The organism is Rhizobium sp. NZLR8 (assembly GCF_019685025.1).
GTDB lineage: Bacteria > Pseudomonadota > Alphaproteobacteria > Rhizobiales > Rhizobiaceae > Rhizobium.
The window spans coordinates 340,642-453,448 of the sequence record NZ_JABDVY010000004.1; the positions used below are offsets into that span (position 1 = coordinate 340,642).

Annotated in this window: 100 protein-coding genes, 1 tRNA gene, 8 pseudogenes and 1 riboswitch (2 of these 110 running past the window's edge); of the genes and pseudogenes, 54 read left to right on the top strand and 55 right to left on the bottom strand. The window is 61.3% G+C overall.

Features of this window, described 5'->3' with window-relative positions:
• On the top strand, positions 1-839 hold the end of the coding sequence (locus HJB89_RS12100; protein WP_207581046.1) for a translation factor GTPase family protein. 1,129 nt of this gene lie to the left of the window's left edge; the window shows 839 of its 1,968 coding nt (coding positions 1,130-1,968); the start codon falls outside the window, past its left edge; its stop codon occupies positions 837-839.
• A 221-nt stretch (positions 840-1,060) separates the two neighbouring features.
• On the opposite strand, the gene HJB89_RS12105 is transcribed toward HJB89_RS12100, so the two are convergent.
• Entirely contained in the window at positions 1,061-2,107 is a 1,047-nt protein-coding gene (locus tag HJB89_RS12105) for an NAD(P)-dependent alcohol dehydrogenase (RefSeq protein ID WP_207581045.1), read from the bottom strand.
• Positions 2,108-2,307: 200 nt separating this feature from the next.
• On the opposite strand from HJB89_RS12105, the gene HJB89_RS12110 reads away from it, so the two are divergent.
• From HJB89_RS12110 to HJB89_RS12120, 3 genes are all read left to right on the top strand, one after another.
• Positions 2,308-3,216, top strand: a complete 909-nt coding sequence (locus tag HJB89_RS12110) for an AraC family transcriptional regulator (RefSeq protein ID WP_207581044.1) — start codon at positions 2,308-2,310, stop codon at positions 3,214-3,216.
• A 99-nt stretch (positions 3,217-3,315) separates the two neighbouring features.
• Complete coding sequence (locus HJB89_RS12115) at positions 3,316-4,371, top strand: glycosyltransferase family 2 protein (protein ID WP_221149925.1); 1,056 nt, start codon at positions 3,316-3,318, stop codon at positions 4,369-4,371.
• On the top strand, positions 4,371-6,053 hold the full coding sequence (locus HJB89_RS12120) for a hypothetical protein (protein WP_221149926.1): 1,683 nt from the start codon (positions 4,371-4,373) through the stop codon (positions 6,051-6,053). The genes HJB89_RS12115 and HJB89_RS12120 overlap by 1 nt, the downstream gene beginning before the upstream one ends.
• An 18-nt stretch (positions 6,054-6,071) precedes the next feature.
• Here HJB89_RS12120 and HJB89_RS12125 read toward each other — a convergent pair whose 3' ends face one another.
• Both HJB89_RS12125 and HJB89_RS12130 read right to left on the bottom strand, forming a co-directional pair.
• On the bottom strand, positions 6,072-6,437 hold the full coding sequence (locus tag HJB89_RS12125; RefSeq protein WP_221149927.1) for a DUF4087 domain-containing protein: 366 nt from the start codon (positions 6,435-6,437) through the stop codon (positions 6,072-6,074).
• Positions 6,438-6,458: 21 nt separating this feature from the next.
• Positions 6,459-6,938 carry a hypothetical protein gene (locus tag HJB89_RS12130; protein ID WP_221149929.1) on the bottom strand — a complete coding sequence of 160 codons (480 nt, stop codon included), beginning with the start codon at positions 6,936-6,938 and terminating at the stop codon, positions 6,459-6,461.
• A 141-nt stretch (positions 6,939-7,079) separates the two neighbouring features.
• Here HJB89_RS12130 and HJB89_RS12135 point away from each other — a divergent pair, with 141 nt between their 5' ends.
• Positions 7,080-7,745 carry a TetR/AcrR family transcriptional regulator gene (locus tag HJB89_RS12135; RefSeq protein ID WP_207581040.1) on the top strand — a complete coding sequence of 222 codons (666 nt, stop codon included), beginning with the start codon at positions 7,080-7,082 and terminating at the stop codon, positions 7,743-7,745.
• Between the two features lie 49 nt (positions 7,746-7,794).
• On the top strand, positions 7,795-8,814 hold the full coding sequence (ilvC, locus tag HJB89_RS12140) for a ketol-acid reductoisomerase (RefSeq protein WP_207581039.1): 1,020 nt from the start codon (positions 7,795-7,797) through the stop codon (positions 8,812-8,814).
• A gap of 367 nt (positions 8,815-9,181) precedes the next feature.
• Here the strand turns inward: ilvC and HJB89_RS12145 are convergent, their stop codons facing one another.
• The gene (locus HJB89_RS12145) at positions 9,182-10,141 is read right to left on the bottom strand and encodes a LysR family transcriptional regulator (RefSeq protein ID WP_221149931.1); all 960 of its coding nucleotides are present in this window, start codon (positions 10,139-10,141) and stop codon (positions 9,182-9,184) included.
• Between the two features lie 84 nt (positions 10,142-10,225).
• Between HJB89_RS12145 and HJB89_RS12150 the strand changes: the two genes are divergently transcribed.
• Positions 10,226-10,750 carry a hypothetical protein gene (locus HJB89_RS12150; RefSeq protein WP_221149932.1) on the top strand — a complete coding sequence of 175 codons (525 nt, stop codon included), beginning with the start codon at positions 10,226-10,228 and terminating at the stop codon, positions 10,748-10,750.
• Positions 10,751-10,851: 101 nt separating this feature from the next.
• Here the strand turns inward: HJB89_RS12150 and HJB89_RS12155 are convergent, their stop codons facing one another.
• From HJB89_RS12155 to HJB89_RS12175, 5 genes and pseudogenes are all read right to left on the bottom strand, one after another.
• Positions 10,852-11,439 (bottom strand): class I SAM-dependent methyltransferase, encoded by a 588-nt coding sequence (locus HJB89_RS12155; protein ID WP_221149934.1) that lies wholly within the window; start codon positions 11,437-11,439, stop codon positions 10,852-10,854.
• Positions 11,429-11,761, bottom strand: coding sequence for a type II toxin-antitoxin system RelE/ParE family toxin (locus tag HJB89_RS12160; RefSeq protein ID WP_207581037.1), 333 nt, complete (start codon positions 11,759-11,761; stop codon positions 11,429-11,431). The genes HJB89_RS12155 and HJB89_RS12160 overlap by 11 nt, the downstream gene beginning before the upstream one ends.
• Positions 11,748-11,996, bottom strand: coding sequence for a type II toxin-antitoxin system ParD family antitoxin (locus HJB89_RS12165; protein WP_221115737.1), 249 nt, complete (start codon positions 11,994-11,996; stop codon positions 11,748-11,750). The genes HJB89_RS12160 and HJB89_RS12165 overlap by 14 nt, the downstream gene beginning before the upstream one ends.
• A 116-nt stretch (positions 11,997-12,112) precedes the next feature.
• A pseudogene (locus tag HJB89_RS12170) lies at positions 12,113-12,331 on the bottom strand (PIN domain-containing protein); the annotation flags it as partial.
• 66 nt (positions 12,332-12,397) lie between these two features.
• A complete protein-coding gene (locus HJB89_RS12175) occupies positions 12,398-13,498 on the bottom strand; it encodes a branched-chain amino acid aminotransferase (RefSeq protein WP_221115735.1) in 1,101 nt (366 codons plus the stop codon).
• Between the two features lie 312 nt (positions 13,499-13,810).
• Between HJB89_RS12175 and HJB89_RS12180 the strand changes: the two genes are divergently transcribed.
• Positions 13,811-15,031 (top strand): PLP-dependent aminotransferase family protein, encoded by a 1,221-nt coding sequence (locus tag HJB89_RS12180; protein WP_221115734.1) that lies wholly within the window; start codon positions 13,811-13,813, stop codon positions 15,029-15,031.
• Positions 15,032-15,323: 292 nt separating this feature from the next.
• Here the strand turns inward: HJB89_RS12180 and HJB89_RS12185 are convergent, their stop codons facing one another.
• The gene (locus HJB89_RS12185; protein ID WP_221149936.1) at positions 15,324-16,382 is read right to left on the bottom strand and encodes an aldo/keto reductase; all 1,059 of its coding nucleotides are present in this window, start codon (positions 16,380-16,382) and stop codon (positions 15,324-15,326) included.
• Between the two features lie 144 nt (positions 16,383-16,526).
• Here HJB89_RS12185 and HJB89_RS12190 point away from each other — a divergent pair.
• From HJB89_RS12190 to HJB89_RS12220, 7 genes and pseudogenes are all read left to right on the top strand, one after another.
• Positions 16,527-17,045: pseudogene (locus tag HJB89_RS12190) on the top strand (TOBE domain-containing protein); the annotation flags it as partial.
• A gap of 561 nt (positions 17,046-17,606) precedes the next feature.
• Positions 17,607-18,716: an endonuclease/exonuclease/phosphatase family protein gene (locus HJB89_RS12195; RefSeq protein ID WP_207581031.1), complete on the top strand. Its 1,110-nt coding sequence runs from the start codon at positions 17,607-17,609 to the stop codon at positions 18,714-18,716.
• Between the two features lie 8 nt (positions 18,717-18,724).
• The gene (locus HJB89_RS12200) at positions 18,725-19,495 is read left to right on the top strand and encodes an NUDIX hydrolase (RefSeq protein WP_221149937.1); all 771 of its coding nucleotides are present in this window, start codon (positions 18,725-18,727) and stop codon (positions 19,493-19,495) included.
• A 235-nt stretch (positions 19,496-19,730) separates the two neighbouring features.
• Positions 19,731-20,642 (top strand): PhzF family phenazine biosynthesis protein, encoded by a 912-nt coding sequence (locus HJB89_RS12205; protein WP_207581029.1) that lies wholly within the window; start codon positions 19,731-19,733, stop codon positions 20,640-20,642.
• A 221-nt stretch (positions 20,643-20,863) separates the two neighbouring features.
• A tRNA-Lys gene (locus HJB89_RS12210) sits at positions 20,864-20,939 on the top strand.
• 154 nt (positions 20,940-21,093) lie between these two features.
• Entirely contained in the window at positions 21,094-21,390 is a 297-nt protein-coding gene (locus HJB89_RS12215; RefSeq protein ID WP_207581028.1) for a hypothetical protein, read from the top strand.
• A gap of 60 nt (positions 21,391-21,450) precedes the next feature.
• Positions 21,451-21,753: a hypothetical protein gene (locus tag HJB89_RS12220; protein WP_207581027.1), complete on the top strand. Its 303-nt coding sequence runs from the start codon at positions 21,451-21,453 to the stop codon at positions 21,751-21,753.
• 252 nt (positions 21,754-22,005) lie between these two features.
• On the opposite strand, the gene HJB89_RS12225 is transcribed toward HJB89_RS12220, so the two are convergent.
• Positions 22,006-22,317: a hypothetical protein gene (locus HJB89_RS12225; protein WP_207581026.1), complete on the bottom strand. Its 312-nt coding sequence runs from the start codon at positions 22,315-22,317 to the stop codon at positions 22,006-22,008.
• 314 nt (positions 22,318-22,631) lie between these two features.
• Between HJB89_RS12225 and HJB89_RS12230 the strand changes: the two genes are divergently transcribed.
• The gene (locus HJB89_RS12230) at positions 22,632-23,447 is read left to right on the top strand and encodes a chromate resistance protein ChrB domain-containing protein (protein ID WP_207581025.1); all 816 of its coding nucleotides are present in this window, start codon (positions 22,632-22,634) and stop codon (positions 23,445-23,447) included.
• Position 23,448: 1 nt separating this feature from the next.
• Positions 23,449-24,870, top strand: coding sequence for a chromate efflux transporter (gene chrA, locus HJB89_RS12235; protein ID WP_207581024.1), 1,422 nt, complete (start codon positions 23,449-23,451; stop codon positions 24,868-24,870).
• A 91-nt stretch (positions 24,871-24,961) separates the two neighbouring features.
• Here chrA and HJB89_RS12240 read toward each other — a convergent pair whose 3' ends face one another.
• The 5 genes from HJB89_RS12240 to HJB89_RS12260 form a co-directional block, all read right to left on the bottom strand.
• Entirely contained in the window at positions 24,962-26,293 is a 1,332-nt protein-coding gene (locus HJB89_RS12240; RefSeq protein WP_221149938.1) for a hemolysin family protein, read from the bottom strand.
• 183 nt (positions 26,294-26,476) lie between these two features.
• Positions 26,477-26,860, bottom strand: a complete 384-nt coding sequence (locus HJB89_RS12245) for a VOC family protein (protein WP_207581022.1) — start codon at positions 26,858-26,860, stop codon at positions 26,477-26,479.
• Positions 26,861-27,349: 489 nt separating this feature from the next.
• Positions 27,350-27,517: a hypothetical protein gene (locus HJB89_RS12250; protein WP_207581020.1), complete on the bottom strand. Its 168-nt coding sequence runs from the start codon at positions 27,515-27,517 to the stop codon at positions 27,350-27,352.
• The gene (locus tag HJB89_RS12255; RefSeq protein WP_221149939.1) at positions 27,514-28,719 is read right to left on the bottom strand and encodes a GTP-binding protein; all 1,206 of its coding nucleotides are present in this window, start codon (positions 28,717-28,719) and stop codon (positions 27,514-27,516) included. Before HJB89_RS12255 ends, HJB89_RS12250 begins: the two co-directional genes overlap by 4 nt.
• Positions 28,720-28,838: 119 nt before the next feature.
• Positions 28,839-29,864, bottom strand: coding sequence for a zinc ABC transporter substrate-binding protein (locus HJB89_RS12260; RefSeq protein ID WP_311044138.1), 1,026 nt, complete (start codon positions 29,862-29,864; stop codon positions 28,839-28,841).
• 102 nt (positions 29,865-29,966) lie between these two features.
• On the opposite strand from HJB89_RS12260, the gene znuC reads away from it, so the two are divergent.
• The 3 genes from znuC to HJB89_RS12275 are packed head-to-tail and all read left to right on the top strand — an operon-like array spanning position 29,967 to position 32,093.
• The gene (znuC, locus tag HJB89_RS12265) at positions 29,967-30,890 is read left to right on the top strand and encodes a metal ABC transporter ATP-binding protein (protein WP_207581018.1); all 924 of its coding nucleotides are present in this window, start codon (positions 29,967-29,969) and stop codon (positions 30,888-30,890) included.
• Positions 30,883-31,698, top strand: coding sequence for a zinc ABC transporter permease subunit ZnuB (gene znuB / locus HJB89_RS12270; protein WP_207581017.1), 816 nt, complete (start codon positions 30,883-30,885; stop codon positions 31,696-31,698). The genes znuC and znuB overlap by 8 nt, the downstream gene beginning before the upstream one ends.
• On the top strand, positions 31,695-32,093 hold the full coding sequence (locus tag HJB89_RS12275) for a Fur family transcriptional regulator (RefSeq protein ID WP_207581016.1): 399 nt from the start codon (positions 31,695-31,697) through the stop codon (positions 32,091-32,093). Before znuB ends, HJB89_RS12275 begins: the two co-directional genes overlap by 4 nt.
• 267 nt (positions 32,094-32,360) lie before the next feature.
• On the opposite strand, the gene HJB89_RS12280 is transcribed toward HJB89_RS12275, so the two are convergent.
• Positions 32,361-33,404, bottom strand: a complete 1,044-nt coding sequence (locus tag HJB89_RS12280) for a hypothetical protein (protein WP_221149940.1) — start codon at positions 33,402-33,404, stop codon at positions 32,361-32,363.
• A gap of 191 nt (positions 33,405-33,595) precedes the next feature.
• On the opposite strand from HJB89_RS12280, the gene HJB89_RS12285 reads away from it, so the two are divergent.
• Entirely contained in the window at positions 33,596-34,171 is a 576-nt protein-coding gene (locus tag HJB89_RS12285) for a transglutaminase-like cysteine peptidase (RefSeq protein WP_207581014.1), read from the top strand.
• A 330-nt stretch (positions 34,172-34,501) separates the two neighbouring features.
• Positions 34,502-34,900, top strand: a complete 399-nt coding sequence (locus tag HJB89_RS12290) for an ester cyclase (protein WP_221149941.1) — start codon at positions 34,502-34,504, stop codon at positions 34,898-34,900.
• An 11-nt stretch (positions 34,901-34,911) separates the two neighbouring features.
• Here the strand turns inward: HJB89_RS12290 and HJB89_RS33600 are convergent.
• Positions 34,912-35,276, bottom strand: a pseudogene (locus tag HJB89_RS33600) (hypothetical protein).
• A 332-nt stretch (positions 35,277-35,608) separates the two neighbouring features.
• On the opposite strand from HJB89_RS33600, the gene HJB89_RS12295 reads away from it, so the two are divergent.
• Positions 35,609-36,010 carry a hypothetical protein gene (locus HJB89_RS12295; RefSeq protein WP_207581012.1) on the top strand — a complete coding sequence of 134 codons (402 nt, stop codon included), beginning with the start codon at positions 35,609-35,611 and terminating at the stop codon, positions 36,008-36,010.
• A gap of 148 nt (positions 36,011-36,158) precedes the next feature.
• Here HJB89_RS12295 and HJB89_RS12300 read toward each other — a convergent pair whose 3' ends face one another.
• Entirely contained in the window at positions 36,159-36,689 is a 531-nt protein-coding gene (locus HJB89_RS12300) for a gamma carbonic anhydrase family protein (RefSeq protein ID WP_207581011.1), read from the bottom strand.
• A gap of 10 nt (positions 36,690-36,699) precedes the next feature.
• A complete protein-coding gene (locus tag HJB89_RS12305) occupies positions 36,700-37,395 on the bottom strand; it encodes a fumarylacetoacetate hydrolase family protein (RefSeq protein ID WP_221149942.1) in 696 nt (231 codons plus the stop codon).
• Between the two features lie 284 nt (positions 37,396-37,679).
• Here HJB89_RS12305 and HJB89_RS12310 point away from each other — a divergent pair.
• Positions 37,680-38,431, top strand: a pseudogene (locus tag HJB89_RS12310) (nucleotidyltransferase domain-containing protein).
• Between the two features lie 177 nt (positions 38,432-38,608).
• Positions 38,609-39,421, top strand: coding sequence for a class I SAM-dependent methyltransferase (locus HJB89_RS12315; RefSeq protein WP_221150011.1), 813 nt, complete (start codon positions 38,609-38,611; stop codon positions 39,419-39,421).
• A gap of 130 nt (positions 39,422-39,551) precedes the next feature.
• Here HJB89_RS12315 and HJB89_RS12320 read toward each other — a convergent pair whose 3' ends face one another.
• Positions 39,552-40,532, bottom strand: coding sequence for an SDR family oxidoreductase (locus HJB89_RS12320; RefSeq protein WP_221133161.1), 981 nt, complete (start codon positions 40,530-40,532; stop codon positions 39,552-39,554).
• Between the two features lie 310 nt (positions 40,533-40,842).
• Between HJB89_RS12320 and HJB89_RS12325 the strand changes: the two genes are divergently transcribed.
• Complete coding sequence (locus HJB89_RS12325) at positions 40,843-41,379, top strand: GNAT family N-acetyltransferase (protein WP_207581007.1); 537 nt, start codon at positions 40,843-40,845, stop codon at positions 41,377-41,379.
• A 68-nt stretch (positions 41,380-41,447) separates the two neighbouring features.
• Here the strand turns inward: HJB89_RS12325 and HJB89_RS12330 are convergent, their stop codons facing one another.
• Positions 41,448-42,419, bottom strand: a complete 972-nt coding sequence (locus HJB89_RS12330; protein WP_221116727.1) for a quinone oxidoreductase — start codon at positions 42,417-42,419, stop codon at positions 41,448-41,450.
• 68 nt (positions 42,420-42,487) lie between these two features.
• Between HJB89_RS12330 and HJB89_RS12335 the strand changes: the two genes are divergently transcribed.
• Positions 42,488-43,354 carry a LysR family transcriptional regulator gene (locus HJB89_RS12335; protein ID WP_207581005.1) on the top strand — a complete coding sequence of 289 codons (867 nt, stop codon included), beginning with the start codon at positions 42,488-42,490 and terminating at the stop codon, positions 43,352-43,354.
• A 108-nt stretch (positions 43,355-43,462) separates the two neighbouring features.
• Here the strand turns inward: HJB89_RS12335 and HJB89_RS12340 are convergent, their stop codons facing one another.
• Both HJB89_RS12340 and HJB89_RS12345 read right to left on the bottom strand, forming a co-directional pair.
• Positions 43,463-45,445, bottom strand: a complete 1,983-nt coding sequence (locus tag HJB89_RS12340; RefSeq protein WP_207581004.1) for a CHASE2 domain-containing protein — start codon at positions 45,443-45,445, stop codon at positions 43,463-43,465.
• A complete protein-coding gene (locus HJB89_RS12345; protein ID WP_311044371.1) occupies positions 45,445-49,203 on the bottom strand; it encodes a FecR domain-containing protein in 3,759 nt (1,252 codons plus the stop codon). Before HJB89_RS12345 ends, HJB89_RS12340 begins: the two co-directional genes overlap by 1 nt.
• Positions 49,204-49,331: 128 nt before the next feature.
• On the opposite strand from HJB89_RS12345, the gene HJB89_RS12350 reads away from it, so the two are divergent.
• The gene (locus tag HJB89_RS12350) at positions 49,332-49,871 is read left to right on the top strand and encodes a Pycsar system effector family protein (protein ID WP_207581003.1); all 540 of its coding nucleotides are present in this window, start codon (positions 49,332-49,334) and stop codon (positions 49,869-49,871) included.
• A gap of 97 nt (positions 49,872-49,968) precedes the next feature.
• On the opposite strand, the gene HJB89_RS12355 is transcribed toward HJB89_RS12350, so the two are convergent.
• Positions 49,969-50,457 (bottom strand): RidA family protein, encoded by a 489-nt coding sequence (locus HJB89_RS12355; protein WP_207581002.1) that lies wholly within the window; start codon positions 50,455-50,457, stop codon positions 49,969-49,971.
• Entirely contained in the window at positions 50,451-51,176 is a 726-nt protein-coding gene (locus tag HJB89_RS12360) for an SDR family NAD(P)-dependent oxidoreductase (RefSeq protein ID WP_207581001.1), read from the bottom strand. Before HJB89_RS12360 ends, HJB89_RS12355 begins: the two co-directional genes overlap by 7 nt.
• Positions 51,177-51,362: 186 nt before the next feature.
• Here HJB89_RS12360 and HJB89_RS12365 point away from each other — a divergent pair, with 186 nt between their 5' ends.
• Together HJB89_RS12365 and HJB89_RS12370 are read left to right on the top strand one after the other, a co-directional pair.
• Positions 51,363-52,265: a LysR family transcriptional regulator gene (locus tag HJB89_RS12365; RefSeq protein ID WP_207581000.1), complete on the top strand. Its 903-nt coding sequence runs from the start codon at positions 51,363-51,365 to the stop codon at positions 52,263-52,265.
• 101 nt (positions 52,266-52,366) lie between these two features.
• Positions 52,367-53,143, top strand: coding sequence for a DUF1194 domain-containing protein (locus tag HJB89_RS12370; protein ID WP_207580999.1), 777 nt, complete (start codon positions 52,367-52,369; stop codon positions 53,141-53,143).
• A 157-nt stretch (positions 53,144-53,300) separates the two neighbouring features.
• Here the strand turns inward: HJB89_RS12370 and HJB89_RS12375 are convergent, their stop codons facing one another.
• Positions 53,301-53,990 carry a VOC family protein gene (locus HJB89_RS12375; RefSeq protein ID WP_207580998.1) on the bottom strand — a complete coding sequence of 230 codons (690 nt, stop codon included), beginning with the start codon at positions 53,988-53,990 and terminating at the stop codon, positions 53,301-53,303.
• Between the two features lie 160 nt (positions 53,991-54,150).
• A complete protein-coding gene (locus HJB89_RS12380; RefSeq protein ID WP_007630468.1) occupies positions 54,151-54,585 on the bottom strand; it encodes a 6,7-dimethyl-8-ribityllumazine synthase in 435 nt (144 codons plus the stop codon).
• 76 nt (positions 54,586-54,661) lie between these two features.
• Positions 54,662-54,804: riboswitch (FMN riboswitch) on the bottom strand.
• A 415-nt stretch (positions 54,805-55,219) separates the two neighbouring features.
• On the opposite strand from HJB89_RS12380, the gene HJB89_RS12385 reads away from it, so the two are divergent.
• Both HJB89_RS12385 and HJB89_RS12390 read left to right on the top strand, forming a co-directional pair.
• The gene (locus HJB89_RS12385) at positions 55,220-55,666 is read left to right on the top strand and encodes an SRPBCC domain-containing protein (protein WP_207580997.1); all 447 of its coding nucleotides are present in this window, start codon (positions 55,220-55,222) and stop codon (positions 55,664-55,666) included.
• Positions 55,667-55,850: 184 nt separating this feature from the next.
• A complete protein-coding gene (locus HJB89_RS12390; protein ID WP_221149943.1) occupies positions 55,851-56,171 on the top strand; it encodes a GCG_CRPN prefix-to-repeats domain-containing protein in 321 nt (106 codons plus the stop codon).
• An 82-nt stretch (positions 56,172-56,253) separates the two neighbouring features.
• Here HJB89_RS12390 and HJB89_RS12395 read toward each other — a convergent pair whose 3' ends face one another.
• On the bottom strand, positions 56,254-56,478 hold the full coding sequence (locus HJB89_RS12395) for a hypothetical protein (RefSeq protein ID WP_207580995.1): 225 nt from the start codon (positions 56,476-56,478) through the stop codon (positions 56,254-56,256).
• Positions 56,479-56,672: 194 nt separating this feature from the next.
• Between HJB89_RS12395 and HJB89_RS12400 the strand changes: the two genes are divergently transcribed.
• The 3 genes from HJB89_RS12400 to HJB89_RS12410 all read left to right on the top strand — a co-directional run bounded on the left by HJB89_RS12400 (position 56,673) and on the right by HJB89_RS12410 (position 59,771).
• Complete coding sequence (locus tag HJB89_RS12400) at positions 56,673-57,791, top strand: adenylate/guanylate cyclase domain-containing protein (RefSeq protein ID WP_207580994.1); 1,119 nt, start codon at positions 56,673-56,675, stop codon at positions 57,789-57,791.
• 73 nt (positions 57,792-57,864) lie between these two features.
• Positions 57,865-58,509, top strand: a complete 645-nt coding sequence (locus tag HJB89_RS12405) for a helix-turn-helix transcriptional regulator (protein ID WP_207580993.1) — start codon at positions 57,865-57,867, stop codon at positions 58,507-58,509.
• A complete protein-coding gene (locus HJB89_RS12410) occupies positions 58,506-59,771 on the top strand; it encodes an MFS transporter (protein ID WP_207580992.1) in 1,266 nt (421 codons plus the stop codon). The genes HJB89_RS12405 and HJB89_RS12410 overlap by 4 nt, the downstream gene beginning before the upstream one ends.
• Here the strand turns inward: HJB89_RS12410 and HJB89_RS12415 are convergent.
• Together HJB89_RS12415 and HJB89_RS12420 are read right to left on the bottom strand one after the other, a co-directional pair.
• Positions 59,760-60,677, bottom strand: coding sequence for a LysR family transcriptional regulator (locus tag HJB89_RS12415; RefSeq protein ID WP_207580991.1), 918 nt, complete (start codon positions 60,675-60,677; stop codon positions 59,760-59,762). The two genes, HJB89_RS12410 and HJB89_RS12415, sit on opposite strands and share 12 nt — an antisense overlap.
• Positions 60,678-60,883: 206 nt before the next feature.
• The gene (locus HJB89_RS12420; protein WP_221149944.1) at positions 60,884-61,807 is read right to left on the bottom strand and encodes a phytanoyl-CoA dioxygenase family protein; all 924 of its coding nucleotides are present in this window, start codon (positions 61,805-61,807) and stop codon (positions 60,884-60,886) included.
• A 97-nt stretch (positions 61,808-61,904) separates the two neighbouring features.
• Between HJB89_RS12420 and HJB89_RS12425 the strand changes: the two genes are divergently transcribed.
• A complete protein-coding gene (locus HJB89_RS12425) occupies positions 61,905-62,729 on the top strand; it encodes an AraC family transcriptional regulator (RefSeq protein WP_221116736.1) in 825 nt (274 codons plus the stop codon).
• A gap of 25 nt (positions 62,730-62,754) precedes the next feature.
• On the opposite strand, the gene HJB89_RS12430 is transcribed toward HJB89_RS12425, so the two are convergent.
• The gene (locus tag HJB89_RS12430) at positions 62,755-63,777 is read right to left on the bottom strand and encodes an LLM class flavin-dependent oxidoreductase (RefSeq protein WP_207584339.1); all 1,023 of its coding nucleotides are present in this window, start codon (positions 63,775-63,777) and stop codon (positions 62,755-62,757) included.
• A 575-nt stretch (positions 63,778-64,352) separates the two neighbouring features.
• Here HJB89_RS12430 and HJB89_RS12435 point away from each other — a divergent pair.
• Entirely contained in the window at positions 64,353-64,994 is a 642-nt protein-coding gene (locus HJB89_RS12435) for a metallophosphoesterase family protein (RefSeq protein WP_221149945.1), read from the top strand.
• A gap of 147 nt (positions 64,995-65,141) precedes the next feature.
• On the opposite strand, the gene HJB89_RS12440 is transcribed toward HJB89_RS12435, so the two are convergent.
• Together HJB89_RS12440 and HJB89_RS12445 are read right to left on the bottom strand one after the other, a co-directional pair.
• A complete protein-coding gene (locus tag HJB89_RS12440; RefSeq protein WP_409201824.1) occupies positions 65,142-65,528 on the bottom strand; it encodes a hypothetical protein in 387 nt (128 codons plus the stop codon).
• A gap of 5 nt (positions 65,529-65,533) precedes the next feature.
• Complete coding sequence (locus HJB89_RS12445; protein WP_207580986.1) at positions 65,534-66,343, bottom strand: thioredoxin family protein; 810 nt, start codon at positions 66,341-66,343, stop codon at positions 65,534-65,536.
• Positions 66,344-66,462: 119 nt separating this feature from the next.
• On the opposite strand from HJB89_RS12445, the gene HJB89_RS12450 reads away from it, so the two are divergent.
• From HJB89_RS12450 to HJB89_RS12460, 3 genes are all read left to right on the top strand, one after another.
• A complete protein-coding gene (locus tag HJB89_RS12450; protein WP_207580985.1) occupies positions 66,463-67,683 on the top strand; it encodes a helix-turn-helix domain-containing protein in 1,221 nt (406 codons plus the stop codon).
• A gap of 93 nt (positions 67,684-67,776) precedes the next feature.
• Positions 67,777-68,409: a PQQ-binding-like beta-propeller repeat protein gene (locus HJB89_RS12455; protein ID WP_207580984.1), complete on the top strand. Its 633-nt coding sequence runs from the start codon at positions 67,777-67,779 to the stop codon at positions 68,407-68,409.
• Between the two features lie 310 nt (positions 68,410-68,719).
• Complete coding sequence (locus HJB89_RS12460; protein ID WP_207584338.1) at positions 68,720-69,634, top strand: phosphotriesterase; 915 nt, start codon at positions 68,720-68,722, stop codon at positions 69,632-69,634.
• A 200-nt stretch (positions 69,635-69,834) separates the two neighbouring features.
• Here the strand turns inward: HJB89_RS12460 and HJB89_RS12465 are convergent, their stop codons facing one another.
• Positions 69,835-70,368, bottom strand: coding sequence for a GNAT family N-acetyltransferase (locus HJB89_RS12465; protein ID WP_207580983.1), 534 nt, complete (start codon positions 70,366-70,368; stop codon positions 69,835-69,837).
• Positions 70,369-70,452: 84 nt separating this feature from the next.
• Here HJB89_RS12465 and HJB89_RS12470 point away from each other — a divergent pair, with 84 nt between their 5' ends.
• Together HJB89_RS12470 and HJB89_RS12475 are read left to right on the top strand one after the other, a co-directional pair.
• A complete protein-coding gene (locus HJB89_RS12470; protein ID WP_207580982.1) occupies positions 70,453-72,195 on the top strand; it encodes an ATP-binding protein in 1,743 nt (580 codons plus the stop codon).
• Positions 72,196-72,205: 10 nt separating this feature from the next.
• On the top strand, positions 72,206-72,607 hold the full coding sequence (locus HJB89_RS12475) for a PleD family two-component system response regulator (protein ID WP_164011395.1): 402 nt from the start codon (positions 72,206-72,208) through the stop codon (positions 72,605-72,607).
• A gap of 294 nt (positions 72,608-72,901) precedes the next feature.
• Here HJB89_RS12475 and HJB89_RS12480 read toward each other — a convergent pair whose 3' ends face one another.
• Entirely contained in the window at positions 72,902-74,284 is a 1,383-nt protein-coding gene (locus HJB89_RS12480) for a PLP-dependent aminotransferase family protein (protein ID WP_221149946.1), read from the bottom strand.
• A 122-nt stretch (positions 74,285-74,406) separates the two neighbouring features.
• Between HJB89_RS12480 and HJB89_RS12485 the strand changes: the two genes are divergently transcribed.
• On the top strand, positions 74,407-75,270 hold the full coding sequence (locus HJB89_RS12485) for a DMT family transporter (protein ID WP_207584337.1): 864 nt from the start codon (positions 74,407-74,409) through the stop codon (positions 75,268-75,270).
• Positions 75,271-75,294: 24 nt separating this feature from the next.
• Here HJB89_RS12485 and HJB89_RS12490 read toward each other — a convergent pair whose 3' ends face one another.
• Complete coding sequence (locus HJB89_RS12490) at positions 75,295-75,909, bottom strand: 3'-5' exonuclease (RefSeq protein ID WP_221149947.1); 615 nt, start codon at positions 75,907-75,909, stop codon at positions 75,295-75,297.
• A 227-nt stretch (positions 75,910-76,136) separates the two neighbouring features.
• On the opposite strand from HJB89_RS12490, the gene HJB89_RS12495 reads away from it, so the two are divergent.
• Complete coding sequence (locus HJB89_RS12495) at positions 76,137-76,604, top strand: DUF4168 domain-containing protein (RefSeq protein WP_207580979.1); 468 nt, start codon at positions 76,137-76,139, stop codon at positions 76,602-76,604.
• Between the two features lie 82 nt (positions 76,605-76,686).
• Here HJB89_RS12495 and HJB89_RS12500 read toward each other — a convergent pair whose 3' ends face one another.
• Positions 76,687-77,073 carry a cupin domain-containing protein gene (locus HJB89_RS12500; protein WP_221149948.1) on the bottom strand — a complete coding sequence of 129 codons (387 nt, stop codon included), beginning with the start codon at positions 77,071-77,073 and terminating at the stop codon, positions 76,687-76,689.
• A gap of 381 nt (positions 77,074-77,454) precedes the next feature.
• Positions 77,455-78,666, bottom strand: a complete 1,212-nt coding sequence (locus HJB89_RS12505; protein ID WP_207580977.1) for an ROK family protein — start codon at positions 78,664-78,666, stop codon at positions 77,455-77,457.
• A 195-nt stretch (positions 78,667-78,861) separates the two neighbouring features.
• On the opposite strand from HJB89_RS12505, the gene HJB89_RS12510 reads away from it, so the two are divergent.
• The 5 genes from HJB89_RS12510 (at position 78,862) to HJB89_RS12530 (ending at position 85,350) form a co-directional block, all read left to right on the top strand.
• A complete protein-coding gene (locus tag HJB89_RS12510) occupies positions 78,862-80,136 on the top strand; it encodes an ABC transporter substrate-binding protein (protein WP_207580976.1) in 1,275 nt (424 codons plus the stop codon).
• Between the two features lie 148 nt (positions 80,137-80,284).
• Positions 80,285-81,169, top strand: a complete 885-nt coding sequence (locus HJB89_RS12515) for a carbohydrate ABC transporter permease (RefSeq protein ID WP_207580975.1) — start codon at positions 80,285-80,287, stop codon at positions 81,167-81,169.
• A complete protein-coding gene (locus HJB89_RS12520) occupies positions 81,169-82,020 on the top strand; it encodes a carbohydrate ABC transporter permease (protein ID WP_207580974.1) in 852 nt (283 codons plus the stop codon). Before HJB89_RS12515 ends, HJB89_RS12520 begins: the two co-directional genes overlap by 1 nt.
• Positions 82,021-82,058: 38 nt before the next feature.
• Positions 82,059-83,204: an ABC transporter ATP-binding protein gene (locus HJB89_RS12525; RefSeq protein ID WP_221116742.1), complete on the top strand. Its 1,146-nt coding sequence runs from the start codon at positions 82,059-82,061 to the stop codon at positions 83,202-83,204.
• Between the two features lie 13 nt (positions 83,205-83,217).
• Positions 83,218-85,350, top strand: a complete 2,133-nt coding sequence (locus tag HJB89_RS12530; protein WP_221116743.1) for a beta-galactosidase — start codon at positions 83,218-83,220, stop codon at positions 85,348-85,350.
• A gap of 406 nt (positions 85,351-85,756) precedes the next feature.
• On the opposite strand, the gene HJB89_RS12535 is transcribed toward HJB89_RS12530, so the two are convergent.
• Positions 85,757-86,242: a hypothetical protein gene (locus HJB89_RS12535; RefSeq protein WP_221116794.1), complete on the bottom strand. Its 486-nt coding sequence runs from the start codon at positions 86,240-86,242 to the stop codon at positions 85,757-85,759.
• Positions 86,243-86,386: 144 nt separating this feature from the next.
• Between HJB89_RS12535 and HJB89_RS12540 the strand changes: the two are divergent.
• Positions 86,387-86,637 (top strand): annotated as a pseudogene (locus HJB89_RS12540) (ATP-binding protein); the annotation flags it as partial.
• A 105-nt stretch (positions 86,638-86,742) separates the two neighbouring features.
• Here HJB89_RS12540 and ilvD read toward each other — a convergent pair.
• The 3 genes from ilvD to HJB89_RS12555 form a co-directional block, all read right to left on the bottom strand.
• The gene (ilvD, locus tag HJB89_RS12545) at positions 86,743-88,416 is read right to left on the bottom strand and encodes a dihydroxy-acid dehydratase (RefSeq protein ID WP_221116744.1); all 1,674 of its coding nucleotides are present in this window, start codon (positions 88,414-88,416) and stop codon (positions 86,743-86,745) included.
• Between the two features lie 487 nt (positions 88,417-88,903).
• Entirely contained in the window at positions 88,904-90,610 is a 1,707-nt protein-coding gene (locus HJB89_RS12550) for an adenylate/guanylate cyclase domain-containing protein (RefSeq protein WP_221149950.1), read from the bottom strand.
• A gap of 315 nt (positions 90,611-90,925) precedes the next feature.
• Positions 90,926-91,528 carry a hypothetical protein gene (locus HJB89_RS12555; protein WP_207580969.1) on the bottom strand — a complete coding sequence of 201 codons (603 nt, stop codon included), beginning with the start codon at positions 91,526-91,528 and terminating at the stop codon, positions 90,926-90,928.
• Positions 91,529-91,656: 128 nt separating this feature from the next.
• On the opposite strand from HJB89_RS12555, the pseudogene HJB89_RS12560 reads away from it, so the two are divergent.
• Together HJB89_RS12560 and HJB89_RS12565 are read left to right on the top strand one after the other, a co-directional pair.
• Positions 91,657-91,863: pseudogene (locus HJB89_RS12560) on the top strand (GFA family protein); the annotation flags it as partial.
• Positions 91,864-93,125: 1,262 nt separating this feature from the next.
• Positions 93,126-95,907 (top strand): annotated as a pseudogene (locus HJB89_RS12565) (EAL domain-containing protein).
• 381 nt (positions 95,908-96,288) lie between these two features.
• Here the strand turns inward: HJB89_RS12565 and HJB89_RS12570 are convergent.
• Entirely contained in the window at positions 96,289-96,948 is a 660-nt protein-coding gene (locus HJB89_RS12570; protein ID WP_221149952.1) for a hypothetical protein, read from the bottom strand.
• Between the two features lie 205 nt (positions 96,949-97,153).
• Between HJB89_RS12570 and HJB89_RS33750 the strand changes: the two are divergent.
• Positions 97,154-97,279, top strand: a pseudogene (locus HJB89_RS33750) (hypothetical protein); the annotation flags it as partial.
• A 363-nt stretch (positions 97,280-97,642) separates the two neighbouring features.
• Here the strand turns inward: HJB89_RS33750 and HJB89_RS12580 are convergent.
• Positions 97,643-100,156, bottom strand: coding sequence for a CoA transferase (locus tag HJB89_RS12580; RefSeq protein WP_221149954.1), 2,514 nt, complete (start codon positions 100,154-100,156; stop codon positions 97,643-97,645).
• A 28-nt stretch (positions 100,157-100,184) separates the two neighbouring features.
• Positions 100,185-101,876 (bottom strand): GMC family oxidoreductase, encoded by a 1,692-nt coding sequence (locus HJB89_RS12585; protein ID WP_221149956.1) that lies wholly within the window; start codon positions 101,874-101,876, stop codon positions 100,185-100,187.
• Between the two features lie 155 nt (positions 101,877-102,031).
• On the opposite strand from HJB89_RS12585, the gene HJB89_RS12590 reads away from it, so the two are divergent.
• Positions 102,032-102,967 (top strand): LysR family transcriptional regulator, encoded by a 936-nt coding sequence (locus tag HJB89_RS12590; protein WP_207580964.1) that lies wholly within the window; start codon positions 102,032-102,034, stop codon positions 102,965-102,967.
• Between the two features lie 334 nt (positions 102,968-103,301).
• Here HJB89_RS12590 and HJB89_RS12595 read toward each other — a convergent pair whose 3' ends face one another.
• From HJB89_RS12595 to HJB89_RS12635, 9 genes are all read right to left on the bottom strand, one after another.
• On the bottom strand, positions 103,302-103,727 hold the full coding sequence (locus HJB89_RS12595; protein WP_221149958.1) for a pyridoxamine 5'-phosphate oxidase family protein: 426 nt from the start codon (positions 103,725-103,727) through the stop codon (positions 103,302-103,304).
• Between the two features lie 172 nt (positions 103,728-103,899).
• A complete protein-coding gene (locus HJB89_RS12600; RefSeq protein ID WP_207580962.1) occupies positions 103,900-104,238 on the bottom strand; it encodes a slr1659 superfamily regulator in 339 nt (112 codons plus the stop codon).
• 7 nt (positions 104,239-104,245) lie between these two features.
• On the bottom strand, positions 104,246-104,806 hold the full coding sequence (locus tag HJB89_RS12605) for a slr1658 superfamily regulator (protein ID WP_207580961.1): 561 nt from the start codon (positions 104,804-104,806) through the stop codon (positions 104,246-104,248).
• Between the two features lie 3 nt (positions 104,807-104,809).
• Positions 104,810-107,173 (bottom strand): SpoIIE family protein phosphatase, encoded by a 2,364-nt coding sequence (locus HJB89_RS12610; protein WP_207580960.1) that lies wholly within the window; start codon positions 107,171-107,173, stop codon positions 104,810-104,812.
• The gene (locus HJB89_RS12615) at positions 107,170-108,342 is read right to left on the bottom strand and encodes a methyltransferase domain-containing protein (RefSeq protein WP_207580959.1); all 1,173 of its coding nucleotides are present in this window, start codon (positions 108,340-108,342) and stop codon (positions 107,170-107,172) included. Before HJB89_RS12615 ends, HJB89_RS12610 begins: the two co-directional genes overlap by 4 nt.
• Positions 108,339-108,845: a hypothetical protein gene (locus HJB89_RS12620; RefSeq protein WP_221150014.1), complete on the bottom strand. Its 507-nt coding sequence runs from the start codon at positions 108,843-108,845 to the stop codon at positions 108,339-108,341. The genes HJB89_RS12615 and HJB89_RS12620 overlap by 4 nt, the downstream gene beginning before the upstream one ends.
• A gap of 77 nt (positions 108,846-108,922) precedes the next feature.
• Positions 108,923-110,575, bottom strand: coding sequence for a bifunctional diguanylate cyclase/phosphodiesterase (locus HJB89_RS12625; protein ID WP_207580958.1), 1,653 nt, complete (start codon positions 110,573-110,575; stop codon positions 108,923-108,925).
• A gap of 145 nt (positions 110,576-110,720) precedes the next feature.
• On the bottom strand, positions 110,721-111,605 hold the full coding sequence (locus HJB89_RS12630) for a sugar phosphate isomerase/epimerase (RefSeq protein WP_259669714.1): 885 nt from the start codon (positions 111,603-111,605) through the stop codon (positions 110,721-110,723).
• Positions 111,605-112,807, bottom strand: partial view of an NAD(P)/FAD-dependent oxidoreductase gene (locus tag HJB89_RS12635; RefSeq protein WP_221149960.1) — the 3' portion only. Its footprint extends 3 nt past the window's final position; 1,203 of the gene's 1,206 nt are visible here — the last part of the coding sequence; its start codon lies beyond the right edge, outside the window; it ends in the stop codon at positions 111,605-111,607. The genes HJB89_RS12630 and HJB89_RS12635 overlap by 1 nt, the downstream gene beginning before the upstream one ends.

The window sequence follows — 112,807 nt, forward strand, 5'->3', positions numbered from 1 at the left end:
AGCAGGATCCGCTGATCAATCTGCGCAGGACCGAGGAGACGAATGAAGTCTTCGTGTCGCTCTATGGCGAGGTGCAGAAGGAGGTTATCCAATCGACGCTGCTGACGGATTTCGGCCTCGATGCGGGTTTCGAGGAAAGTACGCCCATCTTGGTCGAGAGACCCGCCGGCACCGGGGCCGGCCTGCAGATCCTCTTCAAGGAGCCGAATCCGTTTCTCGCCACCATCGGCCTGCGCGTCGAGCCGCGTCCTGCCGGCGCAGGCAACAGCTTCGCGCTGGAGGTGGAGGTCGGGCAGATGCCCGTTGCCTTTTACCGGGCGGTCGAGGAAACCGTGTTCGAGACGCTGAAACAGGGCATTTTCGGCTGGCAGGTCATCGATTGTCATGTGGCGATGACGGCGGCGCGGCACAGTTCGCCCGCAAGCACCGCCGCCGATTTCCGGCAATTGACGCCCTGGGTGCTGGCAACGGCGCTCTCGGCTGCGCAAACGGTCGTCTGCGAGCCTTTCAACCGCTTTCACTTGGAAGCGCCTGTCGAGAGCCTGAGCAGCGTGCTCACTTTGCTGGCGAAATCCGCTGCGGCGACGTCGGATTCGGTGATCGCCGATGGCGTGGCGCGGCTCGAAGGCACTCTGGCGTCTCAGATGGTTCAAAGCGTCCAGCAGCAATTGCCGGGCCTGACGAGCGGGGCAGGGACGATGGAAACCGCTTTCGAACACTATAACCCTATGGCCGGGCCGCCACGCCTGCGCCGGCGCTCGGGGCCTGATCCATTCAACCCCGTCGAATATCTGCTGCGTTTGCTGGGCCGTGCCGAGAGCGTGTCGCGAGACGGTTGAGCTTGCCTGAGAGCCCAAAAGTCCAAGAGAGCCTCATGCTGAGGTGCGCAGGCCGAAGGCCGGAGCCTCGAAGCACGGGGCGGGCGCTCTGGCGAGCCACGGAGCGGCGTTTGCGGGGGTGCTTCGAGGGGATCCTGCGGATCGCACCTCGGCATGAGGGCGGCTGAGGATGCCGCTCGCTATCGACGAGGCGGCTCCCAAAGGAGCCGCCTCTCGTTTCCTCAAGCCGCCAGCGAGGCGATGTCGATGACGAAGCGGTAGCGGACGTCGCTCTTCAGGACGCGTTCATAGGCTTCGTTGACCTGCTCTATGTTGATCTTCTCGATCTCCGAGACGATGTTGTGCTTGCCGCAGAAGTCGAGCATTTCTTGGGTTTCCTTGATCGAGCCGATCATGGAACCGGCGAGGCTCTTGCGCCCGCCGATGACCGAGAAGGCATGGACCGGAACCGGATGCTCGGGAACGCCGACCAGTACCATCGTGCCATCGGGCTTCAGGAGGCTGAGATAGGCGTTCCAGTCGATCACCGTGCCGACCGTGTTGATGATCAGGTCGAAGGTGCCGGCCAGCTTGGTGAAGGTTTCTGCATCGCTCGTTGCGTAATAGTCCTTGGCGCCGAGCTTCAGGCCGTCTTCCTTTTTCGACAGCGACTGCGAGAGTACGGTGATGTCGGCGCCCATGGCCGCGCCGATCTTCACGCCCATATGGCCAAGGCCGCCCATGCCGACGATCGCGACCTTCATGCCGGGGCCGGCCTTCCAGTGGGCGAGCGGTGAGTAGAGCGTGATGCCGGCGCAAAGCAGGGGAGCGCCTGCATCGAGCGGGATATTGTCGGGAAAGCGCAGCACATAGCCTTCCTTGACGACGATAGAATCGGAATAACCGCCAAAGGTCGGGGTCGCGCCGTCGGCTTCGACGTCGTTATAGGTCTGGACCAGACCCGGCATGAAGTGCTCGTAATCCAGGTCGCGCGTGGCGCAGCCGACGCAGGAATTGACGAAGCAGCCCACACCGACGCGGTCGCCGACCTTGAACTGGGTGACCTTGGAGCCGACGGCGGAAACGACGCCGGCAACCTCGTGGCCGGGCACCATCGGGTATCTGGAGTTGCCCCATTCGTTGCGGGCCTGATGAATGTCGGAATGGCAGACGCCGCAATATTGCACCGAGATGACGACGTCGTCATCGTTCGGCTCACGGCGCTCGAAGGTGAAGGGAGTTAGCGGCTTGGAGGCGTCGGTCGCGGCGTAGCCTTTTGCAATAGGCATGGGAACCTTCCTTTTCGATTTTGGAGGTAGGGGTTGATCGGGATGGCGGACTATTGCCCGGAACTGCGCGACGGAGGTAGAGTGATCCTCTCAGCTTTTTGCACGATCCTGCAAAAATGCCGGGAGCGGCCTATTTGGGAAGTGCCGGAGCTACTTACATAAAAGCTGCCCAATTGGCGTCAGACAGAAAGAGTTGCCGCATGACATTGCCTTTCAGCCCCTATCAGGAAATCGTCGACATCGCGCTGCGCTTCACGCCGGGTGACGGCGCATTCTCGACTGATATCGGCAATCTTCACCTCAGCCGTTGCTCCAAGCCCAGCGATCCGCTGCACAGCAGCTACGGGCCCTGTTTTGGCTTTGTCCTGCAGGGGGCCAAGAGGCTGCGCCTCGGCACGGAACTGATCAGCTACGGGACTGGGGACTATCTGCTGACCTCGCTCGACCTGCCGGTCGCCTGGCGTGTCACGGAGGCGAGCCTTGAGGTTCCGCATCTCTGCCTGGCGCTGGCAATCGATTCCGAAAAGCTGCTGGAGTTGCTCAGCCGCATCGATATTCCCCGCCCTGCCGCCCATACCGATGGGCAGCGCGGCATGGTGGTGAACGTCGCGCCGCCGGAGCTTTTGGATGCTGCCGTCCGCCTGCTGCGCTTGCTCGATCGTCCGGGCGACATTCCTGCCATGGCGCCGCTGATCGAGCAGGAAATTCTCTACCGGGTGCTGACCGGGCCGGATGGCGCGCGGCTGATCAACATCGCCACGGCTGACAGCCACAGCAACAGGATCTCGCGCGCCGTCGCCTGGCTGAAGGAGAATTTTGCACGGCCGCTGCGCATCGAGGATCTTGCCGACCGCGTCAGCATGAGCGTGTCGTCCTTCCATCACCATTTCAAGTCGGTCACGGCGATGACGCCGGTGCAGTATCAGAAGCAGCTCCGCTTGCATGAAGCACGCCGTCTGATGTTCGTCGAGCGTCTCGATGCCGGCACGGCCGGCCACCGCGTCGGCTATCAGAGCCCGTCGCAGTTCAGCCGCGAATACAGCCGCCTTTACGGCGCCTCGCCGGCCCGCGACGTCGACGGCGGGCGCGAGATCATGGCGGCGGAATAGCGCGCCGGCGCGCGCGACGCGCCAAGGCACGGCATTAAAGGATGTTTGACGTTTCGTGGCTAGTCTGGCGCCGAACATCGAGCAGGCACCGCTGTCCGCATGACGCAAGCACCACTCCTTTCCATCGTCGCGCCTTGTCATAACGAGGAAGAGGGACTGCGCGAGTTCTGCCGCCGCGCCGCCGCTGCTGCTCAGAGCGTCGCCGGCGATGCCTTCGAACTGATTCTCGTCGATGACGGCTCGTCCGACGACACCTGGAAGATTATTTCACATCTGGCGGCTGATGTGCCGCAGGTGCTCGGCGTTCGTCTGCTGCGCAATCACGGCCATCAGCTGGCGGCGACGGCAGGGCTTTCGGCGTCGCGGGGCGAGCGCGTTCTTTTGATCGACGCCGATCTGCAGGACCCGCCCGAGCTGCTTTTGATGATGATGCCAATCATGGAGCGCGGCGCCGATGTCGTTTACGGCCAGCGCACGCGCCGCGAAGGCGAAAGTTGGTTCAAACTCGTGTCCGCTTCGCTTTTCTATCGCGCGCTTTCCAAGCTCGCTTCCGTGACCATCCCGCGCGATACCGGCGATTTCCGGCTGATGCGCCGACGCGTCGTCGATATTTTGCTGGCGATGCCGGAGCGCGATCGTTTCATTCGTGGCATGGTCAGCTGGATCGGCGGCAGGCAGGTGGCGCTTCCCTATGAGCGCGACGCCCGTTTTGCCGGCACGACGAAATATCCGCTGCGCAAGATGATCAATTTTGCACTCGATGCGATCACCAGCTTTTCAACGACGCCGCTGCGTATAGCGACATGGCTCGGCATGATCAGCGCCGGCGTCGCGATGGCGCTGCTCGTCTTCACCTTCGTTCGCTGGCTGCAGGGCGAGACGGTCACTGGCTGGTCGTCGATCATGGCTGCGGTCAGCGCCTTCAGCGCCATCCAACTGATCTGTATCGGCATCATCGGCGAGTATCTCGGGCGTCTCGTACAGGAGAGCAAGAAGCGGCCGATGTTCATGATCGAAACAATCCTGCGCGGCGGCGAACCGGCCGAACTGCCCACCACTTTTTCGGAGATGAACGCCGGCGATAAGCGCGCCGCGCTGGATGCAGCCCTCGCATCCGGTGAGCTGCGGTCGCAGAAGAACAGTCGGATCGGTTGATGGACCGGATTGCGAGGTCTCCCATGGCGGCAGCCGAGCCTGGGGAATGCACCGCCCCGCAGGAGTCGACTACTGCGATCGTCGCTTTCGTCGCACTTGCCGCGATCCTGGTCGTGCTTTTTCCCTTTCCGCCAGTGCTCGACTACGCCAATCACTACGCCCGCATCTGGCTCCTTTCCGGCGGGATCAGCGAGCAGCCGTTTCCTGAAATCTACGCGGTCGATTGGAACCGCACCTTTACCAATGTCGGCATCGATCTTCTTGCCACCTGGCTGGGGCCGGTTGTTGGCGCCGACAGGCTGGCGCGGGCCTTGCTTTTCCTGGCGATCGTGCTGCCGCCGCTTGGCGCGATCGCCTTGCATCGCGCCCTTTTCGGCGGCCGGCACTATTGGCAGATCGCAATAATGTCGCTTGGCTGGTGCTCGACGATGATCGGCGGCTTCATCAACTTCCAGATCGGCCTTGGTATGGCCTTGTTCTTCGCCTGCGTCGATTTACGGCTGCAGGGCCGAAATCCCGGCCTGCTGTTTGCCTGGCGGCTTGCCGCGGCATTGCTGCTGACGGCAATGCATATCTTCTCGCTCGGCTTCTACATGGCGATCGTCTGCGGCCTCGAATTTTCCTGGCGCTTCGACATACTGCGATTGAAGGCGGGCGTCGTCAGGCTTGCCGGCCGGTTGGCGCTGGCGCTCGGGACCTGCATCCTGCCGCCGCTCGCGCTCTATCTCCATACGGCAGCTTTGCCCAATGCCGGTGGTGATGGACTTGGTATTGTCTGGAACGACGGCGTCGCCCTTATCGCCATCAATCTGCTGTCGGCCATCGTCACCTACGTCCCGCTGGTGGATGTCGTGCTGATTTTGCCGCTGATCCTCATTTGCACGCGTGCCGCACGGGCGGGCGACATCCGCGTGCATGCAGGTCTTGCCGTCGCCGCCTTCGGCCTACTGCTTTTCTCCTGTGTTTCGCCACGCCACATGCTCGGCACCGGATGGATCAGCTGGCGCTTTCCGATTATGACGGCGCTCGTCGCCATGGCGATGGTGTGCCCCTTTGCCAATCTCACGCGCCGGCAGGCCCTGTTGCTGGCGCTCGTGGTCAATCTTGCGGTCTTCGGCCGTACAGCCTGGGTCGGGTGGAACTGGTGGTTGGCACAGAAGGATGTCGGTGCTGTCGAGCGTGTGCTGAAAAATGTGCCGGCCGGTGCGGCTGTGCTGCCTCTGGGGCATGAACCCACGACAGTGGTCGGTCTTGCCCACTCCAATCGGTATTTTGCCTGGGGGCTGGATACTTTCCGGCACCTGCCGACGCTCGCCGTTCCCTTCTCCCATGCTTTCGTGCCGACGGTCTTCACGGCAAAAGGCAAGCAGCCGTTATCCGTTCTACCGCCGTGGTCTGAGATCGCGGTCCCTGAAGGCAATCTGCTGTCGATCGGCGTGCTTTCATGTCCCGCAATGATGCGGGAGTATGGAGACTTTACGCCCTATCTTTCGGACTGGCGCAGACGTTTCGATTTTATTCTTGTCGCTAATGGCGATGTTCCCGACCGCTATGTCGGCACCTTCATGCCGGCGGGCCTGACGTTGATCGCGGATGCCGGTTTCGCAAAGCTTTACGCGATCGATAAGACGATGACGGCAGAGCCTCTGTTGATCCCGGCTGGCTGCGCTACGAGGTCATAGGCTGCGCCTCTTCGCGGATCAGCCAGGAAATTTCAGCGCCTTGTCGGCACGGCATTTGGCGAGCGCAAGCTGGCGGAAGGAGAGGATTTTCGTGATGCGTTCCTTGCCATCCGTCTCGACGCTCAAGCAGGCGCAGGCATAGCCGTAATTGCCATTGGTTCTGACATAATCGTGCTCAGAGATGTCGCGGATCAGCTCCATGCCTTCCAGTTCGCCGGCATCGTCACCCTGTGTCATGATCGTCCAGGTGTTGTCGGCATCCTCGAGCCACCAGTTGGCGGGGGTCGGGTTCTCGATCCAGCCGCAACGGGTCTCGGCGGCCTGCGTATTGGTTGCGACCACAAGAGCTACGGTCATGACCGCGGCGGCTATCCGGTATTTCATGGCTTTCCTTGTTGCCTGATTTCAGTTGTTGATCGCGATAATCGCCCAATGACTTGCCTCGCAGCCATTGTCCTCGCAAATTGCGCCCATCCAGATCGCGCCGTCCGAGAGCATGACGCCGTCGCTGTTGACGAAGAGATCCTGATATTGCTGGCGTCCGACGGCGCTGCGCGTTTCCGGTGTGACCAGATCGTCGAAATTGTCGATGAAATCCTCGGCATTCTCCACATCATAGCTCTCGCCATTCGCCTTGACCGTCAGCGGGTATTCGGCAAGGCCGGCGATGGTTTCGGCGTCGCCCGAGCGCATGGCCAGAACGAGTTGGCGCAGCGGCCGGTCAAATCCTGCGGCATCGCCGTGCAGTTCCTCGATGCGGTTATAGACGTCGCTGTCGGACTGGGCGAGAGTGTCTGAGCCGCCAAGGAAAATTCCTACGAGCAGGAAAACAGCTGCAGACAGACGTGACATCGAAGCCTCCGGGAAAATCGCGTAGTGCGGCATTATGCGATCGCTGAGCGGCGGTGCCTATCCAATTCTGGTGTTTCAGCGCGGTTTCCCGTACTAAAAAAATCTATCCGGGCTTCTTGACGGCCTGATCGGTTTGTCGCATAAACCTCAAGAACCGTACCGTACGGTACGTATATGGGAGCCATGACCGTGTCAGTCGATACCGCAGAGCCGAGCGAATTTTCGCCGCGCCAGAACGCCGTTCTGGAACAGGCGCTGCGGTTGCTCGTCGATGGCGGCGAGAAGGCGCTGACGACGTCTGGTGTCGCACGTGCTGCCAATTGCTCGAAGGAAAGCCTCTACAAGTGGTTCGGCGATCGCGATGGGCTGCTGTCGGCGATGATTGCCTATCAGGCGAGCAAGGTGCGCACCTTCGAGCGCAATGGTGAGCGGCTAACGGCGGCGAGCCTGCACGATCATGTGGTGATTTTCGCGCGCGATCTGCTGGAGGTGCTTGCGGGCGACGTCTCGCTGGCGCTGAACCGGCTGGCGATCGGCCAGTCGAACCGCGACGGCTCGAAGCTCGGCAGGCTGCTGCTCGAGCGCGGCCGCCGCCAGATCGACCGCCGAGCCATGGCGCTGATCGATGCCGGAAAGAGGGCAGGGCTCCTGCGGTTTTCCGATGCCGATGAGGCCTATCACACGCTTTACGGCCTTGTCGTTTCCGACTTGCATGTGCGCATGCTGCTCGGTGAACCGGGCCTCAAGGATACCGCACGCCAGGCGGAGAGGGCGGTCACCGCCTTCCTCAGGCTCCATGGCACGGACAAGGTTCTGGCGGAGATGCCGGTTCTCGGCTGATTTCGCTTTAATGACAGTCAACAAGACAAGCAAAGGGAAGGAAATTCAAATGCGCGTCTATTACGATCGTGATGCCGATCTCAACCTCATCAAGGCCAAGAAGGTCGCCGTTATCGGATACGGTTCGCAGGGCCGTGCCCATGCGCTGAACCTCAAGGACAGCGGCGCCCAGAACCTCGTCATCGCGCTCAAGGCCGGCTCGCCGACCATCAAGAAGGCCGAAGCCGACGGCTTCAAGGTCATGACGGTTTCCGAAGCCGCCGGCTGGGCCGATCTGATGATGATGGCAACCCCCGACGAGCTGCAGGCCGACATCTACAAGGCGGAGATCGCGCCGAATATCCGCGACGGCGCTGCGATCGCCTTTGCTCATGGCCTCAACGTGCATTTCGGCCTGATCGAGCCGAAGGCTTCGGTCGACGTCGTCATGATCGCGCCGAAGGGCCCGGGCCATACGGTTCGCGGTGAATACCAGAAGGGCGGCGGCGTTCCCTGCCTCGTTGCCGTTCATCAGAATGCTTCCGGCAATGCGCTTGAACTGGCGCTCTCCTACGCCTGCGGCGTTGGCGGCGGCCGTTCGGGCATCATCGAAACCAACTTCCGCGAAGAGTGTGAAACCGACCTCTTCGGCGAGCAGGTCGTTCTGTGCGGCGGTCTCGTCGAGCTCATCCGCGCTGGTTTCGAAACGCTCACCGAAGCCGGTTACGCGCCTGAGATGGCCTACTTCGAGTGCCTGCACGAAGTGAAGCTGATCGTCGACCTGATCTATGAAGGTGGCATCGCCAACATGAACTACTCGATCTCGAACACGGCCGAGTGGGGCGAATACGTCTCCGGTCCGCGTATCATCACCGCCGAGACCAAGGCCGAGATGAAGCGCGTCCTCAACGACATCCAGACCGGCAAGTTCACTTCCGATTGGATGCAGGAATACCGCGCCGGCGGCTCGCGCTTCAAGGGCATCCGCCGCCTGAACGACAGCCACCAGATCGAGGAAGTCGGCGCCAAGCTGCGCGGCATGATGCCCTGGATCGGCAAGAACAAGCTGGTCGATAAGTCGGTCAACTAAGCGGTTTCAAGGGTGCGTCGCACGGGCCTTGGTTCGTGCGGCGCGCTTGTTTTTTTGTTTTGGGCATGTCGTCTCCCAAAAACCGCTACATTGTGCGCAGGTATCCGTCGGCGCGTCCACGACCTGATGGCCGTTCACATGTTGGCAAAGCCCTCGGCCTATCGATCGACGGCTCGTTGATTTTCGATCGATGCATCGACGTCGGTGGCGCCAGCCGCATTGGCCGCATCGCCGTGGGAGAGCGGGCTGGGATCACAAGGACCGGGCAACGATATTGGATTGTTGAGATCGAGGGCAAAGGCGGCTCGCCACCTGAGATCGTGGAACTTGCGATGCTCGTGCTCGATGATTTCAAGCCGACCGGGAATCATTTTACTGGCTTGTCACCGTTGCCCCGAATGCGAGTCTTGCCGGCCGCATCCGGACGGTTCTTCATGTGATCGATGAAGGCGCGCAGTTTCGGCGTCATTTGCCGATGGCTGGGATAATAGAGAAATACGCCCGGCGCCGTCGGCGCGAATGATGCCAGCACCTCGATGAGCTTTCCCGCCCTGATCTGTTCGACGGCGATCGGCTCCGGCACCTGGGCAAGGCCCATCCCCTCGATGGCTGCGCCGAGCATGGTCGGGAAGTCGTGAGTGATAAGCGGCCCGGCGACGGCGATCTCGATGGCGCGGCCCTTGTCGTCGAGCGACCACGGCGCGAGCGCGCCATTGGAGCGGCGTATTCTGAGGCATGCATGGTGACGCAGGTCGTCCAGGCACGCTGGTAGATCCCGGTTGGAGAAATAGATCGGGCTCCCGACGATGATGAACCGAAACGGCGGCGTCAGCCGAACCGCGATCATGTCGGCATCGATGAACTGGCCCATTCGTATCCCTGCATCAAAGCCTTCGACGGCGAGATCGACCAGTTTCTCGCTGGCGGCGATCTCCACTTCAATCTCGGGATAGGCTTGGGAAAAGGACGCAATCAGCGGCTCGAGCAGGACCGGGACAACGGCGCGCGGCACCGAGAGGCGCAGCCGTCCGGCCGGTCGTCGTCCAAGCTCATGCGCGACGGCGCTTGCGGCGACGAGTTCTTCGAAGGCCGGTTTTGCACGCGAAAGGAAACGCTCGCCGGCTTCCGTCAGCCCGACGCTGCGCGTCGTTCGGATGAACAGGGCTGCGCCGATCCGCGCCTCCAGCGTGCGCACGGCCTGGCTGATCGCCGAGGGAGTGACGCCGAGTTCCGCCGCCGCCCGGCGAAAGCTGCGGTGCTGGGCAACGCTGAGGAACGCCTCCACCCCGTCGAGCGCGCCCTGCCTGACTGTGAAGTTCTGCTTCATGCCCCGTCCATATTATCCCGAATAGTCGCCCGGTGTAAGCGGCCGTATATTGCGCTGGAAACCAGCAGCCAGACAGGAGGCAAAATGTCCCCGGCCGCCATCTTCCAGCTTCACCTGCTGCTCGGCTACGTCGCCTGGCTGCTTTGCATCGGCGTCTATGTCCTGCCCCGGCTCAAGTCGATGGACCGCGCCGGGGCGCAACGGGCGGTCGCAACGCTCCATAGCTTCCGCTTCTTCGGCCTCGTCTTCATCCTTCCCGGCTTCGTCGGTCCCGATCTGCCGTCCGGCTTTGCCGTCACGGCCGCCTATGGCGACCTTGCTGCCGGGCTGCTGGCCATGCTGGCGCTGATCTCGTTCCGCATCCGCCCACTGTTCTGGCTGCTCGTCATTGCCTTCAATCTCGCGGGCGCCGGTGATCTCGTCATCGACTATTACCACGGCGCCCAGTCCGGTCTGCCTGTCTTGGCGGGGCAGCTAGGCGCAGCCTATGTGGTCGTGATCGTCTATGTACCGCTGCTGATGATCACCCATATGGTTGCGCTCTATTTGCTTGTGCGCCGGCAGCCCATGACCGCTCAAACCCTTCGCGGCGATCCTGTTGCCAACTGACCGGCCAGGACGGGGTGACATGCTTTCGAGAGGTAATTCCGCGCTTTGGGCGATATGAATCAAGCTGCTGCAGTTTAAGGCCGGGGTGAAAGCTTCGGCCTTTATCGTTCTGCGCTCACCGTCAGCCAGCGGGTCGGCTTGCCGTCATAGCCGCGGCCGTCGCTTTCCTCGATGGCGATGTTGTACCAGCCGGCTTTTTTCAGCAATTCCGACAGCCATTCGGCGGACGGATAGTTGTAATAACGCCCGAAGCCGTCATGGCCTTCCGCTTCTCCCGCCTTGAAGCTTGCGTGGAGGAAGCCGCCGATTTTCAGGGCGCGGCGGATGCGGGCGAAGACATCGGGCAGTTCAGCCCTCGGGACGTGGAGAAGGCTCGCATGTGCCCAGACGCCGTCGAAGGCGCTGTCGGCGTCGAGCTCCTGGAACAGCATGACCTTGACCGGCCTGCCGATCCGCACTTCCGCCTGTCTGGCAAGCTCGGCGGAGCCATCCGTCGGTGTCACCTCGAAACCCTGCGACAGCATGTAGGCGCTGTCCTGCCCGCCGCCGCAGCCGAGTTCGAGGATTGCGCCACCCGGTGCAATACCGGCGAGGAAGGCATCGAGCTGCTGCCTCGGCAGGCTGCGTGCCCGGTCGGCGTATGTCTCGGCGTTTTTCTCGTAAAAGGCGGAGGTCGTGTCACGAGGCATGCGGGTCGGCCGTTCGGGGGCGTCGGTTGGATTGAAGGTGTCTCTCGGGAAGCCGGTCGGCGCCGATAATGTCGATGACCAGGATGCCTTCCGGTATCTCGCGGTAGAAGGCGACATGGCGCATGTGGAGGAGGCGCCGAAGGCCGGCGCCGAGTTCGTCGCACTCGTCTCCCATGGAGGGCACGCGCGAAAGAAGCACGAAAATTCTGTCCCAATCGAGAAGATAGGCATCCGCCTGCGCCTCGCCGAAATGCAGGCTGGCATATTCGTCGATGCCCGACAACACGGCGTCTGCGGTTCGGGTCAGCCTATAGGTGGTCACGCAGCTTCGCCTTCGTTTCCAGCAGAATATCGGCAATGCGCCGGTCGCTGATGCCGCTTTCCTCAGCCAGCCTCAGAATCTCGCGCAGTTCTTCGTCATCGAGCTTGCGGTGGTTTTGATCCTTCAGGACGAGTTCCGCCAGAAATGCGCCGGCACTGCTGTATCTGCCGCTTGCAACACGGCGTGCGACGTATTCGGCCAGATCATCCGGAAGGGAGATCGTCATTTTCGCCATTGAATTCAGTGCCGCCCGTCCATGCCGGTGTCGGCGTCCCCGATGCCAGATTACCATTTCCCACTTTATCATAGAAGCGTTGAGCGCCGCCGTCGAACACTTGGGTCACATCAAGGTCAGTCTTTTTTATCGATGGAGACGACCCGCTCGAAATCCTTGAAATGGACGTCGCAGGTCAGAATATCTGCATCATGGTGCTCGGCCGTCGCGTAAATGATCGCATCAGCGGTGGCAAGTTTGAGGGCTGCCGATATCTCCGCGGCACGGTGGGCAAGCGTCGTGTCGAGGGGCACCACCATGCATCTCGCGGTATAGGCGATGAAGCTGTCGATGGCGGGCGACGGACAGCGGCGCCTACCCTGTCGGTGTTGACGCCGCCGTTCGCGTGGAACGTCCGAAGTTCAGGTCGGGATCAAGCGCGTCCAGCCGTGCGCATCGTTCGTTACGCCCTTTTGCAGACTGACGAGTTGTTGGCGCAGTTCGCTGGTCAACTTGCCGGTCTGTCCGTCTCCGACCAGAAACTCGCCGCCGGCATGTCGAACCAGGCCGATGCCCGCCAGGACGGCGGCAGTGCCGCAAGCGAACGCTTCGACGAGCCTGCCACTGGCAGCGTCGTCTTGCCATTCCGCGAACGAGTAGGGGCGCTGCTCGACGCGCAAGCCCTTTTCTTCGGCGAGCACGATCACGGAAGCCCGGGTGATGCCCGGCAGGATCGTGCCGCCAAGGGGCGGGGTCACCACTGATCCATCGTTCATCACGAAGAAGACGTTCATGCCGCCGAGTTCTTCGACCCAGCGATGCTCTGCGGCGTCCAGGAAGACCACCTGATCGCAACCCTTTTTGGTCGCCTCGGCTTGCGCCACGAGGCTGGCTGCGTAGTTTCCGCCGCATTTTGCAGCGCCGGTGCCGCCGGCGGCTGCACGTGTGTATTCGGTCTCGACCCATAGGGAAACCGCCTTTGCGCCGCCCTTGAAGTAGGCGCCGACCGGAGAGGCGATGATGCAGAAGACATATTCCTGAGCCGGACGAACGCCGAGAAACGCCTCGTTGGCGAACATGAAGGGGCGAAGGTACAGGCTGGCGTCGCCGGACGGAATCCAGGCCTTGTCAACGCGGACCAGTTCTTCGACCGCCTTCAGGAAGAGTTCTTCGGGCACAGGAGGCATCGCCATGCGGGTCGCCGACTGCGCGAAGCGGCGTGCGTTCTCTTCAGGCCGAAAGAGCAGAATCCGGCCATCATCCGCCTTGTAGGCTTTCATGCCCTCGAAGATTTCCTGAGCATAGTGCAGCACGGCGCTCGCAGGATCGAGCTCCAGGGGCCGCCTCGGCGTAACCTTTGCATCGTGCCAGCCATCTTCGGCAGTCCATCGTGCCAGGACCATATGATCCGTGAAGAGCTTGCCGAAACCGGGAGTCTCGAGTGCCTGGATGCGATCGGCGTCCGAGACGGGAGACTTGTGGAGTTCGATTTTGATTTCAGGGGAGGCTGACGTCACGGTCATTTCTGGCACCTTGAGAGTAAATTGAATAGTGGCGACACTACCGCCGCCGAGTAGGTCTTGAAAGGGTCTGAATCAGCCGGTTTCGACTTTGATCAGAGGAATAACCGTTTGATGTGGCTGACGTCGAGCAGCAAATTCGCAACCGATGCCTTCGACATCGGATGGCGGCTACATCAAGTGAATTCCCGAACATCAAAGGCTTTTGAATATAAGATTCCAACATGTCACCATGACAAGAAAATAGGTCAGCATTGTTGACATAAATTCCCCGGCATGGTCTGTTGCAGGGAATAGAAAATACGAGGAAACCCCATGCTGAACTGGGACACCATGTTTGCGTCGCGCTCGTCGCGCATGCGCGCATCCGAGATCCGCGAGCTTTTGAAGCTTCTCGACCGACCTGACATCATTTCCTTTGCTGGCGGCATTCCGGATCCGGCGTTGTTTCCCGATCAGGAGTTCAAGCAGGCCTATGCCGATATTTTCGCTGGCGCTGCCGTCAATTCGGCGCTGCAATATTCGGTCAGCGAAGGCTACAAGCCGCTGCGCGAATGGCTGGTCCGGCAGATGGCCGATCTCGGCATTCCCTGCGAACTCGACAATGTCTTCATCGTCTCCGGCTCGCAGCAGGGCCTCGATTATCTCGGCAAGTTGTTCCTGTCGCCGAACGATACCGCGCTGGTGACATGGCCGACCTATCTTGGCGCGCTGCAGGCCTTCAACGCCTATGAGCCGGCCTACGACCAGCTAACGCCGAACGGCAACCGAACGCCGGACTCCTACCGCGCGGCCGCAGCGGCAGCCGGCGGGAAGGTGAAGTTCGCCTATCTCTCCGCCGACTTCTCCAACCCGACCGGCGAAACGGTCGATCTCGATGGCCGCCGGAAGGTTTTGGCGCTGGCCGAAGAACTTGAGATCGCCGTCATCGAAGACGCCGCCTATCAGTCGTTGCGTTACGACGGCGACCCGATCCCGCCGATCCTGGCGCTGGAGATCGCCGAGAAGGGGCATATCAACGATACGCGCACGATCTATTGCGGCAGCTTCTCGAAGACGCTGGCGCCCGGCCTTCGCGTCGGCTTCGTCGTCGCAAATGCCCCCGTCATCCGCAAGCTGGTGCTGATGAAGCAGGCGGCCGACCTGCATTCTTCGACGATCAACCAGATGGCAATTGCCGATGTCGCCGAGCGCGGCTTCGATGCCCAGGTCGCCAAGATCAAGGCCACCTACAGCCGTCGCCGCGACTGCATGCTGGCGGCGCTCGAGAAATATATGCCCAAGGGCACCAGCTGGACAAAGCCGGAAGGCGGCATGTTCATCTGGATCACACTGCAGGAAGGCATGGACGGCGCCAAGCTGTTGGCGAAATCGCTCGAAACCGCCAAGGTCGCCTTCGTGCCCGGCAAGGCCTTCTTCGCCGATGGTTCGGGCGCCAACACCTTCCGCGTCAGCTTCTCGTGCGCCAACGAGCAGATGATCGAGGACGGCATCGGTCGCCTGGGCGCGCTGATTGCGGCCGAGATCGGCGGCTGATCGCTGCAGGTTGCGGCGAGGGTGGGCGTGGCGTGCGCGCGAGCTGGGGAGAAGATGCCGGCAGGCAGATGAGGGGGTGAGCGGCGAACGCCGCGAATGCGCCGAGCGCAAGCGAAGGCAAGCAAAGGCCCGCCGTGTGGCCCCCTCATCCGACCCTTCGGGCCCCCTTCTCCCGGTGGGGAGAAGGGGGAGCAGCCAGCCAGCGCCAATCAGAAGATCGTCGTCCAGCCTTCGTTCGCCGTTTCGCTCTTGCCGTAGCCGACGCGGTCGACCACGGCGCCGTCATGATCGCCTATCGCTGAAGATGCGGGCCGAAAAGCTCGAGATCGGCTTCACCGAGCCTGTCGCTGACCGTGTTCAGCTGATGCCAATAGGGATAGATCACCGGCGGCAGGCTGACGGCGTCGAGGCGCTTGCGCTCCTCGCCCGTGAGCGTCAGTTCGGCGGCGGCGATGTTGTCGCGGAACTGGGCGTCGGTGCGGCCGCCGATGATGACCGAGGTCACTGCCTTGCGGCCGATCAGCCATGCGAGCGCCACCTGGGCGGCTGAGACGCCACGTTCCTCGCCGATCGCGACCAGCGTCTCGACGATATTCCAGAGGCGGTTTTCGTCGCGGATCGGCGGTTCGGTCCAGCCGGCGAACTGGCGCGTGCCTTCGGGAGCAGCCTGGTTGCGGCGATGCTTGCCGGAAAGCAGGCCGCCGGCAAGCGGGCTCCAGACCAGCACGCCGAGGCCCTGGTCGATTGCGATCGGCAGCAACTCGTATTCGGCGTCGCGGGCTTCCAGCGTATAATGGATCTGCTGGCTGACGAAGCGCTGGTAGCGGTGCTCGTTGGCAATGCCAAGCGCCTTCATGATGTGCCAGCCGGAATAGTTCGAGCAGCCGACGTAACGCACCTTGCCCTGCTTGATCAGGGTGTCGAGGGCTTCCATCGTCTCTTCGAGCGGCGTCTGGCCGTCCCATTCATGCACCTGGTAGAGGTCGATGACATCGGTCTTCAGGCGTTTGAGGCTCGCTTCGCATTCCCTGATCAGGTGGTAGCGCGACAGGCCCTGATCGTTCGGGCCGTCACCCATGCCGAAACGGGCCTTGGTGGCCAGCAGCACGCCTTGCGGCCGTTTGCCGGAGAGCACATCGCCGATGATGTTTTCGCATTCACCATTGGAATAAGCATTGGCGGTGTCGATCAGGTTGATGCCGGCATCGATGCACATATCGATCATCTTGCGCGCCTCCGAGACGCCGAGGTCACCGACGGTCTTCGCCCATCCGACGCCGCCGAAGGTCATTGTGCCGATGGTCAATGTGGAGATCTTCAGGCCGGAACGGCCGAGCGAACGATATTCCATTGAAACTCCTCCTTCATCGAAAAATGATTGACGTACCGCAAAGCGGCTCGATGGCAATGGCCGGGCGTTCACGCCTGCGTGAAGCGCTCGCGTTAGCTTACGCTTTCAATTAATTCCAAGCGAGGATCATCAAACGGTCTCTTCGCCAATCTCGACCAGCATCTGAAACAGGAGATGGAGGAGACTTTTCGCGAGTTTCACCAGCGCTCCGGCGCGACAATGATCTACGTCACCCACGACCAGAGCGAGGCGATGGCGCTGGCAACCGACGTCGCCGTGATGTCCGAAGGCCGCCTGCTGCAGGTGGCGCCGCCGGCCGAGATCTACGCACGGCCGGAGGGGCATGTTGTCGGAGGGCTGATCGGGCGAGGGGCCGTCCTTACGCTGCCGGTCATGGGAAGCGAACGCCATCTGGAGTGGGACGAGCTGCAGGATGCACTGCAGGCGGCCAATACCGATGGCGCCGATATCCTGGTGCGGCCGGAGGATGTGATCATCGGCGGCGAGGGGGCTCCGGCAGTTGTCGAAACCGTGCTGTTCGAAGGCGAGCGCTATGCCGTCAAACTCACGCTCGGCAACGGCCAGACGCTGCGCGCTTTCAGCCGCGTGGCTGTCTTGCCCGGTGAAGCGGTGCGCGTCGTCATCCGCGCCGGGTGGCGGCTTGATGGAGGAAGTCTCGACTTTTACGGTGAGCCAGTTGAAGATCGGCAATATAAGATTGAAAATCGCGGTTATCTTCTTACGAATCGCCAAAAAATTGAATATCTCTTCCGAATTCGATCTAGCCATCCATGATGTAAAGCAAACGGCTAAGTTATTACGAACGCAATGGACTAAGCAAAACCCCCGCGATAATCAGTTTATTGAGGGACCATACTCGCATTCCAGTTCAAGTAAGGCGTATTCGATCCGTTTTCGTGCTTTCGGCGGTTCTTTTGAGTGCCGCGAGCGTGCTTCAGGGATGCCCATCTTTACAGTCGCAGAAACGGGATGGCGAATGGAAAACCCGAACGTTTAAGCCAAGTGAATTACATGGCAGTTCGAGCAACGGGAGCTCATCGAGCAGTTCCAATAGCGCGCCGAGCCAACCTCACGACTCCGCCACCTCAAGCCCGCCCAGCCATATCTAGGCGCAGAGGGCATTTGTCCGCAACTTTCTTGGCCGCGCCACCTTTTCCTGCGGCGATTGCCGGTTAAGGTACTGCTCGCAACCGGACTCCTGCCATGTCGCTTCGCCTCGCCACCTTCAATGTCGAAAATCTCCTGACCCGTTTCGATTTCACCGGCTTTCGCAACCAGCTACGCCAGGACCGCGTCATCAAGCTTTTCGAGGTGTCGAGCGAGGGTGTCTATCAGCAGCTTGAGCAGGCGCGGGTGATCGCCGCCACCGACGACACCAGGCAGATGACGGCGCTGGCGATCGCCGATGCGGATGCCGATATCCTCTGCCTGCAGGAAATCGATAATATGGCCGCCCTTCAAGCCTTCGAATATGGTTATCTCTTCCGCATGGTCGGAAACGGCTACCGGCAGAAATATCTGGTGGAGGGTAATGACAGCCGCGGCATCGATGTCGCCGTGCTGATGCGCGAGGAAACGCGCGACGGCCAGAAGATCGAGCTCAGGGGTATAAGAAGCCATGCGATGACGACCTATCGCGATCTCGATCTCTTCGACGAGGAGCTGGCGCTTACCAACCGCGTCGACGACAAGATCTTCAAACGCGACTGCCTGGAACTCGATCTTCTGATCGGTGGTCGGCCGTTCTCGCTCTATGTCGTGCATTTCAAGTCGATGGGCAATCCGCGCGACGGGCTGGACGGGCGGCAATCGACGATGCCGATCCGCCGCGCCGAGGCGCGCGCTGTGCGGCGCATCATCGAGGATCGCTTCGGTGCGGATCAAGCCGGCGCGAGGAGCTTCGCCATCTGCGGCGACATGAACGATTATCAGGAGCGCGTCGATGTCATCGGCCGCCGCGGGGCCGGCTATCGTTTCGAGCACCACGATGAGGCCGAGAGCGCACTCGACGTTTTCAGCCATGACGGCTTTGCCGAAAACGTCGTGCGCCGCCGCGAGCCCCTCGACCGTTGGACGCTCTATCACGCGCGCGGGCCGCAGGAGCAGTGGCTCTGCCAGCTCGATTATCTCTGGCTTTCACCTGATCTCGCCGCCCACAATGCCGGCCGCCTGCCGGAAATTGTCCGCAGCGGCCAACCCTACCGCACCATCTTCCCGCCGGGGCAGGAGGTGGAACGTTACCCGCGCACCGGCTGGGACAGGCCGAAAGCGTCCGATCATTGCCCCGTTGTCATGACACTGGATCTCCCCTGAAAGCGAACATGAAAACGAATTTGAACATGAAATTTCCGACGAGCGACCTTTCCGATGATTTCGCCGGCTGGCCGCCGGAGGCGACGGTTTTCCCGATCGCCGGCGTTAATCTGCGCGTCCTGCCCGGCAGCCATCCCTTCGTCCTCGCCGAGGAGGCAGCGATCCGCGAAAACTGGGCCAAGGAAACGGCCGCCAACCCGGCGCTGTTCGATGGGCGCTTGGTGTTCCAGCAGCGGCTGTCGTTCAGTGAAGACGGGATTGCGGGCGAGGGCCACGTTACTCCCTTTTCCGCTTTCATGTGGTGGCGCCGGCAGCCGCAGCGTCAGGGCGGCCTGCATATCTTTGCCTATCCGGTGCTCGAAAGCGCCGACGGCGCGCTGGTGGCGATCCGCATGGGCGCCCACACCGCCAATCCCGGCCAGGTCTATTTCGCCGCCGGCTCGCTGGAACAGGAGGACATCGTCGACGGGCGTTGCGACATCGAGGCCAATATGCGCCGCGAAGTCCACGAAGAGACAGGCCTGGACCTCGCCGACGCGGCGGCCGGGCCGGGGCTCTACGCCAGCTATTCCAGACGCACGGTAACGCTCATGCGGCTCTTCCGCTTCGACATGACGGCGGACGAGATGGTGAAGCGGATCGAAGCCCACATGCTGGTCGCCGAGGACAAGGAGATCGCCGGTGCGGTGGCCATCCGCTCGGCGGACCCCTCGGCGCATCCTTATAACATCTCGATGCTACCGGTGATTAGCTGGTATTTCGGCAAGGCGGGCGCATAAGAGGCGGGAGGCCGACCTCGTCCTTCGAGGCCACTGCGGGGCACCTCAGATGAGGTCGGAGAGAGGTCGCGGCATCCTCCAACGCCCCGCATCCTGAGGCACCCAGGCCAAAGACCGGAGCCTCGAAGGACAGGCCGCAGCTTTTGCTCCTTGCACCCATGCGGACTTAGCGCCTTGCACTCGGCCGTTTGGTCGGGCAGGTTGGCGGCGCGATGACCGATTCAAGGAGGCCGATGTGGCGCGAAGCTACAGCGTCTATGACGTGTTCACCGATCGAAAGCTTGCGGGCAACCCGCTGGCGGTGATCTTCGACGGCGACGATCTCAGCGACGAGGCGATGCAGGCGATCACCCGGGAGATCAATCTCTCCGAAACGGTGTTCGTGCAGCCTTCGAGCAATCCCGCCTATGCGGCGAAGCTCAGGATATTCACGCCCGGGCGCGAACTGCCGTTTGCGGGCCATCCGACGGTCGGTACGGCGGTGGCGCTGGCCGAGCGGGCGCATGGCGCTGCGACGCTCGATCTCGTTACGGTGCTTGAGGAAAATGTCGGGCCGGTGCGCTGCGCCGTGCGGCTTAGGGAGGGCGAGGCGAGTTTTGCGGAATTCGACCTGCCGCGTAAATCGCAGCCGGCCATCATGCCGCTCGACAAACTCGGCATGGCCGATGCGCTGTCGCTGAAGGTGACCGAGATCGGCTTCGAAAATCACGTGCCCTCGGTCTGGAGCGCCGGCGTTCCCTTCCTGCTCATCCCGGTGCACGATGTCGGAGCCGCGCAGCGGGTGGAATTCGATCCGCAGCTCTGGGAAAAGATCGTGCCCTTCGTCGACGGTGCGCTTGCCTCGGCCTATGTGTATTGCCGCGGCGGCGTCAACCACGTGGCGAAGTTCCATGCGCGCATGTTCGCAAGCGGCATGGGGATCGTCGAAGACCCGGCCACCGGCTCGGCGGCGGCAGCACTCTCCGGTGCCATCCACCATTTCGACCGGCTGACGGACGGGCATCACCCGATCATGATCGAGCAGGGCGTCGAGATGGGTCGGCCATCCTTCATCCACCTGCATATCGATGTCGACGGCGGGGCGATTTCCAATGCGCGGATCGGCGGCCAGGCGGTGCGACTGGCCAGCGGCACGCTCGACCTTTGATTTCACCAGAGCGCCGCGCGTCCGATAGCTAAGAACGCCTTATCGCTTTGAATCTGCGCATAATCCTTGCCGAAAATCGGTTCCGATGGTCGGGGTTGCGCGCTGCATTGCAGCCATGCCGAAAAATCTTCGCGATTAACCAAAGAAAATTCGCCGATGTGCTGGACAAGCCTGCCGATCCTGTTTATACGCCCCGTCACACCGCGCAACCAAGCGCGAACGGGTGATTAGCTCAGTTGGTAGAGCAGCTGACTCTTAATCAGCGGGTCGTAGGTTCGAGCCCTACATCACCCACCAAAATCTCTTGATAATATTGAATTATTTGAATTCAGGCCGGGTTTTCCGGCCTGCCGGAGACTGTTCCGGACTGGGCGGCATGGTCGGGCTGTCCGCAGGTCTGGCAGCGTCGATCCCAGCGCCCTATTTGCTCTCTCATAAGTGGGAGGGGTTCATGAGAAGCGTCATTCTAGCCATTGCGTTGTTGCTGCCGTTGCCGGCCTTTGCCGCTGGGGCGAAGGAGGTCAAGGCAAGCGAGCATAGCTGCAGCGAGCTTGCGCAGATTATCCGTCAGAATAAAAAGGTCTTTGTCCGCGTCGGCTTCGGTGGCCGCAGCTTCCGCTATCCGCCAGCGCAATGCAGCATGGGCGACAAGCGCGCGACGACGAGTTTTCGCGATGCGGGTGGGAAGCAGTGCATTCTCGACTATGTCTGTGTCTTCGATCCCGCGTCGCCCTATAACTTCCCTTAGCTTTTGAGGCATGAATCGGTGCGATGCCTCAACTTCATATCTGCATATTCAGGAGTTTTCATGAAAAGCGTTGTGCTGGCCGTTGCGCTGTTGTTTCCGTCCGCAGCCCTCGCCGTCGAGGCGGTGGAAGTCAATGCCAAGGATCATAGTTGCGATGAGCTTTCCCAGATCATCCGCAAAGACAAAGCCGTTTTCGTGCGCATGGGCTTGGGTGGCCGCAGCTTTCGTTATCCACCGGCCAGGTGCAATCTGGGCGACAAGTACGAAACGGCGAGGTTAAGGGATGGCAACGGCAAAATTTGCCTTCTCGACTACCAGTGCGTGTACGATCCCCAGTCCTTCTATAACAGAATCCCGAAATAATTTCCGATTTCAATCGCTGATTTCAGCGTCATCACCGGCATGCATTCTTCGGTAACCCGCTCAAGAAAAAAGGCCGGGCGAAACTCGCACCGACCCTTCCTCGATCTGTCTCGATAACGGCTGCCAGTACATCCGTGGTCAGCCGTCAGAGACAAATTTATTATCCCTCAAATAGGGTTTGTTTCACAATGTTCAAGAGCCCACGGCAGAAAGAAGCCGGCGCTTTGCCGACTTCTTTCGAGTGAGCAACTGTTACTGCTGGGCAGGCGCCGCCGGCGTGGCCGGTGCCGGTGCTGGTGCCGGTGCAGGCGTTGCAGGGTTGTCAGTCGGAGCGATCGGCTTGGCCGGCGCCGGCTCGGATTGCGTCGTGGAGGCTGTTGTATCAGGGGATGTGCCGGGGGTGCTCCACTGCGAATAGGCGAATGCAGCGACAGCGATAACGGCCAATGCAGCGACCCAGACAACCCACGTATTATTGGTGCGCGGGCTAGGCGTGGTGCGCAGATCCAGATTTGGGTTCAGCGGGCGGTTCGGGTCGTTGGCATTATTGGGGTCGTACGTCATGGTACTTTCTCCTCTTTCGGTGAAAGAAGAATGCCGAAGTGGGCATTTTGTTCCGTGCAGGTGCCGGGAACCGGTTGCTATCAGGGGTTTCCGCGCCGCAGCCCGCCAGAATCGGCAGCCAGGGCCGTCTGCTTGTGGGCTTGCTTGCCCACAGCCGCTCCGACGTGAACGTTGCGCGTCTCTGTTCTATGCAAGCGTCCGCTTGACACGACGGGGTCTGTTGCCCATGGTTTTGCCATGGGGTCGCGATCACCCCACGAGGCGTCATGCTGAAGAATCGCGTCCAATAGTACCGATCAACGGAGGGACGCGTCATGCCGTCATTTCTCGAAATTTCCGCCGAAAAACTCAGCCGCCTCATCGGAACCCCCGGGGCGCCTTGCATTATCGATGTTCGCACCGAGGCGGACTTCGCACTCGATCCGCGCCTGGTTCCGGGCTCGATCCGGCGCGACCATGCCGAGGTCGCGTCCTGGGCGGGCAGCATCGATGCCGATGCCGTCGTTGTGGTCTGTCAAAAGGGCAGCAAGCTCAGCCATGGTGTGGCCGCCTATCTGCGCCATAGCGGGATCGACGCCGAAAGCCTCGAAGGCGGCTTCGAAGCCTGGATCGCTGGCGGAGCGGCGGTGCCTGATGAAAAGCTGCCGCCCCGCGACGCTGAAGGACGCACCGTCTGGGTGACGCGCGCGCGGCCGAAAATCGACCGCATTGCCTGTCCCTGGCTGATCCGGCGCTTCGTTGATCCGGACGCCGTCTTCCTGTTCGTCCCGGCGCCCGAAGTGTGTGCCGTCGGCGAGCGCTTCGGCGCCGTACCCTTCGATATCGAAGGCGTGTTCTGGAGCCATCGCGGCGAGCTCTGCACCTTCGACGTGATGGTCGAGGAATTCGGCCTGGCGTCCGAGCCGCTTCTGCGCCTGGCGCAGATCGTCAGGGCGGCGGATACCGCAAAGTTCGATCTTGCGCCCGAGGCGTCTGGCCTGCTTGCCGCTTCGCTCGGCCTCTCCAGGATGTATTCCGACGATCTGGAGCAGCTCGAGGCCGGAATGCTTCTCTACGATGCCTTCTTCCGCTGGTGCCGGGACGCGACCGAGGAAACCCACAACTGGCCGGCGCCGAAGAAGAGGGCATGAGATGGCCGAGATGACAGACAATGGCCCTACGGGCCAAACGGTGGAGAGAAATGCGGGAGAAGGGCATCACCACGGCGTCTCGTTCGGTGAAGCCTTCAAGGTGTGGCTGCGCGTCGCCGCCTTGAGCTTCGGTGGCCCGGCCGGCCAGATCGCCGTCATGCACCGGATCATTGTCGACGAGAAGCGATGGATCGGCGAGCATCGTTTTCTGCATGCGCTGAATTATTGCATGCTGCTTCCCGGCCCCGAGGCGCAGCAACTCGCCGTCTATATCGGCTGGCTGATGCACCGCACGCTGGGCGGTCTCGTCGCCGGCCTGCTGTTCGTGCTGCCGGGATTCCTGTCGATCCTCTGCCTCAGCTATATTTACGCGGCTTATGGCAGCGTCGGCATCGTCGCCGGTGTGTTTTTCGGGCTGAAGGCAGCGGTGCTTGCCGTCGTCGTGCAGGCCGTCATCCGCATCGGCGGCCGCGCCCTCAGAAACAACGTCATGCTCCTGATTGCGGCCGTGGCCTTCGTCGCTATCTTCTTCTTGCACGTGCCGTTCCCGCTGATCGTGCTTGCCGCCGGCATGAGCGGCTTCATCGGCGGCAGGTTCGGGCTTGCCGCCTTCAGGCCGGGTGGCGGCCACAAGGCTGGGAGCGGTTCGATGCTTTCGGATGCCGAGTCTGCGCTCGGGGACGGCATACCTGATCATGCGCGTCCCAATCTCGCCTGGTCGCTGCGTATGTCGGCAGCTCTGCTTGCTCTCTGGCTTTTACCCATCGCCGCCCTCTATGCAGCGTTCGGGGCACACGACGTCTTCACCGAGATCGGTCTGTTCTTCAGCAAGATGGCGGTCGTCACCTTCGGCGGCGCCTATGCCGCGCTCGCCTATGTCGCGCAGGAAGCCGTGCAGCGTTTCGGCTGGCTGAAACCCGGCGAGATGCTGGATGGCCTGGGGATGGCCGAGACGACGCCGGGGCCGCTGATCATGGTGCTTCAGTTCGTTGGCTTCATGGGCGCCTACCGCAATCCCGGATCGCTCGATCCGATGTTCGCCGCCACGCTTGCGGCAATCTTGACGACCTGGGTCACGTTCGTGCCCTGTTTCCTGTGGATTTTCCTCGGCGCGCCGTTCATCGAAAAACTGCGCGGCAATGTGGCGCTCGCCGGCGCGATGTCGGCGATCACGGCGGCTGTGGTCGGGGTCATTCTCAACCTCGCCATCTGGTTTGGCCTGCACACGCTGTTTGCCGAGGTCGCGACCGTCCGCCTTGGCGGCCTGCGGCTCGATATCCCCGTGCTGCAATCGGCCGTGCCGGCGGCAATGGCGCTGTCGGCCGCCGCCGCCATCGCGATCTTCCGGTTCAAGACATCGGTCATCACGACGTTGCTTGCCTGTGCGATATCGGGAATGCTTTGGACGCTGGCGGTAAGCTAGAGCGCTTTCAAAGGTCCGCAGCGGTAGCGTCCAGAATAGCGCAAAAATCAGTAAACTAAGCATTTCTGAGTGGGAGAAAAACCGAAATTCTTTAGGCTCCCACCCCGTCTGCGAGGATGCGCGTCGCCAGCATCTTGTCGATGCGCATGCCGTCCATGTCGAGCACTTCGAAACGCCAGCTGTCGAACACGAAGGTTTCGCCGGCTTCGGGGATATGCTGGAGCTGGTGCAGCGCGAAGCCCGCAAGCGTATGGAAATCCGCATCCGGGCGATCGCGCAGGCCCAGCCGTTCGAAGGCGTCGAAGGCCGGCATCATTGCATCGATCAACAGCGATCCGTCTTCCCGCACGACGATGTCGGGCTCCTCATTGGATCCCGGCAGATCGCCGGCGATGGCTTCGAGCAGATCTGTCTGGGTGACGATGCCTTCGAGGCTGCCATATTCGTCGATAACGATGGCGAGCCGGACAGGTGAGGCCTTGAAACTGTCGAGCACACGCACGACCGAGGTGCCCTCGTGCAGCACCAGCGGTTGCTTGATCACCGCCATCGGCCGGACCTTGCCGCCGTCGAGAACCTGGTCGAGAAGATCCTTCTTCAACACCATGCCGATCGGTTCGTCGATCGAGCCGCGGGCGACCAGCAATTGTTCGTGGCTGCATTCGCGGATGGTTTTCAGGATCTCCGCCTCGCTGTCATCGGCGTCGAACCATTCGATATCGAGACGCGGGGTCATGATGTCGGAGATCGGCCTGTCGCCGATGTTGAAGACTCGCTCGACAAGCTGCTGCTGCACCTGGTTGAGAAGGCCGGCCTCCTGGCTTTCGGCGACCAGCAGCTTGAGCTCCTGCGGCGAATGGAACGACGATTCCCCGGTTCCGGCACGAAGACCCACACCCCGCAAAACCAGGTTCCCCATGCCGTTCAGAGCAAAGATCGCCGGCTTGAACAGCACCAGGAAAAGCCCGAGCGGACGCACCACGGCAAGCGAAGTGGCTTCGCTGCGCTGAAGCGCCAGGCTTTTCGGTGCAAGCTCGCCGAGCACGATGTGAAGTGCTGTGATGATGACGAAGGCAATGACGATGGCGACGGTATGTGCACCTGTGGTCGCCCATTGTCCGGGCAGCCAGGACAGCAGAGGTTCGACCAGGTGGGCAAGCGCCGGTTCGCCGACCCAGCCCAGCGCCAGCGACGAGATGGTGATGCCGAGCTGGGTGGCTGCGAGGTTGGCGTCGAGATTGTCGACGGCGCGCTGAAGGGCTGAGGCATTCATGCGGCCGGCCGCGGCAAGTTCGGTGACACGACTGCGCCTCACCGAGACCAGCGCGAATTCGGCGGCGACGAAGAAGCCATTGGCTGCGACGAGAAGTAGCACGGCTAGTATCCCGACATAGTCGAAGAGCCCGCCCGCGGATTCGGACATGTTTTCCCTACCTCTGAAATGATGCTAGCCCGAAACTACACGCTCGCACACATGTAGCAAGGCGCAGCCGCCGTTCTTCCAGTGATGATGCCGATGCCGGCCCACCGCGTCAGATGATGTGCGCGGTTGCCCGATGCGGTGCACAAGAGGGCGCAGCCGACCGCATGATCGATGCCGTGGCGTTCATCTCTTCGGCGCCTCGAAGAGTTCGATCGGGTTTCCGGCCGGATCATCGAGCACGATCTGCTTGCCACCCATGCCTTGCACGATCTCGTTGCGAAAACGCGCGCCCGCCTGGCGCAGCGTCGCGACCTCCGCCTCCAGGTCGCCGACCTCGATCTGGATGCGATTCCATCCGCCGGGTTCAGGTTTTCGCCCGTCGGGCATTGGCTGGGAAGCTCCGCCCGGTCCCGTCGTGCCGCTGACGAGCAGACGAAACCCGTCCTTGGTCAGGATGGCGAAGGAGGGCGCGGGGTGAAGCGCAATCGAGAAGCCAAGATGTTTCGTATAGAATTCCAACGCGGCGTCGACGTCGTCGACGATGTAACGCATGCTGATGCCGGGCATAGGTTTCCTCCATTGTTATCGAGCGATCCCGCACGACGGTCCGGCGGCGCAAAGCTCCTGATCGGGTCCGCGGAGAAACGCTCCATGATTTTGAATCTGCGCCCAATCCTTCCGAAAATCGAATCCGATCTTCGGACTCCGCCGATCACGACGTCTCGAATAAAACGGCTGCTCGGCATGGCGTATAAGGCTAATCTAAAATATAAGCGCCGAGCTACAGGCTACAGATTCCGTTACGAAAGTTTAATTTAAATTTCAGTTTCGGTTCATCTTTTCGGGCCTAGTTCTCTCCCGTGCCCAACACGAGGAACCCCACATGAAAAAGATTTTTGCAGCTCTCCTTTCCGCTTCCTTCCTTCTCTCCCCCACCGCGCGTCCGCGCGGTAAGGACTTGGGCGCTCTGGATCCCTGTAGCGAGCACAGAGATGAGGGTGGGCTGGATCCCTGTGACGAGCACAGGGATGAGGGTGGGGTGAGGTGACGCCTGCGCTAATTCTTCCGGCGCACGGCGGCGATGATGCCAAGCAACCCCTTCGGACTTCCGGCATCGACCTTTACATCCTCATCATGCGCCGACGGATGCAGCCCCTTGATCGGTGGCAACGGATCACACTCCGTGCAGACGCAGCGGTAGGGTTTGATTGCCGTTGCCTTCATGCCGCCTGGCGGTTCCAGCTGGCGAAAGGGTCGGGCAGGTTTCGCCAGCGCTCGGGCGCGAAGACTTCGGTTTCGACGAGACAGGCGTCGAGCTCTCTTCTGATCCAGGTCTCGTCCATGGGGTCGGCGCCGATGAAGACGATCTCCTGGCGACGGTCGCCCCAGACGGGGTCGAGATAGGGGCTGATGGCGCGCAGGAAGCCCGGCTCGTCCGGCCATTGTTCGCGCGGCACCGATGCCCACCACAGACCCATCTTGCCGGTGCGGACGATCGCGCCCGCCTGGCTGATTTCGCCGACGTGATGCGGGCGCGTCGCCAACCAGAAGAAGCCTTTGGCGCGCACCACGCCCGGCCATGTCCTGTCGAGAAGGGCTTGCAATTTTGCCGGATGGAAGGGACGCTTCTCGCGATAGACGAAGGAGCGGATACCGTATTCTTCGGTCTCCGGCACATAGTCGCGGAAACCGTGCAGTTCCTTGTACCAGAGCGGATGGGTCTCCGCCTTTGATATGTCGAAGCGGCCGGTGCCGAGCACCTCCTTGAGCTCCACCTTGCCGAAATCCGCCTCGATCAGCTTCACATCGGGGTTGAGGCCGATGATGATTTTCCGCGCGGCGTCGCGTTCCGTCTCACTTGCCGTGCCGATCTTGTTCAGCACCACGATATCGGCGAATTCGATCTGCTCGACCAGCAGGTCGACGATGGTCCTGTCGTCGCCGTCGCCCGCCGTTTCACCGCGGTCGGCGAGGAAATCGGCCGATGCGTAGTCGGCGAGCAGATTGGCGGCATCGACGACCGTCGCCATCGTATCGAGCCTTGCGACGTCCGAAAGGCTTTGGCCGTTCTCGTCGCGAAATTCGAAGGTGGTGGCGACGGGCAGGGGCTCGGCGACGCCCGTGGATTCGATCAGCAGGTAGTCGAAGCGGCCCTGATCGGCGAGCTGGCGTACCTCCTCCAGCAGGTCGTCGCGCAGCGTGCAGCAAATACAGCCATTGGTCATCTCGACCAGTTGCTCCTCCGTGCGCGAGAGATTGGCGCCGCCATCGCGCACCAGACTAGCGTCGATGTTCACTTCGCCCATGTCGTTGACGATGACGGCGACGCGCAGACCCTCGCGATTGGCGAGCACATGGTTGAGTAGCGTCGTCTTGCCGGCGCCGAGAAAACCTGAAAGCACCGTGACGGGAAGTCTGTTGTTCATGGGACCTCATCAGATTATTATTAATGTTATATCATTACCTATGAATTGCCGAAAAAAAGCGGAACGGGGTTGTCCGCCTCTTTCCGCCTCAGCTCTCTCCGCGCGTCGCCGCATGGTGGTCATGCGTTGGAGAGACAGTCCTTCATGCTGTTGGCGATGCCGCGCATGAGGGTGAAGTAGAGATCAGGACCGGCCTTCAGCGTAGCGGCTTCGGGGTCGAGCACGGCTGACTTGGCGCGTGTGCCCTCGATGACGACATCGACGAGCCGCGGCTCGAACTGCGGCTCGGCAAAGACGCAAGTTGCGCCAAGCTCGCCAACCTTGCTGTGGATTTCCGAGACGCGCTCGGCGCCGGGGATGGTTTCCGGGCTGACGGTGATCGAGCCGGCGACGCGGATGCCGTAGCGGTGCTCGAAATATTGGTAGGCGTCGTGGAAGACGATGAAAGGTTTGTCCTTGACGGGAGCGACGGCGGCGGCGATCTCCTTGTCCAGCGCCGTCAGCCGGTCGTCCAGCGCCTTGGCATTGGCCTGATAGGTCAGCGCATTGGCGGGATCGGCGGCGACCAGCGTCGTGGTGATCATGGTGGCCATCGCCTTGGCGTTCATCGGATCGAGCCAGAGATGTGTGTCGAAGGCGCCGTGGTCGTGATCATGGTCGGCTTCGGCGCCATGTGCGGCTTCGGCCTCGCTATGTTCATCGCCGTCGTCATGCGGCTCGAATGCGCCGCCCTCGCGAAACGGCAGCTTCACGAGGCCGGGCGCGTCGTCGAGTGCTGCGATGCTGGCATCCGAACCCAGAGCCTGCAGCGGTTTTTCGAGGAAGGCCTCGAGGCCGGGGCCAACCCAGAAGATCACCTTGGCTTCCTGCAAGGCCCGCGCGTTCGAGGGCTTCAGATTGTAGGTGTGCGGCGAGGCGGCGCCGTCGACGATCAGTTCCGGCTCGCCCACACCTTGCATGATCGCCGAGACCAGCGAATGGATCGGCTTGATCGAGGTGACGACGACAGGCGCATCCGCCGCACGCATCGTGCCGGCAAAGAACAGAGCGGGGATTACCAAAGCCGGGATTGCCAAAGCCGGGATTGCAAGAACCGGCATTCTGAGGGCCAGCATTTTGAGGGCAGACCCCAAGGCGCGTTTCATTGGCATGCTCCGCTTGAATTCAAATTGTTATGTTATTACATCAATTGCGTTATGCTATAACGTGTGCGATAGCAGGACGCAACAGCACTTTCGGAAAATTTGATGCTCTCTCCCGCAAAGCCCCCCGCTGGTATCAGGGCCGAACCGCTGGTTTCGCTTGAGAATGTCGGCGTCCTTCGCAACGGCCGCTGGCTGGTGCGCGGCGTCGAATTTTCCGTGTCGCGCGGCGAGATCGTCACGCTGATCGGGCCGAACGGCTCCGGCAAGTCGACCAGCGCCAAGGCGGCGATCGGCGTGTTGAAGCCCAATGAGGGCAGGGTGGAGCGCAAGGCCGGCCTCAAAGTGGGCTACGTCCCGCAGAAGCTCTCAATCGACTGGACGCTGCCGCTTTCGGTGCGCCGGTTGATGACGCTGACCGGCCCGCTGCCGGAGCGTGACATGCTTTCGGCGCTCGAATCCGCCGGCGTCGCTCATATGCTTGATGCCGAGGTGCAGCATCTCTCCGGCGGCGAATTCCAGCGGGCGCTGATGGCCCGCGCGATTGCCCGCAAACCCGATCTGCTGGTGCTCGACGAGCCGGTGCAGGGGGTTGATTTCTCAGGCGAGATCGCGCTCTACGACCTTATTAAGTCGATCCGCAATGCGACTGGCTGCGGCATCCTGCTGATCTCGCACGATCTCCACGTCGTCATGGCCGAGACCGATACGGTCATCTGCCTCAACGGCCATGTCTGCTGCCGCGGCACGCCGGAGGCTGTCAGCCGCAGCCCGGAATATGTGCGCCTGTTCGGCAGCCGGGCGGCGCAGACGCTTGCCGTCTACAGCCATCACCACGACCATACGCACCTGCCGGATGGGCGCGTGCAGCATGCCGACGGCACGGTCACCGATCACTGCCACCCCGACGACGGACATCACGCGCATGACCACGATCATGCGCACGACCACGCTCATGATCATGACGATCACCATGGACATGAGCACTCGCATGCCCATTCTCACAGTGGGGAGGGCCGCCATGCTTGACGATTTCTTCGTGCGCGCCATCCTTGCCGGCGTCGGCCTGGCGCTGACGACGGGGCCGCTCGGCTGCTTCATCATCTGGCGGCGCATGGCCTATTTCGGTGATACGATCGCTCATTCGGCGCTGCTCGGCGTCGCGCTGTCGCTGCTCTTCGAACTCAATCTGACGCTGGCGGTCTTTGCCGTCGCCGCGCTCGTGTCGGTGCTGCTGCTCTTCCTGCAGAAGCGCCAGGCGCTGTCGGCCGATGCGCTGCTCGGCATCCTCTCGCATGCCACACTGGCAATCGGCCTGGTCATGGTCGCCTTCATGAGCTGGGTGCGGATCGATCTCATCGCCTTCCTGTTCGGTGATATTCTCGCCGTTTCCCCGACCGACATCGCGCTGATCTGGGGTGGCGGGCTCTTCGTGCTCGTGGCAATGGCCTGGCTCTGGCGGCCGCTGCTCGCGGCAACCGTCAATGCCGAGCTTGCCGAGGCCGAGGGGCTGAAGCCGGAGCGCGCGCGGCTGTTCTTTATGCTGCTGATGGCCGTCGTCATTGCCATCGCCATGAAGATCGTCGGCATCATGCTCATCACCTCGCTGCTGATCATTCCGGCGGCTGCGGCTCGGCGCTTTTCGGCGACGCCGGAGATCATGGCGGTGCTCTCCTCGCTGATCGGAGCTGTGGCCGTTGTCGGCGGGCTGTTCGGCTCGCTCACCTACGACACGCCGTCGGGCCCCTCGATCGTGGTCGCGGCGCTGATCCTCTTCATGTTCAGCCTGCTTCCCGTCAGGCGGCACCGCGCGGTCATGCAAGGACAAGGCTCATGACGACACCGCAACTCACCAAGAACCAGTCGCTGGTCTTTGATGTGCTCGAAAAGGCCGAAGGGCCGCTCAGCGCCTATACCATCCTTGACAAGCTACGCGACCACGGTTTTCGCGCGCCGCTGCAAGTCTACCGGGCGCTGGAAAAACTGCTCGAATACGGCGTCGTGCACCGGCTCGAAAGCATCAATTCCTTCGTCGCCTGTGCCCATCCCGGCGACGACTGCCACAGCCACGGCATCGTCGCCTTCGCCATCTGCGAAAGCTGCGGCCAGGTGACGGAATTCCACGACCACGAGGTCGACCACCGGCTGATGAGCTGGGTGCGCGGGCAGAAGTTCAAGCCGGAGAAGACGACGATCGAGATCCGCGGATTGTGCGAGACCTGCGCGGCGTGAAGCGAGGGATGCCCGCAAGCCTCAAATGCGCTGAGCGTAGGTGAGGGGGCTACACGGCGCATCCTTCATTACCCTTCGCTTGTGCAGAGTGCATTCGCGGTTTGCCCCCATATATGCAAGGCTGCAGGCTCGCGCTCGCCGAGCGGCGGTAACGATCCGCGCGTTGGTTCCCTCACGGTACTTGCTACCGATCGATATACAAAGCGATGACTCAAAAAGGCGAGGCCGGAGACCGGCCTCACCTTTTTCGTTTCTGCGCGGATAAGCTTAGTCCGGCTTGGATTCAGAGCCGCCCTTGCCGGAGCCGCCGTTGTCGCCCTTGCCGGAGCCGCCATTGTCGCTCTTGCCGGAGCCGCCATTGTCGCTCTTGCCGGAGCCGCCATTGTCGCTCTTGCCGGAGCCGCCATTGTCGCTCTTGCCGGAGCCGCCATTGTCGCTCTTGCCGGAGCCGCCATTGTCGCCCTTGTCGGAGCCGCCATTGTCGCTCTTGCCGGAGCCGCCATTGTCGCTCTTGCCGGAGCCGCCATTGTCGCCCTTGTCGGAGCCGCCATTGTCGCTCTTGCCGGAGCCGCCATTGTCGCCCTTGCCGGAGCCGCCGTTGTCACTCTTGCCGGAGCCGCCGTTGTCGCCCTTGCCGGAGCCGCCATTGTCGCTCTTGCCGGAGCCGCCGTTGTCACTCTTGCCGGCGCCGCCATTGTCGCTCTTGCCGGAGCCGCCATCGTCGCTCTTGCCGGAGCCGCCGTTGTCACTCTTGCCGGAGCCGCCGTTGTCGCTCTTGCCCGAACCATCTTTGTCGCCCTTGCCGTGACCGTGATCCTTGCCCTTGTCGCCGTCGTGATGATCGCGGTCCTTGTCGCCGTGATGATCGCGGTCCTTGTCGCCGTGATGATCGCGGTCCTTGTCGCCGTGGTGATCGCGGTCCTTGTCGCCGTGGTGATCGCGGTCCTTGTCGCCGTGATGATCGTGGTCTTTGCCGCCGTGGTGATCGTGGTCCTTGCCATCGCCGGTGTCATCTCCGCCGCCGGTATCGTTTCCGCCACCGTCAGCAACCTGGTTGCCGCTGTTTTCGGCAGTCGACCCGGTGCTCGATGTTTTCTTGCCGCTGCCGGTGCCCTGGCTGCTGGGGTCGCTATCTCTCGGGCTGAACTTGCTGCCGGCCGGAATTGATTTGGTCGGCATGCACAGCCTGTATTCGAGTGTGCCGCGAACTGCGCTGTTGCAGTTAACCACTGCCGGGGCTGCGGTTGCCAAGCTGCTGCTTGCCAGAAGCGAAGCTAAGGCAATGCCCAATTTCGATGCTCTGCTGATCATTTCAACCGTCTCCCAAGGTTAACCGAATGTTAATGGAGAGAGTTCGTATACTAACGATCAACTAACGTGAAGAATAAACAATAGTTAATCTGTGTCAGTTATATAATAAGGTTAAATTCGTAAGTATAAAATTTTAATAAATTTTTATACCGACTCTGTTATCGTGACGATACAAATAAGGGGAATCCGCTATGGCGCGTCTCTTTTCTCTTGCTGCTATCTCATTCATTCTCCTGGCTTTTCAGGCTGTTGCCGGGTCATCGCTACCTGTGACGAGAAGCATCGGCGCACCTGTGGGATTCGGCGCAGCCTGCGCCAAGTACAAATGGCTGTGCGGCAGGATGGCGGCGCAACAGCTGAACGACGCGGCAGGCATGGCGCTTCTTCAAAAGGTCAATCGTGCTGTAAATGGACGCATCATTCCCGCAGAAGATCGCCCCTCATCCGGATCCAAGGATGTTTGGTCTCTACCGGTCGCCGGCCGTGGCGACTGTGAGGACTACGCCCTCCAGAAGATGAAGGACCTGATCGAGGCTGGGTTTCCCTCGAACCGGTTGGCGCTTTCCGTGGTCATCGGACCGCATGATCAAAACCATGTCGTTCTCATTGCCCGGACGGACGGCGGCGATTTTGTGCTGGATAATCTGACCAGCGCCGTGAAGCCCTGGCGCATAACCGGCTATACGTTTCTGGCCACGCAGGATTTCCAATCGCGAACGGGCTGGCGCGTGACGCTTGCTGGTCCTCGCGCCGGTGAGTTCTCCTGAACCAGACGCGTCGTCGTTCAATCGCATCGCCAAGGTGCCTGACACCGGCAGCCCCGGCTCGGCCGCGAATGGTCCCGTCTCGCAGACTGGGAAGTCTCCTGCAAGAGACCAGGCCTGCCGTTCCTCGGGCGAAGAGGGCGCGGCAATATTGGCTCCTTCAAACTCGTGAGTGAGCCGAAGCGGCAAAACACAAGGGAGCTCAGGTAACTCGATGAGAGCCGTTCAGCGCTGGCGTCAGAGGGCGCCGCGCTTCGAAAGGGCTCGCCGCTGACAAGCACCGGTTCCGGCACTATCTTCACCGCCGAGCTGTTGCCAAGCCTGGAACGAACCATGACGAAAACCAAACTTGTGGATCTCTATCGCGACTACATCGCCTGCCTCAACAGGCAGGACTGGCCGAACCTCGGGCAGTTCGTCGCCCGCGACGCGATTCACAACGAGCGACAGATCGGGTTGTCGGGTTACATCGCCATGCTGGAGCGCGATTTCGATGATATTCCGGACCTTTGTTTCAATGTGCTAATGCTAGTCGTTGACCCGCCTTACCTAGCGTGCCGGCTGAGCTTCGACTGCACGCCCAAGGGAGAATTCCTCGGCATCGATGTGAACGGCAGGCGAGTGACCTTCGCCGAGAACGTCATCTACGAATTTCGCGACGGAAAGATCGTCGAGGTCTGGTCGGTGGTCGACAAGGTGGCCATCGAAGCTCAGCTTCAGCGCGAGCGGTAATTGCGCGGACATCAGACGATGACGACGCGCTCTCCGAACGGGGTGTCGTCGTCGAAATTGCGGGTGCCGATCCGCTCGCTTTCGCCTCGCCTGACAAGAACGGTTGCTCCGCTTGATGCCCAGCTTCTTCCCCTTCTTCCGATGCCGCGTGCGCAAACCGCTTCTGTGAGTTCTCCTCGTCGTGGACGATCAGATTCGCGTGCGGGATGAAATCGCTTTCGGTTTCCTTCTTGAGTGCCATCTGATCGGCGGTGATCTGCGACTGGCGGGCGGCGACCCAGGCATTGTCGGGTTCGGAGCCGATCGATGTGCTGGTGCCGACCTTAGTGGGTTCGGACGGGGCGGTGGCGGAGATGGGGTTGATCGCGTCGACCATGAAATTCTCCTGCTGGTGGCAATTTGGCGAAACAGCGGTCGTTTTCTGGGAGGAAAAAACGGAACGGTCTTCGGACCAGTCAGGGAGACATATCGAGCCCAGGCAGAAAAACACAAGGGGACAGTGACGTCGCCGCCACCTCGAACAATGCCGAAATCGAGTGCAGGTACGGCAAATTCGACGAGGAATTGTGTACCCGACACACGGCCCAACGAATGATTTATGTAAGAATCGGAAACACTTTGTGACTAAGTGTCTCCAAAAGCAGCGTTTTTTGACTTGTCGCGTAAGCAGAGATGAAGGATATTCTGAAAACGTTGAGGGAAGCCTTCATGATCAGAATGATTGAAAACCCTGCCGAACTGGCTGGCGAGGATATCACCGGCAAATATATTCTCCGGAAGCTGAACTATCATTGGTTCGCTTACGGCAAGGCGGCCATTGTGACCGCCTGCAAGGGAACAATCCTGCATCTCGAGCGAGAAGAGACGGTTTATTCCGAGCGTTGGGGCCGTCGCGCCTATACCGGAACCGGCAAGCGTTACCCAGGCGGCATCTGTCCCATTTCGGCAATCGCCTGCGTTTGCGATACGCCCGATGACGTCAATGCCGTCATTCAACTGGATGTCGAAGCGCAGGACGAATTCTATCAGCTGATCGCCAAGGCGGAAGCCAGGGTTCAGGCGCTTGCCTCTTCCTCACGAAACAGCCAGTTTCTCGAAGCTGCCGAATAAGGCGGTTTTTCAACGAAATCAGCCTCGGGCCGTCCTTGCGGCAATGGCGGAACTTCTCTGACATCCAGAATGCGGGATGCAGAGGCGTCGCGCAATCAGCCGCTTTCGCCGAAACTCAAGCACGTGTTCCCCGATTCTGCCGGCCCGATCACCCGATCTGCTTGAGATCGCGGGCGAAGCGTTGCCAGTTGGCGATGTAGTTTTCCGCCGAGCGGCGGATGGCTTCGATTGCCGCCTCGTCGAGCACACGCACGACGCGGGCGGGTGCTCCGACGATGAGGGAATTATCGGGGAATTGCTTGCCTTCGGTCACCAGCGCATTGGCGCCAACAAGGCAGTTGTCGCCAATCTTCGCGCCATTCAGAATGGTGGCGCCCATGCCGATCAGCACGTTGTCTCCGAGCGTGCAGCCGTGGAGGATGGCGTGGTGGCCGATGGTGCAGCCTTTGCCTGTTGTCATCGGGAAGCCCATGTCGGTATGGGCCATCACACCTTCCTGGATGTTGGTGCCTTCGCCGATGGTGATCTTCTCGTTGTCGCCGCGCAGCACGGCGCCGAACCAGACGCCGACATTCTCGCCGAGCTCGATCTCGCCGATAATATTGGCATCCGGTGCGATCCAATAGAGGCCGGCAGCGGCAAGTTTCGGCGTTGATCCGCCGAGCGCATAGACGGGCATGGCTCGCTCCTCAGACGATCTCGACCGATAGGATGGCGACGCCGTCGATGCCGCAACTGATGCGATCGCCCCTGGCGACCGCACCGACGCCGGCAGGCGTGCCGGTCATGATGATATCGCCCGGCGCCAGCGTGAAGAGCTTCGACAGTTCGGCGATGATCTCCGGCACCTTCCAGATCATCTGGTTGAGATCGCCGTCCTGGACACGCTTGCCGTTCTGTTCCAGCCAGATATTTGCCTGCGAGGGGTGGCCGAGGCGGCTTGCCGGAACGATCGACGAGACGGGGGCGGAATGTTCGAAGGCCTTTCCGACCTCCCAGGGACGGCCGAGCTTCTTGGCCTCGCCCTGCAGATCGCGGCGGGTGAAATCGACGCCGACGGCATAGCCGTAAATGCAGTCGAGCGCGTCTGCGGCCTTAATGTTGGCGCCGCCGGATTTCAGCGCAAGCACACATTCGACCTCGTAATGCACGTCCTTCGAGAGTGGCGGATAGGGGAAGGCATTGCCCGCCGGCAGCAGGTTATCGGCATTCTTCTGGAAGAAGAAGGGCGGCTCGCGGGTGGGATCATGACCCATCTCGATCGCATGGTCGGCATAGTTGCGCCCGACGCAATAGACGCGGCGCACCGGAAAACGCTCGGCGCTGCCCTCGACCGGCAGCAAAACCGGTTGCGGAAGCGGGATGACGGTTGCGGGATCGGACATGAGCGGGCTCTTTCTGTTTTCGAGTCTTGCCGCATCTTAGACGGAAAACATCGCGCCGGGGAAGCGTCCCGGGCATCCCGCTTCGGTGCATTGACGCTGTCAAGGTCGCAGGTTAACGTTGGCCATGAGCAGGATTTTTGCAGTTTCAACACAGTCTACGACCATCGCGCCGCGGTGGGTGTTAGACGCGTGAACTGAATTCCGTTCATTGCCGCTAAGACCAACCCGCCGGAGACGAGCGGGTTTTTTGTTGCCGCCCGTGTCCCGCATTCGAGGATGAAATCATGGACGATATCCAGAAGCATATTCTTGCGGAGCGGGCGCTGGCCGTTGCCCGTCGTTGCGTCACCAGCCGCTTTGCCGGGGCGGCTTTCGCCTACGTGGCTGGTTCGCTCATGCGTGGCGATGGGACTGCGTTTTCGGATATTGATCTCGTGGTCGTGTTCCCATCGCTGGAAAGAGCCTCGCGGGAGTCGTTCACTGAGGACGGTTTCCCGGTCGAGGCCTTCGTCCACGACGAACAGACGCTGGCGCATTATCTTCATGCCGATGCGGAGAGCGGCTGCCCCGTCATGGTCACCATGGTGGCGACCGGTAGCATCGTGGGCCTGGATTTCGACAGCGCACGCATCGTTCAGGCCAGGGCCGCAAGCATGCTCGCAGCAGGGCCAAAACCTCTTGCCGGCGCAAGCTACGACATGCTGCGCTATCACGTCACCGATCTTGCCGACGATCTGCGCGGGCGCGCCCGCCCGAAGAGATCGCGGCCATCGCTGCGCAGCTCTATCAGAAACTCGCCGACCTCATCCTCCTCGAGCGTGGCGCGTGGGCCGGCCGCGGAAAGTGGGCGCCGCGTCTCATAAGAGCGCTCGATGCACAATTGGCAATCGAATTCGACGCGGCGTTCAGGCTGGCGGCAGAGGGCGACGCTACGCGATTTCTGGCTTTGGCCGACCGCGAGCTTGCCTTGCATGGCGGCCGCTATTTCGAGGGGTTCAGGCAGGACGCGCCGATGGAAGCGCGCCGCCTGGAATAATAAGGCTGCAGGGTTTCCAGCACCGAATTGAAGAATCCGCGGCGTTGTCATCTCCGACCGGAGAATTGGTCAACCGACATTGCCGCAGACGCTGCTGAACGTCGCTCGGGCGAAAACAGGCCCTCAACACGTCATTCCATGCTAATCTTTGAGCCATCGGAAGGGATAGTGATGGCAATGCTGGAAACGGATAAGGTGTTCGCAGGCTCGGTTCCGGAAAACTACGACCGCTATATGGTTCCGTTGATTTTCGAACCTTACGCTGCGGATCTTGCGGGGCGGGCGGCATCCTTCTCGCCGAGCGCCGTGTTGGAAACCGCCGCGGGCACCGGGGTCGTTACCCGCGTATTGGCGCCAAGATTGTCGTCAGGCGCAAGCTATGTTGTCAGCGACCTCAACCAGCCGATGCTCGACTATGCCGCTTCCCGGCAAACGCCCGACAGCCGCATCCAATGGCGCCAGGCGGATGCTCTGGCGCTACCGTTTGAGGATGCGGCCTTCGATCTCGTCTGTTGTCAGTTCGGGGCGATGTTCTTTCCCGACCGGCCGGCTGCCTACCGCGAAGCAAGGCGGGTCCTGAAATCAGGAGGACGTTTTTTGCTGAGCGTATGGGATCGCATCGAAGAGAATGTGTTTGCGAATGATGTGACGAATGCTCTCGCCAGGATTTTTCCGAACGCTCCGCCGCGCTTCCTGGCACGCACGCCGCATGGCTACCAAGACAAGGACCTGATCCGGTCGGAGTTGGAGGGCGCAGGTTTCTCCCATGTGGTGATCGAAACGAGGGCCGAACAAAGCCGCGCATCCTCGCCCCGCATTCCGGCCGTTGCCTATTGTCAGGGCACGCTTCTTCGCAATGAGATCGAAGCCAGAGAGGCAGGAAAACTGGAGGCTGCGACCGACTACGCTGCATCCGCGATTGCAGACAGGCATGGCGGCGGCGAGGTTGCTGCCAAAATTCAGGCGCATGTCATCGTGGCCGTGGCCTAGAACAGGATGATTTTAGGCCCGCTCGGCCTAATCTGAATCCTGTTCTTAAGAGTTAGAGCATGATGTCATGAGAAAACCGCACACACTTTTCAACATCATGCCAGAGCTGGCGAACACCCGAAGTACATGCCTAGCCGAGAGCGCCTTGGGCAGCGCAGATCCTGTCGATCAGAGCATCAAGTTCACCCCTTGGCGGACGGCTTTTGGCCAGGCGCTGCTTGAGGTACATGATCGGCTCGGCCAGAATTTCTTCCAGGCTCTCGGCGCAGGTGAAATCGCCGGCCACGCGCTTGACCTTCGAATTGTCGAAGATTGCCGTCCAGGCCTTGTCGCCGAGCAGTGGGCCTACCCACTCCGGATTGTATTTGATCAGGGTGTCCGTCGGAATGTGGACGATCTTCGCCTCGACGCCCAGCAATCTTGCGATGGTCTTTTGGATGTCGTCCCAGATATGTGCGCGATCGGAGGTGATATGGAAAATCTCATTTAGCGCTGCCTCCTTGGCGAAAAGTCCGACGAAAGGCATTGCGAAATCGACCGCGCGGGTCAGTGTCCACGGCGTGTGGCCGTCGCCCGCCACGATGGTGGGCTCGCCATCCAGCATGCGTCTCGCCATGACGTCGCTGTCGCCCATCATGATCGGCAGGCCGGTGCGAACGGTGTGGCTGGGACGGACGATCGTCCAGGCGAGTTTGATGGACTTCTTGAGCAACTCCTCGCCGGCAATCTTGGCCTGGCTGTAGGGCCAGTAAGGATTGATCGCCGGGGTCTCCTCGGTAATCACATAGTGACGCGGCGGCTTTTCATAGACCGAGGCCGAAGAGATGAAAATGTACTGACCGCAATTGTCCGCAAACAGTTCGATGTCGCGCGCGACCTGATCGGGCGTGAAGGCGATGAACTGGCACACGACATCATAGTTGGCCTTGGCGAGATCGGCATAGTCGCGCGATCCCAGTTCGCCGACGATCGAGGTCACCCCCGCAGGCAACGGGTTGCTTCTCAAGCCACGATTGAAGACGCTGACATGATGGCCTTGGGCAACGGCCCGCTCAACGCATGGATAGGAGATTTGGCCGGTGCCGCCAATGAAAAGAACTTTCAAAGCCATGAGAGTGACCTCGGGGTCTGCGCGGGATCGATGATGGCTCTTCATAGCGCGAAAGAACTTGATCGTCTCCCAGAAATCTCGCCATCTGAGAATGGCAACGCCCAAGAGAGCCTCGTCCCGACATGCTCCGAAGGACTCGAACGGCGAGCGGCATGTGTTTGGGCTGTTGATGGGTGCAAGGAGCGGCGTTGCGGCGTGTCCTTCGAGGCTCCGGCCTTTGGCCTGCGCGCCTCAGGATGAGGGCGTTGGCGGATGCCGCGCCTAGATGAGGGGCGCCGAGGATATCCCGTCCTCGATGAAGAGGTAGACAATGTCCGATAAAGAACTCAATGGCGCCGCGTCGCCGGCAATGAGGCGTACAGCGCGATTGAGGCTCAGGGCTCCTGCATCAACGGATATTCTTTTCCTGACCGAGCTTTTCTCCCGACCGGAGCTGGTCGCACACCGACCCGTGCCGCGGCCCGACTCGCCCGATGAAAGTGCTGCGCGGCTTGCCCGTGATATCGGGCATTGGAAAGATCATGGGTTCGGGCGTTGGGCGGTCGAAGCGAACGGCGCGCTGATCGGTTTCGGCGGCGTGACCGTTTCGAAGGAATTCGGCGGCCTCAATCTTTCGTATCATCTGCACCCCGAAAGCTGGGGGCAGGGATATGCCACGGAGCTGGTCCGGGAAACACTGACCTTTACCTTCGACGATCTGCATGCGGAGCGGGTGATCGGGTTGGTCCGCCCCATCAATGTCGCTTCAAAGCGCATTCTCGAGAAATACGGCTTCCATTTCGACCGCGAAGTGATGCTGCATGGCGCACCGACCAACATGTACACCCTCGGCGAACTCCGGACTTGAGGCCGCCGTAGAGGTTCGGGATGGCCGGTTTGCGCAGGCCCAAAACAGTCGCGCATTTTTTGCTCGCTCTAAGGTACCAGCAAGATACTGCCGGCGGAGCGCCCCGACTCCATTTCTTCATGAGCCGTCGCAACATTTCTCAAGCTGTATTCGGCGCCGATCTGAGAGACGATCCCTGTTTCCATCGCCCGGACCGCCGCTTGAGCGGCCTCACGATATCTATCGATGTCAGTGCACCAAGCCATGATGCTCGGGTGAGAGAGCGCCTTGCCTGGCCGGAGTTCCTCGAGGGGAACGGGTGGAACCGGGCCGGCGGCCTGGCCGATGCTGACAGCCATGCCGAACGGTCGGACCGAGCGGATGCTTTTAACAAGCATGTCACCGCCAATTCCGTCAAAGGCGACGTCGACACCGTTTCCGCCCGTCAGCCGCTTGACCTCTGTGACAATATCCGCTCCCCGTCCGACCACGAGATGATCGGCTCCGTAGGATTCGGCGAGCGCCGCCTTTTCAGCGCTACTGACCGTGCCGATCACCGTGGCATTGAGCGACTTTGCCCAACGAACAAGCATGCTGCCCAGTCCACCGGCGGCCGCATGAATGAGAACACAACTCCCGTCATGCACATTGTAGGTCTTCGTCAACAGCATGTAAGCGGTCATGCCTTTGAGCAGCGAACTTGCCGCCGTTTTAGCCGAAATCGCCTTGGGAAGCTTAATCGCACGGTCGGCAGCGATGTTCCTCGTCGAGCAGTAGGCTCCGACCGGCGGTCCCGCATATGCGATATGATCGCCCTCTTTGAAGTTCTCGACGCCGGGGCCGACAGCTTCGACGACGCCTGCGGCCTCCGCGCCGATCACTGCGGGATATGAGGGCAGCGAGTAGATGCCCTTGCGGTGATAGACGTCGAGAAAATTGGTCCCGATAGCGTGATGGCGGATTTGGATCTCGCGGTTGCCGGGAGGATGGACACGTTGATCCTGGACCTGGAACTGAGCGACGTCGCCCGGCGAGTTCAGCAGTACAATCTGATCTGTCATCGTTTGTCTCCTTGATGCAGTCAAACTACCCGGTGGCGAGATGCGTGAAAATTCCCTATTGTCTCCCAATGATTGGGAAAGAATTCACACAAATCGATTGGGACGACCTGCGGCATTTCTTGGCGCTCGCACGGTCCGGAACGTTTCTCGGCGCGGCGAAGCAGCTCGGCGTTGAACATGCGACAATAAGCCGGCGTGTTGCATCGCTGGAAGCCAGACTGGGACGCAAGCTCATCGACCGTCGCGGACGGCGCGTCGTTCTAACCGCCGATGGGGAACAGGTTGCCAAGCATGCAATGCTTATCGCCACGCAAACTGCCGCAATCGAGCAGCTTGGTCGCAGCAGCTCGACTGAACTGCGTGGCCACGTAAGGATCAGCGCTCCTCCAGCGCTTTCGAGCGTCCTTCTGGCGCAGCCAATCGTGGCCATCCGGCGAGACCATCCAGCCGTCCAGATCACGCTTGTCGGAGAGAAACGGCTCGCTTCGTTGAACCGACGGGAGGCAGATATCGCTGTGCGGTTGTCGCGGCCAGAAGATGGCGACTATTCCATCATCAAGCTTGGCGAGATCACCTTCGACCTCTACGGCTCAAAGTCATACCTCGAAACCGTTGCGCCATCCGAATGGACCTTCATCGGCTATGACGAAACAATGAACGCCTCGCCGCAGCAGGCTCGTCTCATTGAGCTGGCCGCTGGCCGGCCGATAGCGGTGAGGTCATCGGTACTGGAATTTCAGGCCGCAGCGGCGAGGCTTGGTGGCGGTGTCGTCATGCTCCCGGATTTCGCCGTCGCGGAATCCGGCGATCTCCAGCGCATCACGGGGGAACATGCTCTTGGAAGGGACGTGTGGTTGGTCGTGCATTCGGAGATCAAGGACGTCCCCTCCGTGCGTGTGGTCGTGGATGCGCTCAAGCGCGCCTTCGGGAAGTGATCGGCTGCCAAATGGAGCGTCACATGCGCGAGCTACGAAGCTATTGAGGGCGCGCTTCATTTCACGGGTTCCATGCGCAGAACCTGGTTTTAGCGCTGCCCCGGATGATCACTCACCGCCGTCGCCAACCAGCGCATCCCGGACGATCGCGTAATAGGGGGCTAGCTCGGGCATGTCAGCAGCCAGCCTCTCGAAGACGTGGTCGGATGGCGCGAGCGTGCCGGCATATTTTGCATCGATGAACGCCCGATGGGCGGCGAGGGACAGCGGATCGGCCTTGTGCAGGACGGTGAAGACCGGCGACGTCACGGTGCGGCCCTTGACGATGATCCGGTCGAGCTCGACGACGGTGTAGGTGTCGGCGACCAGTCTTGCGGTATCCTCGCCGAGCAGCAGCGCTACGCCATAATTCTTCGAGGCGCCTTCGAGGCGGGAGGCGAGGTTGACGCTGTCGCCGAGGCAGGAATAGTCGAAGCGGCGGGTCGAGCCCATATTGCCGACGATGCATTCGCCGGTATTGATGCCGACGCCCATCTTCAGGACGTGCGGTTTACCGCCATGCGCTGCCGCTTCCCGCTCCAGCTGGTTGTTCAGCCTCGAAATCGCTGTCTGCATGGCAAGCGAGGCGCGCACGGCATGGAGGGCATGGTCGGGATCGTCGAGCGGCGCGTTCCAGAAGGCCATGATGCAATCGCCCATATATTTGTCGATCGTCCCGCCATGATCCATCACCACGTCGGAGAGCGGCGTCAACAGCCGGTTGATCAGACCGGTCAGCTGCTCCGGATCGTCCTTCAGCGTCTCGGCGATGGTGGTGAAGCCACGTACATCCGAGAACAGCACCGAGAGCGTGCGCCGCTCGCCGCCGAGCTTCAGTTGCGAGGGATCGTTCGACAGGCGCTTGACGAGATCGGGGGAGATGTATTGGGCGAAGGCGCGGATGATCTGCCGCTTGTTGCGGCGCTCCTCGGCATAATCGAAGGCGGCCTGGCCGAAGACGACCGAGATATAGGCGACCGTCGGGCCGAGCGGCGAGACGAAGACATGGGCAAGCCGGATGCCGGCAAAGCTTACGGCGGCGAAGGCGAGGAGGCCCACCGCACTGGTGACGATCGTCAGCCATCCCGTCGAGCGCCAGACGGTCGTGGCGGCAAGCAGCACCGATATCAGGATGCAGGCGGCAACCGCGGGCAGGCGGGCTTCGGCGATCGACAGGCCAGCACGGATATTGTCGTAGATGGTCGCCTGAATCTCGACACCGGAGACGAGTTTGCCGGTGTGAACCGTATAGGGCGTCGCAAAGGCATCGACACCGCCCTTGTCGATCGCGGGCGCATTCTGCAGGCTGAGGCCGACGAGAACGACTCGGCCCTTGAAATAATTCCGCGGCAGCAAATTCTCAGGGTCGAGCGCCTGGTAGTAGGAGACCGTGGGATAGCTGCGGGCCGGGCCGAAGGACTGGATGAGCCGGCCGGCCGACAGAATCTCCGCCGGCGTTCCCGACGTCTTCGCCAGCATGGCGGCAAAGCCGTCCTCATAGCCCGGAATGCGGCGGAAGATGCCGTCGCCGCTGAGATCGATCGAGGCGATGCCGGTCACAGCACCCGCTTGCGTCAGCTGCGGCAGCGGCGTGGCGCGGATCAGTTGCGAGGCCTGCGGCGTCTCGATCAGCGTTTCGTCGCCGGCAAGCACGGTGTCGGGACCGACGGCCTCGGTGATTGCCGCGTCATTGCCGGGGTTCGAGGGTTCGGCCATGATGATGTCGAGGCCGATGACACGGGCGCCGGCGGCGCGCAGCTGTCTCACGAGTTCGGCATGCAGGCTGCGCGGCCAGGGCCATTGGGCGTTGATATCGGCAAGCGACGGTTCGTCGATCGCAACGATGACAGGTCCACCTTGAGGCGGGCGTGGATCGTCGACGGTCGAGAGGTAATCGTAGCTTCTGAGCTCCAGCAGCGACCAGGCGGGCAGGCGTGACAACAGCGAGATGGCGATCAGCACCGACAGCGACAGTATCAGCAGCCTGAGACGGCGGCTCCCGGTCTGACTGCCGGTGGGCCTGGCCTGCCGAGGCTTATCCTGCTCCCGCATCAGAAGCGGACTTTGAGGGTGCCCTTGAAGGCGCGGCCCCAGCCGGGCACGCCGGGCGTGATCTCGAACTCCTCGTCGAGCAGGTTATAAGCGGCAGCTTCGAGTGCGATGCGCTTGTCCAGCGGTTCCCAGATCAGGTGGGCGTCGAGGCTCCAGTAATCGTCGAGCGTGGTGCCGAGATCATCGCCGTCGCGTTCGCCGACATAATTGGCGGCCACCGTCGCCTTGACCTTGGCCTCGTTGACCCAGGTCAGCGCGATCTGGCCGGAATTCTTCGGGATAAACGGCAGAGAGCCGCCGTAGTTCGGCTCCAGCGGGTCCTTGTTCTCCGATTCCATGTAGGCATAGGTGGCCGAGAGGCCGAAACCGGCGCCGAGCGCGACGTTGGCCGTGACGGCGGCGCGGTCGATGCTGCCGCGCGACAGCGGCAGGCTGTCTGCCGCAGGCAGCGCGATCAGCGGCAGGTCGATCGAGAAATCATGCAATTCCTGGTGCTGATATTCGACCGAGGTGAAGAGCCGGTCGGTCCACTCGGCATCCCATTGCAGCGCCACCGTATCGGTATAACCCTCGACGCCGATCGAATATTGGTTGGCCTGCAAACCGAGGATGCCGATCGGGGCAAGAGTGGGAACGCCGGTGTCGAGGCTCTGGCGCATGAAGGCAGCGCGCAGCCAATGGTTCTCGGCCGGTGCCCAGGCGAGGCCGAAGCGTGGCTCCAGCCGGCTGACATCGACGCTGCCGCCGCTCATCTGCGTGCCGAAGAGAGCATACTCGCCTTTGAGTTCGGGGGTGATCTCGTGCAGCACGTCGATGTAGGCGCGGGCGATGTTGACGCGGTTATTGAATGTGTCCGGGCCGTCGGTGGTCCCGGGGATGATCGGGAAGAGCGGAAAGAGTTCATGAAGGCGAGAGGAGGTGGTCGCGCTGGCATCGATCCAGCCGCCTTCGATGCCGTACCGCCAAGTCAGCGGTCCGCTGCCGATGGAATGGCTGAGCGCGGCGACATAGGCTTTTGAGGACAGCTCCTCCGTCCCGTCCAAGAATGGAATGATGTCGGGGTCAGGCAGACCGAGAACCGGTGCATCGTCTACCTGAAGAGAGGTGGACGTCTGCGATTTGCTTTCCGAATAGAGAAAGGCGCCGTTCAATATGTTTTCGTAGCCGAAGGTATGGCTCCAGCCGAGGCCGGCATTGGTCGTTTCGGTGATATTGCGCCGATAATTGTATTCCGAAGAGACTTCGGTGCGAACCCCGAAGCCCAGGAGGTTGAGGAAGTCCGTCAGTGACGAGCCTTCCGTCAGTGCGTTCAGCGTTCCATCATTCTTGGCATGGTTGACATAGGCCACCACGCGATCGTCCGGCGTCACCGTTGCCGTCAGATAACCATTGCCGCCGACGAGCTTGTTGTTGGTCTGGAAGCCGCCGAAGTTGCGATAGTCGCCGTCCAGCGCCAGTTCTTCCCAGGTCAGGTTGCCGAAGAAGCTGAGCGGGATCGTCTCGTTCGAGAAGCCCTGGATTTCGGCCTCGCCGATGCGCCTTGTATGGCCGTCGACGCTGTTGATGCCGCCGCCGAGCGAGCCTTCGATGAAAGGCGTGCGCAGCAGCGTTGCCGAACGAGAGCGGCCGGAGAGCATGTGCGGATCAAGCAGCAAGCCCTGGATAAAGGATGAATAGCTAGACGCGTTGCCACGGTTCTGGATGACATTGTCATCGCTGAAGCTCGTTGCATTGACGTAAGGGAAGATGCTGCCCTTGATCGACTGGTCGATATAGCCGCTGCCTTCGAAGGGGCTGAAGACCGCATCCCCGTAATAGCGGCCCCAGGCATCCAGGCCCTGGAGGCGAAAAGCGTTGTTCAGCGTCGAGCCGGCATCCTCATTGGCGCCGAGCGCGCTGTAATCACCGCCACGGGCGCGCGAGCGGCGGAGAAATTCCTGCGCGTTGCGGATCGCGCCGTCGGCGTCGTAATCGTCGATATCGATGGCGGTGCGGAAGGAGGAGATGACCGGATCGTTCTTGTCGAGCCTGTCGGCATTGTCGACTGCCTGCTCGGAAGGGATGCGGTCGCCCTTTTCGTAATGGGCGGCGGCGAGCATCAGCTGCGATTGCGAATGGGCTGGATTGGCGGTGCTGGCGGCCAGCAGGTCCTCCAGCGCCTTGTCGCGCTCGCCGGTTTGCAGGTAATAGCGGCCGCGGGCGAGGAGAGCGATGTCGAAGGAGGGATCGGCGGCGAGCGCCGCATCGATTTCGCGCTTGGCATCCTTCATCCTGGATTGGTCGAGATAGAGGATGGCAAGATTGCCGTGCGGGACCGGATCCTGCGGATCGAGGGCGATCGCCTTTAGGAACGCAGCCTCGGCCTCGTCATTGGCGTTGCGGGCGCTTTGCAGCAGGCCCATCGAGTTCAACGATCCCGAGGCCCCCGGCGCAAGCTCGATGGCGCGGTTCAGATCGGCCAGGGCGCCATCGATATCGCTTTCGTAACTCGCCTTGTAGGCGGCGCGTGCGGCAAGGGCGATCGGATGATTGGGATCGAGCGAGAGGGCGCGGTTGACCGCCTCCAGCATCTGGGCGCGGTCGTCGATCAGCTGCGCCAGCTGGGCGCGGATCGCAGGCAGGGTTGGGTCATCAGGAAAACGCTTTTCCGCATCCTTGATCAGGTCGACGGAGGCGCGGGGATTTTTGAGGAAGCCTGCCGTGTAGGCCTGCATGATCGCGCCATAGGGGCCGACCGCTGATGACGGCGGCTTTTCGACATGGGCTGGATCGGAAAGCGAACGGGCAAAATAGCCGCCATACTGCGCCATGTTCCGGCGGGCCGGATCAAGATGCGGCAGTGCCGCCGCAAACAGCCTTGCGGCTTCGTCATAGCGTTTTTCGGAGCCGGCGATCGTGGCATTGATCAGGTCGACGCGCGCCTTCTGGAGGATGGTCAGCTTGCGCCGGCGAACCTCCTGAAGCGTCTTTGCGGCGACCTGCCGGCCGTCGAAGGCGCTCTGCACTTCGGCAAGCTCCAGCCAGTTCTCGGTGGTGCGACGTTCCGGCGACAAAGTCAGCAGCCGGCGGCGCTCATCGGCCATGCGGCCTGCCGGCAACGGAGAGGTCGGCATCAGGCCGAAGCCATCGCGCAGGTTCAGGTAGAACAGCATCTGCTCGCGATCATCGGGTGTGACGATCACCAGCTTTCGCGGCGCCTGGCCGATCGTGGCAACCGCCCCTTCGCCTTCGTTCACCTCGACGCTGCCCTGCGGGTTGCTCAGCGCCACACGGCCTTCGAGCACGATCATCGAGGTCTTGTTGCCCTCGACGGTCATCGTCCAGTCGGTGCCGCGGATGGCGGCTGCGGCCGCTGGTGTCTCGACCGTCAGACCTTGGCCGCCACGCTCGGCGCGCGCCCAGATCGTTCCCGATTGCAGCTCCAGTGTCGTGTCGCCGCTGGCGGCCATTTTCTTGACCTGCAGCGATGAATTGCGGCCGAGGCGAACCTGGGTGTGGTCGGAAAAGACGATGGCGAGCTGGCCGTTGGCATTGGTGCGCAGCACGTCGCCGGTCAGGAGATCCTGATTGATATCGACGACACGCCAATTCGATACGTCGATGAAACGGACCTCTTCGCCGGTCTTGCGGGCGATGACGGAACCGGCGACCGGTGTTGCACGCTGGACCGGATCGGCCATTGCCGGCGGTGCGAGACCGGGACCAGCAAGCGCCAGCGCCATGCCCGCACGACAGATGTTCTTGGAATAACCCCGCATAACCCCAGACCCCATACCCGCTTCCCCTTTGTCCGTGTAGAGGGGAAAAGTCAAGCGCGTTGCACACGTGTTCTTGCTTTCGCCGTCAAGTGTAATATCAGGGAAACACTTGGGGATGGAGTATTCACGTGAGCGAATTCGAAACTGCAACTGAGGTTATGCTAAGCCAGCCGTCGAGCGCGGATATCGGCGTGGAGTATTTCGACCATATCAAGAAAATCAATGATATATTTTACGATCAGGTCAAGATATCCGATCAAAAGGCTGCCTATATCTTTACGTTCATGCTGGCCTTCCTAGTGAGCTCCAGCGAGGTGAGGGCGGTTTTCAGCCTGGGGCGTTATGTCAGCGGCACACCAGGGAGCATGCTGTTCTCCGGCTTGCTTGCCGCAGCTTCGGTCTTTTCCATCCTGTCGGCGATCCTCGTTGTGCTGCCGCGCCGTTTGGATAGCTCGACCTCGCTGTTCTGGGGCGCCTGGCAGAACCATCGAGATCTGTTCTTTGACGCGGCACTGCGGCGCGACGAGCGTTATCTCTTCGACCAATATCTCGAAAACGCCAACATCCTCTCCGCCATCGCTCGCAGCAAATACCGCTGCGTCACTTTTGCGTTTCGCGGTTTGATGGTGAGCGTCATCGCTTACGTCCTGCTATTGGTGGCGATGTGAGGATGGGGTTGTTAACAAAACTCATTTGCGCCGAGCGCACGCCAAGCCAAGAATGCAGGGGCGGTGAGACGGGCGCGCCGAAGCGCGCCCGTCCTCTTCAATCCTCGACCTCAAGAACGAGCTCCAGCTCGATCGGTACGCCGAGCGGCAGGCTGGCGACGCCGAGGACGATGCGCCCTGAGAGTTTTTCCTCGCCGAAGACCTGGAGCAGCATTTCCGACGATCCGTCCGCGACCTTCGGGTGATCGCGGAAATCGCCTTCGGTGGCGATATAGACGCCGAGCTTGACGATCCTGACGACCCTGTCCAGCGAGCCGAGATAGTCCTTGGCGGCCGCCAGCGCACTCAGTGTCGCCGTCTCGGCCGCCTTCCTGCCGTCCTCTGATGTCAGCGCGCCGCCGACACGGCCGATATAGCGCGGCTGGCGGTTGACAACCGGCAGCATGCCGCTGAAGAAGACCAGGTTGCCGCTCCTGACCGCCTCCACATAGGCCCCCAGGGGTGTTGGTGGCGAGGGAAGCGTGATGCCGAGTTCCTGCAGCCGGCGTTCTGCGCCGGCTGCGTGCGCTTGCGGGTGGTTTACCATTTGCCCAGATGTGCGCCGCCGTCGACGTGCAGCACCTCCCCGGTCACGCGTGGAGCTTCGGTCAGGAAGACAACCGCATCGACGACTTCCGCGACGTTGGAAATGCCAGCCATCGGCGACAGCGTGCTCAGGAAGTCCTTCGGATTGTCCTTGTGCAATGGCGTATCGACGACCCCGGGAGCCACGGTGTTGACGCGGATTCCCTCGCTTGCATATTCCATCGCCAGGTTCTTGGAGATCGCGTCGATGCCGCCTTTGGTCATCATGGCGACCGAGGCCGAGAAGCCGGCGATCGGATGGTCGATCAGCGGTGTGGTGATGCTGACGATGCTGCCGCCCGATTTCTGGGCCAGCATCTGCCGGACAACCAACTGGGTCAGGTGGATGAAGCCTTCGAGATTGGTCGAGGACAGCTTCCGGAAGTCGGTCATGGTGTAATCGACGAAGGGCTTGCTGAAGAAAATGCCGGCATTGTTGACGAGGGCGTCGATCGAGCCGAACCGGTCGATCGCGGTCCTTGTCACTCGCGCCGCGGTTTCGGCATCGCCGATGTCACCGTCGACGAGCGCCAGTCTGTCCGACGCCTGCAAGGCATCCGAGGCGCTGACCTGACGTGAGGTGGCGACGACATTATAGCCGCGCTCGATGAAGGCGTTGACGAGCCCGGCTCCGATACCCTGGGAGGCGCCCGTGACGATGACAGTCTTTGCGGTAGTCATGTTGAACTCCATAGTCTGGTCGGGCAACGCAGGCCTTACGAAGGCGGGTCGCTCGAGACGGGGCTGCTGCGAATGCGCCTCCATCGGGTTATGATCGTTTTCGCAAGGTGAATATGATGAAAACTCCATTCCCCGATTAGATGGAAATATCTGGATTCTCTTTTGCATCCATGCAAAAATCCTGGCATGGCAGACCTGAACGACATCGCGGTTTTCGTGAAGGTGGCGCAGTATGGCAGCTTCAGCCGCGCGGCCCATTCCCTCGGCATGCCGGTCTCGACCGTCAGCCGGAAGGTGACGTCGCTGGAGGAGCAGCTTGGTGTGACGCTGCTGCAGCGCACGACCCGCAAGCTTAGCCTGACGGCGCAGGGCCGGGCCTATTTCGATCAGTGCAGTGAGCCGCTCGCCCATCTTATCGACGCCGAGCAGGCACTCACGGAAACGCAGAAAAAGCCGGAAGGCCTGCTGAAGATCTCCGTGCCCGTCATTTTCGGGCAGGAGGTCTTCTACGAATTCGTATCGTCCTTCCTGAAGACCTATCCCGATATCCAGGTCGATCTCTTCGTCACCAACCTGTTCCTCGATCTGATCGCCGAGAATATCGATCTCGGCATCCGCTTCGGCGAACTCAAGGATTCCTCAATCATCGCGCAGCGGCTCGGAAAGAGCGTGCGTTATCTGGTCGCCGCGCCGGACTATCTGAAGGGCAAGGCGCCTCCCTCAGAGCCCCAGGACCTGAATGAGCATCAGTGCGTGTTGCTGAACGGCCGCAACGGCGAAGCGGAGTGGCATCTGGTCAGCGGCGGCAAGTCGGTCCGCCAGCAGGTGTCGGGGCCGGTCTCGAGCCGGGATTTCGACGCGGTGAGCGCCTTTACCAATCGCGGCCACGGCATCGGCCTTCTGCCTTCGACCTATTGCGACGATGAGATCAGGAGAGGTGCGCTCATCCGCCTGCTGCCGGACTGGTCGTCCGAGGAGATATTCGTGCATGCCGTCTATCCCACCCGCCGCTTCTTGCCCGCCAGATTGCAGGTCTTCCTCGACGCGCTGAAAGCATGGAAAAGCCCTTTGTGGCTGCCGCTGCATTGAGCCGGCCATCACCGAAAATTGAAACTACCGGCGTGGCCGGGCGTCCTGCATCGGCCAAGCTGTGCTAAGGTTGCGCGCTTGGATGGCGCGGGGATCTGCCGATGCTGACGACAGTTGCGGTGCTTATGGGTCTTTCCGGCCTCGTCCCGGCAGCGCAGGCGGGGGGGAACGAGGTTGACGTGACCCTGGTCCTTGCCGTCGACACCTCGCGCTCGATGGATTTCGAGGAGATCGGCATCCAGCGCGAGGGTTATGTCGAAGCGCTCAAGCACAAGGAATTCATCGATGCGGTGAAGGGCGGTCTGACCGGCCGCATCGCCATCAGCTATTTCGAATGGGCGGGCTATGTCGTCCAGGATTCGGTGATCGACTGGCAGGTCATCGAGACGGAAGCGGACGCGATCGCTTTTGCCGAAAAGCTCGAAGCCCGGCCGATTGCCACGCAGCGGCGTACATCGATCTCCACCGCGATCGCCCAAGGCGCCAGCATGATCGTTTCCAGTCCGTTTCCGTCCAGACGACAGGTGATCGATGTGTCGGGCGATGGCCCGAACAATTCCGGAAATCCAGTCATATCCGCCCGCGACAAGGCGGTGGAAGCAGGCATGATCATCAATGGCCTTGCCATTATGCTGCGGCCCTCCGATGCGCCGAACGGGCTCGACACATATTATGCGGATTGCGTGATCGGCGGCCCCGGCGCCTTCGTGCTGCCGGTCCGCAACATCGAGGATTTCGCCGTTGCCGTGCGCCGCAAGCTGGTGCTGGAGATCAGCGGGTTTTCCCCGCCGGCAACGGTGCAGAGAATCACCGGCGCCGAGACCGGGGTCGACTGCCTGGTTGGCGAGAAACAGTGGCGGGATTTTTTCGAGCGGTGACGGCGGGCGCGTGCGCCGACGCCGAATGAATGCACGGAGCAGCGTTGGAGGTGTCCTTCGAGGCTACTGGCCTTCCTCCTGCGCACCTCAGGGAGGTGCGCAGGAGGAAGGCATGCCTCAACAAGGGCTGTTTGAGTTCGCCGGAAAAGACCGCTGCCTATAGCGGCAGCTCTCGGCCAGACTGTTCACTGACCATGTAGTCGGCGTACCAGTCCGGCCAGCCCTCGTCGTGCTTGCCGCCGTTTCGCTTTTCGTGTTCGCCGTGGGCGGTCGCCGCGCGGCGCAGCGCTGATGCAAGGTCGCTCGAGGTCGCAAAGGCTGTCTCGTCGGCGTCGATGCGTCCCGCCAATCGCGTGGTGACCTCCTGGAATAGCCAGCCATTGCCATCGGGATCCTTGAACGAGGCGAAGGAGCGATAGCTGCGGTTTTCGGGATCTCGGCCGGCGATGCGCAGCCGTCCGAAGAGATAGGGCTCGTCCTTGCCGGCATAGACGCCGGCAGCGTCGTGGAACACGTCGCTGACCTCGACGCCGCGAGCGATAAGATCGCGGCGGGCGGCCTCGATGTCGGAGACGATAAGGTAGAGCCCCTGGGCGGAGCCAGGTGGCGCGGCGGTGACGTTCTTGCCGAAGATGATCGCGCAGCCGGAGCCGGGCGGGGTAAACTGGAGCACCCGGAAATCGGCATCATTGGCGAAGTCGGCGTCGAGCCGCCAGCCCAGGCTGTCGTAGAAACGTTTGGCGCGATCGACGTCGGAAACGGGGATGACGACCACCTCGAGCTTGGTGTCGACGGGCCGTGTTCGCGAATTTTCGATAGGGGTTTCACTGCGCATTGCATTGCTCATCTTCAGCTCCTTAAGGTTTGGGACGCATTAAGAATGGCGATACATGTCGGGGGTGAGTGGATCACAGCGCGGCGAGGGCGTCGAATCAATTATTCTGTCGGAATTGACCTGATGAAGACGGCGGGATCGGTCCCGCCGCCCCGGTTCGGGGGGAGCCGCCTTACGCGGCAAGAGCGGCGCGTGTCTTCCCGATTGTGAGCGCGGCCTTTGCGGCCTCCCGCCCTTTCTCGACGAAATGCGCGCGGTAGATCTGCTTATGGTGCTCGGTTTCCTGATACTGATGCGGCGTCAGCGAAACCGAAAGCACCGGCACGCCGGTATCCATGCCGGCGCGCATCAGCCCGTCGACCACCGCCTGAGCGACGAATTCGTGGCGGTAAATTCCGCCGTCGACGACGAAAGCCGCGGCAATGACGGCGCCATAACGTCCGCTTGCGGCCAGATCGCGGGAAAGCAGCGGCATCTCGAATGCGCCGGGAACATCGAACACATCGACCTGTTCGGGCGGCACGAGCTGATAGAAGCCGTCAAGGGCGCGGTCGACGATGTCGGCGTGCCAGCTGGCTTTGATAAAGGCGTAGCGGGTGGGTGTCATGGTAATCTCCTTTGGCGAACAGACACATCACCCAAGGCGATCACGAACGTCCCCGACAGCCGCAAGGGCTGGGAACGTGCGTTCTCTTTCATCCGGACTATGACCGTCGGCTCAGGCATCTCACCTGATCTGCTGACCCTTCCGAGGAAGGCGCTCGCGGGCTCGCAATCGAAACTGCATACCGCCGGTAGGGACTTTCACCCCGCCCTGAGAACGGCCGGGACAATAGGGGGAAGACGAAGGGCTGGCAATAGGGCGAAATGCTTGCATCGCGGAGGTGGGGATGGGGTGAGGCGATCGCCACCTAGCTGGCTGCACCCCCCAGAGAGCCTTGTCCTGAGGTGCGCCGCAGAGGCCCCGAAGGACGCGGCGGGTGCGCGGATGCTAGATGAAGGCAGGGAGCAGCGTTGCGGCGAGTGCTTCGAGGCTCCGCCCCACGGGCTACGCGCCTCAGCATGAGGGACGTTGGAGGATGCCGCGCCGGTGCCGGGCGACGGGGGCGGCGTGGCCCGACCACCCTTGCTGATCGGGTACTTCCGCCTACATGCTCACGCGAGGACACCCACGTCAAAACAGCATGACCCGCTGATCCCGCCCGCGGCGAGGCAGGCCATGACAACTATCGGAGAGCGTGATGCCAGAATCTTTCGTCGTTCACCGCGAGGCGCATATTGCGGCGCCGCCGGCCGCAGTGTTTGCGCTGATGACCGACCCGCAGAAGATCCTGCGCTGGATGGGGACGGAGGCAGAGGTCGAGCCGCAGCCGGGCGGGCTCTATCTTGTCAACGTCACCGGTGCCCGCTTTGCGCGCGGCTCGTTTCGCGAGGTGGTGCCGGTTCATCGCCTTGCCTACAGCTTCGGCTGGGACGGCAGCGAGGTGGTGCCGCCGGGGTCGAGCCTCGTCGAGATCGACCTGATCGAGCAGGGGGGCGGAACACTGCTGCGACTGACGCATAGCGGCCTACCGAGCGCCGATCAATGCGCCGGGCATGCGGAAGGCTGGGCGCATTACCTTGGGCGGCTGACCGAGGTCGCCGCCGGGCGTGACCCGGGTCCCGACGCATTTTACGGCAGGACATGAACGGTTTTTGCGGGCCGGTGGATGGCCCTGAAGCGCCTGCCCTTGCGGGAAAACCAGCTGGCCGGCGCTGCGATGAGCGGTCCGAAATCGCTTCTTTTTCTCCCGCAAACATGAACGTGAAGTTCATCTCCAGTTCAATTTGGCGGCCCTAGGGTGGGAACGGCTGGATGAATTGGAGTTTTCGATGAAGGCATTTTCTATCGCGGCTGCCTTGCTCGCTGGCAGCCTCTCGGTCGGCACAGCTGAGGCGATGCCGATGGGGACAATCAATGTCCAGAGCAATGTCACAAGCGATGTCACGAAGGTCGACTATGCGTGCGGCCGCGGCTGGCATCTGACCCGCTGGGGCGAATGCCGGCCAAACTGGCGACGCCCGCCGCCGGTGGCCTTTTACGGCGGTCCGCCCCGCTGGGGCTGGGAGCGGCGTCACCGGGATTGGGATGGTCCGCGCTGGCGCGATGATTGGCGCGGCGATCACCACCGCCGTTGGCGGGATGACGACTGAAGCCTTCCCAGGGGCAAATTGACGAAGGCCGGTGCGATATTTCGCCCGGCCTTTTCTCTTGAATGTTACGACTGTGATCAGGTCAGATTTTGCTGACCAGCCAGTACTTGCCCTCGATCAGTTCTTCGAGTTCGATCGGATCCTTGACGCCGAATTCATACCATTCGACAAGTTCCTTCGCCTTGCGGCTGCTCTCCTGTGCTGTCAGCTCGACCTGATGCCTGTCGCACCACCGCCGAAGGATCGACGTCAGCAGCGTCATGTCATTCCCATCCAGCGGATCTTTCGGCCAGAAAATCGTGCCCATCGTACCCCTCAATCACACGATGACGAACCGCCGCATAATGGAAGCAAAACGGCGCAAGTTTAAAGCGTTATTTTTTGCTTTTCGCCGTGATGGAAGAATCTCGACAGGAATTGTCTGCGTGGAATGGCTGAAGGAGTCGATGGGGCTTCAGAAGGCATCCTTGCGGACGTCCCGGGGCGATGTCATGTTGAAGCATGGATCTACCATCTCCCCTTGCCTGGTTGGTTGATGAGGCCGGTGCCTCGCCTGGTCCCGAACGGTTTCTGGCCGAGCTCGGGCGCCGGCTTTTGGCTGACGGCCTGCCGCTTTCGGGCGGCGCGCTGACGCTTTCCGTGCCGCACCCAATCATCGCTCGGCGCACCTGGCTGTGGCGGGCCGAGACCGGGGCCGTCATTGAGGCGCTGGCCTTTGCTGCAGCTCCGCAGAGTGAGGCCGGGCGCGACTGGCTGGGTGGGCTCGGGCCGGTGTGGGAGAGCCGGATCGGGCCTGCACAGGATAATCAGGCATCGGACGGGCCGCTGCTTGGCTGGGCGGGAGTTGCCAACGGGGCAGGGGGCGGCGCATTCGGTGCGGCCGAGGCCAGTCTGCTGCGCGAAGTCGCGCGTTTTGCCGCAGCGCCGCTCGCCGCTTTGGCGGCGCGGGAGGCGCGGGCCGCGCTGCTCGAAGCCTATCTCGGCCGGCGCAGTGCTGCCCGGGTGCAGGCCGGCGCGCTTGCCCGCGGCACCGGTGAGACCATCCGCGCTGCCCTTCTCTGTGCCGATCTGCGTGATTTCACCGCGCTTTCGGAAGTGACGGAGCCGCAGGCGATGATTGCCGCGCTCGACGCTTATTTTGATCGCGTCGCCGGCGCAGTGCACGCCTTCGGCGGCGAGGTGCTGAAATTCATAGGCGACGGCGTGCTGGCGATCTTTCCGGTCACCGCGACGTCGGGCGAAGCAGACATCGCCCGGGGGGATCGCGAGGCCTGCGAGGCCGCCCTGCGGGCGGTCGCCGCCAGCCGTGCCGGCATGAGCCATCTCGACCAGGTGCGCCAGGCCCAGGGGCTGGCGCCGTTGCCGTTCGGCGCGGCGCTGCATTTCGGCGAGATTCTATGGGGCAATATCGGTGCGGCCGACCGGCTGGACTTTACTGCCATCGGCCCCGCGGTCAATCTGGTCAGCCGCCTGGAAGGGCTCTGCAAGCCGCTCGGCAGAAACGTGCTGATTTCGGGAGCGGTGGCGGCGAATACGACGACGGCCTTGATGCCGCTCGGAGAGCATAGCTTGCGCGGCATTACCGACCCTTGCGCAGTCTTCACCCTGGCAGAAGCTTAAGTCACGGACAGGGCGCTTGCAGTTATGCAAAGAAAATTTTGCAAAGATATCTTTGCAATGGTAAGCTTCTGGCATGAAGGATCCCCATCGCCAGACCGTCGCCCATTCAAAGCCGCCGCGCACCGTCAGCCGGGTCGTACCTGATCCCGTCGCGTTGAAGGCGCTGGCGCATCCCGTCCGGTTGCGCATGCTCGGCATGCTCAGGGTCGATGGACCCGCCACGGCGACGCAGCTGGCGGTGCAACTGGGATTGAACAGCGGTGCGACCAGTTATCATCTGCGCCAGCTTGCCCAATACGGCTTCATCGAGGAAGCGCCGCATGTTTCACGGCGCGACCGCTGGTGGCGGGCCAGTCACGAGCTCACCTCGGTGCCGGCAAGCGAGGCCGAGGGTGAAGCGCTGGATCTCGATCACGCCTTCAACCAGGCGGTCCTCTCCTTGCAGGTCGGCCAGATGCAGCAGGCGCTGGAGGAATATGCCGAACTGCCGGGGGAATGGCGCAAGGCGAGTGCTGCCAACGACATGATCATCCCGATGACGGCAAAACAGGCCGAGGCGCTGACCAAGCAGCTGACCGACATCATCCTCGAAGCGATGCGGGTAGCTCCGCCCTTGGGTGAGCCGGCACCCGGGGATATGGTTCCCTTCTCCATCATGCTGCATGCCTTTCCCTATCCGGGCCGGCTTCCGCATCGCGAAAAGGATGGCGAACCGTGAGAAGGGGCGGGCCTTTCCTAGCGCTTGCCGCAGCCGAGGCGCTTTCGCTTTCCGGCACGCGGCTATCGACCATTGCTATTCCCTGGCTGGTGCTGAGCACGACGGGTAGCCCTGTCCTGACCGGGCTGACGGCGATGATGGAGATGCTGCCCTATGTCGTCGCCAAGGCGCTCGGCGGGCCGCTGATCGACCGCGTCGGCGCCAAGCGCATCGCCATCGTCTGCGATACCGCTTCGGTGGCCGCGGTGGGACTGGTGCCGCTGCTCGATTTTTTCGGCCTGCTCGGCATGCCGGTGCTTCTGCCCGTGGTCTTTGCCATGGGCGTGCTGCGTGGGCCTTCCGACGCCGCCAAGCAGGCAATGGTTCCCGACATCGCCGCGCTCGCGAATGTGCCGCTCGAACGGGTGACCGGCGTCGCCAATGCGATCGAGCGGCTGGCCTCGACGGCGGGGGCGGCCGGCGCGGGCGCGTTGATCGGGCTGATCGGCCCGGGCCAGGCGCTCCTCGTCAATGCCGCCACCTTTGCCGCCGCCGCTCTGATCGTCGCAGTCGGCATCCCCGGGATGCGGCGCGCGCCCGAGCTATCCGGCGCACCCGACGTCCGACCGGCCGAAAGGGCTTCCTATCTCGACGATCTCCGCGAAGGCTGGCGCTTTTTGCGTGGCGATGCGGTGCTCGTCAGCATTGTCGCCATGGTGGCGATCACCAATCTGCTGGACCAAGCCTATCATGCGGTGCTGCTGCCTGTCTGGACACGCGATTCCGGCCATGGTCCGGAACTGCTGGGGGCGATGTTTGCGGCCTTCACCGGCGCTTCGATCGCCGGCGCGGCGATTGCGGCGGCGATCGGCGAACGGATGCCGCGCCTGATGGTCTATACCGTGGCGTTCCTCTTGACCGGATTTCCGCGCTTTTTCATCCTTGCGCTGGATGCGCCGCTCATCCTCATCTTCGTCACCTTGGCAATCGCCGGATTTGCCTCGGGATTCCTCAACCCGATCCTGTCGGCGGTGGTTTTCGAGCGCATCCCCAAGCCGCTGATCGGCCGCGTGACCGCGATGAATGCCGCCCTCTGTTTTGCGCTCATTCCCTTCGGCGGCCTCGTCGGCGGCGCGCTGATCAGCACGATTGGCCTTGCCGCGGCACTATTGCTCACCGGGCTTGCCTATCTCGCCGCAACTCTCTTTCCCCTTGCGCTGAAAAGTTTCCGTGGCTTCGACAAGGCTATTACCGATGCCGGTGCTTCCGTATCAAGGCGATGAGCGCGGTCTCTCGTGCCCCAACGCCTCGACCATCAGATCGACAAAACGATGGATGCGCGGTTCCAGCAGGTGCTTGTCGGGATAGAGCATGACGATCTTGGCGTCATCGGTTTCGAGGTCGGGGAGGACGTGCCGGAGACGGCCAGCGGCGAGATCGTCGGCGACGAGGAAATCGGGCAGGAGAGCGATACCCAGCCCCGCCAAGGCGGCGTCGCGGACCGCCTCTGCGCTGTCGAGCCTCAGGCGGCTGCGCCCCCGCGCCTTGATCCACGAGCCGCCTTTGCCGCGAAAACGCCAGCCTTGTCTTTGATTGCGGCTGGCGAAAATCAGGCAGTCATGGGCTGCGAGATCGTCGATATCGCGCGGCTCGCCGCGTTCGGCAAGATAGGACGACGAGGCGCAGAGCCGCGTCCTGTAGGTGGCGATCACGCGCGAGACCAGCCGGGAGTCCGATGCCGTCGCGCCGATCCGGATCGCCAGATCGAAGCCTTCCTCGACGATGTCGGCAAGACGATCGGTTTGGCTCATCTCCACCTGGATGTCGGGCCAGGCCCGAAGATATTCTTCCAACAGGGGCAGCACGACGCGCCGTCCGAAGGCATCAGGCACGGTGAGCCTGAGAACGCCGCGCGGCGTACCGCTCTTGCCTGCCACGCTCGCTTCTGCCTCGTCTACCGATGCGAGGATTTGCAAGCCACGGTCGTAAAACACTCGCCCTTCGTCGGTCAGGTTCAATGTTCTCGTCGTGCGGTTAAGCAGACGTGCGCCGAGCCGGTCCTCCAGGCGGATGACGGCCTTTCCCGCCGCCGAACGGGACAGGCCCAAGGCCTCGCCGCCGGCGATAAAGCTTCCGGCATCGACGACGGCCATGAAGATCAGGATATCGTTCAGGTTCGTACGCGGCATCAGGCAACTCGAGCGGTTCGCTACAGCCATAAGTCGGTCAGTCAGCGACCGATTCAAGGCTCGGACCATCAACGTCCATCGCGGCTGTAAGGTCCCGACGCTCCGCTTCTATGTCGGTGTGCGTTCGGTCCGATATTTCGAGATGGAGCTGACGCTGGGGTTAAGCCCGCGGCGGAGTTCGGCCGATTGGGACGCGGGAAGCCTGGCTACAGCATATCGCCGAGACTCCAATGGTTGTTCCATCGGGCGTCGATCTCGTCGTCGACATTTTGATATCTGATGTCGGTGGAGAGGCGCAGCCGTCGGCTGCTGTCCTGGTTGGTGGTCGAGGCGTGGATCATATAGGGCGAGTGGAGCACAACGTCACCAGCCTCATAATCGGCAGCGAGCCAGCGGGTGTCGAAGCGCTCCGCCATATCAGGGAGATCCTTCGACACCCAGCCGCCTTCCGTCATGTGGCTGTTATAGGCACTGATCCGCTCTTGCGGAGAAAGATCGCCGCTTGCGGCCTGGAACTCGGCCTCCATCTTGACGCCAAGCGCATGCGAGCCTTCGAGGTAGACCAGGCCGCCCATCTCGGTGGGAATGTCGCCGATCGGGATCCAGGCCGTCACCAGGCGGCGGGTGCCGCCGCGGAGGTAGACGAGATCGTAGTGAGCGGGTGTGGCCGTCGCCGATCCCGGCTGGGTGAAACGCATGATCTTGCGCTTGTGCAGATAGGAAATGCCCTGCAGGAAATCATCCATGAAGCGGATGAGCGGCGGTTGCGTGCAGAAGCCTTCATAGGCGGCGGAGCGGACGAGCGACATCAGGCGCCGGTCCGCCAGGCTCCAGTCGCAGCCGGTGGCCGATGCGAGCCCCAGCGTAAAATCGCTGCCGGGCTCGACCAGTCCTGTCGCAGCGAGGCGTTCGAGGACCCAGCCACGGAAGTCGATGATATCGGCCCGCGGCAGAAGACCTTTCAGCCAGACATAGCCATCGTCCTGGTAGCGGCGGCGGATGGCGTCGACGCCGATGGCCGGATCGGTCGGCGTGAGCCAGCCCATCCGCTCCGCAGCCAAGGTCTTGCCGTGGGCGGTAAGGGGAAAATCCGGCGTTCGGGTCTGCGCGGCTCTGGCGGCAATCGACATTTCAGCCTTCCTCAGCTTAAGTTGATTTGCCACCAATTAGCTGATCTACAGGGATAATCGACATAGAGAAAATTGGCAGCTGGACTTTTCGCTCATCATGAGAGACGCCGAGGCCATCTATAGAACGCCGCTCGGCGCGGCCGGCGGCCTGGCGGTCATCGGAAGCGGCAGGCAGCACGCCCGCCATGCGGTGAGCGACCGCAAACTTCCGAGTTTCGCCGTCGTGCTGGTGGAGCGCGGGCCAGGCTGGCTGGAAACCGCAGCCAGCGGCCGGCTGAGGCTGACCGGGCCTGCTCTGTTCTGGCTGTTTCCCAACCGCACGCATTCTTACGCTCCCGACGAAGGCGGCTGGGACGAGCGTTGGGCGCTTTTCGAGGGATCCTTCACGCGAGACTTCGTCAGGCTGAGGATGATTGCCGAGCGGCACCCCGTCGTCGCCTTGCATCATCTCGATGAGCTGACGCGGCTCTTCGGCAAGCTTCATGCCGATCTGCTTGACGATACCAACCTTGGGCAGGCGTCGGCGGCATTGATGCTGCATCACATCGTCATCGCAGCCGCCAGACAGGCGAGCGGAGGGGCCAATCGACACCAGGGAAGGCCTGATATGGCCGATATCGTCGAAACGCTACGGCAGCGGGCGATGCAACCGCTCGATCTCGCTGCCTTCGCCGCCGAGCACGGCATGTCGCTGGCGACGCTGCGCAGGCGGTTCACGCTTGAAACCGGACTGCCTCCCAAAGCATTCCAGCTTCGGGTGCGCATGGACCATGCCAAACAGTTGTTGGCAACCACCGACCAAAAGATCGAAACGGTGGCCGCCATGGTCGGCCTGGACGACCCATTTTATTTTTCACGGGTCTTCCACAAGCGCGAGGGCTGCAGTCCTCGCGAATTCCGCGCTAGATATAGGCGGGTGTGAGCGCCCGGCAGCATTGGTCGGAGCGTCAGCGCCAGCCAAGCGCCGGGGCGACGTGAGTCAGGATCGCCTCGATGACATGGGCGTTGTAGGCAACGCCGAGCTGGTTGGGGACGGTGAGCAGCAGTGTGTCGGCCTCGGCGATCGCCTGATCCTCGGCGAGCTGCTTAACCAGGGCATCGGGTTCGGCGGCATAGCTTCGGCCGAAGATCGCCCGGGTCTTCTCGTCGAGGAAACCGATCTTGTCGTCCTCGTCATTGCCGTAGCCGAAATAGGCGCGATCGCGGTCGTCGACGAGTGCGAAGATGCTGCGGCTGACCGAGACGCGCGGCTGGCGCGTGTGGCCGGCTGCCTTCCAGGCCTCGCGGTAGGCGCGGATCTGGTCGGCCTGCTGGACGTGGAACGGCTCTCCCGTTTCGTCGTCCTTCAGCGTCGAGCTCTGCAGGTTCATGCCGAGCTTGGCCGCCCAGACGGCGGTAGCGTTGGAGCTTGCGCCCCACCAGATCCGCTCGCGCAGCCCCTCCGAATGCGGCTCGAGGCGCAGGAGGCCTGGCGGATTCGGAAACATCGGCCGCGGGTTGGGCTTGGCAAAACCTTCGCCGCGCAACACTTCGAGGAATACTTCGGCGTGATGGCGGGCCATGTCAGCCTCGCTCTGGCCTTCGGGCGGGGCATAGCCGAAATGGCGCCAGCCATCGATCACCTGCTCGGGTGAGCCGCGGCTGATGCCAAGCTGCAGCCGGCCGCCGGCGATGAGGTCGGCGGCACTGGCATCCTCGGCCATATAAAGCGGGTTCTCGTAGCGCATGTCGATGACCGCGGTGCCGATCTCGATCCGGCTGGTTTTTGCGCCGACGGCTGATAGTAGCGGGAAGGGTGCGGCCAGCTGGCGGGCGAAATGATGCACCCGAAAATACGCCCCGTCGGCACCGAGCTCCTCGGCCGCGACGGCAAGGTCGATCGACTGGAGCAGCGCATCGCCGGCCGAGCGCGTCTGCGATTGCGGCGAGGGCGTCCAGTGCCCGAACGAGAGGAAACCGATCTTCTTCATGCCGATGCGGCACCTTGAACCGTTGTGTAGGGGTCGATCGGTCATCGCACAGTTCCGGCCCGGAAGACAATCGGAACTGGTCGGGTGGGGCGCATGGGTGTTGTCGGAACCGGTCTTTCGGCGGGAGGGCCGCCAAACGCCGGTTGCCGCAAACTCTCTGCCGTCCTGAGGCACACCGATCAGTTCTCGTCCTTCGAGGCCCTCACGGGGCACCTCAAGATGAGATCGGAGAGAGCAAACAGCTTAGCTCGTCGAAGGAGGTAGTGGCCCGCTTCATCCTTGAGATCATATCAACGCATTCCGGTCGCGGGCCGCGCGTGAGGCCCGCGACCGGATTTTACTCTGAGCCCTATCCGTTGCGCCACCACCTTGCCGCGCCGGCCGATCTCCTCAAGCGGAAGGAGAACCAATCGCGGTAAATGCCGGAGACGGAGTCGGTTTTCACGATGGCAGCGGGTCTTGCGTTTGTTATGATGCGGCGGACGGCGAAGTGGCGTGAGCCTCGGTGCCACGCCCTTGCGCGCCTTCTGGTCCTTGGCCGCGGGCCGTCATATTGCCGCCGAGAGGCTTGAAACATGCGCTATACGTTTGCCATAGGCGATATTCACGGCTGCATCGATCCGCTCGACAGCATGATCGATCGCATCGAGGCATACGCTTCCAAGGGGACTGTGGTTTTCCTTGGCGACTATATCGATCGCGGGCCTGACAGCAGACGTGTCCTCGAGCGGCTCATTGCCGGTCCGTCCGACCCGTGGCGCTGGATCTGCCTGAAGGGCAATCATGAGGACATGATGGTCGCTGCCTATGCCGATAGAGATAACAGAGCCGTATGGCTTGGCAATGGCGGATTTGAAACCGAGATTTCGTTTGGCGGCAGAGTTTTTCCCCAGCATCTGCGATGGGCGGCCGGTCGTCCGCTCATGCATTTCGATCGGCACCGCATCTTCGTCCACGCCGGTGTCGATCCCGCATTTCCACTGGAGCAGCAGAGCGAGCACGATCTTCTATGGATCCGGTTTCCTCCCGGCCGGTCTGAAGAGTATTGGGGCAAGCATTTGGTCCACGGCCATACACCGTCGCTATCCAATCCGGTGACGACGGGAAACCGCACCAATATCGACAGCGGCTGCGTCTTCGGCGGCAAGCTTTCCTGTGCGGTGTTTGATGATGACGTTGCCGGCGGGCCGATTGACTTCATCGAGGTGAAGGCATGAACTTAGCCGCGTCGATAAAGGTGTAAAGCCGCAGACGGCTGAGCGGGAGCAGTGCGTAGCGAGGAATCTATCGCCTCGCTATGACCCGTCAGCAAAAAAATTGGCGAGAACGCCACCCCGGAGGAAAGATTGATGGCGTTGGCACCATCACTGGCGGCCTATACCTCGCCTGCCGGCAGCAAGCCGCAGCCAGGGCGCCAAATGGAAGCCGCTCATCAGCAGGTACATCGGCACCATTCCGCCGATCGGCAGGAAATCCGGCGTGGTCGTGCAGATCATGTCGGCGCTGCTAGCCGTGGCCGTCAGCAGCGCCATGAGCGCAAATGTCGGGGCGGCGGCGAGCGACAGCCAATCAGCGGCGGCGAGGGTGCTCCAGGTGGATTTGCCCGGTTTACCGACGGACCCGTCTGCAGCGGCGGCCAGCGAGAGCCATTCGGCGGCGTTGAGGGCGGCGTTGCCGCCCGGGGCAGCCATGCTGGCGCCCGAGGCGGCGTATTCGCCGCCCCTTCTCGAGGTGTGGAGGGGAAGCGGCATTGGAGTCACTCCTTGCCATATCGGTCGTGGTGGCGCCACCAGACGCCGGTTTCGTTGCGTCCCTTGGGAGCGCGGTCGAGCCATTGGTACATGCCCCAGAGCCCGTCGAGCCCGCGGGAATAGCTGGAATAGCTGTGGTAGACGGCGCCATCGGCAAGCTCGAAGGCGCTGACGCCCGGCCGGTCGCGGGTGTAGGTGGCGACATCGGTTTCGGTCATGGCGGCGATCTGCGCCACCGGTCCCTCGCTGCCGCGCAACTGCCATTCCTGCACGGTCTTGCCGGCCAATGGTTCGAAGGCGAGTGGTTCGGGGGCGGGCTGCTCGCGGCGGTAATTATATTCTATGTCGCCCTGGCGCTGCTGCTCGGGGGTGAACCAGACGCTGAAATCGCCGTTGAAGTCGCTGCCGAAGGAGGAGGCCCAGGGAAAGCTCCAGCCCATGCGCTGCTTGAATGCCTGAAGCTTTGCGATCGGCGCCCGCGAGATCGCCGTGAAGGCGACGTCGTGGTTTTCGAGATGAACGAAGAAGCCGTTGAATCCGTCGGCGATCGAGGAGCAGGACGGGCATCCGGCGGTGTAATCCGGCCCGAACATGAAGTGATAGACGAGGAGCTGCGAGCGGCCGCCGAAGAGGTCCTTCAGCGAAACGTTGCCCGCCTCGGTGTCGAAGCGGTATTCGTTGTCGATCCTGACACGCGGCAATTGCTGGCGCTTCATCGCCAGCGCGTCGCTCTGCCGCGTCAGCACCTTTTCCTCTTCGAGCAGATCGAGCCGCGCTTCCAGCCACTCCTGCCGTGTTCCGAGCTGTATCGTCATTGGGTCTTCTCCTTTGCCTGTCTATCGTCGTAGCATCCGGCGCAGGGTTGCCAGCCGGTCTCACGCAGATTACGGCCGGGCAGGGGAATAACGGGAGTGACAAGTGTGACGGGATTTGAATGGACTCGCTGATCACAGCCGCGGCGCGGGCGCTGGCATCGGGCGATGCACTCGGCGCGCTGAAGCGGGTGGCGTTGCGCGACGATGCGCCGGCACTGGCGCTGCGCGGCATCGCGATGGCACAGCTTGGCGATCTCGTTCGCGCCAAGGCGCTGTTGAAGAGTGCGGCGCGCGCCTTCGGCCCACGGGAGGCAGTGGCGCGAGCGCGCTGCGTGGTCGCCGAGGCCGAGATCGCGCTCGTCTCGCGCGATCTCACCTGGCCGCCGAAGGCGCTGGAAGCGGCGCGCAAGGTGCTGGATGCGCACGGCGACAGGGTCAATGCCGCCCATGCAGGCAATGTGGCCATTCGCAGGCTGGTGCTGATCGGCGGCCTCGACGAGGCCGAGCGCTCGCTCGCAGCACTCGATCCGACGCCGCTGCCGCCGGCTCTGCGGGCTGCCCACGAGCTGGTGGCGGCTGGCATTGCCGTCCGCCGCTTGCAGACGAGGGCGGCGCGTTCGGCGCTTGACCGGGCAAGGCTTGCAGCGCGCGCGGCCGATATCCCGGCTTTGACGGCGGAGGTCGAAGCCGCCGCCCTGGTGCTCGATACTCCGGCGGCGCGGCTGCTGTCGCGCGGGCAAGAACGTCCGCTGCTGCTTGCTGCGGTGGAAGAGCTGCTTTCCTCCGGCATGCTCGTCGTCGATGCCTGCCGCCATGTGGTGTGGAACGCTGGGACGGCGGTCTCGCTGGCGACGCGGCCCGTGCTGTTTGCGCTCGCCCGCGCACTTGCCGAAGCCTGGCCGGCGGATGTGGCACGGGGTACGCTCATCGCCCGTGCCTTCCGTGGCAAACACGCCGATGAATCGCATCGCGCCCGGCTGAGGGTCGAGATCGGCCGGCTGCGCGCCGAGCTGCGCGGACTGGCGGAGGTTTCGGCGACGAAGCGCGGCTTTGTGCTTTCGCTGCCCGGCGCCCGGGAGATTGCCGTGCTGGCCCCCCTCGTCGAAGGGTCTCATGGGGCGGTGCTCGCCTTTCTGGCCGACGGCGAGGCTTGGTCGAGCTCGGCCTTGGCGATCGCGCTCGGAGCGAGCCCCCGCACCGTGCAGCGGGCGCTGGATTCCCTGGCTGGGGAAGGCAAGGTGCAATCACTGGGGCGCGGGCGGGCACGGCGCTGGATGAGCCCGCCGCTATCGGGTTTCCCGACGATCTTGTTACTCCCCGGGCCGCTGCCGAGCGATTAGGATCGCCCGAGTTATAAGCAAGCCGAGTTTTAGGGAAGCCCGAGTTACAGGAAGGCCCGAGTTACAGGAAAGCTTGAGTTATAGGGAAAAGAGATGAAAAAATCAGCTGCGAATATCCTGCGTGAATATGGACCGTTTCCCGGCGCCGAGCGCGTCAATGGCGTCACCTTCGACGGCGCGCATGTCTGGTTTGCCTCGGGCGACCGCCTGAACGCGCTCGATCCCGCAAGCGGCGAGGTGGTGCGCTCGATCGAGGTCGCGTCCCATGCCGGAACGGCCTTCGATGGCGAGTTTCTCTATCAGATCGCCGAGGATGTCATTCACAAGATCGACCCGAAGACCGGCCGCATCCTCTCCACCATCCCGGCGCCCGGCAATGGCGGCGATTCCGGGCTTGCCTGGGCCGAAGGCACGCTCTGGGTCGGCCAGCACCGAGGCCGCAGAATCCATCAGATCGACCCGGAGACGGGCAAGATCCTGCGCACCATCGAATCCAACCGAGTCGTGACAGGCGTTACCTGGGTCGACGGCCAGCTCTGGCACGGCACCTGGGAGGGCGACGACAGCGACGTCCGGCGCATCGACCCCGAAACGGGGGAGGTGCTGGAACGTCTCGACATGCCCGAAGGCGTCGGTGTCTCCGGCCTCGAATCCGATGGCGGCGACTGCTTTTTCTGCGGCGGTGGCGGCAGCGGCAAGGTTCGCACGGTGCGCCGGCCGGGGTGAGAGCCACGCGCCACCGTGGTAGGGCCCGGTCGCGCGAAGTGGGAGCGATCGATCCAATAGATCGATTTGCGGGGACGCAAAGGCAAGGACGGGACGAGACGTCGTTGACGCGGCGCCGAAGACGCCGATGCGGCATATCCTCTCCCCGGCGGCCGTTTGCTCACCAGCAATCAGTGCGAAGCCGGAAATTGACACGAGCGCACTTGCAGAATTTCGATCGAGTGGGCGATTGATTTCGTCACTTAACGATCTACCTTCGCGGTTTCGGGCGAGGGCTTTGCCCGAAGCCGTTATGACCGCGGGAAAGACTTTGAAGCATCTGCACACAACGCTCGGGCCTAGGAGCAAATCTCAACTGGGGATGATCCTCCCGCATGAGCACGTCTTCGTTGACCTCAGGACACCCGACCAGCCCGGTTATGCCGAAGCAGAGACCGACGCCGTCGTTCGGCTGATGGCCCCGGAAATCGAGCGGATCAAGAAGCTCGGGGTGACGGCACTCGTCGAATGCTCGACGGGCGGCGTCGGACGTCGTGCGGATATCGATCTTGCCGTGTCGCTTGCTACGGATTTTCCGATTGTGGTTCCCACCGGCAATTACCGCGAGCCGTGGATCCCCGAATGGGTCCGCTATGCTTCCGAGAAGGAGCTTGAGGCGTGGATGCTTCGCGAGCTGACGGAGCAGATCGGCGAGACTGGGTTCCAGGCGGGCTGGATCAAGCTCAGCGCCGGCGATGACGGCATGACGGCGCTCGAGACGAAAATCCTGCGGGCAGCCGCGCGCGCGGCAGCGCAGACAGACGCCGTCATCGGCAGTCATACGATCAGAGGACGGGTCGTCATGGATCAGCTCGATGTCATCGAGGCGGAGGGCTACAGGGCCGACAGGTTCATCTCGATCCATACGCAGGAAGAAAAGGACTTCGCCTACAACGTCGCCGTCGCCGAGCGCGGCGCTTGGATCGAGTATGACCATGTCGGCAGGGCCGGGGACAAGGAGGTGGCGGAACTGGTGATGAAGGCGCTGGAGGCGGGCTGCGGCGACCGCCTGTTGTTGAGCCATGACCGGGGCTGGTTCGATCCGGCGCTGCCGATGGGCGGGACACCCAAGCCGTACACCCATCTTTCCACGGTCCTGCTGCCCGAGCTAAAACGGCGGGGCGTGGACGACGGGACCCTGATGCGCCTGACCCACGAGAACCCGTTCGAGGCTTTCGCCCGATAGGGGCAGGGGGCGGGCGAAAGAAACCTACCGGCGTAACCGTTTTCCGAGAAGCGCGATGATCACTTGAGCGGGGCGCCGATATCAACGGCCTGCTCAAAATCCGCAACTTGTCCGCATCGATGAGATCGGCCGGCGTCACGATGCCCTTGGCGGTGATTTCCTCTCCGAGGCTCGCAATCTCAGTACGACGATACGCCGACTTATACCGCTGGATCCTCATCGAACAAAAGCGCCATGCCGATCGCATCGATGAACCGGCCGTCGATACGCGCGGCGCGCCGAATTATGCCCTCGCGCACGAACCCTAGTTTTTCATAGAGTGCGATCGCCCGGAGATTGTCTTGGTAAACATCGAGTTCGACCCTGATAAACCCGACCTCCTGCGCGGCCCTTAATGTCGTCTCGATGAGCTTTCGTCCGAGACCCTGGCCGCGATAGGCCGGAAGAATCCCCATGCCAAGCTTTCCGCGATGGGCGTGCGACGGGAAGAAATGCCGGTTGATGTCGCACCAGCCGACGACCTCGTCTTGAGCGATAGCAACGAATTGCGGATTGGCTTTTGCAATCATGCCCATCACGAAGGCGCGCGTTTCCGGTAGCGGCGTCGCTTCCAGCATGGACAGGTATTTTTTCTCCCGCGCGACCACATCGAGCGTGCGATGAAAGCTGTCGATTTGGGCAGCAGAGATCGGTTCGATCCTGACGTCTGACGTATCCGGCGCGGCGGCGTCCATGCGCTTCTCCTTCGACGATCGCGAATGCATTCGGCGGCATGCCGCGGACTTTAGGGGAGCGTATAATTCACGGTCCGTCAACCTTTGCGTGTCAATTTCTCGGCAGCAGGCGCCATCAAAAGGTTGCAGATATTGAAGGTCAGGCTAACATCCCACATTACATTCGTCTTGGTGACACTCACCTGCGCGGCGGCTGTGTTGCTGTGCGGATTTGCCTGGCTCGCCGCCGTGAAGGTCGATGATCTCTCGCTGCGCCGGCAGGCCGACTTTGTCGACCAAGGACTGGAAGAGCAGATCGCGGCGCTTCCCCGAGAACAGGAAAGCATTGCCAAATGGGACGATGCCTTCCTTTATGCCAAGCAGCGGAACCATGAATGGCTGCTCGACAATATCGGCCGGTGGACGAGCCAGTATTTCGGGCACGACAGGACTTATATCTTCGACGATACCAATCGCCTGATGTTTGCGTTCCGCGACGGCGCGGATGCCATGCCGCCACGGCTCGGCAGCGACGACGGCCAAGAAATGACAGCACTCGCCGGGGAGATGCGCGCGGTTCTTGCCGAGCAGGCTGCAAAGCCCGGCACCAAACCGCTTGGTCAACTGGCGACGGTTCGTACGATCATGATCGGCAGCCGGCCGGCAATCGCCAGCGCGCGTCCCATTCTGCCGAGCTCGGCCAGGATGCAGGTCGAAGCGGGCCAGGAGTTCATCGCCGTCTCGGTCAAGTTCATCGATGAAAAAGCCGCCGAAAGCATCGCCCATTATGCGCGCCTCGAAGGATTGCATTTCGCGTCGAAAAGTGAGGACGGGCGCGCTGAGGTGCCGGTCTCGTCACGAGACGGCGGCACGATCGGTTATCTCGTATGGTCTCCTATCCTGCCCGGATTCATGCTGCTTCAACAGATCGCACCGGCTGGGCTTGGCTGCCTGGCGCTGCTGATCGCTGTCGTGTTCTGGCTCGGGCGCGGTCTTCATCGCACGTCGCTGACCTTGCTGGACAGCCAGGCTGAGATCACCCATCACCGCTACCATCTGGAAGAAATGGTGGCCGATCGAACGGCAGAGATCGAAAGGCAGAGAGAGGAACTGGACCGGCTGCTGGTGCACGAACGCCAGGTCAATGCGCTCCAGCGCCAGTTCGTTGCCATGGCGTCGCACGAGTTTCGCACGCCACTCGCGATCATCGATGCCGCCGCCCAGCGGCTCTGCCGCTCGACCACCAATGTCAGTGGCGGTTACGTTCACGAAAAGGCGGGCGTGATCCGCAGCGCGGTGGTGCGCATGGTCGATCTGATGGAGAGCATCCTCGCCAGCGGCCGGCTCGAAACCGGACAGATCACACTGAAGCGGAGCGAAGGCGATCTGAAAGCGCTGCTCGTCGCCTGCTGCGACAGACAGCGCCACCTCAGCCGCTCGCATGTGCTCCATCTCGATGTCGAGTCGATGCCCGATCTGTTGACGTTCGACCGCAGCGCGATGGAACAGGTCTTCACCAACTTGATTTCGAACGCCGTCAAATATTCGCCCAACGCGCCGAACATTTATGTTCGTGCCCGGGTTGAGGAAAAGACGGTAGAGATCGCTATTGCCGACAGCGGCATCGGCATGGATTCGGATGATCTGCCGAAGCTGTTCCAACCCTATTATCGCGCTCGCAGTGCTACGGGCATTGCCGGAACCGGCATCGGCCTGAACGTCGTCAAGCAGGTCGTCGAATTGCATGGCGGTACCGTTGAGGTGACGAGCGAGCTCGGCAAGGGCACAACATTTATCATTCTTCTGCCAATAGAGTTTCTATTGTCGGATCAGCACGTCGCAGCTTAGGGAAAAGCTTATGGTTACAGTCCTGTGCATAGAAGATGAAGTCGAGATCCGGAACCTCCTCGTCGAGGAACTGAGCGAAGCCGGGTACAAGACGCTCGAGGCCTCGAACGGCGCCGAAGGGCTGGAAATGATCCTGTCGAAATGGCCCGATATCGTCATCAGCGATATTTCGATGCCGGTCATGGACGGACACCAGCTTCTGGCGGAAATTCAGATCAATCACCCCGAGCTCTCCAACATCCCCTTCATCCTGCTGACGGCGCTGACCGACCGGGAAAACACGCTTGCCGGTCTGCGCGGCGGAGCGGCGGACTATCTGACAAAGCCGCTCGACTTCGACCTGCTGCTCGCCAAGCTTGAAGGTTGCGTGACGCGGCTGGAAAATGACAAGGCGGTCAATCGGTCGTTTTGAGGAGTGGTTTGGGCGATGATGAAGAGTGTGCCGTGCGGCCCCTGGCCCGGCATCAACTGGCGCCTAACCTCTCCCCGTCATTCCTGTGCTTGTCACAGGAATCCAGCCACGGCGCGTCTGCGCCGTGAATGACTCCATGCAGCCTTCAAGAAAGTCTTCCGCGCCCAAGGACTTGGGCGCACTGGATTCCTGTGACAAGCACAGGAATGACGGAGGAGAGGTGGGTGCGAGATGACCACGGATGCCGCACGCTGCTGCCCGCAGCATCTCGGCCCAGTCCCCGCCTCACACTCCTTACCTCCCCAACACATCCCCCAGCATCTCGAACACTTTCGCATCTAGGGTCTGCGACACATTGAACCGCATGAAATTCGTCGCCGATTGCGACAGGCTGAAGGCATTTCCGGGAGCCAAAACGATTCTCTTTTCCAATGCGGCCCGCGCCACATCAGCGGCATCGACGCCATCGGGCAGGCGGCACCAGAGGAACATGCCGGCCTGCGGCTCCAGCCAGGGCACTATCCCCAGGCCCTTCAGCCTGGTCGAGACTTCGCTCATTGCCCGGGAGAGCCGCTGTCTCAGCGTCTCCACGTGTTTGCGATAGCTGCCGTCGCTCAAGACGTTCAGCACCAGCTCCGCCGTCAACCGGCCGCCGCCGAAGGAGGTGGCGATCTTGAGGTCGGTCAGGCCGTCGATCCATTCCGGTTTTGCGGCGACGAAACCGCAGCGGGCCGAGGCCGACAGGGTCTTCGAAAAGCTGCCAATGTGGACGACCCGTTCGAGGCCGTCGAAAGCGGCAAGGCGGGGGGCCGGCGCATGCTCGAAATCGGCAAAGATATCGTCCTCGATGATAGTGAGGTCGAATTGATCGGCGAGTTTCAGAAGCCGATGGGCCGTCACCGGGGAAAGCGTTGCGCCGGTGGGATTGTGGATGCCGGAGTTGGTGATGTAGAGCCGCGGCTGCTTCTCGGCGACGACTTGGGCAAATCGCTCGATATCGGGACCGGACGGCGTGTAGGGCACGCCGACAATCTTTGCCCGGTGGGCGCGCAGAAGCGCGTGGAAATTGAAATAGCAGGGGTCGTCGACCAGCACCGTGTCGCCGGGCTCGAGCAGGAAACGGCAGAGCAGATCGATTGCCTGGGTGCCGGAGTCGGCCAGCATGATCTGGTCGGGGGAGGCTTCGATCCCTCGTTCGCCCATGCGGCGGCAAATCAGCTGTCGCAGCTGCGGCAAGCCGAGCGGCGAGCCGTAATCGGCGAGCGCCGGTCCATCGGCGCGGGCAAGGGTTCTGAGCCCGCGGCGCATGCCTTCCCCCGGCAGCCAGGAGGGCGGCAGCCAGCCGCAGCCGGGCTTCAAGGCGGTTTCATCGGCCTCCAGCGATTGCCGGGATATCCAGAAGGGATCGACGGCGCGGTCGAGCTTCGGCCCGGCCTCGGCAAGCGCAAAGGGGGCTGCCTGGTTGGCGACGTAAAAACCCGAGCCCGGCCTTGCCAGGATCGCGCCTTCGGCGACGAGGCGCTCATAGGCGTCGACGACGGTCGAGGTCGACAGCTTCAATGTCGCTGCCAACCCCCGGACCGAAGGCAGCCTTGCACCGGGTGTGAGGCTGCGCCCCGCGATGCGCTGCCGGATCGTCGCGACGACCATCTCCACGCGCGTGCGTGCTTCGTCCATCTGTACTGCTTCCGCACCATAACAGTTTCGCGAAACCGTATCAGATTGTCACTGTCATGACTATCCGTATTGGCCGATAAGCGTGAAAGCAAAAAGGAGTGCAGCGCATCATGGAGCGCGAGATGGACCGCATGACGTCGGGATGGATCAATGGCTTTATCGGGGTGGTGATCTTCAGCGGATCGCTGCCGGCCACCCGTGTGGCGGTGATGCAGTTCGATCCGGTCTTCTTGACCGTGGCGCGTGCGGCGATCGCTGGCGTTCTGGCGCTTGGCCTGCTGATCGCTTTCAGAGAGAAGCGGCCGAGCCGGCGCGACATCCTCTCGCTTGCCATCGTCGCGCTCGGCGTCGTGGTCGGTTTTCCCCTGCTGACGGCGCTGGCGCTGCAGCACGTCACGTCAGCGCATTCCATCGTCTTCATCGGGCTGCTGCCGCTCTCGACGGCGGTCTTCGGCGTGATCCGCGGCGGCGAACGCCCGAAGCCGGCATTCTGGCTGTTCTCCATTCTCGGTAGCGCGCTGGTGGCGGGTTTCGCATTGATGCAGGGTCTGACCGCGTCGCCGGTCGGCGATCTTTTGATGCTGGCGGCGATCATCGTCTGCGGCCTCGGTTATGCCGAAGGCGGCCGGCTTTCGCGCACGTTCGGCGGATGGCAGGTGATTTCCTGGGCGCTGGTGCTGTCGCTGCCGGTCATGGTCGCGGTTGCGCTGTTCCATCGGCCGGCGAGTTTTGCCGGCATCGAAACGCCGGCGCTCGTCGGCCTTGCCTATGTCTCGCTGTTTTCGATGCTGATCGGCTTCATCTTCTGGTACCGCGGCCTGTCGCAAGGCGGCATCGCCGCCGTCGGCCAGCTGCAGCTGCTCCAGCCTTTCTTCGGCTTGGCGCTCGCCGCCACCCTGCTGCACGAACCCGTGACCTGGGCGATGCTCGCCGTGACGGTCGCCGTCATCCTGTGCGTCGTGGGTGCACGCAGGTTTGCGCGCTAGGGGAGAGTCCCGAAGCGGTCTCAGTCAGGTTTGATCGAAGGCTTCGGGCTGCAATTGCCCGATCCTCATCAGATGTTGCAGCGTGTATGACATCGACAGAGCATCGTCGAGCCCGTCATGCGCCCGTAGCGGAGGATGGTCGACGCCGAAATAGTCGGCCAGTTTGTTGCTAGGCGTCTTTGCCAAGTCCTCGATCGGCATGCCCGCAGCGATGAGAAGCTTGACGGCGTTGTCGAACCGATGGGCGGGGATGGAAGGTGGAATGCCTGCAATATAGCAACTGATGGCCATCATGTTCAGCTCATCCTTGCCCCACGACCAAAACCGGGCGCCGTCCGAGAAGCTGTCGACACCGGAAAGCGCATCCTGCAATGCCACGCCATGAGCATCGATGTCTTCTCCGGAAATGCTCGTCAGATCGGTGAAGTAAGGATCGAGCGGATATCTTTTGCCGAGGCGGTCGATGGGCCTGACATAAGACTTGTATGTATCCAGGATCGGATACTCTCCCTCGAGGCCGAACTTGACGGCGCCGATCATTGCAACGACGGGGTCGGGATCGTGGGCCGCGCACCAAAATCTGCGTTGCGAGCCTTCGAGGCAGAGAAATTCACAGTCGAATATGATGGCGGTCTTCATTGTCGGCATTCCCTCCAGGCTGGTAGCCGGCACGGAAATTCCCGCACCGGTCTATACGTCGGCGGTCACAAAGCCGCCGCTCAATCGTCAGCAAATGGCCCCGTTACCGCCGCACCGTGCCCTCTTAGAGGTTCCATCGTCGCGACCTCGCCAGCCCTTGAGCGGCTGAGCGATCGACCGAGGCGGTCTTGCTGCCGACAAATCATGCACGTGAAAAAGGAACGAATATGATCACTCGTTACACACCCGTCGCAACGATGACCGCTGCGGTCTTCAGCCTGCTTGCTTTCAGCCCGGCCTCCGCTGCTGAGATGGCCCAGGCACAACAGCAGCCGTCGGCACAAGCGCAGCCGCCGGCACAGGGTCAGGCGCCGATGCAGGGACAACCCGGCGGCAACGGTGCGCCCGCCGCCGTCAGCGATCAGAAAATCGAGGCCTTTGCCGTTGCCTATCTGCAGGTCGACAAGGTCCGGCAGGAATATTCGGCCAAGATCGGCGCGACGAAGGACGAGGCTGGCAAGCAGAAGCTGCAGGCAGAAGCCAAGAAGCAGATGGTCGACACCGTCGAAGCCTCGAACGGCATCTCCGTCGAGGAATACTCCTCGATCCTGACGGCCGCGCAGAGCGACCCGGCTCTGGCCAAGAAAGTGCTGGAAAAGATCGGCACGCCGCCGCCGGGGCAGCAGCAGCAATAGGCTTAAACCGAAACGACGGGGCGGGCGGGCTGAAAGTCCACTTCGCAAGCACTTCCCGCGCCCGCCCCAATTCTGATGCGGCCTACTTGGCGGGCACGACCAGCGCCTCGCCCTTGCGCACGATGTAGGTCGCCAGCTCCGAAGCCTCGCCGTTGCCGACGTTCTTTGCCGAGTGCACCACGCCCGACGGAATGAACAGGGACTGGCCGGCCTTGACCGTCACCCGCTGCCTGCCTTCGAGCTGATATTCCAGCGTTCCCTCGAGAACAAAGGCGATCTCTTCGCCAGGATGCGAATGCTTTGGCGCGAGAACGCCGGGAGCGAAATCGACGCGCACCTGAACGGCCTCATGGCCGGGCACGTCGATATCGTTTTTGATCAGATCGGTGCGTTGCAGCGGCTGTTCCGCATGCGCTGCCGTGGCGGCGCCCAGAGCGAGGGCGAGCGCCATAGCCTGGATCATTTTCATCGTGTCATCCTTCCTAAATTGACCTTTCCGGCTCGTTGGCCGCAAGGGCATTTCAGTCGATAATTGAACCGGGGATGTGTCGGGAAATCGGCATTTTTGTAAGCGAGTGTATCTAGGCAGCGGCGGCTCCGGGCTGTTCGGGTGGCGGGATTTTATCTTCTGTCCTGCCGTGCAAGCCCCCCTCTGGCCTGCCGGCCATCTCCCCCACAGGTGGGGAGATTGGCAAGTGGCTAAACCTTCCCGCCCGTCTACCGTTCGGCATGCTGTGACGCTTGTTGTTTTGGGAAGCCCTTGCGCCAGGCGATCTCCCCACCTGTGGGAGATGCCCGGCAGGGCAGAGGGGGGCTTGTAAGGTAGGACAATCCGGCCGATTCCCGTACCTCAAGCCGCCGACGTTGAGCCTCTAACCCCAGCCAGCGTCGCAATATCCGTCACACCACCCGATGACTCGAAGTCGAAGATCTTCTGGGTCACCAGCGCAGCCGCACCCCGGGCCCAGGAATTGTCCTCCCAGTCGGGCAGCAGCGGCGGCGCGGTCCTGAAGGTGCGGGCGGCCAGCGCCTCGCGCAGCGGCGTCAGGAAAGGGTCGCCGAGGGAGACGGCTTCGCCGCCGGCGACGATGACTTCGGGATCGGTGATGTTGACGAGATTGGCAAGGGCAGTGCCGATGCCGCGGCCGGAATCTCCGACAAGGGCGAGGGCGGTGGCGTCGCCTGATGCGAGCGCCTTGCGGAGATCGGGAAGACCGAGTTCGTCGCGGCCGATTGCCTCCCGCCAGCGCCGGAGCATCGAGATTTCGGAGTGATAGGCCATCAGACAGCCGCGCTTGCCGCATTCGCAGAGCCGGCCGTTCTCCTCGAAAAGCGTGTGGCCGAACTTGCCGGCAGCACCATTGGCGCCGCGATAGAGCTTGCCGTCGATGACAAGTGCACAGCTGATGCCGACGCCGACGGCCAGCACCGCCATGTTGCGGTGCTGGCGGCCGAGGCCGAAGAGCTGCTGGGCAATGGCATAGGCGTTGGTGTCGTCCTCCAGCCAGACCGGCACGTGGACGCGGGCCGCGACCAGCGCGGCGAGGGGGACGTTGTTCCAACTGAAGCGGTGGCTGCGCACGCAGGCTGTCTGCTCGTGATTGATGACACCGGGCATGGAGATGCCGATGCCGGCGAGCCGGGCGTCGGGCCGGCCGGCGAGCTTCACCAGTTCGGGCACGGTGGCCGCCAAGAGGTCGGCGACCTGATCAGGGTCGTGGCCGTTAAGGCTGACCCGCATGGCGGCGACCGGGTTGGTGGCAAGGTCGGTTGCCACGCACTCGACCGAATCCACCATGAGTTTGAAGCCGACGGCAAGCGCGTGTTCGTAGTTGATATCCACCGGGATCGGCCGGCGGCCCGTGAGGCCGGGCACGGTCTTGCCCTCGATGACGATGCCTTCCTCCAGAAGGTCGGTGACGACGAAGGTGACGGCGGCCGGACTTAAGCCGATGACGGTGGCGATATCGGCGCGGCTTCTCGGCCCCTCGCGCCTGAGAAGGTTAAGAATGAGGCGTCGGTTCATGGCTCTCGCCGTGGTCTGGTCGCCTTTTAACTTCACGATGCATTCCTTAATTTTGTAAATTAATTATTGCGGGCCGAAAAGATCTATGCATAAGTTCGGCCGCGGATCAACTCAGCCAAGCGGATTATCGCTGGAATTGCGGGTCGATCGCATGTGTTGAAGGCCTGGTCGGTCGTTTCATGGAGGAGGCGGCGGTCGGGAGATATCGATCGATCAACTGGGAGGAATTCAATGACATTTTTGAAGCAATTTCCGTCGACCACCCGCAGACGCTTCCTGAAGGGCGCGGGCCTGGTTTCCGCCGCGGCTGTTACCGGCAGCTTCCCGATCCCGGCGATCGCGCAGGCGCAGGAGGTGACGATGATCTCCGCCGAAAACAACGGTGCTGCGCTCGACGCGCTGAAGGCGATCGCCGCGGGCTTCAGCAAGGAAGCCGGGGTCAACGTCGTCATCAACAACATGGACCACGAGGCCCACAAGACGGCCATCCGCAACTATCTGGTGGCCGGTGCCCCTGACGTCTGCTCCTGGTTTTCGGGAAACCGCATGCGCGCCTTCGTCAAGCGCGGCCTGTTCGACGATATTTCCGATCTCTTCGAGAAGGAAAAGTACAAGGACGTGCTCGGTGCGACCGCAGGGGCCGTCACCGAAGACGGCAAGCAATATGGCCTTCCCACAGGCGGCACGCTCTGGGGCATGTTCTACCGCAAGGATGTGTTTGCCGAGCATGGCCTGACGGTGCCGACGACGGCGGAAGAGTTCATGGCCTATGGCGAAAAGTGCAAGGCGGCCGGCATCACACCGGTGGCGATGGGCACCAAGGAATTGTGGCCGGCGGCCGGCTGGTTCGACCAGATGAACCTGCGCATCAACGGACTCGACAAACACATGGCGCTGATGAACGGCGAGATGAGCTATCTCGACCCGTCGCTGACCCCAGTTTTCGACCAGTGGGAAGCGATGATTTCCAAGGAGTTCTTCACGGCGAACCATACCTCCTTCGGCTGGCAGGAGGCGGCGGCGCTCCTGGCGCAGAAGAAGGCCGGCATGATGAATTTGGGCGCCTTCCTGCGCTCGGCCTTCACTGCCGAGGACCTGCCGCAGCTCGCCTATGCGACCTTCCCGGTGCTCGACCCCAAGGTCGGCCACTTCGAGGAATTCTCGGTCAATTCGATCCACATTCCCGCCAAGGCCAAGAACAAGCAGGGCGCGCGCGAATTCCTCGCCTATTTCTACAAGCCCGAGAACCTGGCTGCCTATCTGGAGCCGGGCGGCAACGTGCCGCCGCGTCATGACCTGCCGCCGAGCAAGGACCCGCTGGTCAATGTCGCCGTCGAGGTCATGAAAACGGTGCAGGGCACGTCGCAATATTACGACCGCGACAGCGACCCCGATATGGCCCAGGCAGGCCTCGTCGGTTTCCAGGAGTTCATGGCCAAGCCCGACCGACGCAAGGCGATCCTCACGCGGCTCGAGGGGACGCGTAAGCGGATCTATAAGATTTAGAGTTCTCCTCCCGGAGACGCTGGGAGTGGGCCTGTGCCCGCTCCCGAGGGGCGGCGGTATACGCACCGCCGCTCCAAAATGTGGAGGTGTCCTCCACACCTTCCGGAGCAGGCATAGGCCAACTCCTGTCATAATTGAGGCTCCAGAGATGTTAATGCTATGGCGCCGCCAGCGTTGGTGGCTTACCCCGACTTTGCTCATCGCGCCGGCGATCGTGCTGTTTTCTACCGTCATCCTGCTATCGGCCGTCCGCAGCGTCTGGATCAGTCTGCACGACTGGGATGGGTTCGGCCCGATGGTCTGGATCGGCTTCGGCAATTACGTCGAGCTCTATAACGATCCGCAATTCTACGTGTCGCTTAAGAACAATCTGATCTGGCTCGTCATGTTCATGGCCGCGCCGCCGATCGGGCTTGCCATCGCGCTCCTGGTCAACCAGAAAATCCGCGGCATGCGCTTTCTGAAGTCGCTGTTCTTCATTCCGCTGGTGCTGGCCTCGGTCACCGTCGGCGTCGTGTTCACCTGGGTCTATACGCCGGAATTCGGGCTGCTGGCGCTGATCTTCAAGGCGTTCGGGGCGACGGCGCCAGCGGTGCTCTCTGATGAGCACTTCGTCACCTTCGCCATCGTCATCGCCGCCCTCTGGCCGCAGGTCACCTTCTGCATGGTGCTTTATCTCGCCGGCCTCAACAATCTCAGTGAAGAGCTGATCGGTGCGGGGCGCGTCGACGGGGCGAGGGGCTGGAACATGCTGTGGCACATCGTGCTGCCGCAACTGACCCAGGTGACCTTCATCGCCATCGCCGTCACGGTGGTCGGGGCGCTCCGCTCCTTCGACATGGTGTCGGTGATGACATCAGGCGGGCCGTTCGGCTCTTCCTCGGTTCTCGCCTACCAGATGTTCGAGCAGTCGATCTTCTCCTACCGCTTCGGTTACGGCGCGGCGATCGCCTCGGTGCTGTTCGTGATCATGGCCGTGTTCATCGTCTGGTACCTCACCCGCATCATCCGTACCGAAGAGAGGGGAGGCTGATGTATCCTCGTCCCATTCCCGAGGCCGCCGTCTGGCAGCGCCGCCTCTATGTGCTTACCGTCATCATCGTGCTGCTGCTCTGGCTCTGCCCGCTGTTTGCGATCATCCTCACCTCGTTCCGCTCGACCGAGGATGTCATGGGCGGCAATCTGTGGGGATGGCCGACCGGCATCGGCGTGATCGACAATTACACTGCGGTCTTCACCCAGACGCCGATGGCCCGTTATTTCCTCAACAGCCTGATCATCACCATTCCCTCGGTGATCGGCGTGCTGGCGCTCTCGACGCTCGCCGGCTACGTGCTGTCGCGTTACCGCTTTCGCGGCAACATGCTGATCTTCGCGCTGTTTGTCGGCGGCAATTTCCTGCCGCACCAGATCATGATGATCCCGGTGCGCGACCTGATGGTGCGGCTCGACCTGATCGATACGACGGCGGCGCTGATCATCTTCCATGTCGCCTTCCAGACCGGTTTTGCGACACTGTTCATGCGCAATTTCATCGCCGCACTGCCCGATGAACTGTTCCAGGCGGCCCGCGCCGAAGGCGCCTCTCCCTTCCAGACGCTCATCCATGTGGCGATCCCGCTGGTGCGGCCGGCGCTGGCCGCACTCGCCATCCTGATCTTCACCTTCATCTGGAACGACTATTTCTGGGCCGTGGTGCTGACCGTCAGCGATAGCGTCAAGCCGGTGACGGCAGGCCTTGCCAATCTGCGCGGCGAATGGGTCTCGGCCTGGAACCTGATTTCCGCAGGCACCATCGTCGTCGCCGTGCCGCCGGTGGTGATGTTCTTCCTGATGCAACGGCATTTCATCGCCGGCCTGACCATGGGGGCGGTGAAGGGATGAGTGCCGCATTTTTCGTTTCAACAAGAGAGGGCCAGGACATGACCAGTCTCGAACTTCGGCAGATCAACAAGAATTACGGCGCCTATCATGCGCTACGCGGCATCGACCTTTCGGTCGCGCAAGGCGAGTTCATCGTCATGGTCGGTCCATCAGGCTGCGGCAAATCCACGCTTTTGAAATCGATCGCCGGCCTGGAGGAGATTTCCTCCGGCCAGATCCTGATCAACGGCCGCGATGTCAGCAAGCAGGAACCGGGCGATCGCGGCATCGCCATGGTCTTCCAGTCCTATGCGCTCTATCCGCACATGACAGTGGCGGAGAACATGGGCTTCGGCCTGCGCATGGCCAAGCGCCCGAAGGCCGAGATCGAGGCGGCCGTGGCGCGCGCAGCCAAGATCCTCCGGATCACCGATCAGCTCGACAAGCGGCCGAAGCAGCTGTCCGGCGGCCAGCGGCAGCGCGTGGCGATCGGCCGGGCGATCACCCGCTCGCCCGAGGTCTTCCTGTTCGACGAGCCGCTGTCGAACCTCGATGCGGCGCTTAGAACCCAGATGCGCGTCGAGCTCAGCAGCCTGCATGCCGAGCTTGGCGCCACCATGGTCTATGTCACCCATGACCAGGTGGAGGCGATGACCATGGCAAGCCGGATCGTCGTCCTCAACCGGGGGGTGATCGAGCAGGTCGGCTCGCCATTGGAGCTTTACCGCAATCCCGACAATCTTTTCGTCGCCGGCTTCCTCGGCGCGCCACGGATGAATTTCCTCGGCGTCACCGTCGACGACGTGTCCGGCCGCAACGTGACGGTTTCGGCGCCCGGTCTCGTGCCGGTGACAGTGGAACTGGCGCAGGCGACGGCGCTGTCGAAAGGCACCAGCCTGACCCTCGGCGTTCGTCCGGAGACGATATCGATGGTCGCCGATGCCAGTCAGGGTGGGGCGATCGAAGGCCAGGTCCGGCTGGTCGAGCATCTCGGCCGCGAGACCATCCTCTATGTCGACGCCGGCAATATGCGGACCATCGCTTCGGAAAGCGGCACCGGCAACATCACGGTGCAGCTGAGTTACGTCGCGCCCTTTGCCGCCGAGCAGAAGGTGGCGCTGAAGCTCGACGCCAGCGAGCTCTATCTCTTTTCATCCGAAGGCGGCCGCACGATCAGCGCCCGCAAGACCATTCTCGACAGATAGGAAAGACCATCCCGTGTCCGACAAGACCCTCTCCGTATGGAACACCGTCAAGACCGACCGCTTCCTCGTCGGCGCCCCGCATTATCCCGAGCATGTCGATGAAAGCTATTGGGAGCGCGACGCCGAGCGTATGGCGAAGGCCGGCTTCAACACCGTCAGAATGGCCGAATTCGCCTGGCATATTCTCGAGCCGAAGCTCGGCGCCTTCGACTTCGATCTCTTCGACCGCGCCATCGCCATGCTCGGCCGCTACGGCATCGATACGATCCTATGCACCCCGACGGCGACGCCGCCGCGCTGGCTGACCGTGGCCCATCCCGAGGTCCTCCGGGTCGACGGCAAGGGCCGCCCGATGAGCCACGGTTCGCGCCAGCACTGCGACACGGCAAGCCCTGTCTTGCGTGAACACAGCCGGCGCATCACCAAGGCGATGGCCGAGCACTATCGCGACAATCCGCATGTCGTCGGATGGCAGACCGACAATGAGCTGAACACCAGCATGCCGGAGAGCTTTTCCGAGGCGACGCTCACCGAATTCCAGGCTTACCTTGCCGACACATACGGCGAGATCGGCAAGCTCAACCGCGCCTGGGGCGGCGATTTTTGGGCGACGGCCTATGATGGTTTCGACCAGGTGGTGCTGCCGATCGAATTCGGCCCGACCTTTCCAAGCCCCGGCCATCTGCAGGATTACCACCGCTTCCTCGCCTTCTCGACGGCGCGCTTCCAGCACGACCAGGTCGAGATCCTGCGCGCGGTGAAATCCGCCTGGTTCATCTTCCACAATCTCGGCGGCCTGCGGGATATCGATTTCCGCGGCCAGTTCAGCAAGGATCTCGATTTCGTCGGCTATGATATCTATCCGATGCTCTATGACGAGTTCCAGCGGCTCGGCAACCACGCCAAGGTGCAGGCGCTGCACCTCGATATCTGCCGCGGCTTCTCCGGCAACTACATCGTGCCCGAGCAGCAATCGGGCTTCGGCAGCCAGCCGGGCTTCTGCACGCTGACGCCGGAACCGGGCGAGCTACGCCGCATGGCGCTGTCTTCGGTCGCTCACGGCGCCGACGGCTTGATGTTCTTCCGCTGGCGTCCGGCCCATTTCGGCGCCGAGATCTACTGGATGGGCATCATCGACCATGACGATGTCGCCCGCCACCGCTATGAGGAAGCCAAGCGCTTCGCCACCGAGATGATTGCGCTGCAGCCGAAGATCCTCGGCACCTATGTGCGCATGGATGTCGGCATCGCCGGTTCGGATTTCGACAACCAGGAAGCTCACAAGACCTATCCGATCGGCCTGCCGAGCCCGCAGGACGATGCGATCCTGCTGCACCAGCATTGCTATGATCGCGGTATCGCCTGCGGCTTCATCCATCCCGAGGACGATCTTTCCAGGTTGAAGCTCTTCTATGTCCCCCATTGGGTGATGTGGAAGGACGAATGGACGGCGAAGCTCGAAGCCTTCGCGGCGGCGGGCGGCACCGTCGTCATCGGCGCCCGCACCGGCACCCGCAATGAAGACAACCACGTCATCCGCGAGACCGCCCCCGGCACCACCCTTTCGAAGCTGACTGGCGTGTGCGTCGAAGATTTCGGCCGTCTGACCGCGCCGGGCGCCAACGGCCTGTTCGACGTGATGGAGCGCTCGGGCGGGCTCGTCATCCCGCCGAACAAGCCGGCCGAATCCCATCGCCGCGAACGCCGCTTCAAGATCGGCAACCGCGAAATCACCGCCGGCCACTTCTATGAAAACCTCGCCGTCGACGGCGATGTCGAAGTGATCGCCGCCTGGTCCAACCGCTATGCCGAAGGCCAGGCGATGGCAACCTCCCGCAAGGTCGGCAAGGGGCAGGTGGTCTATCTCGGCACCTATCTCACGCCTGAACTGACCGAGGCGCTCACTGAACGCCTCTTTCCCCAGGCCGGGATCGAACCGCTGGTCGGCGGTCTGCCCGAAGGCGTGGAGGTGACGATGCGGATGAATGAGGAACGGCGGCTGCTCTTCGTGCAAAACTATACCGACCAGCCGGCGTCTATCGGCGGCGTGCCGGCCGGGCGGGACCTGCTGGATGGGGAGAAGCCGGTGACGGGTAGGCTGGATCTTGGAGGCTATGGCTGTGCGATTGTTGAGCTGGAGGGGTGAGGCCGTGGCGCACCGCCCGTCCTTCGAGGCCCCTGCGGGGCGCCTCAGGATGAGGCTCTATGGGGCGCTGGCGCGAGACGGTGTCGTAACAGTAGACGTAGCAAAACCACGGCATTCCACCACCTGTAATTGGGCGCGGCACTCTCCAACCTCCCTCATCGGACAGAGGTTTCGCAGCATGCGTTGCCCCGGCGTCCGTAAGCGATAGGCTTCGGGTAGTGGCGTCCATTATCCGACTGGTGTGCTCGCCGGATGGTGTGCCGGAGCCGCATGGGCAAGTGTGTGCTGGTAGGTCGGTCGAAGTTATCTGAATGGCGGCGCGGATAGAGGCAGGTGAAGCGGGAGGAATTGTCCACGGTATTTTGTCGTCGACGGTTTTTCACCCGGCATGTTGATAGGGGTAGCCTCATTGCTGCAAAGCGCACAACCGCGACAATTGCGATTGCGCCCAGTCGCGAGCGGTTTGTTGAGTATTTTCGAGACCAGACAGAAGGCCACCGATTTCTCCGCTGATTTGGATATCGGAATCCAAAATCCGACATGCGGCGGTATCAAGGGACACGGTAGCCAAAACGTCACTATCAAGCTGTGGCAACTGAATGAGGTCCTCAGAACCGGACTCACACGTCAACACTGCCCTTGCCGAAAGAGTACTGACACCACTCGGAAAAGTACAAATCTTCACCGAAACGAGCTGAAATCTGGCGGTTTGATTAGGGCCAATAGGAATCTGTTCGCACAATTGTAGCGTGGCAATTGATCGGGCGATCGCAGGCCACTCAGGGCGATCGAGTGGCGATCGGCATTCTGCGAACGCTGGCGCGTGAAACAAAACGGCGACGGCGAACGGAATACAAAGAGCCTTGATACCGTTCCCAAGCGATTTGCTCATTGTCGGTCCTTTGCGCAACGGCCTCAGGGTGCCCTGTTGTAAATCGTTATTAGGGTGGAATCGCGGCACCCCCGATGACGTCGTCTGGACCTTAATATCCTGGCCGACGGGAGGCGGTGGGGAGCCCTCTTGGTCACATTCCATTATCACATGAATGCCGCCCGCTTCCCGGCTTACAAAGACCTCTCCGGCGTCGACTTCACTACCAGCGAGATAAATGAAGCAACGGTGCGAGTTCATGGATGCGGCGCAGAATGTTGTGCTTATCGGCAGGCCCGGAACAGGCAAAACCCATGTTGCGACTGCCCTTGGCGTTCAGGCGAAAGGTCCGCTTCTTCTCCACGATCGAATTGGTCATCGCGCTTGAGCAGGAGAAGGTAAAGGGCAAGGCGGGGCCTTCGTCTCGGCCAAACCGGGATTGTAGTGGGAGCTTTCCCCTGGTGGGATCGTCCGATTGCGCATGCTTTGCGGCCGACAGCGGAAGCTTTTGGTCCCTGATGCTACCCTGTCACAGCTCCCTCATTGGCCGGTCTGGCAAGAGCGGCAAATTTAGCCAGCACGCCTGCGGTATATCGGGGTTTCGGTTGTTTCCATTCAGCACGCCGCCGCGAAATTTCTTCGTCCTGCAGATCGAGTTGCAGCAGCTTGCGATGCGCATCGATGGTAATCGGATCGCCTTCGCGAACCAGCGCAATCGTGCCTCCGACAAAAGCTTCCGGGGTGACGTGGCCGACGACCATGCCCCAGGTCCCGCCCGAGAATCGTCCGTCCGTGATCAGCCCCACGCTATCGCCAAGGCCCCGGCCGATGATCGCGGCTGTCGGGGCGAGCATTTCCGGCATGCCGGGACCACCCTTTGGCCCGAGGTAGCGGAGGACGAGTATATCGCCCGGCTTGATCTTGTCTGACAGAATGGCATCCATCGCCGATTGCTCGTCTTCGAATACGCGTGCCGGACCAGTGATCACCAGATTCTTCAGGCCAGTAATCTTGGCGACCGCCCCACCTTCCGCAAGATTGCCTTTGAGGATCGCGAGATGGCCTTCGCTATAGAGCGGCGCATCCAGGTTCCTTATGACATTCTGATCTACCTTCGGTTGGTCCGGCACCGTTTCCAGTTCTTCAGCGATCGTGCGACCAGTGATGGTCAGGCAGTCCCCATGCAGGAGCCCGGCATTGAGCAACAGTTTCAGCACCTGGGGAATGCCGCCCGCCTGATGCAGGTCTACCGCCATATATTTTCCGGACGGCTTGAGATCGCAGATAACTGGAACCTTGCGGCGGATGCGCTCGAAATCGTCCAGAGACCATTCGACCTCGGCCGCGTGGGCGATCGCCAGGTAGTGCAGAACGGCATTGGTGGAGCCGCCGGTTGCCATGATCAGGGCCACGGCATTCTCGATGGCACTGCGCGTGACGATGTTACGAGGCGTGATACCTTTCTTCACGGCCTCGACCAGCACTCTGGCCGACGAAGCTGCACTCTCGATCTTCTCGTGGTCCGGATTGGCCATGTTCGATGAATAGAGCAACGACATGCCCAGCGCCTCGAAAGACGAACTCATGGTATTGGCCGTAAACATACCCCCGCATGAACCTGTGGAGGGACAGGCATTGCGTTCAATCCCGTCAAAATCTTCCTGGCTCATTTTTCCGGCCATGAACGCACCGACCGCCTCGAAGGAAGACACCACGGAAAGCTTTTGTCCCTTCCATCTGCCCGGCTTGATCGTCCCGCCGTAAACATAGATGGCGGGAACATTTGCCCGAAGAATTCCCATCATCCCGCCTGGCATGTTCTTGTCGCAGCCACCGATGACGAGTACCCCGTCCATCCACTGGCCCTGAACGGCAGTCTCGACACAATCGGCAATCACCTCTCGGGACACCAGCGAGTACTTCATGCCCTCGGTGCCCATGGACATACCATCAGAAATCGTCGGGGTACCGAAAACCTGGGGATTGGCTCCTGCCGCCTTGATCGCCGCGATCGCCGCATCCGCCAATGGTTGCAGTCCTGCATTGCAAGGCGTGATCGTGGAGTGCCCGTTGGCAATGCCGATCATTGGTTTTTCGAAATCGGCTTTCTTATAGCCCAGCGCATAATACATGGCACGATTGGGTGAGCGAGCCACCCCTTCGGTAATATGCTTTGATCGATCATTGAAGGGCATCACATGCCTCCGGCCTCAGTCCACGCGAACTGACGAGACGCAATCATTACCATAAGATCGTATAGATCAGTTTTCCTTTCGGCGAGCCTGTAGGACTGTTTTGGGCCGACAGCGGAAATAATTTCCGCTTCGCGCCCTCATTTCGGCCGTTGGAGCATACCTTGCACCTGCCGCAACGCAGAGATTGTCTAGTTTCAAGATAACGGCATATTTGCGCCGCCGATAGCGGAAGTAAGCGTCGTCGCCTTCATGTCTCGGCGAAGCTGCTTAAATGTTTCGCAAAGCATCCTGTCTTCATTCTGGGCTATGGGCTCATCGCCACCTGAGCAAGGCGGTCCAGCGGAAAAGTCATGCGAGACTCGGGCTGGTTGACGCGTTTTGTGGAGCGACTGAAAAAGCATGGCACTGCGATCCAGACCGCCGTTCTCGCGCAGCGCATATCCGTTGATCAAGTCCTCGAACGCGTCGGGATTGTTCCCACTCGCTGTCACATCTCCGGCAGGCCGGCCTTTCGGAAACCGTCGACAAAGTGGTCTCGTACGGATGCATCGCGCAGCGGCTGGGAGCTCAGCCAATGGCCAATGGTGAAATGAGGGTGGGCGATCAGGAACAATTCGGCTTCTCGCCGCGCCTCCTCACGGTGGCCCAATTGCCCAAGCGTAGCCGCCAGGAATTTGCGTGAGTTGGTACGATACGTGTCTTTCCTGCGGAGTGTAGCGGTTGCCGCCTCATAATCACGCGCGGCGTATTGCGCCTGTCCAAGATGACAAAGATACCAGCAGGCTGGATAGGGATTGAGCCGCAGAGCTTTTTCGATCTGCGCCAGTCCGTCGGCAACCCTGCCGTCCAGCACGGAAATGTCCGACATGGCGGCCCAGGTGTCGGCGTGGTTGGGGTCCAGCTCCAGGGCCTTGGCGAAGGCGGCCTCTGATTCCTCCCATCGCCGCTCATAAGCCAAAATGGTCCCCAGAACGTAACGGCAGCCGGCATCGTTGGGATCCAGCTCGACCGCCTTCTGCGCTGACGTCGCCGCCATCCGGCGGTTGGGATCTTCGGGCTCGCCGAAATGAGCCCAGGCAAGCCAACGGTTATAGGCGAGCAGACCGAGCGCCTCGGCATATGATGGCTCGAGCTTAACCGCGCGCTGGAGCAGCATATAGGCCTCACGCTCAGTTTGCGGCGACTCTTCCGTCAGGAGGCGGGCGCGCACACACAGATCGTACGCCTCAAAGTTCTTCGGCCGATTGCGCGGCGTCGGGATGGTCAGCCGGCCGACGAGGGCTTCGACAATCTTGGCGTTAACTTCATCCTGTAACTCGAAAACATCTTCCAGCGTCCTGTCAAACCTCTCGGCCCACAAGTGCTGGCCGGCAAGCGTGTCGACCAATTGGGCATTGATGCGGACACGTCCCATGGCGCGTCTGGCGCTCCCCTCCAGGACATAGCGGACGCCGAGTTCCTGGGCGACCAGCTTTACGTCGACCGGCTTCCCCTTGTAGCCGTACACGGAATTGCGCGCGATGACGAACAGGCCAGCCGTACGGGAAAGGTCGGTGATCAGATCTTCGGTCAAGCCGTCGACGAAAGGCGCGTCCGCTTCATCCCCACTCATATTCGTGAACGGCAAGACAGCGATCGAGGGACATTCGGGCAGCGGCAATATGCTCTGCAGCGCATCCGGCCAATGCCACACGTGGATCGGGCGCGTCAGGTTCTTCAGGTAGCGTTCGCCTGCATCAAAGAACCGGTCGCTAATCTTGCCGACGATCTCGCCGTGAACATTGGCTGAAATGCAGATACCTCCTGGTGCGGCCTGCGTCTCCAAGCGCGCCGCGACATTGACGCCGTCGCCGAGGACGTCTGAACCATCGTCAATGACATCTCCTAGATTGACGCCTACACGCAAAAGTAGGCGTCGATCTCCGGAAGCCTCGACAGTCGTGGTGGCCCGTTGCATTTCCAGCGCGGCTTCGACTGCGTCCACCGCGCTACCGAATTCGATTAGGAAGCCGTCGCCCATGACCTTGAAGATGCGACCGTTGTGGCGCGTCACAGCCGGCTCGATAACGCCAGAACGGAGTTCTTTGAGGTTCGCCAGCGTTGCGACTTCATCGGCCTCCATCAGGCGTGAATATCCCACCACATCGGCAACGACGATGGCAGCGAGACGACGCTGAAGAAATTGATCCGTCATGTGAGGACAAGCCCAACCACCAAATTAGCAAGTTATTGTTCAACTGCGGGTGAGTCAACAAGCCGTAAGAGGTAATGTCCAGGCGATCTCCACCTCCATCGAGCCGTCATCCTTCTTTGTGACCGACGGCGTCGCGGCGGACGACACAGAAATGAGTATCCACGGAAAGGGACGGTTCTTGAACGTCTGGTGATGGGCGGCGAGCGGTCGCATCGACTCGCGACGACAGAGTAGTAGGCAGGGAGGGAGCGCCCCACTATCGCGCAGAAGCCTTAGAGAGCGGGCTTTCTGGGATGATAGAGTGGACAATGTCCCCTAGTTGCCCCAGCCAATTTGGAACCGATCAAATCGAATCTCGCTCAACGGTTGGTTGGAGGGGCCCAGCTTTACCGAACGAAGAACGAGATGAAGCTCGGGGGAATAGTATTGTTCGAAAATGATCGGCGGCAATTCCGTCAGTTCCAGACGGCTGTTGATGGCCCAGACTTTGTAGGAACAAGATGCAATCGTTTCCTCTCCCAAGCCGTCGAACCTCATGAAAGTCGTGCCCGAAACGGATTTTTTGCCATTGATGAAAAGCGTGGTGTCGGATTGCCAGTTCTTCTTCTGCGGTAGATCGTCTAACGCAATCGCATTCGCGTATTTCAGCTCATGCGTCCCGCTGGCACTCACTCTCTTTTCGACGAGCAAGGGGTGCAAATATACAGCCGAGACCGGCTGCAACGAACCGTCGCGCTCCATCAGCCGTTGTTCGGTGAGACCCGGGCCGTCCGGCTTGTAGAATACGGAATAGAAAGGCGCCTCTCTGGTCAGCAGGACGCCCTGTTTGGTCTCATTGGCGGTTAAGCAATTGCCAAAGGCTGGTACCGCCAATGTTATTCCAACCAGTAGCGATAAACTTCTTAGCAAGATCGACATCCTAGATTCCCCTCATCCAACTCCGTATCATGGTGCTTGGGTGAAATTGGGGAAATCTAGTCTAAGTCGTCGGCCCGGGGCTCGCCCACAGCCTGACCGAACTTGACCTGATGACCTGCCATGAGAATTCGCTTGACGATTCGAACGCCTTCGCGCCGCATGCCAATACCTGCACCGAAAACATGGTGGCCTGGTTTGATACGATCACCAGCATAGAAAACACCGGCGCGACCGAAACCAACGGCGCCGACTGGGCCGCGGCAATCAAGGCGAACAACAACCAGCACCCCGATCACGATACCAGCTCATGGGCGGTGAGGGGACGTGACGACTGAGTCCAGTTCCGGCGGCTGCCGGTGCGGTGCTGGCGTTGCCGCGAAAAGCCGTCGTGCCGGGAGCAACGACAGCAACGACTTACTTTCAAGACGCTACACGGAGGGTGCCTGACGAACTGCTTTTCAGCCGCCTCGTGCCTCGACGCAGTTCGTCAGCTTCCGGCCTATAACGTTGAAAAATTTGTAGTTGGTTGTCCGGTTTTAAGCGATCATCCGCAAGCGCCGGCTCTCGCGTCCTTGTCAAATATGTATCGTCCTGAGGTTTCGTCAGCGCAGCGGTCAATATGATCGTTGGCGTCAAACAGTCCCTTCACGATCATACAAACGCTAACGAGCACGCCAAATCCTACTGCCGCTGCAATATATTTAAAAGCTCGGCGCATTTTGTTCCCGATGCACATCGCTGTCAGCGCGAAACGATATCTAAGTGCAGGCGGATCGCGCAAGCTCTCGCTTAGGCTGTGCACATCCTCCTGCGCCCGCGATGACTGCGCGGCATCCTCCCGCGCCCTCATGCTGAGGTGCGCAGCCCGCAGGGCGGAGCCTCGAAGCACGCCGCGACGCTGCTTCTTGCATTTGCCCAAGCTTGACGTTTGCAGGCTCTCCAGCGAGTTCCTAAAGCTGACGTGCTGCAGACTGGCGCAGTTGAGCAGTATCCTGGCCTCCTTCGGAGGCCGAGTTGAGGTTGGCGCCGGCACTTGTCACCGCTTCACAAACCGATAGGCGAAGCGATCGGTCTCGCCCTTGATCGAGGGATCGAGACGCATTCGCTCTCGGCTATTTCACAAGTCTGCTTAAATCCGCTTCGCAGCTCGAAGGCTGCAATCGCCACTGTGGAGCAAGCCAGCAGCAATGAAATCCAGGTCCGAAATCCTCTGCGCATGATGCATGCAGATATGAGCATTGCTGCACACGGTGTTATTGTGATCAACGCCAGCGACGTCATCTGCCGCCTTTCACATCCTGATTTGAGGTCTGCAATATCGCCAGATGCATCTATGGGCACAAGCGTATTTCAGCACGCATGTCCGTTTGAGGTTGCTGTGACTCGGGGGTGAGAAGCTCGAACGTTACGATGAGCACTTCGATCCCCACCGCACCAATTCATTCACCATACCCAGACACCCACCGTAAACGCTAACCTCACAACCCACCGAACAACCCGCCCGAACAGCCTCATTTGCCACCCATCCGCCCTACCCATTTCAACCTTCAATAAGCGCCCACTGCTTAACGTGCCCCTCAAATCGAGGGCCTATTCCATGTTTACCGTTCTGACGTGCATCACCGAGCAGCATGATCTCACGCTGGTCGGGCTTGCGGGTTTGATCTGCTTTCTCGCAAGCCATTGCACGCTCGTTCTGCTCAATCGGGCGACATTGTCCGAGGGCGCGGTTCGCTGGGTGTGGCTGGTGACGGCGGGGGCGGCGGGCGGTTTTGGCATCTGGGCCACATTTCATCGCCATGCTGGCATACGATTCCGGCGTCGTCGTCGGTTACCATGCCGGATTGACGCTGGTCTCGCTGCTGGTCGCGATCGTGGCGACGACGGCGGCGGTTGCCGCCAAGATCGCCTATGACAGATGGGTGGCGAACGTCCTGGCGGGCGTGCTCTTCGGCGTGGGTATCTGGTCTATGCATTTCACCGGCATGCTGGCCATCGAATTCCCCGGTGAGATCTCGTGGAATGCGGGCTACGTGACGGCCTCGGTCGTTCTCGGCGTTGCCTTTTCGATCGCTGCCTTTCGATTTGCCGGCCGGAGCGGCCGGTCGACTTTCGGCAGGCTGGTGCCGACGGTTTTGCTGACGCTCGGCGTCGTCGCCCTGCATTTCACCGCAATGGCAGGGGTGACGGTCATTCCGGGCATCACCGCGCTCGATCCCGCCACGCTTCTTTCACCGGCACTGATGGCGGTGACGATCGCCGCCGTCACTTTTTCGCTGCTGGCGGCCGGGTTTGCGGCCGCCATTTTCGCCGTGCGTTGGCAGGCCAAGACCGCCAGGGCGGAGCGCAACTTCAAGCTCCTGGTGCAGGGGGTGACCGATTACGCGATCTATATGCTCGATCCGGATGGAAAGGTCAGCAATTGGAATGCCGGCGCCGAGCGCGCCAAGGGCTATAGAGCCGATGAGATCGTCGGCAAGGATTTCTCATTGTTCTATTCGGAGGAAGACCGCCGCAAAGGCCTGCCGCAGCAGGCGCTTCAGACCGCCCGCACTGAAGGTAAGTTCGAGGCCCAGGGGTGGCGTTATCGCAAGGAGGGCTCCTCCTTCTGGGCTCATGTCGTCATTGACGCGATCTATGACGAGACCGGCCAACTGATCGGCTATGTGAAGATTACCAAGGACACCAGCAAGCAGAAGGCGGATGCCGACCGGATCGAGGAGATCACCCGCAATCTCGACGTCGCGCTCGAGAATATGGGGCAAGGCATCTGCATGTTCGACAGGGACGAGCGCCTGGTGCTTTGCAACAAGCGCTATCTCGAGATCTTCCGGTTTCCCGAAGGATCGGTGCGTCCCGGCATGGGCTACCGACAGATCGTCGACGTCGGCTATTCCGCCCATGCGGAGGATGCCGCAGAGGCATCCGTGCAGGCCGAGGCGCATTATATCAGGAACATGGCACTGATCAGATCAGGCGCCGGCAGCGCGGTTCACAAATATCCGAGCGGCATATCCATCCAGCAGAACGTCAACATGCTGCCCAATGGCGGCTGGGTCGTCACCTTCGAAGACATCACCGATCGCCTGAAATCCGAGGAGCAGGTCGCCTTCCTTGCCAAGCATGACGGCCTGACCGGCATGCCGAACCGGCTGCAGTTCGGCGAGAGCGTCTCTGAGGAAATGATGATCGCCGACCGGGTGAGGGGCAACGTCGCCGTCATCGGCATCGACCTCGACAAGTTCAAGGAGATCAACGATCAGCACGGGCACGGCACCGGCGACAAGGTGCTCGTCGAGCTGGCGCGGCGTCTCGACGAGGCGCGGCAGGAGGGCGAGTTCATCGCCCGGTTCGGAGGAGACGAGTTCGCCGCGACCAAGCGCTTCGATGAGCTGAGCGCCCTGTACGATTTCATCGCGCGGCTGGAAGGCGCGCTCGCGGGGACGGTTTCCATCGACGGCTTCGAGATCAAGACCGGCGCCAGCCTCGGCGTGGCGATCTATCCGAGCGACGCCGCAAGCGTCGACGGGCTTCTCGCCAATGCCGACCTTGCGATGTACCGCGCCAAACAATCCTTGCTGCAGAGGGTCTGCTTCTACGAGGCTGCCATGGACGAGCATGCGCGCCGCCGCCGCTCGCTCGCCAAGGACCTCTGGGCCTCGATTGATCGCAGCCAGCTGCATCTGCACTATCAGGTGCAGAAATCGGTGCGAACGGGCGAGATCACCGGCTACGAGGTTCTGCTGCGCTGGCGGCATCACGAACGCGGCAACATCCCGCCGATGGATTTCATCGGCCTGGCCGAGGAATGCGGCGCGATCCTGCCGATCGGCGAATGGGTGCTGCGGGAAGCGTGCCGGGAGGCGGCGAGCTGGAACAACAGCTACAAAATCGCCGTCAACCTGTCGCCGATCCAGCTCGGCCATTCCGATATGGCGGCCGTCATATCAGACATCCTCTCGGAAACCGGTCTGAATGCCCGGCGTCTCGAAATCGAAATCACCGAAAGCTCGATCATCGTCGACAAGGACAAGGCCTTGCGGACGATGCGGCAGATCAAGGCGCTCGGCGTGTCGATCGCAATCGACGACTTCGGCACCGGCTATTCGTCGCTGGAGACGCTACGCTCCTTTCCCTTCGACAAGATCAAACTCGACAAGAGCTTCATGGCCGAGGTCGAAACCAGCCCCCAGTCAAAGGCGATCGTCAGAGCCATCCTGGCACTCGGCCGCAGCCTGGAGGTGCCGGTGGCGGCCGAAGGCGTGGAAACGCAGGCGCAGCTCGACACGCTCTTGGAAGAACAGTGCGACGAGGCGCAGGGTTATTTACTCGGAAAGCCCCAGGCGATGGGCGAGCCGGCGGTTGAGAGGGCGGCTTGAAGCGGCGTCCGGAGGGACAGGATTTTGGGTTTGACAGACGCCTGTCCGGTTCGCACCGATAACTGCCTCTCACCCTAACCCTCTCCCCGTAAACGGGGCGAGGGGACGTGCCCTGCGAGAGGTGGGAGGGGAACTGAGAGGCCCCTTCGCCCCGTTTACGGGGGTCCGAAGGGACGGGTCGAGACGCGTGGCTCGACCCCGGTCGGTGGCGGCAGCCGGATGAGGGGCAGCCCTCGCGGAGGTCTCAGACCGTGTTCTACACCCGAAATTGCTCAAAAAAATAGAGCATTTCCGCTACTTAGACAAAGACGGAAATGCTCTCGTAGTTTAGTGCGGAGCGCCACCACTGGGCGCTTCGCACCGCCTGCACCTCACTAGCGGCTATTCATCGAGAGTCGCCGGAGCGGCGTTCTCAAGCGAGGTGCGGATTTGATCGATCTTTCCATTCGCGTCGCCAACACCGAGAATGGTCTTGGCTTCGTCCAGAACGGCGGGGCTGACCTGACCGGTTTTCGTTGCCGAAGCCAATGCATCCTCGAGCGCCTCATCCCCCAACAAAGGGTCATCGGCTGCGGGCTCGATTCCATTGTCGAGTTCATACTGGGCATAAGCCACGGCATAGGCCGAAATGGCAGTCATGCGTGGGTCCGATGTGTGCATCAACGCCCTGTAGTTCCGCTTCAAGGAGTTAAGGCCTGCAAGCTGCGCCGACAGGTTCTTTTCTTTGGTGCTGGTTTTAGTCTCGCCTGCTTTCGCGGACTTGGACGTGCCCGCCGCCTCGCCAGATTTGCCTCTCACGCCTTGAGAGTTGGAGTTGCCGTGGGTCGAACCGCTGCCTTGGTTGCCGCTGCCATGGCTGCCGCTGTTTCCATTGCCGCCGCCATGACCGCCGCCATTGCCTCCGCCATTTCCACCACCATTGCCGCCGCCGTTTCCGCCGTCCTTTGCCAGTGCGGCCGAGTCGAGCCCGGCAATCGTTAACGGGCTTGCTGCAAGCGCCAGCGAAAGCACGGCCAGGGACGCTAAGGTTGCTATCCGCATCGTTGTTCTCCGTATCAGACCGTCAGGAGCCGTGCAGGGCACGACGTGAGCAGATATGAAAGATTAGACGGTGATCGCGCATCGCACATCGGACCGAGGTCCAGTGCATAGCCCCGGCTATGGTCCTACACGGCCTGAATTGCTTAACGTTTCGTTTCTTTGCTGTCCTGGCCGCTATAGTCTGTAGGGACATCGCCAATGGCCCGATGAGATCAAGGCAAGGACTGCCTCGGGGGGCCTGCGTCCGGGCGTGACGGTGCAAGATGTGGCTGATCGCTACGGCCTGAAGCCGAACCACCACCTGTCATCGTGGCGAACGCTGGCGTGCTAGCGGCCATCGTCGCGGCCAATCTGGTGGTTCGAAACGAGGATCGAGAGGGAAAGGAGGTATGTGCTACACCGTACCCGATGTTGTCGGCCCACGTTGTCTTCTGTCGCTTGATCTTTGATCGACATTCCATGGACGAGTGACAAGGAGTTTCTCCATGAGACTACGTTGGAGGTTCTAACGACGCGGCGGAGCCGACGTGAGGTGCATCGCCAATGGCCGGATGAGGTCAAGGCGCGGATTGTGTCAGAGCTTGCGACCGGGGCAACCCAAGGAGATAGGGGATGGGATGAACCATCAACGTATGCGGTTAGGCCCGCCAATGGAACGCGTGTCAGCCATCGGCAGTTGAGACTTCCGACGCGTTTAGCTCGGCAGGTATTCATGGCTCCATGAGACGCTGGCCGATCCCGACGTGATCAACATCTCTATCTCGCTTTCGCTGTAGCCCACCTCCGACAATACCTTTGCCGTCGACGCTCCGTATTTTTCGGCGGGAGCCAACGAAGTTACCGTCGCCTGCGTCGACCTCACGGCGAGCGGATCAAGTTGTGTCACTGTGTGACCGCTGGGATGATCGGGGAAGATCGAGAACGAATAACTGCCGCGGTCCGTCCCCGGCGTGCCGTCGGCAACGCGCGCACTGCGGCTCCGGATGCTCTCGATATTATCGCAGAGCGATACGCCGATGCCAGCGGCGATAAGGCGCTGATGCCAGGTTTCGGCGGGTCGGGTGGCGAACGCATCGGTCAGATAAGTCTCACGGTCGCCTGGAGCCAGCAGAGGCAAGCGCGTCAATCCCTGTACGCCCGAGAACCCGGGGAGGTCGTCTTCAGTTGCGGCCAAGAGAATCGAGCCGCCATCCTGCGTCTCGTAGACCCGCGCGAGCGCATTGAACCCTCTCGTCGCGCGTCCTGAAGGCTCGTCGAACGGCCTGCGGCCCTCATAGTCATAGCAGAATGGAATCTGCGCCAAACCCGTCAGTGCTGAAAGCGAAGTCCTGGGACGTCCGATGACGCCGGTTCTTGACTTCTGGTAGAGCGCTGCGGCCACGCCGAGCGCTGCACCAAAGCCGCACATGACATCGATCGTGCCGACATGAGCGTGTTCCTCGGGCGTCTGCATCGAACCGCCGAACCGCAGCATGATGCCGGTTGCTGCCTGCACTAGGTCGTCATAGCCGAGATAGTTGGTGCGCGGTCCGGTGCGGACGCCGCCGAAGCAATCGAGCTGGCAGAAGATCGCCTGTGGATTGAGGGCCTTCAAGCCCTCAACGTCGAGGCCCATGGCATTGACCTGCCGGTCGGTCGCGTTCCAGACGACGACGTCTACGGACTTCACCAGCTTTTCGAAAGCGACCCGTCCATCAGGCGAGCTGATATTCAGCAGTGCGGATTGTTTGCCGCGCATATGCGACATGCCGAAGATCACCGTGTTCCAGCAGTCGTAGAGTGGCTTGGCCGGATCGATCTTGATGACCTCCGCGCCGAAGCGGGCGAGATAGGCGACAGAATGCGGTCCGGCGATGACGTTGCAAAGATCGAGGACTTTGACGCCATCCAGCCATCCGCCAGCAGGACCTACTGCCGGCAAAGGCAATTCTGGGGCCTTTATCGTCCGCAGTTTTGCCAATGCGTCGGCAACGCTTCCCCAGGCGCGCGGCGCTGGGCTGAGCATGGCCTCGGCGCTTTCCTGCAGCCAGGCCATCGGTCCCGGCTGGGTCATGCTGCCAAGAACGGGGTCTTCGACCTCGATCATCAGTCCCGCCGCCTTGGCATGGTCGTCGGCGATCCATTCCTGCAGCCATCGCTGCGGCGCACCGGGGAACAGGCCCTCACCGAACACGCGCTCCCATTCGGCTGAAGTCTTTGTCAGGAAGATTTGCTTCATTCGGCCGGCGATCTTGTCGGCCCAGAATTTTGGCAATGGATAGACACCGAGCGAGACGTCGGATGACCATGCGGCGACGGGGAGATAGGTATCCTCTTCCTCGTGAAGTCCTTCCTCGACCAGTTCGTCATAGATGCCAAGCGTCTGCAGGCAGCGCTTGGCGTGGTTCTTGTGGCTCGGGCAAACGACGTAGAACATCCGGCCATCGCTGCACAGGAAGCTGCGATAGAACGGATCGAGGAATTCCTGAAGGTCGTCATAGGACATGTCCATCGGCAGGCCTTCGGTGCGGCGGCGCTCGATCTCCTGTTCGCGCTGGGTCTGGTAGCGCACAGGGTAATCGTCGATCTTGATCGAATTATAGGACAGGCCCTCCATGACTGCGGCGGCGAGCGGAACCTCGATGTGATCGCCATGGCCGGTCTTCTCGCGCGACTGCAGGGCAAAGACCGCGGCGGAAGCCGCCAGCATGGTGCCGTAGGCGGATGCCAGCGGCAGGGGCGAAAAGGACGGATTGATACCCATCAGTACTCGGTTCAGGCCCATGTCGGTGAAGACGCCGGAAGAAGCGGCAATGACGGTCTCAAAGGCCCGCCAGTCGCGGCGCAACCGATCGTTCGAAGCAAAGCCGGGGATAGAGACGCTGATCATTTCCGGCCGGGCCGCGCGCAACGCTTCGAAGTCGATGCCGAGCCGGGCCAAGACGCCCGGCCGGAAATTCTCGATGACGATGTCGGCCTCGGCGACCAACGCATTGGCCTCTTCGGCTCCAGCCTTGGTCTTCAGGTCGATCGCCACGATCAGCTTGTTGCGGTTGAGGATCGCGTTGGCCGGATTGTCCCAGAGCGGACCCGATGGTGGATCGATATGCACGACGGTCGCACCGAGATCGCCAAGGATCATGGCAACGGCCGGGCCGGCGATATACTGGCCGAAGTCAACGACCCGAACGCCCGAGAGCGGCAATGCGGAACGCGAAATCGATGTCATTGTGTGATCCTCCGAAATGCTCTTGTTCTTAGGCGTGCTTTTGCGCGTCGCTGATGATCCAACCGGCTGCCTTCTCGGCGATCATCATCGTCGGGGCGCTGGTATTTCCGCTGGTGATGGTCGGCATCACGCTGGCATCGACGACCCTGAGGCCATCGATACCCCGGACGCGCAGCCGGCTGTCGACCACGGCCATATTATCGTCATCGCGGCCCATTCTCGCGGTCCCGACGGGATGAAAGATGGTGTTGGCAATGTCGCCGGCCAGCTTTGCCAGATCGCCATCGCTCTGGAATTCGACCCCCGGCTTCCACTCGACAGGCTGGTATTTCGCAAGCGCCGGCTGGCTGACGATCGACCTGATCTGGCGGATACTGTCTGCGGCGATCCTGCGGTCCTCATCCGTGCTCAGATAGTTCGGTGCGATCGCAGGCGCTTCACCACGGCGATTGGAACGGACCTGAACACTGCCGCGACTTGAAGGATTGAGATTGCAGACACTTGCCGTGAACGCCGGAACCGCATGCAAGGGTTCGCCGAAGGCGTCGAGGCTGAGCGGCTGAACGTGATATTCGAGATTGGCATGCGCTCGGCCGGCGTCGGAGCGCGTGAAAGCCCCGAGTTGTGAGGGCGACATGCTCATTGGTCCGCTGCGCTTGATGGCATATTCAAGACCGATCCTGGCCTTGCCGATCAGGCTGTTTGCCAGCGTGTTCAGCGTCTTTACGTCACTGACCTTGAACACGGCGCGGATTTGCAGGTGGTCCTGCAGGTTCTGGCCGACGCCGGGGAGATCGTGTTTGACTTCGATGTCTGCCGCCTTCAGCACTTCCGCCGGACCGATGCCTGACAACTGCATGATCTGCGGCGTGCCGATAGCCCCGGCCGAGAGGATGACTTCGCGCTCGGCCCGAACGGACATGCGTTGGTTCCGGCGATAGAGAGATAGGCCGACGCAACGTTTGCGCCCATCGGGAGCCGTCTCGACGATCAGCTTGTCGACTTCGGCTTCTGTCCAGATCGACAGGTTGCGGCGATTGCGGATCGGGCGAAGAAAAGCCTTCGACGTATTCCAGCGCCATCCGGATTTCTGGTTGACCTCGAAATAGCCGACGCCTTCATTGTCGCCGCTGTTGAAGTCGGACGAACGTGGGATGCCAGCCTGCACCGCTGCGTCGGCGAAGGATTCGAGGATGTCCCATCTGAGACGTTGCTTCTCGATCCGCCATTCGCCACCATGGCCATGCATGTCGGAAAATTGGCTATTGTCACCCGTGACAGGATCAGCACCTCCATCGAGGCGGTAATGGTCCTCGTGCGCCTTGAAATCCGGCAGCGATTTTTCCCAGGACCATTCGCTGTCACCCGTTTGAGCGGCCCAGCTATCATAATCGCGCGACTGGCCGCGCATGTAGATCATGCCGTTGATCGACGAGCAGCCCCCGAGCGTTTTGCCGCGCGGATAACGCAGGGAACGCCCGTTGAGGCCGGCTTCCGGTTCGGTCTTGTAGAGCCAATCGGTGCGCGGATTGCCGATGCAATAGAGATAGCCGACGGGGATGTGAATCCAGGGGTAGTTGTCCTTCTTCCCTGCCTCGATGAGCAGCACGCGCTTGGAAAGGTCGCGGCTCAGCCGATTGGCCAGCAGGCACCCGGCCGAGCCAGCGCCGACGATGATGTAATCGTAGATGTGTGCATCTGTCGGGGAGCCGGTGGTCATCACGCCAGCGTCCCCGCAGAGCCGAATGGAACGGCGCTCAGATTATAAGCTGGATCATATTCCTTGGACATGATCATCCTCCTGGCAGCATATAAACGTTGTCCAAAGGCACAATCCAATGATAAATGCGACAATCAATTATAAGAGAATTTTATATGGCGGATCATCTGGACCTGAAGCTGCTGCGCGCATTCGTCACTGTTGCCCGGGAAGGCAACGTCACCCGCGCCGCGGAGCTTCTGCATCTCACACAGCCGGCGATTAGCCTCCAGTTGAAGCGCCTTGCTGACGATGTCGGGCTGACGTTATTCCGGCGAACGGCGAGCGGGCTCGAACTGACACGCGATGGCGCGTTGCTCGCCACCAAAGGGGAGCAGGTTATCGCCTCGGTCATGGAGTTCAGCCAGACCGCCAGGCACCTCACGGCGCAACTTCGCGGCAAGCTCAGGATCGGCACGATCATCGATCCGGAATTTACCCGTCTTGGTGCATTCCTGCAGGCATTGGTCGAAAGCGGCCCGGGAATTGAAACCGAGCTTCGCCAGGGAATGAGTGGAGAAGTGGCGATCGGTTTGAAACGCAACGAGCTGGATGTCGGGTTTTTCCTTGGTGATCTCGATGACTACGGATCAAGCACCCAGGTCCAGGATGCGGCGTCTGACGCGCAGTTCTTCATCCGTCCAATTTCGCATCTGACCTATCGTGTCGTGGCACCGCCGGCCTTTGCCAGCCTCGTCGCAGGGAAGGACTGGAAGGAGCTTGCCGAACTGCCGTGGATCGGCACGCCGCCGGCATCGGTTCACCACCGACTGCTGGCCAAGAAGCTCGGCAGCCTCAATCTCAAGCAGAATGTCGTCGCGCTAGTTGACCAGGAGACTTCGATGCTGGCCATGGTGCGAACGGGCCTGGGTCTCAGCTTGTGCCGCGAATCCATCGCCCTCGATGAGCGACAGACCAACGGCCTGGTCATTGCCGACAGGGTCGAGCTGCAGACCACTTTGGGCTTCGCATGCCTGCTCCCGCGTCGTTCCGACCCGAACGTCGCGCTCGCATTCGATATGATGGATCGCCTCTGGCGGAGTGACCTGTAGCTGCCGTTGGAGAGAGCCCTAAGTTCGCAATTGGCGCAAACCCGCCGTCCCCCTGGGAGGGGCAACCTTCGAAATAACAAAGCATGTGGTCAAGGTGCGAGCACGACAGCGCCTACGCTACACCCAATGAGCGGAGGATTGGGCGTGGATGCCACCTCTTCCTCCCTCGGCTCAATTCACGCCAAGCGCAAATCGAGAAGCGGATGCAGCTTTTTGAGATTCGGGCCGGACATTCGGCTGGCCTATTATTGGGCACACGCGTCGCAAACTGGTGATCACCCGCACGGGACTTGCGCCGATTGCGGAGCAAGGGGTGAAGAGGATCGGTCAGCCTTCAGAAGTGAACCTCGATAACCTCTGGAGGTTCTTTAGTGAAATCCGAATATCGTATCCAACGAGGGTTGACCCTAAATATCACCGCACCCTTCTCGACAAATTCTCTCTCAACTGGAACGCTTTTAAGATGCGCTTCCTGGTATCTCTCAATATCGGAAGCGAAAACCTTCATGGCATCGCCCTCATACTGAACCGAAATATTGTCGTCCCAGCCGACGACGAGTGCGACGCTGCTCTGCTCCGAAATATTTGCAAATTTGCGAGTGTGTTCAAAGGTATCGAACACGATTTCAACGTTGTCCCGAACGGAAAAGTCGATGGCCGCAGCTTCAGGCGTGCCATTTCGATCAGATGTCGCGATCACAGCCAACGAGTGCTTCCTCAGGAATTCGAGAATCATTCGTTTGGATTGAATGTCGTCCATCGCTTCATCCTCGTGGATGGCTGGGAGAGTTACCGGCAGGATGCGAATACGCGCTCCCCTCCCAACGCAGCGGGACATAGCAATGGAGGGTGTCAAGGTCAGCGTCAACCATGCGGCGATCTGGAAGATGCCGGCTAAACACCGTTTACGGTGAGCCTTCGCCGAAGGAGGATCATGCCAATCGCAAATCGAGAAGCGGATGCAGCTTTTTGAGATTCGGCAGAGATTTCGCTTGCCAAGGATATTGGTGGGTGCCTTTGACGACGAGCAGCAGGTCGCCCATCTTTCTGGCTTCAATGGTCAACTTGGCCAGGAGATTTATGCCGGAGGAATTGAGGAACTCGAGACCGGTCAGGTTGAAGGTCACCTGTTTGTGCCCCTCGTGGAGCAGGCCTGTTATCAATGAGTAGATGGGCGCATAGGCGTCCGGTCCTGCCAGCCGAAATACCCCATCGAAATATACTTCGTTTTGTTCCGCCCATACGCGGAAGTTTTCGTCGCTGATTTCCATTCTTCGCTCACGGATTGGAGGAGGGCGGCATCGCCACGGCTGCAGTCGTCGTCAGTATGATACGCTCACCTTCACTTTCTTCGAATGCCCATGCCATTTTTGCGTCGTAATCGCTCAGAAGTGTGAGTAACCCCAAGCCGGAACCGCTTGCTGTTGATATGGCGTTGGTTTCGATTTGCTCAAGAAGAAGTTCTCCGGGGTCCCTCGATTGGAGGCGATGCAATAGCTGCTGAAAGCGAGAGGATGTCACGCCATCGATCGTGTTCTGCACCCTTATCAAAAATGATCCGTCGAATATGCCGGCTTCAATAAGGATCTCACCAGGCTGTCGAAACTTCACGGCGTTTTCGATCAGTTCGTTGCTGAGGTATCCGATGTCGTGATGCGCCTGCACGTAGCCCTTCTTCGAGCCCGAATACCGCAGAGCCATAACCTCCGCTATGAAGTCCGACGTCATTCCGGAGTGTTTCCATCCAAGCTGAAGGGGGCCATCCGTTAAGGTCAGGCGCGTGCCCGAATCCAGACTTATGCCGGCCAAGGATTCGCTGCCGTATACCGTTGGCCTCATGTCTCACCTATGCCGCACTGCGAGTAGCGTGATGTCGTCGTAAATCTTCTGCGATCCGATAAAGAGCATGAGTGTCGCGACAATTTCAGAAACGACTTTCTCAGCGCTCAGATCCTTCAAGCGAACTGCTTCGCGGCACAGGCGTTCGATGCCAAACAGTTCTCCGGCGTCATTTTCGGCTTCTGTGACGCCGTCCGTATGCAGGAGAATGAGATCGCCTTTTTCGAACGCGATTTCACGGGTTTTGATGAAGGCGGAGATATCGGCTTCCAGCCCGATCGGTATGCCCAGATCCATGGTGTCGATGCGCTCAACCTCGCCGTTCGCCCGAACGACGACAACTTCCTCGTGTTGTCCCGATAGGATCATCTCTTTTCCGTCGTAGTCAAGAAACGCCAGAGTGAGGTGCTTGTCGATTTTCGTCCTGACGATATTTTTAAACAGGGCGCTGTTCAGATCCGTGAGAAATTTCACTGCATCGGTGTTTCCGGCTTCCTGCAGGGCGCGGGCGACGGACTGAACCATCAACATCAATACGCCGCTTTCCAGCCCGTGTCCGGTAACGTCGCCGATGCCGATCTTCAACCGACCTCCGTTCTTCAATACGTCGTAATAATCGCCGCCGACTTCTTCCGCCGGCCTCATATAGGCTGCGATCTCGAGCGCCTGAAACTCCTCGAGCTCCTGATCCAGCGGAAGCACCATGAGCTGAATCCGCTCGGCGACGGCGAGTTCCGTGCCAAGACGTCTGTTTTCTCTCTGGAGCTGTGCGTTCAACGTCGAAATCTCTTCCTTTGCGTCTTCGATTTGCGCGGTTCGCTCTTCGACGAGCTGCTCGAGATTTTCGGTGTGATAGCTGATCTCTTCGGCCATCCGATTGAATGCTTCGCCGGCTTCGCCGACCTCATCCTTGCTTGTTATGGCGACCCTGACGGAATAGTCCTTCGCCTGAATCCGCTTGGCGGCACCGGCAAGCGCGCTGATTCCGCCGGTTATTCGTTTCGAGGCCGCAAATACCGCGATCGTCACGATCAGCAGGGACATCAGGATTGCCAGAATTTGGTAGAGCACGATCCGGTTCGTCGCGTCGGAAATTTTGGCCTGGGCGGCATAGAGCGAGGCATCGATTTCCCGCTCGGGCACAACCACGCCAAGCAGCATCGCTTCTTGCCGAACCGGGCCGCTGACCCAGAGATTGGTCGCAGGCAGTTTCTTGACGATAACGATATAGGGCACCTCGTTGCCGTCCTGCTGCAACAGCAAATGCTGGATGCCCTGTTCGCGGTCAAGCGCCAGTTTGGCGATCGCAGGCTGGGCGCTGCCCTTCAGCGAGCGCTCCAGGCCGGTCACCCCGGTACCGCTCGCATCGCTGGCGGACCGCAGACCGAGAGTTTTTTCGCCCGTGCTGTTGATCGCGACGACGTTGCCGTCGGACATGGCGAGAAAGCCAAAACCGGATTGGGCCACTTTGACATTTTCAACCGTCTGCGCCAGCTGGTCGAGTGTGATGTCGGCGCCGGCCGTCCCGGCGACATCCTTCCTGTCGGCTGTCCAGAGTGGATGAAAGAAACTGACGATCAGCTTTCCGGTGATGGCGTCCGTATAGGGCGCGGTCTGGGTGATATCGGCCGCGACCGGCCGCGTCTTCATATCCTTGGCCCAGCCCTGCCAGGACTCGTAAAGGCCGGGAAAAAAGAAGTCCCAGAAATTCGCCTCGTTGTGACCCGGATAGAGCCGGTCGAAGGTCTGAGCCTGGTCGGTATAGGGCGCTGTTCTGAAAATCGGCCGTTCTTTCGATCCGATGTAATACATCTGCAGCTTCGAAGCACCGTGCTGCAGCAAGCTCGGCGCTACAAGATCCAGAACCGCGCTCGCCTGGATATCGGTCTCAACGTCGGGTCTCGGCTTCTGGTCTTGTCCAAGCAAGTAGCCCCAGACGCTGACGACGGAGACTGAGCCCGGCGCGTTTTGAGACCACTTCCCCGTCTGATCGTAAGAGAGGCTGACGCTGCCGGGGGATGTGCGCGCGATTGCCGCGCCGACGTCCGAATTGCGCGCGGGATCGTCGATCTGCGCCTGGAGCACACCTGCGAGCGTGCTGACGTCGCTATGAACCTGGCGCAGCAGCAAACTCACCTGTGCTGCAGTCGAATCGGCATATGTGCGGATATATTCCTGGCTTGCAGCTTCAAGACCCTGGCCGACTTCGAGCGTTGCGTCACGCGATAGCCTCTGAACGTTCCAAAGCGCCAGTCCACCGCTGACCAGCAGGTCAAAGAGGACAGCCCCACCGACAACCAGGATGAACTTTGCTCGAAACGAGCCCAGTCTTATCGGTCCTTTCGACAATGATTTCCCGTCCATCATAACGGCTTTCGGCCGGAAGCCGCCCAAATCGGCCAGCCTGCATAACCCTTGGGGTGAAGGGCAGCAAAGACGTGATCTTTGAATCCTTGCCGGAACCTGCGAATGAAATCCAACGAGTCGCCCCGTCGAACCGCCATCTCACCGGCGTAGACATTTTCCCAGGCTTCGATGATGTCTGCGAAGTCCTGCGGATCCCCGTCAAGATTCGTGACCATGAAGTTATCGACCTTGATGGCATCGAACCCGGCGTCGGCGAGAAGATGACGGCTTTTCGGCCCCATCTCGACATCCATATCGAAGTGCCTGAACAGTTTGGCGACTTCTTCGTAAGTCCATTTTATCGTTTCCGCATGGGGCTCGCCCAGGCAATGCGAATTTTTTTCGTTGGTGATGTAGACGCGGCCGCCGGGCTTGCAGATACGGTAAAGCTCCCGCAGCAGCATCTCGGGACGGTTGAAAATCTGCAGCGAATGTCGGCAGGTCACAAAGTCGAATTGATTATCGCGAAGGAGCATTTGGGACGCGTCACCATAGGTGTACTCTATCCCCTGCAGATCGAAGTCGGCAGCGACCCTGCGTGCATATTCGAGGCTTCGTACGGAATGATCCAGCGCGACAAGGCGTGCCGGTTTGAATTCCCGTTGAACCAAGGCGGCGAAATCGCCAATTCCGCAACAGATATCCGCGATGACAAGGCCGCTGCGCAGACCGTGGCGAGGCAGGAGTTCGCGCTCGTGCCTCCAGGTCATTTTCGTCTGGGTGCGGAGAATGGGAATGAAAGTCTCATCCTCGACAAAGCTCTGGCCTGGATAAAATGACGAATCGTAGACTTCAACCGACAGGTTTGGTTGTGATGCCGCCAACGTTTGGAACAACGAAGTCGACCAGGCCACTACGCTGGACGTGATGATAACAATCTTCCGTTCCGGCTTGGTCCGGCAGCTTGCGGTCAGTATATCGGACAGAGCGACGAAGGCTGTCATGTTGATGTGCGTCAGACGTTTGACATTCAGGTAAACGACGCCGCTGTATTTTTCCAAACTTTGCCGCACCAGCTTGAGGGCATCGGCAATCTCGGTTGCACTTTCGGGCCGCATCTTGCCAGATAGCAACAGCTCCTGATTTGTCGGATCGAAACGGACGGTGAAGGGGTGAGCAAGCAGGTTCATTGAAAGTCCTCGGCCGAAGGGAAATCCGCGATGATCTGGATCCCGTGGGCGCCATCTTTCTCAATTCGGATAGCGGCGCGGAATAGGGTTGCCAAATCTCTAAGCAAAATCGTCCCATCGGACTTCATGACCAAGTCGGCCCCGGCGCCTGGGAGAGACTGGCGTTCGCCTAATCTCGCACCCGCCTGCTCACGGCCAGATGCTTCCTCGCAGGCAAACGCAATTCTCAGCCGATTGAACGTCGCGCCCCGATAGAGACGGAAACTTATCCTTCCCGGCTCACCTGTCGAACGGAAAGCAAGTTCAATGAGCTCGTTGGCCGCGACGGAAAGAAAATTCGAATATCGAGCGGGATCGCTGTGACCTTGGCCGAGAATGTCTGAGAGATATTCGGTAATCCTGTCGCAAAACTGCCACTTGGATTTGAACATCGCAACGTTCAGTTCCAGCGATACCATCGGCGCCAATGCCGGGTCATCGAAACCTGATGCTTCCTCTTCCAATACAGCCTCCATCAGCTTGCCTGGAGCCTCGGGTTGATGCATGCCCTCTCAAAACACGGCGAAAAATCGGTTTCCTGCTATGGCAGCGCGTGGCTTACGGATGTTTCCATGCGGGTGATGAACTCACTGATCGCCTCGACCGGAAGCGGCCTGCTCACCAGATAGCCTTGAAGCCTGTCGCAGCCCACACTGTCCAACCATTCCGCCTGACCTGGGGTCTCGACCCCTTCGGCCGTCACCTGCATGTCGAGACCATGTGCGAGGTTCACGATGCAGCGGACGATCGTCTGGCTTTTCGGATCGCTTTCCAGATCGGTGATAAAGTACTTGTCGATTTTGATGGTGTCGAAAGGGAATGTCTTCAGATAGCTCAAGGAGGAATATTCTGTCCCGAAATCATCCAGCGAGATCCGTATCCCCAGCACGTTGAGAGTGTTCAGCGTGTCGATATTGTTGACGGTCCGCTCAAGCAGGACGCTTTCAGTTATCTCAAGTTCCAGACGCTCGGGCGGGAATCCGACCAGGTCGAGCGTCTGGGATATCCGGTCGGTGAGGCCGCTGGTCAGGAATTCAGCTGCGGACACATTGACGGCGACGACGTAGTTCTCTGGCCAGTTCATCGCCTCGCGGCATGCCTGCTCCAAAACCCATGCACCTATATCAGGCATCATTCCATCAGCCTCGGCCATCGGAATAAATGCCGCAGGTGGAATTTTTCCAAGCAGTGGATGGTGCCATCTCAGCAATGCTTCGAAGCCGACAACGCAGCCGCCCTCGGCGATGGGTTGATATTCGACAAAGAATTGCTGTTGGATCAAGGCCATGCGCAGGCTGCGGCGCAGCAGTTCGCGTTGTTCCAGCGACTCAAGCATTGAGGCATCAAACGCGGCTGCTCGACCGCGCCCCTCTTTTTTCGCGGCATAGAGTGCAAGGTCGGACGCCTTCATAAGCTGCTCTGGATTTGTCCCGTCCGGCGGAGCTGTGGATATGCCGATGCTGGTGCCGACAAAGACCGCGATGCCATCTATCGTGAAGGGTTTCTTGAATGCGGCAACCAAGACTTCTGCTAGCCGGTGCGCTTTGGCCGGCTGTCCCGAGCCCATGGAAATGACGGTGAATTCGTCACCAGCCAGTCGATAGGCTCTGTCATCACCGGTCAGGCAGTCTTGAATACGCCTTGCAGCAAATTGGAGAAGCTTGTCGCCCGCCGGATGCCCAAGCGTGTCGTTCACGGGCTTGAAATCGTCAAGGTCGAGCTGCATCAGGGATAGTGTCTCGTTCGAGCCTGCGGTCTCCCGCAGCAATTCGGTGAGGTCCTCACTGAATTGGCGTCGGTTCGGCAGTCCCGTAAGCGGATCGTGGGTCGCCAGATGCAAAAGGGTTGCGCGCTCGTCGTCGGCGAGTTCCTCCGACCGGACCACGGCAAACAGATCGCCGATCCGATAGATCGTCAGCCCGTGCGACCCAGACCTGCCAAGATCGCCCGATACCCGCAAAGGCTTGCCGCTGTCATCCAATGAGCGGAAAGCAAGCGTAATCGCCGATTTGTCCAGCTCTGGAAAATGCTCCCAAAGTGACGCTGCCGGCTTGACAGAAGCAGGCAGCTCATTGCCCAGCAAATTCTCGATGGGATTGAAATCGCGGTCAAAGAACAAAAGCCGGTCGATTGAACTCGAAGCTTCTGGCTGTGTTTGTCCGAGGGCCGGGCTGGCCGCACGAATTTTCCGCATCTCCAAGCCTCTCCCAGCGAATGTCCTTAACCAGATATCGTAGCAAATTAACTGTCTCACAACTTGTGCACGTCAAGATTTACATTAGGCATATCTGATTCACAATCCCAAACCTTCGCCAACACGCTTACCGTGTGAGTTCACACTACACTGATCCAGCAGGTGGATTTCCATGATTGGAAGGCCGATGTATGGGGGACCAGGCAGTGGCAGCCCACAGCCCACGCACCATCTGCCGAAGCGCCAGGGCCTCCGCCCATCGGTCCGTCTGGTCGTTGCCGCTTCTGCCCGTGATCGCATAGGGTTTGGGGCCCAACTCACAGATAAAGACCAGCTCGGCGTCATCGGCGGCGCGTGATCGCCAGTTACGAAAACCGTACTCCCACCACTCGAGGAAGAGATCGACCCAGGGCCGGTGATGCGGGAAGGAGATTTCGATCTGCACCTGCTCGCTCGAGGCGACCCGGCCGTGAAATGCATGGGCATTCTGCAGGATGCGTCGGATGAGAGCGTGGTTCTCCTCGTCGACCGGAAAGGCGAATTCGCGGCTGACCAGGAAATGCGACAGGTCGGCCAGCAGCGGCAGTTCGGGTCGCTGATCCAGCAAATCCAGCGTAAAGAACAGGTCCGCGGTCATCCTGTCGCGATGGGTTTCGATGAACACGGGAATGCCGGCATCTTCAGCGAGCCGCATCCAGCCATCGAGAAGCGGCAGGCAGGCATCGATGCGGCGCGGGCGGATATCGGGTTGCAGGTTGATGTGACTGACCGGAAACTCCGCGGCCAGTTCCAGCGGCAGACGTAGATCCTCGACACTGCGAGGAAAGCAAACGCCCTCGATCTTTAAGCCGGTGCCCCGGATGGACTCGTTCAGGCGCACGACATCCCGGCGGTTGGTGTAATGTGCGCTGATGCCGTCGAAGCCCGCCTCGGAGATCATCGCGATGTTGTCGTCGAGTGTGCGCTCGAACCCATCGGTGTGCCGGCGCTCCATGGCCCAGAGCGACTGGAAGATCAGCAGCCTCTGCATCACGCCGCCCGTGCGCTTTTCAGAAGCGCTTTGAGGTTCACACCGGGGTCGGCCAGTTCCGGGAGGCTGGGGCTGATAGCTGCGGCAATCAACATCTCGGCGAGCTTGATGTCCCTGGCCAGGCCATTGCCGATGCCAAGGCCGGCGGCTGCCACTAGGCGGCCAGCGTCCAGATAGAATTCGAGCTCGCCATCCGCAGCCGAACGCAGGACGGTCTGATGGGTGGGCTGCGGCATCCCCACCACCTGGAGGCCAAGATCGTATTGGTCGGACCAGAACCAGGGGAGGGCGCTAAAGGTCTCGGTGACTCCGGCCATGTTTCGCGCCGCGGTTTCGGCCTGCGTCCTGGCGTTCCGCCAGCTTTCATAGCGAAAATGTCCGCCGCCGGGTTGGGCCACGGCCGCGCAATCGCCGGCCGCGAAAACGTTCGGCGCGCTGGTGCGAAGACAGGTATCCGTCAGGATCCCGTTGCCTGTGGCCAGTCCCGCTGCTTCCGCCAAAGCGATGTCCGGCAGGACGCCGATGGCGCCGACGACAAGATCGGCGTGCACTAGGCTGCCATCGGTCAGGGTGACGCCGTCGTCGCTGATCGCCGCCACGCTCCGGTCGAGGTGAAAGCGCACACCTTCGGCAGCATGTCTGGCGTGCAGCTTTTCGGCAAAACGTGTGGGGACGGCGCGGCCCAAAGGTCTCGGTGCGGCTTCGATCACGCTGACCGCGACGTCCTTTCTGCGAAGGACCGATGCGAGTTCCATCCCGATCAGACCGGCGCCGATGATCGCCACGTTGCCGCCCGGCGCTACACGAGAGAAGATCGCTTCGGCGTCGGCGTGGGTGCGGAAGTCGAGCGCACGCGCTGCACCTTGACATGTGAGCCGTCTCGGCCGCGCGCCGGTGGCCAGAAGCAGCTTTTCGTAACGCAGTTCCCGCCCGTCGCTCAAGCGCACCGTTCCGGCGCCGGTATCGAGCGTCGAAGCCGACAAGCCCTTGAGATAGGTTATGCCGGCCGCTTCCATTGCGTCTGCCGCGCAGATCAGCTTCATCTGCACCGCACCGTTGCCGGTCTTCGACAAAGGCGGCCGTTCATAGGGCAGGTGCGGCTCGGCTCCGATCAGCGTGACGGATCCGCAATAGCCTGCTTCGCGCAGGGCAAAGGCCGCCCGGGTGCCGGATTCGCCCGCACCGATGATGACGATACCGTC

Bases quoted from the DNA above. Each gene is read 5' to 3' on its own strand.
- HJB89_RS12365 (WP_207581000.1), top strand. From the start codon at position 51,363: ATGGCAGACCTGAACGACATCGCGGTTTTCGTGAAGGTGGCGCAGTAT.
- HJB89_RS12125 (WP_221149927.1), bottom strand. From the start codon at position 6,437: ATGAAATACCGGATAGCCGCCGCGGTCATGACCGTAGCTCTTGTGGTC.
- HJB89_RS12390 (WP_221149943.1), top strand. From the start codon at position 55,851: ATGAAGGCATTTTCTATCGCGGCTGCCTTGCTCGCTGGCAGCCTCTCG.
- HJB89_RS12300 (WP_207581011.1), bottom strand. From the start codon at position 36,689: ATGCCCGTCTATGCGCTCGGCGGATCAACGCCGAAACTTGCCGCTGCC.
- HJB89_RS12450 (WP_207580985.1), top strand. From the start codon at position 66,463: ATGGACTCGCTGATCACAGCCGCGGCGCGGGCGCTGGCATCGGGCGAT.
- HJB89_RS12255 (WP_221149939.1), bottom strand. From the start codon at position 28,719: ATGAACAACAGACTTCCCGTCACGGTGCTTTCAGGTTTTCTCGGCGCC.
- HJB89_RS12120 (WP_221149926.1), top strand. From the start codon at position 4,371: ATGGACCGGATTGCGAGGTCTCCCATGGCGGCAGCCGAGCCTGGGGAA.
- HJB89_RS12555 (WP_207580969.1), bottom strand. From the start codon at position 91,528: ATGTCGATCTTGCTAAGAAGTTTATCGCTACTGGTTGGAATAACATTG.
- HJB89_RS12185 (WP_221149936.1), bottom strand. From the start codon at position 16,382: ATGGAATATCGTTCGCTCGGCCGTTCCGGCCTGAAGATCTCCACATTG.
- HJB89_RS12480 (WP_221149946.1), bottom strand. From the start codon at position 74,284: ATGGACGAAGCACGCACGCGCGTGGAGATGGTCGTCGCGACGATCCGG.
- HJB89_RS12215 (WP_207581028.1), top strand. From the start codon at position 21,094: ATGAGAAGCGTCATTCTAGCCATTGCGTTGTTGCTGCCGTTGCCGGCC.
- HJB89_RS12420 (WP_221149944.1), bottom strand. From the start codon at position 61,807: ATGTCGATTGCCGCCAGAGCCGCGCAGACCCGAACGCCGGATTTTCCC.
- HJB89_RS12550 (WP_221149950.1), bottom strand. From the start codon at position 90,610: ATGACGGATCAATTTCTTCAGCGTCGTCTCGCTGCCATCGTCGTTGCC.
- HJB89_RS12280 (WP_221149940.1), bottom strand. From the start codon at position 33,404: ATGATCAGCAGAGCATCGAAATTGGGCATTGCCTTAGCTTCGCTTCTG.
- HJB89_RS12570 (WP_221149952.1), bottom strand. From the start codon at position 96,948: ATGCGGATAGCAACCTTAGCGTCCCTGGCCGTGCTTTCGCTGGCGCTT.
- znuC (WP_207581018.1), top strand. From the start codon at position 29,967: ATGCTCTCTCCCGCAAAGCCCCCCGCTGGTATCAGGGCCGAACCGCTG.
- HJB89_RS12250 (WP_207581020.1), bottom strand. From the start codon at position 27,517: ATGAAGGCAACGGCAATCAAACCCTACCGCTGCGTCTGCACGGAGTGT.
- HJB89_RS12150 (WP_221149932.1), top strand. From the start codon at position 10,226: ATGTCCCCGGCCGCCATCTTCCAGCTTCACCTGCTGCTCGGCTACGTC.
- HJB89_RS12605 (WP_207580961.1), bottom strand. From the start codon at position 104,806: ATGAGGCCAACGGTATACGGCAGCGAATCCTTGGCCGGCATAAGTCTG.
- HJB89_RS12630 (WP_259669714.1), bottom strand. From the start codon at position 111,605: ATGCAGAGGCTGCTGATCTTCCAGTCGCTCTGGGCCATGGAGCGCCGG.
- HJB89_RS12490 (WP_221149947.1), bottom strand. From the start codon at position 75,909: ATGAAGACCGCCATCATATTCGACTGTGAATTTCTCTGCCTCGAAGGC.
- HJB89_RS12475 (WP_164011395.1), top strand. From the start codon at position 72,206: ATGGTTACAGTCCTGTGCATAGAAGATGAAGTCGAGATCCGGAACCTC.
- HJB89_RS12145 (WP_221149931.1), bottom strand. From the start codon at position 10,141: ATGAAGCAGAACTTCACAGTCAGGCAGGGCGCGCTCGACGGGGTGGAG.
- HJB89_RS12345 (WP_311044371.1), bottom strand. From the start codon at position 49,203: ATGCGGGGTTATTCCAAGAACATCTGTCGTGCGGGCATGGCGCTGGCG.
- HJB89_RS12535 (WP_221116794.1), bottom strand. From the start codon at position 86,242: ATGAGCAAATCGCTTGGGAACGGTATCAAGGCTCTTTGTATTCCGTTC.
- HJB89_RS12320 (WP_221133161.1), bottom strand. From the start codon at position 40,532: ATGGCTTTGAAAGTTCTTTTCATTGGCGGCACCGGCCAAATCTCCTAT.
- HJB89_RS12155 (WP_221149934.1), bottom strand. From the start codon at position 11,439: ATGCCTCGTGACACGACCTCCGCCTTTTACGAGAAAAACGCCGAGACA.
- HJB89_RS12495 (WP_207580979.1), top strand. From the start codon at position 76,137: ATGATCACTCGTTACACACCCGTCGCAACGATGACCGCTGCGGTCTTC.
- HJB89_RS12405 (WP_207580993.1), top strand. From the start codon at position 57,865: ATGAAGGATCCCCATCGCCAGACCGTCGCCCATTCAAAGCCGCCGCGC.
- HJB89_RS12515 (WP_207580975.1), top strand. From the start codon at position 80,285: ATGTTAATGCTATGGCGCCGCCAGCGTTGGTGGCTTACCCCGACTTTG.
- HJB89_RS12585 (WP_221149956.1), bottom strand. From the start codon at position 101,876: ATGACCACCGGCTCCCCGACAGATGCACACATCTACGATTACATCATC.
- HJB89_RS12230 (WP_207581025.1), top strand. From the start codon at position 22,632: ATGCCGTCATTTCTCGAAATTTCCGCCGAAAAACTCAGCCGCCTCATC.
- HJB89_RS12380 (WP_007630468.1), bottom strand. From the start codon at position 54,585: ATGACACCCACCCGCTACGCCTTTATCAAAGCCAGCTGGCACGCCGAC.
- HJB89_RS12305 (WP_221149942.1), bottom strand. From the start codon at position 37,395: ATGTCCGATCCCGCAACCGTCATCCCGCTTCCGCAACCGGTTTTGCTG.
- HJB89_RS12340 (WP_207581004.1), bottom strand. From the start codon at position 45,445: ATGCGGGAGCAGGATAAGCCTCGGCAGGCCAGGCCCACCGGCAGTCAG.
- HJB89_RS12355 (WP_207581002.1), bottom strand. From the start codon at position 50,457: ATGGTAAACCACCCGCAAGCGCACGCAGCCGGCGCAGAACGCCGGCTG.
- HJB89_RS12500 (WP_221149948.1), bottom strand. From the start codon at position 77,073: ATGAAAATGATCCAGGCTATGGCGCTCGCCCTCGCTCTGGGCGCCGCC.
- HJB89_RS12360 (WP_207581001.1), bottom strand. From the start codon at position 51,176: ATGACTACCGCAAAGACTGTCATCGTCACGGGCGCCTCCCAGGGTATC.
- HJB89_RS12520 (WP_207580974.1), top strand. From the start codon at position 81,169: ATGTATCCTCGTCCCATTCCCGAGGCCGCCGTCTGGCAGCGCCGCCTC.
- HJB89_RS12220 (WP_207581027.1), top strand. From the start codon at position 21,451: ATGAAAAGCGTTGTGCTGGCCGTTGCGCTGTTGTTTCCGTCCGCAGCC.
- HJB89_RS12580 (WP_221149954.1), bottom strand. From the start codon at position 100,156: ATGACATCGATTTCGCGTTCCGCATTGCCGCTCTCGGGCGTTCGGGTC.
- HJB89_RS12295 (WP_207581012.1), top strand. From the start codon at position 35,609: ATGATCAGAATGATTGAAAACCCTGCCGAACTGGCTGGCGAGGATATC.
- HJB89_RS12315 (WP_221150011.1), top strand. From the start codon at position 38,609: ATGCTGGAAACGGATAAGGTGTTCGCAGGCTCGGTTCCGGAAAACTAC.
- HJB89_RS12600 (WP_207580962.1), bottom strand. From the start codon at position 104,238: ATGGAAATCAGCGACGAAAACTTCCGCGTATGGGCGGAACAAAACGAA.
- HJB89_RS12625 (WP_207580958.1), bottom strand. From the start codon at position 110,575: ATGCGGAAAATTCGTGCGGCCAGCCCGGCCCTCGGACAAACACAGCCA.
- HJB89_RS12225 (WP_207581026.1), bottom strand. From the start codon at position 22,317: ATGACGTACGACCCCAATAATGCCAACGACCCGAACCGCCCGCTGAAC.
- HJB89_RS12175 (WP_221115735.1), bottom strand. From the start codon at position 13,498: ATGACCGTGACGTCAGCCTCCCCTGAAATCAAAATCGAACTCCACAAG.
- HJB89_RS12290 (WP_221149941.1), top strand. From the start codon at position 34,502: ATGACGAAAACCAAACTTGTGGATCTCTATCGCGACTACATCGCCTGC.
- HJB89_RS12375 (WP_207580998.1), bottom strand. From the start codon at position 53,990: ATGAGCAATGCAATGCGCAGTGAAACCCCTATCGAAAATTCGCGAACA.
- HJB89_RS12135 (WP_207581040.1), top strand. From the start codon at position 7,080: ATGGGAGCCATGACCGTGTCAGTCGATACCGCAGAGCCGAGCGAATTT.
- HJB89_RS12400 (WP_207580994.1), top strand. From the start codon at position 56,673: ATGGATCTACCATCTCCCCTTGCCTGGTTGGTTGATGAGGCCGGTGCC.
- HJB89_RS12395 (WP_207580995.1), bottom strand. From the start codon at position 56,478: ATGGGCACGATTTTCTGGCCGAAAGATCCGCTGGATGGGAATGACATG.
- HJB89_RS12525 (WP_221116742.1), top strand. From the start codon at position 82,059: ATGACCAGTCTCGAACTTCGGCAGATCAACAAGAATTACGGCGCCTAT.
- HJB89_RS12240 (WP_221149938.1), bottom strand. From the start codon at position 26,293: ATGTCCGAATCCGCGGGCGGGCTCTTCGACTATGTCGGGATACTAGCC.
- HJB89_RS12440 (WP_409201824.1), bottom strand. From the start codon at position 65,528: ATGCCGCTTCCCCTCCACACCTCGAGAAGGGGCGGCGAATACGCCGCC.
- HJB89_RS12455 (WP_207580984.1), top strand. From the start codon at position 67,777: ATGAAAAAATCAGCTGCGAATATCCTGCGTGAATATGGACCGTTTCCC.
- HJB89_RS12370 (WP_207580999.1), top strand. From the start codon at position 52,367: ATGCTGACGACAGTTGCGGTGCTTATGGGTCTTTCCGGCCTCGTCCCG.
- HJB89_RS12105 (WP_207581045.1), bottom strand. From the start codon at position 2,107: ATGCCTATTGCAAAAGGCTACGCCGCGACCGACGCCTCCAAGCCGCTA.
- HJB89_RS12195 (WP_207581031.1), top strand. From the start codon at position 17,607: ATGTCGCTTCGCCTCGCCACCTTCAATGTCGAAAATCTCCTGACCCGT.
- HJB89_RS12435 (WP_221149945.1), top strand. From the start codon at position 64,353: ATGCGCTATACGTTTGCCATAGGCGATATTCACGGCTGCATCGATCCG.
- HJB89_RS12595 (WP_221149958.1), bottom strand. From the start codon at position 103,727: ATGGACGACATTCAATCCAAACGAATGATTCTCGAATTCCTGAGGAAG.
- HJB89_RS12110 (WP_207581044.1), top strand. From the start codon at position 2,308: ATGACATTGCCTTTCAGCCCCTATCAGGAAATCGTCGACATCGCGCTG.
- HJB89_RS12325 (WP_207581007.1), top strand. From the start codon at position 40,843: ATGTCCGATAAAGAACTCAATGGCGCCGCGTCGCCGGCAATGAGGCGT.
- HJB89_RS12130 (WP_221149929.1), bottom strand. From the start codon at position 6,938: ATGCCGCACTACGCGATTTTCCCGGAGGCTTCGATGTCACGTCTGTCT.
- HJB89_RS12385 (WP_207580997.1), top strand. From the start codon at position 55,220: ATGCCAGAATCTTTCGTCGTTCACCGCGAGGCGCATATTGCGGCGCCG.
- HJB89_RS12590 (WP_207580964.1), top strand. From the start codon at position 102,032: ATGGCGGATCATCTGGACCTGAAGCTGCTGCGCGCATTCGTCACTGTT.
- HJB89_RS12115 (WP_221149925.1), top strand. From the start codon at position 3,316: ATGACGCAAGCACCACTCCTTTCCATCGTCGCGCCTTGTCATAACGAG.
- HJB89_RS12465 (WP_207580983.1), bottom strand. From the start codon at position 70,368: ATGGACGCCGCCGCGCCGGATACGTCAGACGTCAGGATCGAACCGATC.
- ilvC (WP_207581039.1), top strand. From the start codon at position 7,795: ATGCGCGTCTATTACGATCGTGATGCCGATCTCAACCTCATCAAGGCC.
- HJB89_RS12165 (WP_221115737.1), bottom strand. From the start codon at position 11,996: ATGGCGAAAATGACGATCTCCCTTCCGGATGATCTGGCCGAATACGTC.
- HJB89_RS12335 (WP_207581005.1), top strand. From the start codon at position 42,488: ATGATTGGGAAAGAATTCACACAAATCGATTGGGACGACCTGCGGCAT.
- HJB89_RS12485 (WP_207584337.1), top strand. From the start codon at position 74,407: ATGGACCGCATGACGTCGGGATGGATCAATGGCTTTATCGGGGTGGTG.
- HJB89_RS12275 (WP_207581016.1), top strand. From the start codon at position 31,695: ATGACGACACCGCAACTCACCAAGAACCAGTCGCTGGTCTTTGATGTG.
- HJB89_RS12260 (WP_311044138.1), bottom strand. From the start codon at position 29,864: ATGAAACGCGCCTTGGGGTCTGCCCTCAAAATGCTGGCCCTCAGAATG.
- HJB89_RS12510 (WP_207580976.1), top strand. From the start codon at position 78,862: ATGACATTTTTGAAGCAATTTCCGTCGACCACCCGCAGACGCTTCCTG.
- HJB89_RS12245 (WP_207581022.1), bottom strand. From the start codon at position 26,860: ATGCCCGGCATCAGCATGCGTTACATCGTCGACGACGTCGACGCCGCG.
- HJB89_RS12330 (WP_221116727.1), bottom strand. From the start codon at position 42,419: ATGACAGATCAGATTGTACTGCTGAACTCGCCGGGCGACGTCGCTCAG.
- HJB89_RS12430 (WP_207584339.1), bottom strand. From the start codon at position 63,777: ATGAAGAAGATCGGTTTCCTCTCGTTCGGGCACTGGACGCCCTCGCCG.
- HJB89_RS12425 (WP_221116736.1), top strand. From the start codon at position 61,905: ATGAGAGACGCCGAGGCCATCTATAGAACGCCGCTCGGCGCGGCCGGC.
- HJB89_RS12445 (WP_207580986.1), bottom strand. From the start codon at position 66,343: ATGACGATACAGCTCGGAACACGGCAGGAGTGGCTGGAAGCGCGGCTC.
- HJB89_RS12180 (WP_221115734.1), top strand. From the start codon at position 13,811: ATGCTGAACTGGGACACCATGTTTGCGTCGCGCTCGTCGCGCATGCGC.
- HJB89_RS12610 (WP_207580960.1), bottom strand. From the start codon at position 107,173: ATGATGGACGGGAAATCATTGTCGAAAGGACCGATAAGACTGGGCTCG.
- chrA (WP_207581024.1), top strand. From the start codon at position 23,449: ATGGCCGAGATGACAGACAATGGCCCTACGGGCCAAACGGTGGAGAGA.
- HJB89_RS12200 (WP_221149937.1), top strand. From the start codon at position 18,725: ATGAAAACGAATTTGAACATGAAATTTCCGACGAGCGACCTTTCCGAT.
- ilvD (WP_221116744.1), bottom strand. From the start codon at position 88,416: ATGCCCTTCAATGATCGATCAAAGCATATTACCGAAGGGGTGGCTCGC.
- znuB (WP_207581017.1), top strand. From the start codon at position 30,883: ATGCTTGACGATTTCTTCGTGCGCGCCATCCTTGCCGGCGTCGGCCTG.
- HJB89_RS12285 (WP_207581014.1), top strand. From the start codon at position 33,596: ATGGCGCGTCTCTTTTCTCTTGCTGCTATCTCATTCATTCTCCTGGCT.
- HJB89_RS12415 (WP_207580991.1), bottom strand. From the start codon at position 60,677: ATGCCGCGTACGAACCTGAACGATATCCTGATCTTCATGGCCGTCGTC.
- HJB89_RS12615 (WP_207580959.1), bottom strand. From the start codon at position 108,342: ATGAACCTGCTTGCTCACCCCTTCACCGTCCGTTTCGATCCGACAAAT.